Annotated in this window: 112 protein-coding genes, 6 tRNA genes and 1 pseudogene (2 of these 119 only partly in view); 34 read left to right on the top strand and 85 right to left on the bottom strand. The window is 28.6% G+C overall.

The window, feature by feature from the left end:
* From rpsL to CINS_RS02085, 16 genes are all read right to left on the bottom strand, one after another.
* On the bottom strand, nucleotides 1-338 hold the 5' portion of the coding sequence (gene rpsL, locus CINS_RS02160) for a 30S ribosomal protein S12 (protein WP_012661187.1). 46 nt of this gene lie to the left of the window's left edge; only the first 338 of its 384 coding nucleotides appear in the window; the start codon lies at nucleotides 336-338; its stop codon lies beyond the left edge, outside the window.
* Nucleotides 339-528: 190 nt separating this feature from the next.
* The gene (gene rpoC, locus CINS_RS02155) at nucleotides 529-5,082 is read right to left on the bottom strand and encodes a DNA-directed RNA polymerase subunit beta' (RefSeq protein WP_039649458.1); all 4,554 of its coding nucleotides are present in this window, start codon (nucleotides 5,080-5,082) and stop codon (nucleotides 529-531) included.
* Nucleotides 5,075-9,208 (bottom strand): DNA-directed RNA polymerase subunit beta, encoded by a 4,134-nt coding sequence (gene rpoB, locus CINS_RS02150; RefSeq protein WP_039651312.1) that lies wholly within the window; start codon nucleotides 9,206-9,208, stop codon nucleotides 5,075-5,077. The genes rpoC and rpoB overlap by 8 nt, the downstream gene beginning before the upstream one ends.
* A 106-nt stretch (nucleotides 9,209-9,314) precedes the next feature.
* Complete coding sequence (gene rplL, locus CINS_RS02145) at nucleotides 9,315-9,695, bottom strand: 50S ribosomal protein L7/L12 (RefSeq protein ID WP_039649456.1); 381 nt, start codon at nucleotides 9,693-9,695, stop codon at nucleotides 9,315-9,317.
* Between the two features lie 17 nt (nucleotides 9,696-9,712).
* Nucleotides 9,713-10,192 (bottom strand): 50S ribosomal protein L10, encoded by a 480-nt coding sequence (rplJ, locus tag CINS_RS02140; RefSeq protein WP_039649454.1) that lies wholly within the window; start codon nucleotides 10,190-10,192, stop codon nucleotides 9,713-9,715.
* Between the two features lie 163 nt (nucleotides 10,193-10,355).
* On the bottom strand, nucleotides 10,356-11,057 hold the full coding sequence (rplA, locus tag CINS_RS02135) for a 50S ribosomal protein L1 (protein ID WP_039649452.1): 702 nt from the start codon (nucleotides 11,055-11,057) through the stop codon (nucleotides 10,356-10,358).
* Nucleotides 11,058-11,120: 63 nt separating this feature from the next.
* Nucleotides 11,121-11,546: a 50S ribosomal protein L11 gene (gene rplK, locus CINS_RS02130; protein WP_039649450.1), complete on the bottom strand. Its 426-nt coding sequence runs from the start codon at nucleotides 11,544-11,546 to the stop codon at nucleotides 11,121-11,123.
* Nucleotides 11,547-11,568: 22 nt separating this feature from the next.
* Nucleotides 11,569-12,099 (bottom strand): transcription termination/antitermination protein NusG, encoded by a 531-nt coding sequence (gene nusG, locus CINS_RS02125; RefSeq protein ID WP_039649448.1) that lies wholly within the window; start codon nucleotides 12,097-12,099, stop codon nucleotides 11,569-11,571.
* 3 nt (nucleotides 12,100-12,102) lie between these two features.
* Complete coding sequence (gene secE / locus CINS_RS02120) at nucleotides 12,103-12,285, bottom strand: preprotein translocase subunit SecE (RefSeq protein WP_039649446.1); 183 nt, start codon at nucleotides 12,283-12,285, stop codon at nucleotides 12,103-12,105.
* Nucleotides 12,286-12,301: 16 nt separating this feature from the next.
* Nucleotides 12,302-12,377, bottom strand: a tRNA-Trp gene (locus CINS_RS02115).
* 16 nt (nucleotides 12,378-12,393) lie between these two features.
* The gene (gene rpmG, locus CINS_RS02110; RefSeq protein WP_012661178.1) at nucleotides 12,394-12,552 is read right to left on the bottom strand and encodes a 50S ribosomal protein L33; all 159 of its coding nucleotides are present in this window, start codon (nucleotides 12,550-12,552) and stop codon (nucleotides 12,394-12,396) included.
* A gap of 39 nt (nucleotides 12,553-12,591) precedes the next feature.
* Entirely contained in the window at nucleotides 12,592-13,791 is a 1,200-nt protein-coding gene (gene tuf, locus CINS_RS02105; RefSeq protein WP_039649445.1) for an elongation factor Tu, read from the bottom strand.
* A 64-nt stretch (nucleotides 13,792-13,855) separates the two neighbouring features.
* A tRNA-Thr gene (locus CINS_RS02100) sits at nucleotides 13,856-13,930 on the bottom strand.
* Between the two features lie 104 nt (nucleotides 13,931-14,034).
* Nucleotides 14,035-14,111: transfer RNA gene (locus CINS_RS02095), tRNA-Gly, on the bottom strand.
* A 7-nt stretch (nucleotides 14,112-14,118) separates the two neighbouring features.
* Nucleotides 14,119-14,204 (bottom strand) — tRNA-Tyr (locus CINS_RS02090).
* Nucleotides 14,205-14,251: 47 nt separating this feature from the next.
* A tRNA-Thr gene (locus CINS_RS02085) sits at nucleotides 14,252-14,327 on the bottom strand.
* Between the two features lie 98 nt (nucleotides 14,328-14,425).
* Between CINS_RS02085 and CINS_RS02080 the strand changes: the two genes are divergently transcribed.
* Nucleotides 14,426-15,166 (top strand): YaaA family protein, encoded by a 741-nt coding sequence (locus CINS_RS02080; protein ID WP_039649442.1) that lies wholly within the window; start codon nucleotides 14,426-14,428, stop codon nucleotides 15,164-15,166.
* Between the two features lie 24 nt (nucleotides 15,167-15,190).
* Here CINS_RS02080 and CINS_RS02075 read toward each other — a convergent pair whose 3' ends face one another.
* From CINS_RS02075 to mqnE, 8 genes are all read right to left on the bottom strand, one after another.
* Complete coding sequence (locus CINS_RS02075; protein WP_039649440.1) at nucleotides 15,191-16,450, bottom strand: major outer membrane protein; 1,260 nt, start codon at nucleotides 16,448-16,450, stop codon at nucleotides 15,191-15,193.
* A 365-nt stretch (nucleotides 16,451-16,815) separates the two neighbouring features.
* Nucleotides 16,816-17,556, bottom strand: coding sequence for a pilus assembly FimT family protein (locus CINS_RS02070; protein WP_039649438.1), 741 nt, complete (start codon nucleotides 17,554-17,556; stop codon nucleotides 16,816-16,818).
* A complete protein-coding gene (locus CINS_RS02065) occupies nucleotides 17,553-18,707 on the bottom strand; it encodes a membrane protein (protein WP_039649436.1) in 1,155 nt (384 codons plus the stop codon). Before CINS_RS02065 ends, CINS_RS02070 begins: the two co-directional genes overlap by 4 nt.
* A 4-nt stretch (nucleotides 18,708-18,711) precedes the next feature.
* Nucleotides 18,712-19,245: a monoheme c-type cytochrome gene (locus tag CINS_RS02060; RefSeq protein ID WP_039649434.1), complete on the bottom strand. Its 534-nt coding sequence runs from the start codon at nucleotides 19,243-19,245 to the stop codon at nucleotides 18,712-18,714.
* A gap of 1 nt (nucleotide 19,246) precedes the next feature.
* Nucleotides 19,247-21,646: a molybdopterin guanine dinucleotide-containing S/N-oxide reductase gene (locus CINS_RS02055; RefSeq protein ID WP_039649432.1), complete on the bottom strand. Its 2,400-nt coding sequence runs from the start codon at nucleotides 21,644-21,646 to the stop codon at nucleotides 19,247-19,249.
* Between the two features lie 61 nt (nucleotides 21,647-21,707).
* Complete coding sequence (locus CINS_RS02050; protein ID WP_039649431.1) at nucleotides 21,708-22,148, bottom strand: phosphoribosyltransferase; 441 nt, start codon at nucleotides 22,146-22,148, stop codon at nucleotides 21,708-21,710.
* Between the two features lies 1 nt (nucleotide 22,149).
* Nucleotides 22,150-23,472, bottom strand: a complete 1,323-nt coding sequence (locus CINS_RS02045) for an NCS2 family permease (protein ID WP_039649430.1) — start codon at nucleotides 23,470-23,472, stop codon at nucleotides 22,150-22,152.
* 8 nt (nucleotides 23,473-23,480) lie between these two features.
* Nucleotides 23,481-24,545 carry an aminofutalosine synthase MqnE gene (gene mqnE, locus CINS_RS02040; protein WP_039649429.1) on the bottom strand — a complete coding sequence of 355 codons (1,065 nt, stop codon included), beginning with the start codon at nucleotides 24,543-24,545 and terminating at the stop codon, nucleotides 23,481-23,483.
* Nucleotides 24,546-24,887: 342 nt separating this feature from the next.
* Here mqnE and CINS_RS02035 point away from each other — a divergent pair, with 342 nt between their 5' ends.
* The 4 genes from CINS_RS02035 (at nucleotide 24,888) to CINS_RS02020 (ending at nucleotide 30,738) form a co-directional block, all read left to right on the top strand.
* Nucleotides 24,888-27,014, top strand: a complete 2,127-nt coding sequence (locus CINS_RS02035; protein WP_232012965.1) for an ACT domain-containing protein — start codon at nucleotides 24,888-24,890, stop codon at nucleotides 27,012-27,014.
* A gap of 3 nt (nucleotides 27,015-27,017) precedes the next feature.
* A complete protein-coding gene (glmS, locus tag CINS_RS02030) occupies nucleotides 27,018-28,817 on the top strand; it encodes a glutamine--fructose-6-phosphate transaminase (isomerizing) (RefSeq protein ID WP_039649428.1) in 1,800 nt (599 codons plus the stop codon).
* 118 nt (nucleotides 28,818-28,935) lie between these two features.
* Nucleotides 28,936-30,327, top strand: coding sequence for a class II fumarate hydratase (fumC, locus tag CINS_RS02025; RefSeq protein WP_039649427.1), 1,392 nt, complete (start codon nucleotides 28,936-28,938; stop codon nucleotides 30,325-30,327).
* A 42-nt stretch (nucleotides 30,328-30,369) separates the two neighbouring features.
* Nucleotides 30,370-30,738, top strand: coding sequence for an HIT family protein (locus CINS_RS02020; RefSeq protein ID WP_039649426.1), 369 nt, complete (start codon nucleotides 30,370-30,372; stop codon nucleotides 30,736-30,738).
* A gap of 9 nt (nucleotides 30,739-30,747) precedes the next feature.
* Here the strand turns inward: CINS_RS02020 and rsfS are convergent, their stop codons facing one another.
* The gene (gene rsfS, locus CINS_RS02015) at nucleotides 30,748-31,077 is read right to left on the bottom strand and encodes a ribosome silencing factor (protein ID WP_039649424.1); all 330 of its coding nucleotides are present in this window, start codon (nucleotides 31,075-31,077) and stop codon (nucleotides 30,748-30,750) included.
* 8 nt (nucleotides 31,078-31,085) lie between these two features.
* Nucleotides 31,086-31,637, bottom strand: coding sequence for a nicotinate (nicotinamide) nucleotide adenylyltransferase (gene nadD, locus CINS_RS02010; protein WP_039649422.1), 552 nt, complete (start codon nucleotides 31,635-31,637; stop codon nucleotides 31,086-31,088).
* Nucleotides 31,638-31,697: 60 nt separating this feature from the next.
* Here nadD and gap point away from each other — a divergent pair, with 60 nt between their 5' ends.
* From gap to CINS_RS01975, 7 genes are all read left to right on the top strand, one after another.
* Nucleotides 31,698-32,693: a type I glyceraldehyde-3-phosphate dehydrogenase gene (gene gap, locus CINS_RS02005; RefSeq protein ID WP_039649420.1), complete on the top strand. Its 996-nt coding sequence runs from the start codon at nucleotides 31,698-31,700 to the stop codon at nucleotides 32,691-32,693.
* Nucleotide 32,694: 1 nt separating this feature from the next.
* Nucleotides 32,695-33,900 carry a phosphoglycerate kinase gene (locus tag CINS_RS02000; RefSeq protein WP_039649417.1) on the top strand — a complete coding sequence of 402 codons (1,206 nt, stop codon included), beginning with the start codon at nucleotides 32,695-32,697 and terminating at the stop codon, nucleotides 33,898-33,900.
* Entirely contained in the window at nucleotides 33,897-34,577 is a 681-nt protein-coding gene (locus tag CINS_RS01995) for a triose-phosphate isomerase (RefSeq protein ID WP_039649415.1), read from the top strand. The genes CINS_RS02000 and CINS_RS01995 overlap by 4 nt, the downstream gene beginning before the upstream one ends.
* Nucleotides 34,578-34,692: 115 nt before the next feature.
* Nucleotides 34,693-35,235: an invasion antigen I gene (locus CINS_RS01990; protein ID WP_039649413.1), complete on the top strand. Its 543-nt coding sequence runs from the start codon at nucleotides 34,693-34,695 to the stop codon at nucleotides 35,233-35,235.
* Between the two features lie 10 nt (nucleotides 35,236-35,245).
* Nucleotides 35,246-35,938, top strand: a complete 693-nt coding sequence (gene dut, locus CINS_RS01985) for a dUTPase (RefSeq protein WP_039649411.1) — start codon at nucleotides 35,246-35,248, stop codon at nucleotides 35,936-35,938.
* Nucleotides 35,935-36,645 carry an EI24 domain-containing protein gene (locus CINS_RS01980; RefSeq protein WP_039649409.1) on the top strand — a complete coding sequence of 237 codons (711 nt, stop codon included), beginning with the start codon at nucleotides 35,935-35,937 and terminating at the stop codon, nucleotides 36,643-36,645. The genes dut and CINS_RS01980 overlap by 4 nt, the downstream gene beginning before the upstream one ends.
* Nucleotides 36,638-37,051, top strand: a complete 414-nt coding sequence (locus CINS_RS01975; protein ID WP_039649407.1) for a pyridoxine 5'-phosphate oxidase family protein — start codon at nucleotides 36,638-36,640, stop codon at nucleotides 37,049-37,051. The genes CINS_RS01980 and CINS_RS01975 overlap by 8 nt, the downstream gene beginning before the upstream one ends.
* 15 nt (nucleotides 37,052-37,066) lie before the next feature.
* Here the strand turns inward: CINS_RS01975 and fldA are convergent, their stop codons facing one another.
* The 5 genes from fldA to CINS_RS01950 all read right to left on the bottom strand — a co-directional run bounded on the left by fldA (nucleotide 37,067) and on the right by CINS_RS01950 (nucleotide 40,570).
* A complete protein-coding gene (fldA, locus tag CINS_RS01970) occupies nucleotides 37,067-37,558 on the bottom strand; it encodes a flavodoxin FldA (protein WP_039649405.1) in 492 nt (163 codons plus the stop codon).
* 3 nt (nucleotides 37,559-37,561) lie between these two features.
* Entirely contained in the window at nucleotides 37,562-38,233 is a 672-nt protein-coding gene (locus tag CINS_RS07585; protein ID WP_052251944.1) for a hypothetical protein, read from the bottom strand.
* A gap of 2 nt (nucleotides 38,234-38,235) precedes the next feature.
* The gene (locus tag CINS_RS01960; protein ID WP_039649403.1) at nucleotides 38,236-38,553 is read right to left on the bottom strand and encodes a DUF2325 domain-containing protein; all 318 of its coding nucleotides are present in this window, start codon (nucleotides 38,551-38,553) and stop codon (nucleotides 38,236-38,238) included.
* Nucleotides 38,554-38,640: 87 nt separating this feature from the next.
* Nucleotides 38,641-39,774: a tRNA pseudouridine(13) synthase TruD gene (gene truD / locus CINS_RS01955; protein ID WP_039649401.1), complete on the bottom strand. Its 1,134-nt coding sequence runs from the start codon at nucleotides 39,772-39,774 to the stop codon at nucleotides 38,641-38,643.
* Nucleotides 39,743-40,570 (bottom strand): thiamine-phosphate kinase, encoded by an 828-nt coding sequence (locus CINS_RS01950; protein ID WP_039649398.1) that lies wholly within the window; start codon nucleotides 40,568-40,570, stop codon nucleotides 39,743-39,745. The genes truD and CINS_RS01950 overlap by 32 nt, the downstream gene beginning before the upstream one ends.
* A 97-nt stretch (nucleotides 40,571-40,667) precedes the next feature.
* On the opposite strand from CINS_RS01950, the gene CINS_RS01945 reads away from it, so the two are divergent.
* The 11 genes from CINS_RS01945 to CINS_RS01895 all read left to right on the top strand — a co-directional run bounded on the left by CINS_RS01945 (nucleotide 40,668) and on the right by CINS_RS01895 (nucleotide 48,602).
* A complete protein-coding gene (locus CINS_RS01945; RefSeq protein ID WP_052251943.1) occupies nucleotides 40,668-41,306 on the top strand; it encodes a DUF5644 domain-containing protein in 639 nt (212 codons plus the stop codon).
* A gap of 11 nt (nucleotides 41,307-41,317) precedes the next feature.
* Nucleotides 41,318-42,010: a hypothetical protein gene (locus CINS_RS07580; protein WP_052251942.1), complete on the top strand. Its 693-nt coding sequence runs from the start codon at nucleotides 41,318-41,320 to the stop codon at nucleotides 42,008-42,010.
* Nucleotides 42,007-42,402, top strand: a complete 396-nt coding sequence (locus CINS_RS01935; RefSeq protein ID WP_039649397.1) for a hypothetical protein — start codon at nucleotides 42,007-42,009, stop codon at nucleotides 42,400-42,402. Before CINS_RS07580 ends, CINS_RS01935 begins: the two co-directional genes overlap by 4 nt.
* Nucleotides 42,395-43,051: an RsmD family RNA methyltransferase gene (locus CINS_RS01930; protein WP_039649395.1), complete on the top strand. Its 657-nt coding sequence runs from the start codon at nucleotides 42,395-42,397 to the stop codon at nucleotides 43,049-43,051. The genes CINS_RS01935 and CINS_RS01930 overlap by 8 nt, the downstream gene beginning before the upstream one ends.
* Nucleotides 43,052-43,118: 67 nt before the next feature.
* Nucleotides 43,119-44,165, top strand: coding sequence for a flagellar basal body P-ring protein FlgI (locus tag CINS_RS01925; RefSeq protein ID WP_039649393.1), 1,047 nt, complete (start codon nucleotides 43,119-43,121; stop codon nucleotides 44,163-44,165).
* Entirely contained in the window at nucleotides 44,165-44,530 is a 366-nt protein-coding gene (locus CINS_RS01920; protein ID WP_039649391.1) for a rod-binding protein, read from the top strand. The genes CINS_RS01925 and CINS_RS01920 overlap by 1 nt, the downstream gene beginning before the upstream one ends.
* Nucleotides 44,531-44,590: 60 nt before the next feature.
* Complete coding sequence (locus CINS_RS01915; protein ID WP_039649389.1) at nucleotides 44,591-44,797, top strand: flagellar biosynthesis anti-sigma factor FlgM; 207 nt, start codon at nucleotides 44,591-44,593, stop codon at nucleotides 44,795-44,797.
* Nucleotides 44,798-44,840: 43 nt separating this feature from the next.
* Nucleotides 44,841-45,275, top strand: a complete 435-nt coding sequence (locus CINS_RS01910) for a flagellar protein FlgN (protein WP_039649387.1) — start codon at nucleotides 44,841-44,843, stop codon at nucleotides 45,273-45,275.
* An 11-nt stretch (nucleotides 45,276-45,286) separates the two neighbouring features.
* Nucleotides 45,287-47,116, top strand: a complete 1,830-nt coding sequence (flgK, locus tag CINS_RS01905) for a flagellar hook-associated protein FlgK (protein ID WP_039649384.1) — start codon at nucleotides 45,287-45,289, stop codon at nucleotides 47,114-47,116.
* Nucleotides 47,116-47,865, top strand: coding sequence for a TIGR02757 family protein (locus CINS_RS01900; RefSeq protein WP_039649382.1), 750 nt, complete (start codon nucleotides 47,116-47,118; stop codon nucleotides 47,863-47,865). Before flgK ends, CINS_RS01900 begins: the two co-directional genes overlap by 1 nt.
* The gene (locus CINS_RS01895) at nucleotides 47,850-48,602 is read left to right on the top strand and encodes a TSUP family transporter (RefSeq protein ID WP_039649380.1); all 753 of its coding nucleotides are present in this window, start codon (nucleotides 47,850-47,852) and stop codon (nucleotides 48,600-48,602) included. Before CINS_RS01900 ends, CINS_RS01895 begins: the two co-directional genes overlap by 16 nt.
* On the opposite strand, the gene CINS_RS01890 is transcribed toward CINS_RS01895, so the two are convergent.
* From CINS_RS01890 to nspC, 38 genes and pseudogenes are all read right to left on the bottom strand, one after another.
* A complete protein-coding gene (locus CINS_RS01890; RefSeq protein ID WP_158336215.1) occupies nucleotides 48,599-49,762 on the bottom strand; it encodes a type II secretion system F family protein in 1,164 nt (387 codons plus the stop codon). The genes CINS_RS01895 and CINS_RS01890 overlap by 4 nt on opposite strands.
* Nucleotides 49,759-51,309, bottom strand: a complete 1,551-nt coding sequence (locus CINS_RS01885) for a transformation system, type II secretion system ATPase CtsE (RefSeq protein ID WP_039649375.1) — start codon at nucleotides 51,307-51,309, stop codon at nucleotides 49,759-49,761. Before CINS_RS01885 ends, CINS_RS01890 begins: the two co-directional genes overlap by 4 nt.
* Entirely contained in the window at nucleotides 51,296-51,631 is a 336-nt protein-coding gene (locus CINS_RS01880; RefSeq protein ID WP_039649373.1) for a transformation system, membrane protein CtsX, read from the bottom strand. The genes CINS_RS01885 and CINS_RS01880 overlap by 14 nt, the downstream gene beginning before the upstream one ends.
* Nucleotides 51,612-53,008 (bottom strand): annotated as a pseudogene (gene mshL, locus CINS_RS01875) (pilus (MSHA type) biogenesis protein MshL). Before mshL ends, CINS_RS01880 begins: the two are co-directional and overlap by 20 nt.
* Nucleotides 52,977-53,303 carry a hypothetical protein gene (locus CINS_RS01870; RefSeq protein ID WP_039649371.1) on the bottom strand — a complete coding sequence of 109 codons (327 nt, stop codon included), beginning with the start codon at nucleotides 53,301-53,303 and terminating at the stop codon, nucleotides 52,977-52,979. The pseudogene mshL and the gene CINS_RS01870 overlap by 32 nt, the downstream one beginning before the upstream one ends.
* 2 nt (nucleotides 53,304-53,305) lie before the next feature.
* Complete coding sequence (gene nifJ / locus CINS_RS01865; protein ID WP_039649369.1) at nucleotides 53,306-56,860, bottom strand: pyruvate:ferredoxin (flavodoxin) oxidoreductase; 3,555 nt, start codon at nucleotides 56,858-56,860, stop codon at nucleotides 53,306-53,308.
* A gap of 119 nt (nucleotides 56,861-56,979) precedes the next feature.
* On the bottom strand, nucleotides 56,980-57,624 hold the full coding sequence (locus CINS_RS01860) for an HAD family hydrolase (RefSeq protein WP_039649367.1): 645 nt from the start codon (nucleotides 57,622-57,624) through the stop codon (nucleotides 56,980-56,982).
* A 3-nt stretch (nucleotides 57,625-57,627) separates the two neighbouring features.
* The gene (locus CINS_RS01855; RefSeq protein ID WP_039649365.1) at nucleotides 57,628-58,605 is read right to left on the bottom strand and encodes an outer membrane fibronectin-binding protein; all 978 of its coding nucleotides are present in this window, start codon (nucleotides 58,603-58,605) and stop codon (nucleotides 57,628-57,630) included.
* Nucleotides 58,606-58,843: 238 nt separating this feature from the next.
* The gene (gene rpsI / locus CINS_RS01850) at nucleotides 58,844-59,233 is read right to left on the bottom strand and encodes a 30S ribosomal protein S9 (protein WP_039649363.1); all 390 of its coding nucleotides are present in this window, start codon (nucleotides 59,231-59,233) and stop codon (nucleotides 58,844-58,846) included.
* A gap of 2 nt (nucleotides 59,234-59,235) precedes the next feature.
* Nucleotides 59,236-59,661 carry a 50S ribosomal protein L13 gene (rplM, locus tag CINS_RS01845; protein WP_052251941.1) on the bottom strand — a complete coding sequence of 142 codons (426 nt, stop codon included), beginning with the start codon at nucleotides 59,659-59,661 and terminating at the stop codon, nucleotides 59,236-59,238.
* Between the two features lie 399 nt (nucleotides 59,662-60,060).
* The gene (locus tag CINS_RS01840) at nucleotides 60,061-62,811 is read right to left on the bottom strand and encodes an AddAB recombination complex, helicase AddA (RefSeq protein WP_039649360.1); all 2,751 of its coding nucleotides are present in this window, start codon (nucleotides 62,809-62,811) and stop codon (nucleotides 60,061-60,063) included.
* Nucleotides 62,808-65,198: an AddAB recombination complex, helicase AddB gene (locus CINS_RS01835; protein WP_039649358.1), complete on the bottom strand. Its 2,391-nt coding sequence runs from the start codon at nucleotides 65,196-65,198 to the stop codon at nucleotides 62,808-62,810. The genes CINS_RS01840 and CINS_RS01835 overlap by 4 nt, the downstream gene beginning before the upstream one ends.
* On the bottom strand, nucleotides 65,195-65,704 hold the full coding sequence (locus CINS_RS01830; protein WP_039651301.1) for a FixH family protein: 510 nt from the start codon (nucleotides 65,702-65,704) through the stop codon (nucleotides 65,195-65,197). Before CINS_RS01830 ends, CINS_RS01835 begins: the two co-directional genes overlap by 4 nt.
* A 2-nt stretch (nucleotides 65,705-65,706) precedes the next feature.
* Complete coding sequence (locus CINS_RS01825; protein WP_039649356.1) at nucleotides 65,707-66,282, bottom strand: hypothetical protein; 576 nt, start codon at nucleotides 66,280-66,282, stop codon at nucleotides 65,707-65,709.
* A complete protein-coding gene (locus CINS_RS07795; protein WP_126418705.1) occupies nucleotides 66,279-66,380 on the bottom strand; it encodes a hypothetical protein in 102 nt (33 codons plus the stop codon). Before CINS_RS07795 ends, CINS_RS01825 begins: the two co-directional genes overlap by 4 nt.
* A 2-nt stretch (nucleotides 66,381-66,382) precedes the next feature.
* Entirely contained in the window at nucleotides 66,383-66,595 is a 213-nt protein-coding gene (locus CINS_RS01820; protein WP_039649354.1) for a DUF4006 family protein, read from the bottom strand.
* On the bottom strand, nucleotides 66,595-67,473 hold the full coding sequence (locus CINS_RS01815; RefSeq protein ID WP_039649353.1) for a cytochrome c oxidase, cbb3-type, subunit III: 879 nt from the start codon (nucleotides 67,471-67,473) through the stop codon (nucleotides 66,595-66,597). Before CINS_RS01815 ends, CINS_RS01820 begins: the two co-directional genes overlap by 1 nt.
* A complete protein-coding gene (locus CINS_RS01810; protein ID WP_039649352.1) occupies nucleotides 67,473-67,676 on the bottom strand; it encodes a cytochrome c oxidase, cbb3-type, CcoQ subunit in 204 nt (67 codons plus the stop codon). Before CINS_RS01810 ends, CINS_RS01815 begins: the two co-directional genes overlap by 1 nt.
* Nucleotides 67,677-67,684: 8 nt before the next feature.
* A complete protein-coding gene (gene ccoO / locus CINS_RS01805; RefSeq protein ID WP_039649351.1) occupies nucleotides 67,685-68,350 on the bottom strand; it encodes a cytochrome-c oxidase, cbb3-type subunit II in 666 nt (221 codons plus the stop codon).
* A gap of 11 nt (nucleotides 68,351-68,361) precedes the next feature.
* A complete protein-coding gene (gene ccoN, locus CINS_RS01800) occupies nucleotides 68,362-69,828 on the bottom strand; it encodes a cytochrome-c oxidase, cbb3-type subunit I (RefSeq protein ID WP_039649350.1) in 1,467 nt (488 codons plus the stop codon).
* Between the two features lie 121 nt (nucleotides 69,829-69,949).
* Entirely contained in the window at nucleotides 69,950-70,612 is a 663-nt protein-coding gene (locus CINS_RS01795; protein ID WP_039649348.1) for a sulfite exporter TauE/SafE family protein, read from the bottom strand.
* Nucleotides 70,609-71,727 carry a glutamine-hydrolyzing carbamoyl-phosphate synthase small subunit gene (gene carA, locus CINS_RS01790; protein ID WP_039649346.1) on the bottom strand — a complete coding sequence of 373 codons (1,119 nt, stop codon included), beginning with the start codon at nucleotides 71,725-71,727 and terminating at the stop codon, nucleotides 70,609-70,611. The genes CINS_RS01795 and carA overlap by 4 nt, the downstream gene beginning before the upstream one ends.
* The gene (locus tag CINS_RS01785; protein ID WP_039649344.1) at nucleotides 71,724-72,275 is read right to left on the bottom strand and encodes a DUF507 family protein; all 552 of its coding nucleotides are present in this window, start codon (nucleotides 72,273-72,275) and stop codon (nucleotides 71,724-71,726) included. Before CINS_RS01785 ends, carA begins: the two co-directional genes overlap by 4 nt.
* 61 nt (nucleotides 72,276-72,336) lie before the next feature.
* On the bottom strand, nucleotides 72,337-72,855 hold the full coding sequence (locus CINS_RS01780) for a MotE family protein (protein ID WP_039649342.1): 519 nt from the start codon (nucleotides 72,853-72,855) through the stop codon (nucleotides 72,337-72,339).
* Entirely contained in the window at nucleotides 72,852-73,274 is a 423-nt protein-coding gene (locus CINS_RS01775; RefSeq protein ID WP_039649340.1) for a flagellar FliJ family protein, read from the bottom strand. The genes CINS_RS01780 and CINS_RS01775 overlap by 4 nt, the downstream gene beginning before the upstream one ends.
* On the bottom strand, nucleotides 73,271-74,521 hold the full coding sequence (locus tag CINS_RS01770) for an adenylosuccinate synthase (RefSeq protein ID WP_039649339.1): 1,251 nt from the start codon (nucleotides 74,519-74,521) through the stop codon (nucleotides 73,271-73,273). Before CINS_RS01770 ends, CINS_RS01775 begins: the two co-directional genes overlap by 4 nt.
* A 24-nt stretch (nucleotides 74,522-74,545) precedes the next feature.
* A tRNA-Sec gene (locus CINS_RS01765) sits at nucleotides 74,546-74,643 on the bottom strand.
* A 144-nt stretch (nucleotides 74,644-74,787) separates the two neighbouring features.
* Nucleotides 74,788-76,269, bottom strand: a complete 1,482-nt coding sequence (gene putP, locus CINS_RS01760; protein WP_039649337.1) for a sodium/proline symporter PutP — start codon at nucleotides 76,267-76,269, stop codon at nucleotides 74,788-74,790.
* Between the two features lie 15 nt (nucleotides 76,270-76,284).
* Nucleotides 76,285-79,782 (bottom strand): bifunctional proline dehydrogenase/L-glutamate gamma-semialdehyde dehydrogenase, encoded by a 3,498-nt coding sequence (locus tag CINS_RS01755; protein ID WP_039649335.1) that lies wholly within the window; start codon nucleotides 79,780-79,782, stop codon nucleotides 76,285-76,287.
* Nucleotides 79,783-79,910: 128 nt separating this feature from the next.
* Nucleotides 79,911-80,942: a selenide, water dikinase SelD gene (selD, locus tag CINS_RS01750; RefSeq protein WP_084593977.1), complete on the bottom strand. Its 1,032-nt coding sequence runs from the start codon at nucleotides 80,940-80,942 to the stop codon at nucleotides 79,911-79,913.
* Nucleotides 80,939-81,511, bottom strand: coding sequence for a sulfurtransferase-like selenium metabolism protein YedF (yedF, locus tag CINS_RS01745; protein WP_039649333.1), 573 nt, complete (start codon nucleotides 81,509-81,511; stop codon nucleotides 80,939-80,941). Before yedF ends, selD begins: the two co-directional genes overlap by 4 nt.
* Before the next feature lie 66 nt (nucleotides 81,512-81,577).
* A complete protein-coding gene (locus CINS_RS01740) occupies nucleotides 81,578-82,285 on the bottom strand; it encodes a ModE repressor domain protein (RefSeq protein WP_039649331.1) in 708 nt (235 codons plus the stop codon).
* Nucleotides 82,286-82,336: 51 nt separating this feature from the next.
* Nucleotides 82,337-82,906 carry a formate dehydrogenase FDH3 subunit beta gene (gene fdh3B, locus CINS_RS01735; RefSeq protein ID WP_039649330.1) on the bottom strand — a complete coding sequence of 190 codons (570 nt, stop codon included), beginning with the start codon at nucleotides 82,904-82,906 and terminating at the stop codon, nucleotides 82,337-82,339.
* Between the two features lie 11 nt (nucleotides 82,907-82,917).
* The gene (locus CINS_RS01730) at nucleotides 82,918-85,740 is read right to left on the bottom strand and encodes a formate dehydrogenase subunit alpha (RefSeq protein WP_232012949.1); all 2,823 of its coding nucleotides are present in this window, start codon (nucleotides 85,738-85,740) and stop codon (nucleotides 82,918-82,920) included.
* A gap of 22 nt (nucleotides 85,741-85,762) precedes the next feature.
* Nucleotides 85,763-85,966, bottom strand: coding sequence for a hypothetical protein (locus CINS_RS01720; protein WP_039649324.1), 204 nt, complete (start codon nucleotides 85,964-85,966; stop codon nucleotides 85,763-85,765).
* Between the two features lie 183 nt (nucleotides 85,967-86,149).
* Complete coding sequence (locus CINS_RS01715) at nucleotides 86,150-86,827, bottom strand: molecular chaperone TorD family protein (protein ID WP_039649322.1); 678 nt, start codon at nucleotides 86,825-86,827, stop codon at nucleotides 86,150-86,152.
* 39 nt (nucleotides 86,828-86,866) lie between these two features.
* A complete protein-coding gene (locus CINS_RS01710) occupies nucleotides 86,867-87,748 on the bottom strand; it encodes a formate dehydrogenase subunit gamma (RefSeq protein WP_373274710.1) in 882 nt (293 codons plus the stop codon).
* 166 nt (nucleotides 87,749-87,914) lie between these two features.
* Nucleotides 87,915-89,078: a carboxynorspermidine decarboxylase gene (gene nspC / locus CINS_RS01705; protein ID WP_039649317.1), complete on the bottom strand. Its 1,164-nt coding sequence runs from the start codon at nucleotides 89,076-89,078 to the stop codon at nucleotides 87,915-87,917.
* Nucleotides 89,079-89,213: 135 nt separating this feature from the next.
* Between nspC and CINS_RS01700 the strand changes: the two genes are divergently transcribed.
* From CINS_RS01700 to CINS_RS01665, 8 genes are all read left to right on the top strand, one after another.
* Nucleotides 89,214-90,785, top strand: a complete 1,572-nt coding sequence (locus CINS_RS01700) for a multicopper oxidase family protein (RefSeq protein WP_039649316.1) — start codon at nucleotides 89,214-89,216, stop codon at nucleotides 90,783-90,785.
* Between the two features lie 2 nt (nucleotides 90,786-90,787).
* The gene (locus tag CINS_RS01695) at nucleotides 90,788-91,009 is read left to right on the top strand and encodes a MoaD/ThiS family protein (protein ID WP_039649314.1); all 222 of its coding nucleotides are present in this window, start codon (nucleotides 90,788-90,790) and stop codon (nucleotides 91,007-91,009) included.
* Nucleotides 91,006-91,467 (top strand): molybdopterin synthase catalytic subunit, encoded by a 462-nt coding sequence (locus tag CINS_RS01690; RefSeq protein WP_039649311.1) that lies wholly within the window; start codon nucleotides 91,006-91,008, stop codon nucleotides 91,465-91,467. Before CINS_RS01695 ends, CINS_RS01690 begins: the two co-directional genes overlap by 4 nt.
* Nucleotides 91,461-92,642, top strand: a complete 1,182-nt coding sequence (locus CINS_RS01685) for a molybdopterin molybdotransferase MoeA (RefSeq protein WP_039649309.1) — start codon at nucleotides 91,461-91,463, stop codon at nucleotides 92,640-92,642. Before CINS_RS01690 ends, CINS_RS01685 begins: the two co-directional genes overlap by 7 nt.
* Before the next feature lie 64 nt (nucleotides 92,643-92,706).
* Entirely contained in the window at nucleotides 92,707-92,964 is a 258-nt protein-coding gene (gene cmeU, locus CINS_RS01680; RefSeq protein ID WP_039649307.1) for a CmeU family protein, read from the top strand.
* A 253-nt stretch (nucleotides 92,965-93,217) separates the two neighbouring features.
* Nucleotides 93,218-94,297, top strand: a complete 1,080-nt coding sequence (locus CINS_RS01675; RefSeq protein ID WP_039649304.1) for an NAD(P)-dependent alcohol dehydrogenase — start codon at nucleotides 93,218-93,220, stop codon at nucleotides 94,295-94,297.
* Between the two features lie 133 nt (nucleotides 94,298-94,430).
* A complete protein-coding gene (gene pnuC / locus CINS_RS01670; RefSeq protein WP_039649302.1) occupies nucleotides 94,431-95,096 on the top strand; it encodes a nicotinamide riboside transporter PnuC in 666 nt (221 codons plus the stop codon).
* Nucleotides 95,093-95,710 carry a thiamine diphosphokinase gene (locus CINS_RS01665; protein WP_039651295.1) on the top strand — a complete coding sequence of 206 codons (618 nt, stop codon included), beginning with the start codon at nucleotides 95,093-95,095 and terminating at the stop codon, nucleotides 95,708-95,710. The genes pnuC and CINS_RS01665 overlap by 4 nt, the downstream gene beginning before the upstream one ends.
* 217 nt (nucleotides 95,711-95,927) lie before the next feature.
* On the opposite strand, the gene CINS_RS01660 is transcribed toward CINS_RS01665, so the two are convergent.
* The 6 genes from CINS_RS01660 to lgt form a co-directional block, all read right to left on the bottom strand.
* Entirely contained in the window at nucleotides 95,928-97,748 is a 1,821-nt protein-coding gene (locus CINS_RS01660) for a dynamin family protein (protein ID WP_039649301.1), read from the bottom strand.
* Nucleotides 97,738-99,924 carry a dynamin family protein gene (locus tag CINS_RS01655; protein ID WP_126418683.1) on the bottom strand — a complete coding sequence of 729 codons (2,187 nt, stop codon included), beginning with the start codon at nucleotides 99,922-99,924 and terminating at the stop codon, nucleotides 97,738-97,740. Before CINS_RS01655 ends, CINS_RS01660 begins: the two co-directional genes overlap by 11 nt.
* Nucleotides 99,925-99,934: 10 nt before the next feature.
* Nucleotides 99,935-100,660, bottom strand: a complete 726-nt coding sequence (locus CINS_RS01650) for a fumarate reductase iron-sulfur subunit (protein WP_039649298.1) — start codon at nucleotides 100,658-100,660, stop codon at nucleotides 99,935-99,937.
* Complete coding sequence (locus CINS_RS01645; protein WP_039649296.1) at nucleotides 100,653-102,644, bottom strand: fumarate reductase flavoprotein subunit; 1,992 nt, start codon at nucleotides 102,642-102,644, stop codon at nucleotides 100,653-100,655. The genes CINS_RS01650 and CINS_RS01645 overlap by 8 nt, the downstream gene beginning before the upstream one ends.
* On the bottom strand, nucleotides 102,628-103,407 hold the full coding sequence (locus CINS_RS01640) for a fumarate reductase cytochrome b subunit (protein WP_039649294.1): 780 nt from the start codon (nucleotides 103,405-103,407) through the stop codon (nucleotides 102,628-102,630). Before CINS_RS01640 ends, CINS_RS01645 begins: the two co-directional genes overlap by 17 nt.
* Nucleotides 103,408-103,485: 78 nt before the next feature.
* Nucleotides 103,486-104,301, bottom strand: coding sequence for a prolipoprotein diacylglyceryl transferase (lgt, locus tag CINS_RS01635; RefSeq protein WP_039649293.1), 816 nt, complete (start codon nucleotides 104,299-104,301; stop codon nucleotides 103,486-103,488).
* A gap of 74 nt (nucleotides 104,302-104,375) precedes the next feature.
* Between lgt and CINS_RS01630 the strand changes: the two genes are divergently transcribed.
* Nucleotides 104,376-105,158 carry a hypothetical protein gene (locus CINS_RS01630; protein WP_039649291.1) on the top strand — a complete coding sequence of 261 codons (783 nt, stop codon included), beginning with the start codon at nucleotides 104,376-104,378 and terminating at the stop codon, nucleotides 105,156-105,158.
* On the opposite strand, the gene CINS_RS01625 is transcribed toward CINS_RS01630, so the two are convergent.
* From CINS_RS01625 to CINS_RS01600, 6 genes are read right to left on the bottom strand one after another with little or no spacing between them, the layout of a single operon-like run.
* Entirely contained in the window at nucleotides 105,145-105,684 is a 540-nt protein-coding gene (locus CINS_RS01625) for a hypothetical protein (RefSeq protein WP_039649289.1), read from the bottom strand. The genes CINS_RS01630 and CINS_RS01625 overlap by 14 nt on opposite strands.
* Nucleotides 105,677-106,210, bottom strand: a complete 534-nt coding sequence (locus CINS_RS01620) for a hypothetical protein (RefSeq protein WP_039649287.1) — start codon at nucleotides 106,208-106,210, stop codon at nucleotides 105,677-105,679. Before CINS_RS01620 ends, CINS_RS01625 begins: the two co-directional genes overlap by 8 nt.
* A complete protein-coding gene (locus CINS_RS01615) occupies nucleotides 106,207-107,190 on the bottom strand; it encodes a hypothetical protein (RefSeq protein ID WP_039649285.1) in 984 nt (327 codons plus the stop codon). The genes CINS_RS01620 and CINS_RS01615 overlap by 4 nt, the downstream gene beginning before the upstream one ends.
* A gap of 4 nt (nucleotides 107,191-107,194) precedes the next feature.
* The gene (locus tag CINS_RS01610) at nucleotides 107,195-107,818 is read right to left on the bottom strand and encodes a lysophospholipid acyltransferase family protein (protein ID WP_039649284.1); all 624 of its coding nucleotides are present in this window, start codon (nucleotides 107,816-107,818) and stop codon (nucleotides 107,195-107,197) included.
* Nucleotides 107,802-109,100: a tRNA (N6-isopentenyl adenosine(37)-C2)-methylthiotransferase MiaB gene (gene miaB / locus CINS_RS01605; protein ID WP_039649282.1), complete on the bottom strand. Its 1,299-nt coding sequence runs from the start codon at nucleotides 109,098-109,100 to the stop codon at nucleotides 107,802-107,804. Before miaB ends, CINS_RS01610 begins: the two co-directional genes overlap by 17 nt.
* On the bottom strand, nucleotides 109,097-109,339 hold the full coding sequence (locus CINS_RS01600; protein ID WP_039649280.1) for an HP0268 family nuclease: 243 nt from the start codon (nucleotides 109,337-109,339) through the stop codon (nucleotides 109,097-109,099). The genes miaB and CINS_RS01600 overlap by 4 nt, the downstream gene beginning before the upstream one ends.
* Before the next feature lie 122 nt (nucleotides 109,340-109,461).
* On the opposite strand from CINS_RS01600, the gene nusA reads away from it, so the two are divergent.
* Entirely contained in the window at nucleotides 109,462-110,553 is a 1,092-nt protein-coding gene (gene nusA / locus CINS_RS01595; protein ID WP_039649278.1) for a transcription termination factor NusA, read from the top strand.
* Here the strand turns inward: nusA and CINS_RS01590 are convergent.
* Genes CINS_RS01590 through CINS_RS01580 form a run of 3 tightly spaced genes read right to left on the bottom strand, consistent with a single transcriptional unit; the run spans nucleotide 110,550 to nucleotide 113,424 of the window.
* Entirely contained in the window at nucleotides 110,550-110,903 is a 354-nt protein-coding gene (locus tag CINS_RS01590) for a hypothetical protein (RefSeq protein ID WP_039649275.1), read from the bottom strand. The two genes, nusA and CINS_RS01590, sit on opposite strands and share 4 nt — an antisense overlap.
* Nucleotides 110,900-112,273 carry a cytochrome P450 gene (locus tag CINS_RS01585; RefSeq protein WP_039649273.1) on the bottom strand — a complete coding sequence of 458 codons (1,374 nt, stop codon included), beginning with the start codon at nucleotides 112,271-112,273 and terminating at the stop codon, nucleotides 110,900-110,902. The genes CINS_RS01590 and CINS_RS01585 overlap by 4 nt, the downstream gene beginning before the upstream one ends.
* Nucleotides 112,274-112,284: 11 nt before the next feature.
* Nucleotides 112,285-113,424, bottom strand: coding sequence for a hypothetical protein (locus CINS_RS01580; RefSeq protein WP_039649270.1), 1,140 nt, complete (start codon nucleotides 113,422-113,424; stop codon nucleotides 112,285-112,287).
* A 162-nt stretch (nucleotides 113,425-113,586) separates the two neighbouring features.
* On the opposite strand from CINS_RS01580, the gene CINS_RS07885 reads away from it, so the two are divergent.
* Nucleotides 113,587-115,080, top strand: coding sequence for an SGNH/GDSL hydrolase family protein (locus CINS_RS07885; protein ID WP_069107213.1), 1,494 nt, complete (start codon nucleotides 113,587-113,589; stop codon nucleotides 115,078-115,080).
* A 4-nt stretch (nucleotides 115,081-115,084) separates the two neighbouring features.
* On the opposite strand, the gene kpsS is transcribed toward CINS_RS07885, so the two are convergent.
* A protein-coding gene (kpsS, locus tag CINS_RS01570; protein WP_039649268.1) for a capsule polysaccharide modification protein KpsS crosses the window boundary here: on the bottom strand, nucleotides 115,085-115,343 show its end. The gene runs 908 nt beyond the window's last position; the window shows 259 of its 1,167 coding nt (coding positions 909-1,167); its start codon lies off the right edge, out of view — the gene reads right to left on this strand; its stop codon occupies nucleotides 115,085-115,087.

Raw genomic sequence — 115,343 nt, 5'->3', positions numbered from 1 at the left:
GAAACAGTTCTTTTTGCAACACCTGCAGTATCTAAAGCACCACGAACAATATGATACTTAACACCTGGTAAGTCTTTTACCCTTCCACCACGCACTAAAACAATGCTATGCTCTTGCAGGTTATGACCTTCACCACCGATATAACTAATAACCTCAAAGCCACTTGTAAGTCTAACTTTAGCAACTTTTCTTAACGCTGAGTTTGGTTTTTTAGGGGTTGTAGTATAAACCCTAGTACAAACTCCCCTTCTTTGTGGGCAATTTTTAAGCGCTGGAGATTTAGATTTTTCTAAAACTTTTTTGCGCTCTTTTCTAACCAATTGATTTATGGTAGGCACAATAATTCCTTTCTTTAATAAAATAATAAGCCTAGTATTATATCTAAAATTTACTTATAAAATTATAAACTATATAAAATGATATTATCATGTATCGTAATAACTTCCAAAACACTTTACATCGTTTTAGAAGTTATTAAAAATTTAAGATGAAGATCCTAGTAAAATATACTAGGATAAGCAGAGATAATTAATTTTGTTGTTTAAGCTTTAAATTTTGATCTCCATAAAGTCCAGTTCCTACAGGAATCATACGACCTAAAATAACATTTTCTTTCAAATCTTCAAGATAATCAAATTTACCAGCTATACTTGCCTCTGTTAAAACTTTCGTAGTTTCTTGGAATGAAGCAGCAGAAATCACACTATCACTTCCTATAGCTGCTCTTGTAACTCCAAGCAGTACAGGTTCAGCCACAGCAGGTTCTCCACCATATCTTAGAATTCGCTCATTTTCTTCTCTGAATTTTCTTCTTGAAACTAAATCACCTACGATGAAATTAGTATGACCACTATCTACAATTTTTACCTGTCTTAGCATTTGAGAAACTATAATTTCGATATGTTTATCTGAAATTACAACACCTTGACCACGATACACTTGTTGAATTTCTGAAATTAAATAATAATGCAATGCTTTTTCACCTAAAATTCTAAGCACATCATGGCTTGAAACAATACCATCTGTTAGTTTTTCACCAGCATGAATAAATTCACCATCTCTAACTTGAATTCTTTTTGATTTATCAATCAAATATTCAGCACTACTACCATCTTCAGCTTGAATAATAATTCTCTCTTTTGATCTCAATGGTTTGTCAAATCTCACTATTCCATCAATTTCAGCAACAACTGCAGTATTTTTTGGTTTTCGAGCTTCAAATAATTCAGATACTCTTGGAAGACCTCCTGTAATATCCTTTGATTTAGCCGCTGCTTTTGGAGTTTTAGCTAAAATATCTGCCTGTTTTACCTTATCACCATCGTTAACATAAATAACAGTTTTAGGTTCAAGTTGATAACGAACTACTTGATCTTTTTCTCCGATAATTAAAATAGCTGGACGCACACCGCTTGGTAAATATTCATTAATTACAAGAGATCTTTTTCCAGTAGCTTCATCAATTTGCTCATCAGCACTATATCCTGCTTCTATATCTTCAAAACTTATAGTTCCATTAATTTCTGCAATAACAGTATTATTATAAGCATCCCATTCAGCTATAATAGTTTTATCCTCTTTGCTTGATCTTGCAATAATTGTCTTAGCATCATCAATAATCTGACTATCACTAAATTCAATCACAGATTCTCTTGGTATATAATGTCTTTTTGCTTCGCGATCATTTTCATCAGCAATAACCACAAAAACACCTTTTTCCTTAATGACATCACCTTTTTTAAGATTTTTAATTCTATCTAAACCATCACCTTTGAGTATATAAAATTTCAAAGTTCCTTTGGCACCTGCAAAAATATTTTGAGTAATAGGGTCACCATCATTTACAAGCAATTCACTAGCATATGGAATACGATTTGGCACATTCCAACCTTCCTTAATTACTTCAACAATACTTTCATTTTCACCAACTTCATCACCGTTATTATAAGGGATATATAATTTTCCTTCAATATTTCCACTTACACCAGCAAGTTCATTTGCTTTTGCTAAATCATATTTTCTTAAAATAAATTTAGATTCATTACTTTTATTTTTAATACTCACAATAACATCTTCGTAAGCATATTCAACATTAATTACACCTTTAAATGGTGCTTTAATCTTAGGTTCTACAAGTAAAATAGCAGCATTACGATGATTTGCAACGATTGTTTTACCTTTTTTATCCTTATATGTATTCAAATTATAAAATCTTACAAAGCCTTCTTTATGCGCTACAACCTGACGATCTTGCAAGTCAGTACTTGCTGTTCCACCACTATGGAAAGTTCTAAGCGTAAGTTGAGTTCCTGGTTCACCTATTGATTGTGCTGAAATGATACCTACGGCTTCACCAGGTTTTACTAGTTTTCCTTCTCCTAAATTTATTCCATAACATTTTGAACAAACACCTTTTTTAGCTTTACAAGTTATAGGAGTTCGAATACTTACACTTTTAACACCGCTTTCTGTTATTATTCTTGCTTTTTCTTCATCGATCAAAGTTCCCTCAGAAAATAAAATTTCATTCGTAATAGAATCAATAATATTTTCAGCTAATACTCTACCTAAAATTCTTTCTTCTAAAGTTTCTATAACCACACCATCAGCTGTTATTTCATTAATTTCAACACCTTCGTGGGCACCACAATCTTCCATTGTAACTTTTACATTTTGAGCAACATCTATAAGTTTTCTAGTCAAATAACCCGCATTAGCTGTTTTAAGTGCAGTATCTGCAAGACCTTTTCTAGCACCATGAGTTGAAATAAAATATTCAAGAACATTCAAACCCTCACGGAAATTTGAAATAATAGGTGTTTCAATAATCGATCCATCTGGCTTAGCCATAAGTCCTCTCATAGCAGCAAGCTGCGAAATTTGAGCAGCAGAACCTCTAGCACCAGAATCAGCCATCATATAAATAGAATTAAAACCATCTTTATCTTTTTTAATCAATTCCATCATGTCTTTTGAAAGAGTATTATTAGTACTTTTCCAAATATCAATAATTTTATTATATCTTTCACCTGATGTAATAAGACCTAAATTATATGAATTTTGTATATCTCTTACCTGTTTTTTTGCTTCATCTATATTTTTTTGTTTTTGATTTGGAACAATAATATCTGCGATGGAAATAGAAATTCCTGCTTTTGTTGCATATTCAAATCCTAAATCTTTTAGATTATCCAAGAAATTTGCACTAACCTCAAGACCGCCAATTTTATAAACATAATCAACCAAAGCTGCAATATCTTTCTTTTTCATCACTTTATTCCACATATTTTCTGGAACAAAATCAGGTAAAATTGACTTAATAATTAATCTTCCTGCAGTAGTTACTATTTTTCTACCATCAACAACACTTCGAATATTAGCATGAATATCTAAAGAATCTGCTTCTAAAGCTATCATAACTTCTTCAATACCTGTACAAATTTTATGCTCACCTTTGGCACCTTCTTTTTCTAAAGAAAGATAATATATTCCTAAAACCATATCCTGAGATGGAATAGTTACAGAACGGCCACTAGCAGGAAGCAAAATATTCATAGATGAAAGCATTAATACTTTACATTCAGCAATTGCTTCTTGTGACAAAGGAACATGCACAGCCATCTGATCACCATCAAAATCAGCATTAAATGCAGCACAAACTAAAGGATGAAGCTGAATAGCTTTACCTTCAACAAGCACAGGATGAAAAGCTTGTATAGAAAGCTTATGAAGTGTTGGAGCACGGTTAAGCATGACAGGATGACCCTTAACTACTTCTTCTAAACATTCCCAAACTTCATTAGTTTTATTTTCTATCATTTTTTTTGCTTGTTTTACTGTTGTAGCATAACCTTTTTCTTCAAGTTTTGCTAATAAATGCGGTTTAAACAATTCTAAAGCCATTTTTTTAGGTAAACCACACTGATCCATTCTTAATTTCGGTCCCACAACAATAACACTACGACCTGAAAAATCAACCCTTTTTCCTAAAAGATTTTGTCTAAAACGCCCTTGTTTACCTTTAATAATTTCACTAAGTGATTTTAAAGGGCGCTTATTAGCTCCTTTAACAGCATTTGCTCTTCTTCCATTATCAAATAAAGCATCTACTGCCTCTTGAAGCATTCTTTTTTCATTTCTGATAATAATTTCAGGTGCATCAAGTTCCATTAATCTTTTTAAACGTGTATTTCTATTGATAACTCTTCTATACAAATCATTAACATCTGAAACAGCAAATTTTCCACCATCTAAAGCTACTAAAGGTCTTAAATCAGGTGGAAGCACAGGTAAGTTCGTAATCATCATCCACTCAGGTCTATTTGGAACAACTTCATCACTATTAGTATTACTATTTAAATTGCTATTGAGAAAGTTTTCAACAACCTTCAAGCGCTTAATAATAGTCTTCTTTTTAGCCTCTGAATTAGTAGAAGCAATTTCTTCTTTAAGCTGATTTAAAAGCTCAACAAGGTCTAAATTTGCCAATAAATCCCTTACAACTTCTCCGCCCATTCTAGCTTTAAATCCACTACTTTCATAGCGTTGCATTAAATTTAAATATTGTTCTTCATTTAAAACATCGCAAAATTCAACTTTTTTTGAGTTCTCATTATCATAATATGCATCACCTGGATTTTCAACAATATATGCTTCATAATATAATACACGCTCTAAATCTTTCATTTTTATGCCAAGTAAAGTACCAATACGACTAGGCAATGAATTTACGTACCAAATATGAGCAACTGGAGTAACTAACTCTATATGGCCCATTCTAGAACGACGTACTTTTGAACTAGTAACTTCTACGCCACATTTTTCACATTTAATACCTTTAAAACGCATTTTCTTATATTTGCCACATAAACATTCATAATCTCTAATAGGACCAAATATTTTTGCACAAAATAACCCATCTCTTTCTGGTTTTAAAGTTCTATAATTAATAGTCTCGGGTTTTTTAACTTCACCATAAGACCAGAATTTAATTTTTTCAGGACTTGCAAGTCTTAGTTGGAAAGCTTCAAAGTCTCTTGGTCTACCATCTTCTTTTATTTCGATAGGTTTAAATTTACTCATTATCTTCATCCTTATCAAAAATCTCAACATCTAAAGCAAGAGATTTTAATTCATTTGTAAGTACAAAAAATGTTTCTGGAATACCAGTAGCTGGAACATTTTCGCCTTTTGTTAAAGCTTTATAAGCACTAAATCTACCCTCAACATCATCTGATTTTATAGTCAACATTTCTCTTAAAGTATGAGCAGCACCATAAGCTTCCAATGCCCAAACTTCCATTTCACCAAATCTTTGACCACCAAATAAAGCTTTTCCACCCACTGGTTGTTGGGTCACAAGACTATAAGGTCCAGTACTTCGTGCGTGAACTTTCTCATCAACCAAATGGTGTAATTTAAGCATATACATACACCCTACATGAACACGTTCTGCCATTTTTTCGCCGGTTCTTCCATCATAAAGCTCACTTTTACCATCCATTTCCATTTTTGCCATTTCAAAAAGTTTACCAAATTCATCAACTGTAACACCTTCAAAAACTGGTGTTGCAAATTTAACTCCTTTAGTCCAATCTCTAGCATAAGAAAGTAATTGTTCATCATTTAAATTTTCAACAAATTTCTTTTCCAAAGTAAGTCTAGAAACGCTACAAATTTCAAGAATTTTATTACGCAATTGCTTGATAAAATCTTTTTGTTTTTTGTCAAAAATTTCTTGAATTTGGTCGCCTAATTTCATACCCACTACACCTAAATGACTTTCAAGAATCTGACCTATATTCATACGGCTTGGAACTCCTAGTGGATTTAAAGCTATATCAATAGGTCGTCCATCTGGCAAATAAGGCATATCAACTTCTGGAACGATATTTGAAACAATACCTTTATTACCATGTCTTCCAGCCATTTTGTCACCAACTTTAAGCTTTCTCTTGGTAGCAATATATATTTTTACAAGCTTAACTACACCACTAGGTAAAATATCATCTTTCTCTAAAATTTCAAGTTTTTCGTCATGCTCTATCTTTAATTTTTTCTTTTCATTTTGGAAATGATTTTTTAAGTCTTCATATTCTTTTTGAACTTCTTTAGAGTATGCTTTCACTAGAGAATTTAAAGCAAAACGATTAATTTTCTCTAGCTCTTTAATATCTATTTTTGCTGTTTTTTTATATTTTTTTCCATTAACTTCCTCATCAGAATTCAAAGGAGACTTAGAAAGTAAAGAGCAAACCCTCAAAGTTTCTTCTCTATCCATCATTAACAATCTATCGTGGTGTTCTTTTTCTAAGTTTAATTTTTCTTCATCATATGCTTTAACAGCACGAGCATCTTTTTCATAACCTTTCTTAGTAAAAATCTTAACATCAACTACAACACCCTCCATAGAAGCTGTTGCATATAAAGATTTATTTACCACATGTCCTGCTTTTTCTCCAAAAATAGCTCTTAATAATCTCTCTTCTGGAGTTGGCTTAACTTCTCCCTTAGGAGAAACTTTACCCACTAAAATCATACCTGGTTTAATATGAGTACCAATCCTAGCTATGCCACTCTCATCAAGATGAGCTAAATCATCTTCTTTTACATTTGGAATATCTTTTGTAATTTCTTCCACACCATCTTTAAGTTCTCTAGCTTCAACTTCTTTTTCATAAATATGAACACTTGTAAAAGTATCTTCTCTTAAAATTTTCTCACTAATTACAATCGCATCTTCATAATTATAACCATGCCAAGGCATGAAAGCAATCAATGCATTTTTACCTATAGCTAATTCACCTTTATCCATACTTGGCCCATCAGCTATAATTTGTCCTATTTGAACTAAATCACCTTTTTTAACTATAGGATGTTGTGTAAAAGTTGTATTTTGGTTTGTTCTTAAATTCTTTTCCATTTTGTAATGATCTATAAAAGGACCATTTTCATCTTCACCTAAAATAAAGATATTTTTATTATCAACTTTTTCTACTACACCTGCTCTTTTTGCTTTAATAGCTTCCCAAGCATCACGAGCAATAATTTTTTCCATACCTGTACCAACTATCGGTGCCTCAGCTCTTAAAAGTGGAACTGCTTGACGTTGCATATTTGATCCCATCAAAGCTCTATTAGCATCATCATGTTCTAAGAAAGGAATCAAAGAAGCAGCTACTCCTACAATCATACCCGAACATAAATCAATTAATTGAACCTCTTCTCTTCTAGCTAAAATAGTTTCTCCATCTTGCCTAGCTTCAACAAATTCTTCTAAAATATTGCCTTTTTCATCAATTTTTGTAGATGCTGCAGCAATAATAAGCCCCTCTTCTTGTGTTGCAGTTAAATAAACAATTTCATTACTAATTTTACCATTTTCTACTTGTTTATAAGGAGCTTCAACAAAACCTAAATCATTAACCTTTGCGTATGTTGATAAGGTGTTAATCAAACCAATATTTTGGCCTTCAGGAGTTTCAACCGGACAAATTCTTCCATAATGAGTTGCATGAACATCACGCACTTCAAAACCAGCTCTTTCTTTTACTAAACCACCTTCTCCCAATGCTGATAAACGACGCTTATGAGTCACTTCGCTCAAAGGATTGGTTTGATCCATAAACTGAGATAATTGTCCACCAGTAAAAAATTCCATAATCGTAACTGTAATTGTTTTAGGGTTGATCAAGTCATAAGGCATTACTTTATCAATATCTGTATTTAATGCTGTAAATTTATCTCTAATAGTTTTTTGCATTTTAGCAAGGCCTACATGTAGCTCATTTGCCAGTAACTCACCAATTGATCTAATACGACGATTTCCCAAATGATCCCTGTCATCTATATGACCCTTACCATTTTTAACTTTTATAAGATATTTTGCAGTCTTTACTATATCTTCATTTGTCAAAACAGTAACATATTCAGGTGTGTCTAAACCAAGTTTGTGATTCATTTTCATACGACCAACTTTAGTTAAGTCATATCTTTCAGGATTAAAAAATAAATCATTTACAAAGGTCTTAGCAGCATCTTTTACAACAGGTTCGCCAGGTCTCATTACTTTATAAATTCTAATAGCTGCTAAATCATTTTCATCTTCTAAATTTTCAGTTTGTTTCAATAATTTAAGTGTTTCATTATCTTGAATGAATGAATTTATAATGGCAGCATCAACACCATTTGCCAAATCATTTGCTATATCAAATTGTTTTTCTTCTTTAATTTTTGCCAACTTTGCTTCATCAAGTAAAGTTAAAGAATCAAAAAGTACTTCTCCTGTATCTTTATTAATGATAGGATTTGCTAAATATCTATTTGTCAAAATTTCAACTGGATATTCCACCCATTTTAATCCATCTTTAGCAAGTTGCTCAGCCTTCTTCTTTGTCATTCTTTTTCCAGCTTGATGAATGATATTACCTTTTTCATCTTTTAAATCATATTCAACTCTATCGATAAAATCGTTTGGATTAAACTCTGTTAAAAATTTATCTTTTTTAACATGTATAGTTTGTATAGGATAGAATAATTTAATAATATCTTGTTTTTTATATCCTAATGCCCTAAATAAAATTGTAATAGGCACTTTTCTTCTTTTATTAATACGCACATAAAGCACATCTTTTGCATCATATTCAAAATACAACCAAGAACCGCGATCTGGAATAATTTGGGCTGTATAAACAAGTTTATTAGCGACAGTTGAACTTTCTTCTTCTTTGAATATAACACCTGGACTTCTATGAAGTTGATTAACAACAACCCTTTCTACTCCATTGATGATAAAAGAAATTCTATCAGTCATTAAAGGAATTTCTCTAATAAATATTTCTTGTTCTTTAATATCTTTTATACCTATTTTCTCACCTGTTTTTTCATCTCTTTCATGTAAGGTAAGACGTATTTTCATCTTTAAATTTACCGAATAAGTCAAACCTCTTTCCATACATTCTCTAATTGTATATTTTGGCTTACCTACTTCGCTACTAACATATTCTAAACTTAATCTATTTTGTGGATCGTGAATTGGAAAAATTGATTTAAAAACTTTTTCAATACCACTTTCTGAATTTTTCATATCAACATTTAAAAAATAATCAAAACTCTTTTTTTGTAATTGTAATAAATTTGGAATGTCTATTTGTTGTGGAACATTCGAAAAATCAATTCTTAAGCGATTTCCTGATTGTGTATTTAACATTTTAATATACCCCATGGTAAAAGTATTGTAGAAAGGATCCTAATCAAAGGATTACAAGAAAGGTAAAATAAAAAAACCTTTCTTGTTTAAATTTTAAAAACAAAAATTATTTAAGTTCAACCTTAGCACCAGCTTCTTCAAGTTGCTTTTTAGCTTCTTCTGCTTCTGCTTTGCTAACACCTTCTTTAAGAACTGATGGAGTTTGTTCAACAGCATCTTTAGCTTCTTTTAAACCAAGACCAGTTAAAGCACGAACAACTTTAATTACGTTGATTTTTTTATCTCCACCATCTTGTAAAACAATATCAAATTCAGTTTTTTCTTCAGCAGCTCCACCAGCAGCTCCACCAGCAGCAACAGCACCTGCAACCATAACAGGAGCAGCAGAAACACCAAATTTTTCTTCAAATTCTTTAACTAATTCTGATAATTCAAGAACACTTAAATTTGAAATAAATTCTAACACATCTTCTTTAGTAATTGCCATTTTTTATCCTTTTTTATTTATTCTGATTCTTTTTTATTTTTTAATGCATTTAATCCAATAGTAAAATTGGTAATCGGTGCATTCCAAACTTGTAAAAGCATAGCAAGTAATTCATTACGCGAAGGCATTTTAGCCAATGCTTTAACTTTACTAGTTGATGCAACTTCACCATCGATAAACGCAGTTTTAATTTCAAAAGACTGATTTGCTTCGCTAAATTTATCAGCAACTTTTGATACATTTAATTGATCTGCACCCCAAAGATAAATATTAGTATCTTTAAGTTCCATTCCATCTTTGCCGGCATTTTTAAGAGCAATATTTGCTAAAGTATTTTTAATAATTTGCACTTTAACATCCATTTCTCTAGCATTATTTCTTAGTTCTTCAAGTCTTTTAGTATTCAAACCTTTATAGTTACAAACTACGACAGCTTCACTATTTTTAAAACTTTCTTCAAGTTTAGAAACAAGCTCAACTTTTTGGCTTTTAGTCATCTTTACTCCTTTCCGACCGGTGATTTCAAGCAGAGTAGAAAATTTCTAATTAAGTCAAATGACCTCGGCTATCTCCAATCTAAGATAAAAATTAGATAAAATAAAAAAATAATTCGATTATCTTATCTAATTTTTATTAATGAGAGAAAAACTCTCATTAATTTTATTTTGTATCAAGAAGCTCTTGAGTATCCAAAGAAAGAGAAGGACTCATTGTTAAAGAAAGACTTGCATTTTTAATATATCTTCCTTTTGCTGCAGCTGGCTTATGTTTATTAATAGCTTTTACAAAAGCACTCATATTTTCTTTGAGTTGTTCCTTAGAAAAACTAACTTTGCCTAATCCTGCGTGTATATTTCCCTGTTTATCAACACGAAAATTTACTTGACCATTTTTAGCGTTATTAACAGCCTGTGCAACATCCATAGTTACTGTTCCAGTTTTTGGATTTGGCATTAAACCTTTTGGCCCCAAAATACGACCAACCTTACCAACAAGACCCATAAGATTTGGTGTAGCAATTAAAACATCAAAATTCATATTTCCTTTTTGAATTTCTTCAACTAAATCATCACTACCTACTATATCAGCACCGGCATTTTTAGCTTCATCTGCCTTGGCATCTTTAGCAATAACAGCAACACGAACTTTTTTTCCAGTTCCACAAGGTAACACTACACTACCTCTTACCATTTGATCAGCATGTCTTGGATCCACATTTAATTTTAATGCAATCTCAACAGTTTCATCAAATTTTGCAGAAGCAAGAGTTTTAACAGTACTTATCGCTTCATCCATTAAATAATCTTTATTTGAATCTATTTTCTTTAATAATTCAGTAAATCTTTTAGTATTTTTTGACATCAATTTTCTCCGCATTTTATATAAAGTGCTTCCGCCTTTTTATACTCTTGGCGGTAAAGAGTATTAATCTACGATTTCAACACCCATTGAACGAGCTGAACCCATAATAATCTTAGCAGCTTGTTCTCTGTCTTTGGTATTCATATCAGCAATTTTTTTATCAACTATTTCTAAAACTTGAGCTTTAGTTAATTTTCCAACTTTATTTTTAAGTGGATTGTCAGTTCCTTTAGAAATTCCAGCAGCTTTTTTAATTAAATCTGTTGCTGGTGGTTGCTTTGTTATAAATGTAAAACTTTTATCAGCATAAACAGTAATAACAACTGGTATATTAAAACCTGCCATATCCTTAGTTCTTTCGTTAAATGCTTTACAAAATTCCATAATATTAACACCTTGTTGTCCCAATGCAGGACCAACAGGAGGTGATGGATTAGCCTTAGTAGCAGCTATTTGTAATTTTATTTCACCTACGACTTTTTTAGCCATAACCTTCTCCTTTACTTAGTTATCAAACAATTTTTTCAACTTGAGAATATAAAATTTCAACAGGTGTTGATCTTCCAAAAATAGAAACATTCAACTTTAAAACACCTCTTACCATATCATATTCTTCTACAATACCAACAAAATTTGCAAAAGGACCCTCGGTAATTCTTACACTTTCTTCTCTATCAAATGAAATCTTAGGTTTTGGTGCCGCTTTATTTTTAACCTTTTCTAAAATAAGATTAATATCTTTTTCACTTAATGGAGTTGGATTTTTACTCTCACCGATAAAACGACCTACCTTTGGCAATGATTGAATTTTATGCCAAAGCTCTGTTGATAAATCAATATTTGCAAAAACATAACCTGAATATAAACTTCTCTCGCTTATTTTTTCTTTACCATTTTTAAATTCAATTACATCTTCAGTTGGAACTATAACATCAAGTAATCGATCTTCAATACCATTATCTCTTACCAAATTTTCAATGGCTCTTTTAACTGCCATTTCACTCCCAGCATAAGTTTGAATTGCATACCATTTATGATTCATGTATTATCCTATAATCTTAGATAATGAAAATGACATAAGTAAATCTACTAATGCTAAAAACAACGACACAACGGTAACAACTACAAAAACTGTAATATAAGCATTTCTAACTTGTTCTTTTAAAGGCCAAATTACTTTTGCCAATTCAGCTTTTGATAATTTAAAATAAGTTATTAATTTTTCCATATCTAACCTTATTTTGTGGCAGGGCAAGAGGGATTCGAACCCCCAACCATCGGATTTGGAATCCGGCGCTCTACCATTGGAGCTATTGCCCTAAGGGCTTAAAAAGCCTTAACTTTTTAATTTAACTTCTTTATGAATTGTATGTTTTTTTAATCTTGGACAATATTTTTTTAACTCTAATTTTTCAGTTGTATTTTTACTATTTTTAAATGTGCTGTAATTAATATCACCACATTCTTCACATTTTAAACCAACTTTAATTCTCATTTTTATTCCTTAAAAAAGCGAGATAAATCTCGCTTATAATTATTTAATAATTTTAGCAACAACACCTGAGCCAACAGTACGACCACCTTCACGGATAGCAAAACGTGTACCTTCTTCAAGCGCAACTGGAGCAATAAGACTTACTGTAATACTTACGTTTTCACCTGGCATAACCATTTCAACGCCATCAGCAAGTTTAATAGCACCTGTAACATCAGTTGTTCTTACATAAAATTGTGGTCTATAGTTATTAAAGAATGGAGTATGACGACCACCTTCATCTTTATTTAAAATATAAACTTCTGCTTCAAAATCTGTATGTGGAGTAATTGATTTTGGTTTAGCAAGCACCATACCACGTAGAACATCTTCTTTTTTAGTACCACGAAGAAGAACACCTACGTTATCTCCAGCTTCACCTTGCTCCATTTCTTTTCTAAACATTTCAACACCAGTTACAGTTGTTGTTTGAGTATCTCTGATACCAACGATTTCAATAGTATCGCCTACTTTTACAACACCTTTTTCAATTCTACCTGTAACAACAGTTCCACGACCTGAAATTGAAAAAACATCTTCAATTGGCATTAAGAAATCTTTATCTGTATCACGAGTTGGAGTTGGAATATAATCATCAACAGCAGCCATAAGATCTAAAATTTTCTTTGACCATTCTCCATCTTGACCAGCTTTTGCTTCTTCAAGCGCTTGTAATGCAGAACCTGAAATAATAGGAGTATCATCTCCTGGAAAATCATAAGAACTTAATAACTCTCTAATTTCCATTTCAACTAATTCTAACAATTCAGCATCATCAACCATATCAGCTTTATTCATAAATACAACAATGTAAGGAACACCTACTTGACGAGAAAGTAGAATATGCTCTCTAGTTTGTGGCATCGGACCATCTGCAGCTGAAACAACAAGAATAGCACCATCCATTTGTGCAGCACCAGTAATCATATTTTTAACATAGTCGGCGTGACCTGGACAATCTACGTGTGCATAGTGACGATTTTCAGTTTCATATTCAATGTGTGAAGTTGCGATAGTAATACCACGCTCTTTTTCTTCAGGAGCATTATCGATATTATCATAATCTTTAAGCTCAGCCAATCCTCTTCTTGAAAGAACAGCAGAAATCGCAGCTGTTAAAGTAGTTTTACCATGATCAACGTGACCAATAGTACCAATATTTACGTGAGGCTTATTACGTGAAAATTTTTCTTTAGCCATTTTTTTCCTCCATATAAAATTTTCAGACAAATCCTAATTTATGTTTTACAATCTTTTGATTTTATGGAGCTCATAGCGGGACTTGAACCCGCGACCTCTCCCTTACCAAGGGAGTGCTCTACCTCTGAGCCATACGAGCGCTCAGAAAAATTAAAAACACAAATACAAAAAATTTTGGAAATTGAAACTGCTAGATAATCTGAATAAAAACAGCTCCCAGTTTCACTCTACCAAAATTCAGGTTGGAGCGGGAAACGGGACTCGAACCCGCGACCCTCAGCTTGGAAGGCTGATGCTCTAGCCAACTGAGCTACTCCCGCAAAGCAATGGTGGTGAGTCGTGGATTCGAACCACGGAAGGCGAAAGCCAGCAGATTTACAGTCTGCCCTCGTTGGCCACTTGAGTAACTCACCATAATAAAAAATGCTTTTTATTTCTGGTCAAACACTGCTATTAACAATGGAGCTGGTTAAGGGACTTGAACCCCCGACCTGCTGCTTACAAGGCAGCTGCTCTACCAACTGAGCTAAACCAGCAAAAAATAAAGTTGAATTATATTCTAATTTTAGAATATTGTCAAGATATTTTATATAATTTTATATAATTTAAAAAAGCGACAGAAAAGGAAATCATTATGAAAATATTATTCTCACCTAGTGAAGGAAAAACAAAAAAATGTAATAATGAAGTGATAAATAAAAAATCATTTATTTTTGAAGAAAAATACGAAAAAAGAATAGAAGTCATTTCAAAATATCAAAATTATATCAATACCTTAAATGATGAAGAATTAAGAAATTTTTTTGATATAAAAGATGACAATGAAATTTTTGAACTTAAAAATGATATATTTCAAAGAAAAGGTCTTAAAGCTATAGAAAGATATAATGGTGTTGCGTATGATTTTTTAAACTACAAAAAACTTAATTTACAAGAAAAAAAATATATAGATGAAAATGTAATTATATTTTCAAATTTATTTGGTCCTGTAAGAGCGGGTGATAATTTACCTTATTATAAATTTAAACAAGGTAAGAAAATTAAAAATTTTAATATAGAAAAATTTTATAAAGATAATTTTTCAAAAGAATTAGACAATTTTTTAAAAGATGAAGTGGTAATTGATTTAAGAGCTAAATTTTATGAAAAATTTTATGTTTTAAATCAACCTTATATAAGTTTTACATTTTTAAAAAATTCTAAAGTGCTAAGTCATTATGCCAAAGCTTATAGAGGAATGATTTTAAATTTTTTAGCGATAAATAATATTACAAATAAAAAAGAAGTACTTGAAAAATTACCACAAAACCTAAAAATAAAAGAAATTAAAATACAAGGATTGAAAAAAGAAATAATTTTAGAAATAATGAGCTAGGTAAAAACCTAACTCATTTTAAGATTAGAATTTATATAAAGCTTCAAGTCTAATATATTGATCTTTATTATCACTTACACCTTTTTCATTATAATCTTCAGTTAAATAAGAATAGAATCCACTAAATGTAAGTTTTGGACTATAAGCATAAGATACACTTCCAACAAATTCATTTTTATCTATATCATCTGCTTTATCAAATTTAGTAGTACCACCAATATAGTCAAAACCTACTCTTAAAGTTTCAGCAAAAGTATAACCTATGCCTGCGAAATAGAATAAGTTTTTACCAAAATCTCCATTTAAAGAACTACCATCTGAATAGAATATTTGTTCTCCAGCAGTAATAACTTTACCTGTATCTTCTAAAGTCACAAGACTATATTCATTTTTATCACCATAACCAACTATACCTGCTTGGAAATCAAAAGCTGAAATATCACCTGAAAATCTAGCCGCATAGAAGTTACCATTTGAAAATCCGTGATCATCATGATAGCTTTCTAAAACATTTCCTAAATATTGACCTTCGATTTTAAAGTTAGCATCGTTAAATGCGAATTTATAGCTTGCATCTACTGCATATAAATATGCCCAACCTGCTGAGTAAGCAGCCCATAATTGGAATGCGAATGGATCAAAATCACCTAATACAGCTGCACCATATAAAGATGAATTTCTTATACCAAGCTCAGAAAAATCTCCATCATCTTGGTCATTAAAACTATCAAACCAGTAACCTGCAAAAGTTAAACCTTCGATAGAATTATTTAAAACTTTAGCACCTGTTCCTACGCCATCATCAGTCCAAATAGAATCTATTTCCATTTTACCAAAGATTACATTAGTAGCATAAGCTTCATTCATATACTCTAAGTAAGCTTGTTTAACAGCGAATGTACTATGAGTGTTTGTTCCAACTTTTTTTGTACCATCATCTCCGAATCCGTATTCACCTGTGTTGTATTCAAATTGAACAAATGCTTTAAAATTATCATCTAAAGCTGCTTTGAAATTTAATTGAGATTTAAATTTATGAGTATTATTTTTAGAACCGTTATATCCTCTATCTTGAACACCTGGATGATTACCGGTAGGATTACTGGTTTGTGAATAAGCATTATGTGGTTTAGAACCCATATCTAATCTATCAGATTCAAATCTGTATCTTAACATACCTGATACATCAACGTCTTTTATAGCTTCTTCAAGTGAAACAGCGTTTGCTGCTGAAAAAGCACCTGCAGCTAAAGCTGCTACTAAACTAAGTTTAACTAGTTTCATGAGAATTCTCCTTATTAAAAATAAAAATGTGAAAGAAATTATACCATAGTTTTATATGAAAAATCTTAAAGCATATAAAAAAAGTTAATAAGTGGTAAAAAACGAAAATATAAAATCTTAAAAAAATGTAATATATATGGAAAAATAAGCATTTTAGATACAATAGTCAAAATAGCAATCTTGACACTTGATATCTCAAAATGGTATTAAAAAGATAAAAAATTTAAATGAAAACTTAAAAAAATATTTTTAAAGACCTAGTAAAAACACTAGGTCTTTAAAAACTAAGGAGTTATCTATGAATGTTTGCTTTTACAATCGTAATTATGCTCTTTGAAAGTTAATGTATAGAAACAACAAGAAATTTATAATTTATCGCAAGTAATATATCTACCATTTAATGAGAAATATTGCTTATCATCACTTTCAAACTTAGGTATATAAGCATATGAAGTTTTTGAGTTTATCAAAATACAAATATGTTTTTCTTCTTTATTTGATAATCTTATAATGCAATCATTTTTAAAGTTGAGTAATTTATCATAAATTCTTGAAGAATTTTTTAAAGGAGAATACAAGCGACCAAAACTATCAAAAACCAAACGAGTGCTACCTTTACAAGAACCTTCAAATAATACTTTTGAAATACCATAGCTTTTTTCTATATTATATTTTGAATTTGCTTTAGTATTAGCTTGCGTGATGACTCCACTTTGGCCTGAATTCATTAAAAGATTAGGGTTTAATAAATCTATAGCTATTTCTCTATCTTTATTTATTATATTTTTGCCAAGATTGGCATTTCCATCTCCATTTTTATCTAAAAATATAGTATAGGTTTGTTCGTTATTAGTAGCTAGTTGTGATTTAATAAAATACAATTGCCATTTAGCTTTAAACCATTCTCTTTTGGCGATACTAAAATCTTTAGTTCTAAAATCGTTTTGCATTAAAGCTAAATGTTTGGTGTATTTAATATCGTTTAAAATTTGCTCTACGCCAAGATGTAGATAATTAGGTTTTACATAAAAATAAGCTATAGAAAAAACTAAAGAAAGTATCATACAAACTAAAATTAATTCTATAAGAGTAAATGCCTTATTCATTTTAATTTAAAATATAAAGAATGTCTAGGTAGAGAAATTACAATATTGCTTGGTTTATCAGAATATAGAAGATGTTTTTCTCCTTCTTGAATACCATAAAATTTAAGTCTTAAAGCTAAATCTTTTTTAGCTTGAACTTCTAAAATATTATTTTCTTTCAAAACTTTTGCTAATTCTTTGGCTATGTGATAATTGTAGGCAAAATGTTTTTGTGGAGATTTTAAAATATAATAAAAAGAATGATTAAAAATGAGACCTAAATAAAAAAGTACCAAAAAAATTAAAGAACATTCGATAAAGATATTGTGCTTAATGCGTAATTGCGGAAGTCTTGAACGATATGAAGACATCAAATAACGCAGTAAAAGAGGAGTGCAAACTACACAAAATGGTAAAAAATCTTCTAAAAATAGTCTTTGTCTCAAAGAAAATAATAAGCAAAAAATAAATGTTGTCGCTATCACAAACCACAATAAAGGCTTTTCTTTTTGCAAAAGAATTTTATATATCACATAAAAGAAATATAAAAATATTAATGGCGAAAAACATGCAGCAAATATACCTATAGTATCTAAAAAATAACCTTGTGGTTTGCCACTTGCATCAAATCCATAAATACTCATAGCAATGGCAAATAATACTAACGCACTAAAAATTAAAATTTTATCTCTTTTGTGAATACCATAAAAAAAGAATGCTAAATACAAAATAGCAAATTTTCCATCTATAACTAAAGAAAAAACTAAAAATACATAAAATAATATATTTTTTTTATATTCAAATAAAACTAAAATCAAAAGAGTAAGAAATATAACTATGGAAGATTCATTAATCAAAAGTGCACTAGCGACACTACCTGGTAATAAGATAAAAAGAACCACTGACATTAATGCGTCAAAAGAAGTTTTGGTGCATTTTAAAGCTAGAAGATAGAGTAAAATACAACTAAAAGAATGAAGCAAAACAAAAGGAATTCTCAAACCATAATCATTTTGTCCAAAAATAGTTGTACCTAGTCGAGAGATCATAGCAATCAAGCTATGATCATAAAAGAAAATTTTAGCTTCATTATAGCTAATAGATAAAGTGCTTATACCATACAATAAAGCACAAAAATCAAGTAATAAAAATGCGAGTAAATACCTTTTCATTCATTTAATCAAGATTTACAGGTCCATTACTAGCATGAGATTGCAAAAATCTTAAAATTCTGTTTTTTTCTGCATCGTTAATTTTTGCAAAACCTTGCATAGCTGATAAATAAGCATCCCACTCTTCCATTAAATGTTCTTTTGGTTTATGCGCCGCATGACAACTTGTACAAGTATCATAATACGTAAGTTCTATTTCATCCCACGCATCTATTTCTTTATCGGTTAAGTCTTTACTTTTTACTAAGAATTCCATTTCACTACTAGCATTTTTGGAATCTAAAGTTAGCAAAAGATAAATACCATCTTTAGTGTATGCTAATGATTTTGGATTTGTATCAACTACTTCACCTTTTACTTTAATCAAAGAATATTCACCTTCTTCTTTAATAAGTTCAACCTTAGAACCTTCATAAATTTGTCCTACAACTTTTTTACTAGCACTATCTAAAAGATCTACTTTTTCGCTATAAATAAACATATCTTTAGCAAGTATTGAACTTGCTAATAAAGTAAGTGTTAATATAATTTTTTTCATCTTAAGCTCCTATAATCTGTGGCGGTGTGGTTGATTTATAAGGTTTAATCACTTCATTTAATTTCTTAATATTTACAAGGCAAGTATTAACACTTGTTGCTTGAGCCATAGTAGAAGTTGGTCTTGAACTTGTCAAGACATTGACATGACCTGCATTACATCTTGGCATAGAATCATCTACATCTTCAGGATCATACCAAGCTCCTTCTTGAATACTTATTACACCCTCCATAATATTATCTGTTACAAAAGCACCTGCTAGTAAAGATCCTCTGTCATTATAAACTTCTACAACATCACCATGGTTAATGCCAAGTTTTTTTGCATCTTGAGTATTAATCACTACAGGCTCTCTACCTTGAATTTTATATAAATCTCTTACCCAAGTGTTATCAAGCTGGGAATGCACTCTATATCTTGGATGTGGACTTAATAAATGGAAAGGATATTTTTTAGTTAATTTTTCATTACCAAGCCATTCTGCTGGTTCAAACCATGTCGGGCAAGCTTTAAAATCTTCAAGATTATACTTTTCAAATTTAGGAGAATAAATTTGAATTTTTCCACTTTCTGTTGCAAGTTTATTAGCTACTGGATCTGCTCTAAATTCAGAATGTCTTACATATTTATACGCTTCCTTTGGTGTTTCAAAATGCACGTAACCTTGCTTCCAAAAATCTACAAATTCCATATAATAAGGACAATCGCTTCTTCCATAAAAACCTTCAAGCCATTGCTCTTTTGTTTTACCACCTGTAAATTTTTTATGCTCTCTTTCACCTATTTTTCTTGCCAATTCTTCAAAAATATCATAATCATTTCTACTTTCAAAATAAGGCTGTATAACTTGTTTCATAGCATATACATAATCTTGAGAATAAGACCCTCCAAAACTAATATCATCTCTCTCTAAAGTTGTTGTAGATGGCAATACAATATCTGCCATTTTTGCCATAGGAGTCCACCAAGGTTCATGCACTATTAAAGTATCAAGAGTTCTTAAAGCTTTAATAAGTTCATTAGTATTTGGATGATGACCTAAAACTGAAGCACCAACCACATACATTAGTTTTATTTTAGGAAAAGTTATTTCCTTACCTTTAAATTTAATAGTTTTTCCTGGATTTAAAATAGCTTCTGAAATTCTACTTGCTGGAATATTACTATCGAGATTATTTTTACCTTGCGGTAATCCAACTGGAAGTCTTACTCCTGAAAAAGCCTGTCCTCCACCTGAATAATGCATAGAAAAACCAAAACCTCCGCCTGGTAAGCCTATTTGACCTATCATAGAAGCTAATGTTATCAAGGTCCAATCAGCTTGCTCACCGTGATGAGCTCTTTGCATAGCCCAATTTCCAGCTAAGAAAGTTCTATTTTTTACAAAAGTATCAGCCAAAGCTGTAATAATTTTTTCATCAACTCCTGTAATATTTGCAGCCCAAGATGGAGTTTTTTCAATACCATCACTTTGACCAAGTAGATATGGTAAAAATTTATCAAAACCATCGGTATATTTTTCTATAAATTTTTTATCATATTTGCCACTTTTATAAAGATAATTCATCATACCAAGCATTAAAGCTACATCTGTATTTGGACGAATTTTAATCCACTGAGCATTTAAAATTTCCGCAGTTTGAGTGTATTGAGGATCAATGGAAATGAATTTAATATTTGATTTACTATATTTTTTATAGTATTCGTCATTACCACGATTTGCCACTTTAAAATCAATTTGATTACATTTATATAAATCAGCACCCCATAACACATAAACTTGAGTATTTTCTAAAATTACTTCATGGGCGGTTTGCAAAGAATAAACTTCTAAATCTCCCATTATAGTTGCATTTACTCTACCAGCAGCACCATTGCTATATTCACCATCAGTACCTATGTGACCACCTAAAGCAGTATTAAAAAATCTACCTGCAACTGAATTACAATTATGAAGCAAACCAACATGACCCCAAGCACCATAACTTGCATTGAATAAATTTTCTATAGGAGTTTCTTTTAATTTTTCTAAAACTAATTCTAAAGCTTTTTCCCAACTTACTCTTACAAAAGGCTCCTTGCCTCTTAATTTTGGTCTTTTTTTACCTTCTAAAAAACTTTTTCTCACGCATGGATACTTGATTCTAGTATCTGAATAAGTTCTGTCAATAATTGCATCTGTGATAATAGAAGGATGTTTATCAGATTTTTGTGGAGTAATTTTTGTAATTTTACCTTCTGAATTAACATCTGCAAAAAATGCACCAAAGTGCGTCGCATGTGGAATTTTTTTAGTGTCATAGAATTTAGTTCCACTTGTTGCAGCTATCAAAGGATTAGTAGAAGCAATGGCTGAGGTCGCAGCTAAACCTTTTAAAAATTTTCTTCTTGTTAAACTCATATCTTCTCCTTTCTTAACAAAAATGAATATTATAAGGATATCGTAATATTCTTAGTTTGATTTAAATTTCAATACTCCAAAAGAATTTTATCCATTCTGTAGCTTCTTTAATACAAAATTCCGGAATCAATAAAGCTGAAGGTTTATAAAAAACTGTAGCAACTTTAAGTTCTAAATGTGGATATTGTTCTATTAAAATTCTTTTAATTTCTATCATTGTTTCACCACTATCGATAATATCATCTACTAAAAGAATTTTTTTATAGGCACTAAGATCTGGTATGTTAAAAATTTTAATCGTATCTAGCTTTTGCGTATCATTATAATGAATAGAATTTAGAGAAAATAAATTTCGATTATTTAAACCTTCTGCTAAAAAATGCCCTAAAGTCATACCACCTCTTGCGATAGCAAGCAAAACATCTGGGTTAAATTCTTTTTGAATTTTATGAGTAAAAGGGATAATTTCTTTTTGAAATTCTTCATAAGAATAATAATACATTTTAATGTCCTATAAATTGTAATAAAAAAACGGCTAAAGAAATAAAACTTAAAACAACTATACCAAAATTAATTCGCGCAAATTCTCTCTGCACAAGACACATAAATAAATAAACAACAAAACCAAAAGCAAAACCTGTTGTAATAGAATAAGTTAAAGGCATCATGATAATAATAAAAAATGCACTTGCTGCAATACTTATATCTTTAAAATTAATACTCGCAACTTCCATAAACATCAACACACCTACCAAAACTAATACAGGATAGATAGAATTTGCTGGAATAGCTTTAAATACAGGAAGTAAAAATAGAGTTAAAACAAAGCAAATTGCTGTTACTAATGCAGTAAGTCCTGTTCTACCACCTGCTTCCACTCCTGCTGAACTTTCAACAAATGCTGTAACTGTAGAGGTCCCAACAATTGCACCAAGGGCTGAGCTTGTCGCATCAACACCTAAAGTTTTACCTAATTTTTTCTCACCAAATTTAGGATCATCAAAAATTTTTCCTCTTGAGCCAACACCTGTAATAGTACCCACACTATCAAAAAGCTGAGTCACAAAAAAAGTTAATATAATAGGTATCATACTAAGTTCTAAGGCTCCTACGATATCAAGTTTCCCAAATATAGCACTCAAGCCATTTTCACCATTAATAATAGGCAAAGAAAAAATTTTTTCTGGAAAAGTAGCTCCGTTTATACCAAAAATCCAAGCAAAAAATGCACTAACAAAAACTGCCAAAATAAAAGCTGCCTTAATTCGCCAAGCCCAAAATGTAAAAACCAAAAATAAACCAAATATACCAAATAAAACATTAGAACTTGAAAAATCTCCTAAACTCACTAAAGTCGCCTCGCTTTTAACAATCACACCCATTTGCACAAGTCCCATAAAAGCTATAAATGTCCCAATACCAGCCGAAATAGCTTTTCTTAGATCATTAGGAATACTTCTAATAACCCATATTCTAAAATTGGTAAAAGAAAGTAAGGTAAAAATCATTCCAGATAAAAATACCGCACCTAAGGCTGTTTGCCAAGGCACTTGATAAGTATTACAAACACTAAAGGTAAAATATGCATTCAAACCCATACCCACACTCATAGCTACGGGTGTATTAGAAACAAAAGCATTTAAAGCTGTTGCAAAAATAGTTACCAAAGCTGTTGCTACAATTAAAGCTTCCAAAGGCATACCTGAAGCACTCATAATATTTGCATTCACTGGTATAATATAAATCATCGCTAAAAAAGTAGCAATACCTGCATAAATTTCTGTTTTTATATCGCTTTTATGTTCTTTGAGTTTAAAAAAATCCATTTTCTTCCTTAATAAGTTTTTAATTCGTTATATAAACTATCACGCTCTATAGCAACATAGCCTGAACTTTGTATCAACTCTATAAAAGTTTTTAAATTTAAACCATTGGCACTTTTTGCACCACCAGCACTTTGTATACTTTCTTTTTCTATAGTTCCATCTAAATCATTAGCTCCAAAATCTTGCGCAACCATAGCCAAATTTATTCCCATAGTAGCCCAATATGCTTTAATATTTTTAATATTATCAAGTACAATTCTTGCAATGGAAAGTGTCTTTAAAATTTCAACTGAACCTAATGGTTTTTTATTTGTAATAAAACTATTGTCTTGTTGCCACACCAAAGGAATAAAAGCATTAAAACCGCCAGTTTGATCTTGAAGTTCTCTTAATCTTATCATGTGATTTGTTCTATGTTTTCTATCTTCAATATGACCAAATAGCATAGTTGCATTACTTTGCCTACCTTTTTCATGCCAAAGCTTATGAATTTTTAACCAATTTTGACTACTAACTTTACCATGGCAAATTTTTTTACGAATCTCTTCATCAAAAATTTCAGCTCCACCGCCTGGCATAGAATCAACACCATATTCAAGCATCTTTTCTATAATTTGCTCATAACTCATATTAAAAGCTCTACTTAAAAAATCAACTTCTGCAGCAGTTAAAGCCTTAATGTGTAAAAATGGATATTTTTGTTTGATCATTCTAAAAATTTCCAAATACCATTCCCAAGAAGTGTTTTTATTATGTGCTGAAACAATATGAATCTCTTTAGTGTCTCTTTGCACTGTTTCATCAATAATATTCATAATTTGTTCATGAGTCATCGTATAAGGATTTGGATTTTTCCTATGAGCTGAAAAAGCACAAAATTTACAAGTATCAGCACAAATATTAGTAGGATTAATATGGCGATTAATATTAAAATAAACTTTTTTCCCATGAAGTTTAGTACGAATTTTTTGAGCGTATTTTCCTAGAGTAAAAAGATCAAAATCCCAAAGTTTATTAGCTTCATTCTCATTTAATCTTTCTTCATTGTCTAATTTTTGAATAATTGTTTGCATCATTTAACCAAAATTTTGAAATTTAAAATGTAATTATATTTTTAATTTACTTAAAACTTCATACAAATTATTGTGGTATGATTTAAAAAATATATTTAAGGATATTTTTTGAGTCTCAATATAGAAAAAATTCAAAAATTAAAAATTTCTTTAAAAGATTATGAAGCATACTGCTCAAGACTTTTTTTAAAACAAGGTTCTTTTAGTTATCATCATTCCAAGGAAATAGATCATTTTATAAAAGATACATACGATTTAATTTTAAATGATTTTTTTGATAACTTTTTTCCACATGAAGATAAAATTCCTTTATGTATTTTGGCTATAAAACAATATGCTAAGATGAATTTAAGTATAAAAGAAAATGTGGATCTGCTTTTAATATATAAAGATATCAAAGCTTACAATATAAAACCTCTAATGAAAAATTTTTTAGGAATTCTAAATGATATTAATCTTAATATAAACTACCAAATTTATGAGCTTAATGGGCTTCACAATGTAGTAAAAAATGAACTTAAAGAAGATATTTTACAATATAGATTCATTTGCGGTTCTAAGATTTTATTTAAACAAATTAAAGAAAAAATTACACAAATACAGAATGAATTTAAAAATGATTTTAGCTATAAAATTCTAAAAAATTTCAATCCTTTCGAACAGATCTTAATAAAACAAGAATTTGATATTAATACAGAATTTGGGGGACTTAATGAGCAATTAAACATAGAAAATTTAAATATTTTATATAAAAATAGCCCAAAAAACTATATGTTAAATTTTATCAATGAAAAAGAATTGAGTGAATTTAAATTAGCAAGTGATTTTTTATTTTCATTAAAATGTGCAATGAATCTTTTAGAGGGAAAAAATACAAATATATTTTTAATACAAAACACCCAAAATCTCGCAAATTTAATGCATAAAAAAGAAAAGAAAAATTTAAATCTTAACTCTATACTCACTCAAAAAGCGCTTCAATCTATGCATACTTGCGGAATTTATACTCATTTTTTAGCAAGAAATATGCAAAAAAAACAAAATCAAAATTTTGAATTTATAGAAAATGATTATTTTATTTATAATGAAAACGAAAAAAACTTAGAAGAAATTTTATCAGTACTTTTAAAATTAGACGATAAAAATTATCATTTTGATATTAGCCTTATTTTTGCACTCAAGCGTTCAAAAAACAATATAAAAAATTTAGATTTTTTTGAAGCCATCTTAAAGCGTAAATATTCCTATAGTATATTAAAATTATTATTAGATGCTAATATCTTAAAAGACTTTTGCAAACCCTTAATTCAAAGTAAATTTTTACTCGAAGAAGATGGGGTGTATAGCGCTTTAGATAGAGCTTTACTTTGTTTATATCACTTTGAAAATAAAAACGAAAATAAAGATTTAGATGCGGATATTTTATTGGTGCTAAAATTAACCATACTTTTAAGCGCAATAAATGAAAACAATGAAATATCTTTAGCAAATATTTATCGAGCTTATGTTGGTAAATTTAACATCAATAATGACAGTTTAGAGCTTGGAATAAGATTACTCAAAAATTTTAATGCTTTTAAAGATATTATAGAAAAAGAAGATATTTACAATCAAACTATAATATTGAATTTTATATCTAAACTTACCGATTCATATACTTTAAAAATGCTTTATATTTTATCTTTTTGCAACGCCAAAGCTTTGGGTATAGAAAATAATTTTTATTATAAAAGTTTAGAAAATTTATATCAAAATGCTTTAGAAGGTTTTGAAGATGAGAATCTAATAGATGAAAGTCAAAAAAGAGTTAAAAAAGAACAAATTTTAAAAAGAAGTAAAGCTTTTGCAAATCTTGATGAGCAAACTCAAAATAATATTATTCATATTAAATCTAATTTATTTTTTATCCAGAATAATTTTGAAAAAATTATCAAGATTACTCAAATAGCACAAAAAGAAAATTTTACATTTTGGCTTGACAACAGTGAAAATTTAGTTTTAGAAGTTATTGTGAGTAAAAATAATAATTTAGAGAATATATTAAATTCTTTAAGCTCTTTAAATTTGATTTTTATGGGATTTTTTGAATTATTTGAAGATAAAATATATCTTAAATTTGAATATTCTGATATTATAAGCGATGAACAAAAAGAAAGTCTTCAGAATTTATTAAATTCAAAATTACATACAAAGATACAAAAAAAAGTAAAAAAACCAAACATTAAAAAAGATGAATTAAAATTAGATATGGATTATTCTAAAAATTATGCTAAGATAAACTTAAATACAAAGGATCAAAAAGGTTTAATGGCTTATGTAATGGAAGTATTAACAAACTACGATGTAATTTTAAGTGCGGCTAAAATTCAAACTATAAGGGAAAGAACTAGAAATGTTTTAATCTTGCATAAAAACGAAAGTTTGCAAAATTATAAGGAAAAAATTTTAAAATCATTAATAAGTGAGTAGGAAATGTGTGGGATTGTAGGATATATAGGAAATAAAGAAAAGAAAAAAATCATCCTTGATGGATTAAAAGAATTAGAATATAGAGGTTATGACAGTGCTGGTATAGCTGTGATGAAAGAAGGAGAGCTTGATTTTTTTAAAGCAGTTGGAAAATTAGATAACTTAGCTAATAAAACAAGTCAATTCAGTAGTGATGGTTTTGGCTTAGCTATAGGACATACACGCTGGGCAACACATGGCAAACCAACAGAGATTAATGCTCATCCGCATTTAGGACAATACTCGTGTGTGATACATAATGGAATCATAGAAAATTATCAAGAACTAAAAGAAAAACTTACTAAAGAAGGAATTTCATTTTTAAGTCAAACAGATACTGAAGTTATTGTGCATTTGTTTGAATATTATGCAGCCACTTTATCATCTTTTGATGCATTCAAAAAAACTATTGAAGAACTAAAAGGAGCTTATGCTATATTATTAATTAGCAAAAAAGATCCAAGTACTATTTATTTTGCCAAAAATGCCGTACCTTTGATTATAGGTAAAAACGATGATGAAGATGAGTATTATTTTGCTTCAAGTGATGCTCCTTTGGTATCTTTAGTAAATAAAGTAGCTTATCTTGAAGATGGGGATTATGGCTTTGTAAATTTAAAAGAATGTAAGTTATACCATGAACAAACACATATTCAACCTAATTTTGTTATTTTAAATCAAGATAAAAGTTTTGCACAAAAAGATGGATATAGATTTTTCATGGAAAAAGAAATTTATGAACAAAGTAGAGTCTTAACTGAAGTATTAATGGGACGCTTGCAAGGTGATGAAGTTGTTTTTGAAGATATTAATGATAAAATATTAGAAAACATAGAAGAAATTACACTTTGTGCTTGCGGCACTAGCTATCATGCTGCTTTAAGTGGAGCTTACTTATTTGAAAGATTAGCAAAAATTAAAACTAAAGTGGAGGTTGCTAGTGAATTTAGATACAGAGAAGCTATTATAGGAAAAAATACACTTTTTATAGTTATATCTCAAAGCGGAGAAACTGCCGATACACTCGAAGCTTTAAAAATAGCAAAAGCTCAAGGAGTTAAAACCTTAGCAGTATGCAATGTAGATAATTCCAATATCGTACGATTAGCTGATATTTCCTTACTTACTAGAGCTGGAATCGAAAAAGGTGTAGCATCAACTAAAGCTTTTGCTACTCAAGTTGCTACTTTATGGATGTTAGCTATTTATCTCGCACAAAAAGCTAAACTTGATATGAATCATGAAATTAAGGCTTTAAGAAGCTTACCAAATATAGTAAAAGTAAATCAAAATTTACATGAAAAAGTTCATAGAATTTCAAAAAGATATTTACATGGTCACGGATTTTTCTTTATAGGAAGAGATGTATTTTATCCATTAGCCCTAGAAGGAGCTTTAAAGTTAAAAGAAATTTCTTATTTACACGCAGAAGGATATCCTGCTGGAGAGATGAAACATGGACCTATAGCTTTAGCAGATAGCGAACTTTTTACAGTGGCATTAATGCCGAAAAATTGTCTTTATGAAAAAACAAAATCAAACGTGGAAGAACTTGCAGCTAGAGATTCTACTTTGCTTGCTATTTCACCTATTGATTTTGACTTAAGTGATGATTTTATAAAAACTTCAAGTCAAGAACATTATATGTGCGAATTTTTCGAAATGATGGTTATTTTACAACTTTTAGCTCTTGAGGTGTCTATAAGATTGGGTAATGATGTAGATATGCCAAGAAATTTAGCTAAAAGTGTTACTGTTGAGTGATAATACGCTATTGTTGCGCATTTAAATGAAATTTATATAACATTTTTAAAAATTGTAAGCTAATTTTAGGTTTTTTTGCGTTTAAATATGGTTTTAAATTCAATTTTAAGGAATAATCATGGAATATAGAATTGAACATGATACTATGGGAGAGATTAAAGTTCCTAATGATAAATATTGGGGTGCTCAAACTGAAAGAAGTTTTGAAAATTTTAAAATTGGTACTGAAAAAATGCCAAAAGTTTTAATTTATGCCTTTGCAAATCTTAAAAAATCTTTAGCATTGGTAAATAATAAACTTGGAAAATTAGATGATGCAAAAAAGAATGCTATTGTTCAAGCTTGCGATGAAATCGTAGCAGGAAAATTTGACGATAATTTCCCACTAGCAATATGGCAAACAGGTTCAGGCACACAAAGTAATATGAATATGAATGAAGTCATAGCAAATCGTGCTACAGAAATTATGGGTGGAGATTTTAGAAAAGAAAAGCTTGTTCATCCAAATGATCATGTAAATATGAGCCAAAGCTCAAATGACACCTTCCCAACTGCTATGAGTATAGTTTCGGTTGAACAAGTAGAGAAAAAACTTATCCCTGCTTTAGATGAACTTATTGCGACTTTTGAAAAGAAAGTAAAAGAATTTGAAGGAATTATCAAAATAGGAAGAACTCATCTTCAAGACGCTACTCCATTAACTTTAGCACAAGAATTTAGCGGATACTTATCCATGCTGCTTCATTCAAAAGAACAATTGATTGCTTCTTTGCCGACTCTAAGAGAGCTTGCAATAGGCGGAACTGCTGTTGGCACAGGATTAAATGCTCATCCAGAACTTAGTGAAAAAGTAAGTGAAGAATTAAGCAAACTCCTAGGTACTAAATTTATTTCAAGTCCAAACAAATTTCACGCTTTAACTAGTCATGATGCGATTAATTTTACCCATGGAGCTATGAAAGGCTTAGCGGCAAATTTAATGAAAATAGCTAATGATATTAGATGGCTTGCTTCAGGTCCTAGATGCGGTCTTGGAGAATTAATCATTCCAGAAAATGAGCCTGGAAGCTCTATTATGCCTGGTAAAGTTAATCCAACACAGTGCGAAGCCTTAACAATGGTTGCAGTCCAAGTTATGGGAAATGATGCTGCTATAGGTTTTGCGGCAAGTCAAGGAAATTTTGAACTTAATGTTTTTAAACCTGTAATTATTTATAATTTTTTACAAAGTCTTGACCTATTAGCTGATGCTATGCATTCGTTTAATATTCATTGTGCAGTAGGTATAGAACCAAACAAAGAAAAAATTGACTATAATCTTCATAATTCTTTAATGCTAGTTACTGCTTTAAATCCTCATATAGGTTATGAAAATGCTGCAAAAGTAGCAAAAAATGCTCATAAAAAAGGCATTTCATTGAAAGAAAGCGCCATGGAATTAAATTTAGTTAGTGAAGAAGATTTTGCTAAATTTGTAGATCCTACCAAAATGATAGGTCCTAAAAAATAAAATTCTATAGACTAGGATATCCTAGTCTATGAGGAATAAATTATGATATATGAAAATGATATTTTATACATAGAAAAAGAAGATTCACAAATCCCTTGGATAAAAATTTTTACCAAAGAAAATTATAAAGAATTAAGCGATTGTCCTGACTTTGTACAAAATATGCTTTTTAAATTTATTGTAGCTAGCGAGCTTAGTTTAAAAGAATATTATCAACCTGAAAAAATCAATATTGCTTCATTTGCAAATTATGTCCCTAGAGTCCATTTCCACGTTATGGCAAGGTTTAAAGAAGATGCATTTTTTCCAGAAAGTATGTGGGGTAAACAACAAAGAAAAATAAAAAATTTGAACCTTCCAAATTTTGAAGGATTTATCCAAACACTAAATAAAAAACTTACAGAAATATAAATTTATAAATTAAAATTTATTGTCTTTATTTAATGTTTTTAAAAAATCTTCTATATTATATTTTTGTCTATAATTTTCACTCATCAAATGGATCAAAATATCTCCTAGATCAATAGCTGTCCATTCTTCACTACTTTCTATATTTAAAAATTCTTCCCCTTTATTTTTGAGATTAGTTTTTAAATCATCTAACAAAGAAAGTGCGTGCCTTTCCCCCATAGTAGTGGCAATTACTACAAATTTAACAAAATAATCTTTATTTTGCATATCAAAAGTTTCTATAAAGTCAGCTTTTTTATCATCTAAAATTTTAACTATGTTATCAATTCTCTCTTGCATATACTTCCTTAATTTTGTTTATCTTGAAATTTAGAATAATAAAGCTTAACTTCCTCTTTGATTTGCTCACAAACTTGTGTAGTTTGTAATGTTTTTCTAATAAAAGAAGAAGAAATATCAACTTTAGTATCTAAAGTTATGAATTCTTGAGGTATAGATATATCATCTCTTTTTGCAATCACAAATTCAACCATTTTTTTTAAACGATCATATTCATGCCACTTATGTAAATTTTGCAAATGATCAGCACCTAAAATAAGATAAAATTTTTCTATTTGATAATTTTTATATAAAAAATCAACACTTTCTATACTAGGAACTGGTCTTTGCTTTTTAATTTCAAAATCACATATTTCAACTTTAATCAAATTTTTCCAAAGTGTTTTTACCCATTTCAAACGCTTTACTTCATCAGCAGCAAAACTACTTTTAAATGGATTTATAAAAGTTGGCATTATAATTAATTTGTCTATATCTAAATTATCTAAAGCATTAAGCACAACTGCATTATGTCCTAAATGAGGTGGATCAAAACTACCACCAAAAAGTGCAATTTTCATTAAATTTTTAACCTTTTTTTAGTAAAATCTTAGCGACTTAATCATAAAAAGGAAATGAAAATGGCTGTAAAAGTTGCAATAAATGGCTTTGGACGTATTGGAAGATGTGTCGCAAGAATTATTATGAAACGCGATGATATAGAACTTGTAGCAATCAATGATACCACTGATATAGAACTTACCAAATACCTTTTTAAATACGATACCATTCATGGAGTATATGATGGTAGTGTTGAAAATGAAGGAGATGATTTAATCATCGATAACAAAAAAATAAAAGTTTTAAAAAGTAGAAATGTTGCAGATTTAGATTTTGCAAAATATGGTGCACAGATTATTTTAGAATGTACTGGTGCTCATTTAACTTTAGAAAAATGTCAAGGATTTTTAGAACATGGGGTTCAAAAAGTTATCATGAGTGCTCCTGCTAAAGATAAAACTCCAACTTATGTTTTAGGAGTAAATGCACACGAATATAAAGGTGAAAATATCATTTCAAATGCAAGTTGTACTACTAATTGTCTAGGACCAATTTGTAGAGTTTTACAAGATAATTTTGGTATAGAAAAAGGTCTAATGACTACTATTCACGCTTATACAAATGGACAAAGCATTATTGATGCAAAAGCAAGAGATAAGAGAAGATCTCGTGCTGCTGCTCAAAATATAATCCCAACATCAACAGGGGCTGCTAAGGCAATGAAGCTTGTCATGCCAGAACTTGATGGTAAATTACATGGACAAAGCATGCGTGTGCCTGTAGCTGACGTATCAACTGTGGATTTAACAGCAACTTTGAAACAAAAAGTAAGTAAAGAAGAAATCAATGAAGCCTTCAGAAAAGCTGCAAATAGTAATTTAAAAGGCATTTTACATGTAGACGATGAAGAAAGAGTTTCTAGTGACTTTATCACTTGTTCTTATGGTGCTATTGTAGCAAGCGATTTAACTCAAGTAATTTGCGATGACTTTGTAAAAATCGTTGCTTGGTATGATAATGAATGGGGATATTCCTCCCGCTTAGTAGATATGGCAGTATTTGTAGCAAAGGCTTAAAATGAGTAATAATATTTTATCAATTAAAGATATAGATCTTGCTAATAAAAAAGTCTTTATAAGATGTGATTTTAATGTACCTCAAGATGAATTTTTAAATATTACTGATGATCGCCGCATAAGATCAGCCATTCCAACAATAAGATATTGTTTAGATAATGGTTGTAGTGTAGTTTTAGCCTCACATTTAGGACGACCCAAAGAAATAGCTTCTAAGTATTCTTTAGAGCCTGTTGCCAAAAGACTCGCAAGATTGATGTCTAAAGAAGTTATAATGGCAAAAGATATTATAGGTGAAGATGCTATTAAAAAATCTACCGAACTAAAAAAAGGTGAAATTCTACTTTTAGAAAATTTACGTTTTGAAAAAGGTGAAACAAAAAACGATGAAAATTTAGCTAAAAAACTCGCTTCAATGGCTGATATTTATATCAACGATGCATTCGGAGTATGTCATAGAGCTCATGCGAGTGTGGAAGCTATTACTAACTTTTTTGATAATTCTCACAAAGGCGCTGGATTTTTATTACAAAAAGAAATAGAATTCGCAAGTAATCTCATTAAGCATCCAGCTCGTCCTTTTGTAGCAGTTGTAGGTGGATCAAAAGTAAGTGGTAAATTACAAGCTTTAACTAACTTATTACCAAAAGTTGACAAACTTATCATAGGCGGAGGTATGGCTTTTACCTTCCTAAAAGCACAAGGTTATGACATAGGAAATTCTCTTTTAGAAGAAGAACTAATAGAAGAAGCAAATAAAATCTTGCTTAAAGGTAAGAATTTAGGAGTTAAGATTTATTTACCTGTAGATGTAACAGCTGCGCAAACTTGTTCTCAAGAGGCTGTAATGAAATATGTTCCTATTCAAGAAATACCAGCAGGCTGGATGGGACTTGATATAGGGCCTGCAAGCGTAAGATTATTTAAAGAAGCCATTTCTGATGCACAAACCATATGGTGGAATGGACCTATGGGAGTATTTGAAATAGATAAATTTTCAAAAGGTAGCATAAAAATGAGTCATTATATTAGCGAATCACATGCTACAACAGTAATTGGTGGTGGAGATACAGCTGATGTTGTTGCAAGATCAGGCGATGCTGATGAAATGACTTTCATTTCGACAGGAGGTGGAGCTTCTTTAGAACTCATAGAAGGCAAAGAACTTCCAGGAGTAAAACCTTTAATGATAAAGGACAATGAATGATTTTTGCTGCAAATTTAAAATGTAATCATACAAGAAGCAGTTTTCAATCTTACGCTGAAGAGATCAACTCTTTTAAAAATACTGAAGATGAAATTTTTATATTTCCTTCAAGCACTTCCTTTTTAATGCAAAAATTAAATTTTTATCAAGGTGCTCAAAATTTTTATCCTTGTATAAATGGTGCATATACAGGAGAAATTGGGCAAGAACATTTAGAAGAATTTAATATCAAAAGTGTCTTAATAGGACACTCCGAAAGAAGAGTTTTAGGTGAAAATGAAAAATTCTTAAAAACCAAATTTGATTTTGCTAAAAATTTATCCTATAACATTATCTATTGCATAGGAGAAAGCCTGGAAATAAAACAAGAGAAAAAAAGCTTAGATTTTTTGAAAAAACAAATAGAAAATATTGATTTAGACTATGAAAAACTTATCATTGCATATGAACCAATTTATTCTATAGGCACAGGCGTGAGTGCTAGTATTGAAGACATAAAAGAGAAGTTAAATTTTTTAAGTCAATTTAGTAAATGCAAATTTCTATATGGCGGAAGCGTAAATCAAGATAACATAAAAGATATTTGTAGCCTACAAAACTGCCATGGTGTATTAATAGGAACAGCGGCATTGCAAGCTGATAAATTTTTAAAATTGATACAAATTGCCAAGGGATAAAGATTAAAAATTCTTTAATATTTGATTTTTGTAAGGTAAAAAAATCTTACAAAAATTATTGAATATTTTATTATTTTGTCGATTTAACTTTAATTCGTTATAAAGGATCTAAACTATGCAAATTTCAAGCTTAAATTCTCAAAGTTTTTCAATGGACATTAAAACAAAAAGCGGCAATCAACTTTCATTTTCGATGTATGATGAAAAAGAAGCAAAATTCAAACAAGAAGGAAATTTAACTTCTTTAAGTTTAAAAAGCCAATTTGGATTTTCATTTTCTTACAGCGGAACTAAATTATCAGAAGATGATATTAAAGAAATTAAAGACGCTGTTGCAAAAGTCCAACCTCAAATCGATGAATTTATGAAAAATTCAAGAGTTGGTAGCTTAAAACCTAAAGAATTAATCGCTACAGCAATGAATATTACTAACGTATTACCTCAGCCTAAAAGTGAAGAACATAAAAAAGCTACTTTACATGAGTTACTTAATACTATGGATAAAAATTTAAAACAAGAAATGAACAAAACTGATCTTAAAGATGTTAAAGCACAAATTTTCCAAGATAGTGCAAAATTATTAGAGGAAATTTGGAAAGATTATAATAAACAACAAGAGAACAAAGAAAATAATAAAGAATTTGGATTTTATGCATAAGGATAATAATATGAATACAAAAGATATTCTAAAAAATATGCTCGAACTTCAACAAAAATTAAATGATGAAACAAATGGTATAGGCTGGGAAAATGGCTACACAAAAGAAGGAAAGCTTATTAGTTTTAGAAGGTGTATTTATATGGAATGTGCCGAGCTTATCGATTCTTTTGCTTGGAAACATTGGAAAAGCATTAATAATCCTACTAATTGGGATAATGTTCGTATTGAAATTGTAGATATTTGGCATTTTATTATGAGTTTGATTTTAGAAGAATATAAAGAAAAAAACATTACTGATAAAAATTTTATAGCAGAGGAAGTTTCATCAGTGAGTTTTTTTGATGATTTTTGCAAAGAAAATCCTATCCCAAAAGATGCTGATACTTATGGAATTTTAAACGACATTGAACTTATTATACATAAATGTAGTGGGTTTGATTATGATTTAGGCGAATTATTAAGTGTATATTTTGTTTTAGCTAAAAAATGTGGATTAAATTTTTTTGATCTATATAAAATCTATATAGGTAAAAATATTTTAAATCAATTCAGACAAGAAAATGGTTACAAAGATGGAATATACAAAAAAAATTGGAATGGTATAGAAGACAATGAAGTGCTAAATCAAATTTTAAAAGACACATTAAAATATGAGGAAATTTATGCAAGATTACAAAAAGCTTATAAACAAGCACAATGAATATCTTATATCTTAGTTTACAAGATTTTTTCAATAAATCATTTTTGAAATTTGCTTTTTTACCCTTGCTATTTAGCGTGGTTTTGCTTAGCCTATGTGTTTATTATACTTATAATACTTTCTTTTATTATTTAGATAATTTTACTAGTAATTCTTGGTTTGCATGGTTTTTTAGCTTTAGCATAGTTCAGTTTTCCTTGACTTTTTTAAGTGTCATAGGTGGATTTTTTATTGTAATATTTGCTTCTGTTTTTTTATCTATGCTTATTGTATCTTTTTTAACTCCCTATGTTGTTAAAAAAATTAATTCCAAATACTATCACCACATTATGAACGATGAGATAAATTTTTTAGAAATTTTGTTAAAAATTTTAAAAATTTTGTTTATTGGAATTATTTTGTTTATCTTAGCTACTTTTCTACTTATCATTCCTTTTGTGAGTATTGTTGTATATTATGGTGTTTTTTACTATTTTTTTCATAAATTTTTAATTCTTGATGTGGGTAGTTGTGTTTTAGATAAAACAAATTTTAGAATATTTTTTAAAAATTCATCACCTTTATTATTTAAATTAATAACTTTTATATTTTTTTTACTTTCTAGTGTTCCTTTATTAGGATTATTTTTACAAGTCTTTTATGTCATTTTTTTAACTCATTTGTTTTATCAAAAAGTTTTATTGCTGCAAGCTAATCAAAATGCATAAGCAAATTCAAGATTTTATTTTATCTCAAAAAGTTTTACATTTAGGGATAATTGATGATGATTGTGGAGTATATTGTGCAAGTTGTTATTATGCTTTTGATGCATTAAATATTACCCTAATCTTTGCAAGCCATAACAATACAAAACACATACAACTTGCATCTAAACACCCTAATGTCTCAGTAAGCATTGCTTGTGATAATAAATCAATTTGTTTTATTAAAGGAATTCAAGCCAAAGCGTATTTTACAAAAGCAAATAAAAAACAAGAAAAAATATATTTTGATAGATTTCCTTTTGCAAAATTTACGGAAGCTAATCTTTATTCTTTAGAAATTTACTGGGCTAAATACACAGATAACAAAAAATTATTTTGTAAAAAATTAGAATTTCAAAGATGTCTTTAAAGACATCTTTAATTTTTATGAAAAAGAAGGTCTAATTTGCTCAACCCAAGCATCAATTCTACTTTCAGTCAAGTCTTCGTGATTATCATTATCTAAAGCAAGTCCTACGAATTTATCACCTTCAACTGCATCACTTGATTCAAAAGTGTATCCACCTGTAGAAACAGCACCTACAAGATTTGCTCCTGCTGATTTTAGTTCTTGAGCTAATTTCCCCATAGCACCACAATATGTATCTGAATAACTTTCGCTATCTCCCATACCAAAAACTGCTACTGTTTTACCATTAAGACTTAATTTTGAAAAATCAAAACTATCCCAATCATCTTGCAAATCGCCACTACCCCAAGTAGAAGTTCCACAAATTAACTTATCATAAGAGTTAATCTTATCTGCATCAATATCTGCTATATTTAATACATCAGAAATTCCTAATTTTTGTGCAATCATACCAGCTGCACCTTCAGTATTTCCCATAGAACTTCCAAAAATTACTGCTGTTGCCATTTATTATCTCCTTAAAATTTGATTATTAATAGTATAGGGAACTAATTTTAACAAAGTATTATTATTTTCACATAAAAAATGTCTTATTTGTTTATATTGAGTAAATTTCTTGCTTCTAGGATACACAATATAAAATTTATCAAAAGAATTCTGGCTAATAATTCTCAAAGCATAGTCTATATCATTTTTTTCATCTTGAAAAAATTTTGCGCTAATAGCCATTTTATTGCCAATTATGCATAAATTATTCTTGATATTTATTTTTAATTTTGGGTTAGTTTTAGCAATTTTATCAAAAACAAAATTTTCAAATACAACTTGTGGATCAATTAAAAATTCTTCCTGAAAAAATATATTTAGTATTAATTTTGCAGGAATCAAATCAGGAATTTGATGTTTTAAACTATTACAAAACCCGTTTTTTTTATAAATCTCAATTATTTCTTTAGAATATACACATTGCTCAAAATCATCGCCACTTTCAAGTAAATCTTGAATGTATAATTTAAATATATCTTTCAAATTTTTAGCTACTTTTGCATATTTATAAGGGATTTTCATATCACTTTCATTTAATGCATTGTAAAAATTTAAAAATATATAATTTATTTCATATTGAGAATAATCTTTAAAAACGTTAGGAATGATTTGTCGATTTTTAATAAATCCAAACATTCTTATCCTTTATTAATGCAATCATATTTTTGATCTAACCCAAAAACTTTGCAATATTCACAATACACACAACTCACACTACGCTTAGCACATACTAAAGGTATATTTCTTTTTTTAGCTTCAGTTTTAATTTTTTTCATAGTGTTATGATTTAAAAAACTAGTAAGCATTACAATACACTGTGTATTTTGAGGAATAGGTTTTCTATTTACCCTATTTTCATTTCTAGCATCCCAATGTTGGATATCTTTTGCACCTAAATTTGTTAAAACTGCTTTAATAGGGGTGATCTCATCCGCACCAATAACCAAAACTGACATTTATTTTCCTTTTATAGTGTTAAAAAATGATAATGGTTATTATAATTTAAAAAAATAAATTTAAACTGATATTTAATATCAGTTTTATTAAATTATATTTTGTTCTTGTATGTTAGTATGTAAAATTTCTTCTAAAACAATTGTTGCGTATGAGCCCTTCTGTAAAAAAAACTCTAAAATACAATGTGCTTTTTCTTCATCATAATAGTACTTACAATCTTGCATATAAGACCATAAAAATCTTCTTGATCCTTGCATTTTAATCTTATAATCATAAAAATCTGAAAAGATTTCATCTTCTATTTTTTGAGCCAAACTCCCTAATTGACATTCATAAGCTTTTACTCCTATTAAAAGCCCCATAGCACTAATATCTCTTTGAACAAATCTTTCTAATTCATCTTGTAATTTGTCACAAATAAAACACTTTCCAAAAGGATAATGACCTAAAACTTCTCCTGACAAAAGTTTAAAAAACTGTTTTTGATCTTTTAAATTTTTGTATTCTTTTTTATCGAGTGCATAAATTTTCCTTACTTCTTTTTCATTAAATTCTTCAATAAAACGGGAAATTTCTATCCTTTTGCTCAAATATTTATTAAAAAGTTCACTTTGAAAAGCAGAAATTAAAAAATCTTGCATCTTTTTATTTTTTATTTTTTTTCCTTTTAAAATTTCTAAACCTTGATAAAAATTATCTTGAAATTTTCCAAAACGTTGATATCCAAAATAATTAGCAAAACCTTGATTTTGCAATACATTAAAAGCTTGTTTGATTTTAAGTGCATCTATATTTGAAACTTTTTTAAGTCTTATAAAAAAAGAATTTCCTTTTAAGTGTCCTATTTTAAGCTTATTATCATGAATAAATTTTTCTAAAATTTTCATCTTTTCATGTTGAAAATTTTTTAAATTATCTTCAAATTTCTTAGGCATTGAAATATATTGAGTGGTCAAACCTTGTTTATCCTTAAGACCACAATACCCAAAATCTCTCATTCTTACACCAGTTTGTTCGCTTAAAATTCTTAAAGCTTCACTTGTACTTAAATCTTTTTTTTGAATATGCAATATAAGATGCTCTCCTTTACCACTGAAATCATATAAAGGCTTTTCTCTTACCACAAAATCATTGCTATTTTTAGAAAAATGAACATTTATAGGACTATGATTTAAAGCATAAATAGGTTTAAAAATGATGTTCTTTTCCATGATATATATACCTTCCTATTTTAGTTTTTGCAAAAATATTTATTTTTATTCTATGTTTTTTAGCCATATTTTCTATATAGGCTTTATGTTTTTTATTAAATGCAAATAAAATTTCATATTCTTCTGCACTATTTAATTCAAAAAAGCTAAGTTTTTTAAGAAATTTAATATTTAAACGATTAACAGTAAGTAGTCTTGATAAATCTTTTTTTAAACCATCAGATATATCCATGCTTGCATTTATTTTTTTAGCTATATCGTAAAAAAAATCTTGTCTTAATTTTGGTCTTATAAAACGATGCGTAGAATGAAGCTTAGAGCCTCTTTGTAAAATTTTTAGACCCTTTAAACTGTCTCCCAATTTTCCACTAAAAGCTAGCAAATCATCTTTTTTTAATCCTTTACGATATATCGCCTTTTGATTTTGATTGATTATAGAGATAATAGTAATGCTAATGTTGATTTTATCATCTGCTATTGTATCACCACCAATAATTTGCACCTTAAAATTATTAGCTTCTTGCATCAGACCTTGTTGTATTTTTTTTATATCTTGTAAAGATAAATTTTTTGGCAAAGAAAGTCCTAATAAAGCATATTTTGGAATTGAATTCATAACTATTGCATCAGAAATATTAACAAGCATAGCTTTTGCACCAATTTGCTCTAAACTCATCCAATTTCTTTTAAAATGAACATTCTCACAAAATAAATCTTTGGAATAACAGTGATTATTTATAACAGCACCATCATCTCCATTAATAGAATTAGCAAAAGTACTAATAATAAATTTTTCTTTATCCATGTGAATATTTTATACAAAATGAATTTAATTTTTTATAATAATCAAATCTTTATAAGTTTAAAATGTATATAATGGAAAATAACACAAGGATATAATCATGAAAATAATTTTAAGAATTTTTCGTTTTGATAAGAATAGTGATTATTTAGCTTATTATAAACCATATATTTATGAAAGTAATGATTTTCAAAGTATTTATGATTTACTTTTGCAAATTAAAAAAGATGATATATATTTTGATTTTGAAAATAATTCTGAAAGTTGTATAAAAGTTAACCAAATTGCTATCAGACAAAGACGAAATTTAAAAAATATTATTGATGAATTTGGAACAGAGTTGATTATAGAACCATTAGATACCAAAAGAGCTATTAAAGACCTTATCATCGATAAAAGTGATTTTTATGAAAAATTTAAACTTTTTGAAGGTTTAGTTGATACTCACGATATAGAACTCTATAAACAATACGATTTTTTATATTACACTAGTGAAACAAGGGAATTTTTACCTCAGTATTTAGGCGGAAGTTTTTTTATATTTGCATATAAAATGCTTTTAAAATATCCTGAAAAAACTCCACATTTTTTAAAACTTGTTGCAGATGAAGAAAAAGGAATCTATTATCATACAAGTTTTAAAAATTTTATTTCATCTAATGAATCTGACTATGAAGCTTATATTAAAGAATTAAAAATACTACTTGTCAAAGCTGGCTATACAAGAAGTATATTTTAAAAGGGAAAAATATGTATAAAATTTATACCAACAATAATAACGATTTATTTTGTTATTTTGACATCATTAGCAATGCTTTGGAATTTATAGGAATAAAAAATCAAATTTGCAACAAACCTTTAGGAAAAAATTATTTTATTGTTGATTACAATCCTAAGGAAATATTAAAAGAATACGAAAGAATGATGGACGATGATAATATCTTAGCCTGTGAATTCAGCTCATATGATATTATGAGCCAAATAGAAAAAATTCGATACGCTCCTGATGTTTTTATTCAGAATTTAAAACAAGAACACATTAAACATTATTTTGATGGATTTAATATTGCTGTGTATCAAAGCCTATCTAAAGCAGAATCTTCGACACAGCTAGCTAAAACTCTTCGTGCTAATGTTATAGATTTTGAAAGAAAATACAATTCATGTGGATATAGCTTCTTAGCCCTAAATCCTCAATTAGCATACAAGGCTGCATCAACTGTTATACTAGATGCTTATGATAGCGGAAGTGACTTTTTAGTTGTAGAAAATTTTTACGCTTTTTATATGTTTGATAAATGTTATAAAGAATTACAAGCTGTATCTGGTAGAAATTTCGAAGATTTTTATATTCTAACCTTTTCAGAACTTGCAAATTTATCCTTAGGTATAATACCACATACTTTAAAAAAACATTCCTTAAAAGTGAGTCTAATAGAATGAAAATTTCTCTTGAATGCAAAGATTTAATTTTAGAAAAAACATTAGAGCTTGTTTTAAAAGAGCATTTAGTTTTAAAAAAAGATTGTGATTTTATAGTTTGTGATGAAAAAATTTATTCTCAAAAACCGCAATTTATTATCAACAAACATTCTGTCTTTTTAACCATACCTTTTAGCACCGAAGAACTAATAAATGCTTTAGAAGAATTTGATGCAAGCTTACAAAATATAGCTTATAAAATTGCTTATCGTGAAAAGAAAATCATGAATCAAAAATGTGAAACATTACTCGAACAACTCCGCGTACAAACACATAAAACAATAGATGAAATTTTTGATATCTATAAGAAAAATCTAAAAAGTCTCTTACAAGAAGAACATACTAATGTCTAAAAAACAAGAATTTAAAAATGTAAAAGAATTTTTAAATTCTTACACAAAAGACAAAACAAACTCAAATACAGAAAAGTCTAAAAAAATATACTCTTGTATAGAAAGTGGTACATTTAAAGGTAAAAAAATACTCTTACCCGATCTAAAAACCACAAGAAGTACAAAAAGTATTGTAAAGTCTTGTGTTTTTAATGTCTTACGTTTTCAACTGCAAAATAAAATTTTTATAGAAGCCTTTGGAGGAAGTGCCTCAATGGCACTTGAAGCAAGAAGCAATGGTTGTTTGAAAAGTTATGCCATAGAATTAGATAAAAAAGCTTATACTATAGCATCGCAAAATGCTAAAAATATTGATGCAAATACTATATGTTTTAATGATGATACTTTTAAAAAAACTCCTCAAATTATACAAAGCGTAAAAGAAGAAATAATTTTATATATAGATCCTCCTTTTGATATTCGCGATGGATTTTTTGATATCTACACAAAAATACTTACGATGATAGAAACAATACAAAATCAAAATATCAAAATTATTATATTAGAACACCATAGCACTTTTAAAACTCCTCAAAAAATTGGATTTTTTCATAAAATAAAAGAAAAAAAATTTGGCAATACCACTTTGAGTTTTTATATTTCTAAATAAAAATCTATTTTGGAACTTTTTTTGCTTTATTTTAGCTATAAAAAGCAGTAGATTAAAGGAAGAATCAATGAAAATAGTATTATTTTTCATAGCTTTTAGCGTTAGTTTATACGCAGCTACAATTAAAGAACTCGCAAATGTTGTGGGTGTTAGAGACAATCAACTTATAGGATATGGTTTAGTAGTCGGATTAAACGGAAGTGGCGATGGTACAAGTAGTGAATTTACTCTACAATCTATATCTAATATGCTTCAAGGTATGAACGTAAAAATTAGCCCAGGTGATATCAAATCAAAAAATACCGCTGCTGTCATGGTAACAGCAAAACTTCCAGCATTTGCAAGAAGTGGTGATAAAATAAATGTTAGTGTAGCATCTTTAGGAGATGCAAAATCTCTTCAAGGTGGTACCTTATTAATGACTGCTTTAAAAGGTGTTGATGGAGAAATTTACGCAGTGGCGCAAGGTTCTTTAGCTATAGGGGGTCTTAGTCCAAGACCTGGAGCTGCTGGAACTCATTCAACCTCAGCAAATATTATGAATGGTGCAGTTGTTGAAAGAGAAATTCAGCAAAATTTTAATCAAAATGATGATCTAATTTTAAGTTTAAAAGATGCTGACTTTAAAACAGCAAACAATATAGAAAGAGTTTTAAATAATATTTTTGATGCAGATATCGCAAAAGCATTGGATTCTAGAACAATAAAACTTACAAAACCTGAAGAATTTTCTCATGTTGAGTTTATGGCTAGAGTTTTAGAACAAGATGTTGCTTACACACCTGAAATTAAAGTTATTATAGATGAGAGAACTGGTACTGTTGTAGCCGGTGTTAATATCGAAGTTGAACCTATATTAATAACTCACAAAGATATTACTATAAAAATAGATCCAAATAATAATGCTACTTTAGCTCAAAATGAAATCGATATGAAAGATGGTGGTATACTTGATCCAGTTTCTAACACTCTTAAAATAACAAACAACAAAACAACAGTAGCTAATATAGCAAGAATGCTAAATAAATTAGGTGCTACACCAAATGATATTATAGCCATTATGCAAAATTTAAAAAGAGCAGGTGCAATTAATGCTGAATTGGAGATAATATAATGAAAGTAGATAATTATTTAGCAAGCAAAAATTATAGTAGCGAACTTTATGAAAGCATTACTAAAAAGAATAATAGCTATCAAGCTGCTAAAAACTATGCAAACAGCGCTTTTAAAAACGATGTCGCTCATATACAAGCTCTAAGCAATGAAGATGAAGCTTTGAAAGAACAAACAGATGCATTTGAAGCTTTTTTAATCAAGAGTGTTTTAGATATTTCTCTAAAACAAGAAAATTCTTTATTTGGAAAAGATGCTAGTGATGAAATTTATTCATCTATGTACAATGATACTATGAGTAAAGCTTTAAGTGGTGGTTTAGGATTTTCAAAATTATTATTTGATTATTTAAAAGAAAGGGGTTAAGTTATTTTTTAAAGTGCCGATATAGCTTCTAGAGTTTTTCAATAGAACTGGAGGCTTAAGATGATAAACCCTGTACATCAAAATTATGTAGCTCAAATTGCTACTAATGATTTGAATAAAACAGAAAATAAAGAAAGTAACAAGGCAAAAGAAACTCAAAAGGCAGAAGAAAGTAAAGTTTCTCAAATTGCTGCTAAAATTAAAAGTGGTGAGTATAAAATAGATTTACAAGCTACATCGAGCGCAATAGCAGATTCTTTATTATAGAATTTATCCTTTTTTGGGTTTGTAGCCTAAGAAAGGATAAAAAATGGTAAAAAGATATTTAGACGAAACAAATCTTATATTAGAAAAACTTATTAATCTTACTATCGAAGATATCACACATATTCAAGCTGCAAATCATGAACATGTTAATGAAAGTGTAGAAAACAAAACAAAACTTATTGGTGATTTTCAAACTGCTAAAAAAAATCTCGATCAAGCTTTAATAGATTTAAGTAATAGCGGAAACAACAAAGGCTTAGATGAGCTTTTAGATGATGAAGACAAGGAAAAATTAGCACTTTTAAAAGAAAATTTAAATACCTTACATCAAAAAAACAAAGAATATGCAAAATTAGTCCTTGTAATAAAAGATTTTTATGACAATCTTTTAAACACAATGTTTGAACAAAATGGAACAAATAATGCTTATGGAGATTCTAAAACAATTCCAGATTCGTTGTTCAAGATCAATGTTTAAAGGATTAACATATGGGAATTTTTGATAGTTTATATACAGGAGTTAGTGGGTTAAAAGCAGCAGAGCTTCAAATTAATACCACAGGTAATAATATCTCCAATGCAGATGCAGTTTTTTATACAAGACAAAGAGCATTTCAAGGCACTGGCATGTCTATCAAAAGAGGTGGCTTACATTTAGGCACAGGCACCCAAGTTGAAACAATCAAAAGATTACACGATGAACATGCTTATTATAAATTAAAAAATGCCACAACTCAGCAACAATATACTGATTATCTAGGGAAAATTTTACAAGAAGCAAGTCAAAGATTTCCAGATACTCAAGGGACTGGTATTTTACAAGATTACAAAAATTACAATGATGCTTGGAATAATTTTGCTTCAAATCCAAGCGATAGTGCAAGTAAAGTTGATTTAATTGAAAGTGCTAACACATTAACTCAAAATATACAAAAAACTTTGCAAGCCCTTGATAAAATGCAACAAACAGTCAATGAAGAAATTAAACAATCAGTTGATGAAATCAATAATATTGGTCAAGAAATTGCAAATATCAATAAACAATTAGAGCAAAAAGAAATATTGCCAACAGACAACGCAAACCAATTAAGAGACAGAAGAGATGAGCTAGAACTTAGACTATCAAAATTAGTTGATGCTGTAGCTTGGAAAGGACATTCTTCTCAAGATAATACCTTAGATCAAACTATTACTGATTCTGGAAAATATTATGATCTTAGCATTAAGGGTTTTAGTATAGTAAATGGCTCAAGCTTTCATCCTCTAAAACTTGATAATAAAAATCCTCAAGGATTTTATAATATTTCTTATGAAGTAAATGATGAAAATAGATACGATTTAACTGGCAAAATCACTGGAGGGCAACTTGGAGCTCAACTTGATTTAAGAGGTAGAAATTATGATGGCAATACCAATTCTTTTAGCGATGGAACTTTGCAAGATTATAAAGATATGTTAAATACTTTTACCAAAACTCTTATTACACAAACTAATAATGTGTATGCTCAAGCTGCAACAGAAAAAGTAGTTTCAGATGATTTAAAAGGCTTAAAATCAAACACCTCTTTGATGAGTTATGATAAAAATATTCAAGCAGGAAGTTTTGATCTTGTCGTTTATGATAGTAAAGGTAATCCTGTAGCAAAAAGAACAATTAAAATTGATGTTAATACCACAATAGAAGATGTTATAAAACAAATCAACGCAAATATTGATGACACTAATGACAAGAATGACAAGAATGACTTAGATGATTATTTTAAAGCTTCTTATCAATATGATGGTAAAAGTGATAGTGGAAATTTCCAAATGAATAGTTTAAAACCGGGATATAAAATATCTTTCAAAGATAATGGAACAAATTTTCCAGGCGCTTTAAATGTATCATCTTTTTTCAATGGACAAGATGCAAACAATATCAATGTAAATTCAAGTATTCGCAATGATCCAAATACTCTTAAAGCTAGCTCTTCAGGGATTGATGGAAAAAATGATGTAGCTAATGAAATGTTACAACTTCAAACAAAGCAAGTAAATTTTTATAACAAAAATGGCACAGTAGATACTATGACCTTAGATGGATATTATAGAAAATTTACTGGTCAAATAGCTTCTAATGCTGAGAGTAATAATTTTGCACATTCAACTAATAAAACAGTTTATAACACTGTTTATGGAGAATATCAATCAAAAAGTGGAGTTAATACTAATGAAGAATTAGCCGCACTAATAAAATACCAAGCAAGTTATGGAGCAGCCGCTAAAATAGTTACAACAGTAGATAAAATGCTAGATACCTTACTTGGCTTAAAATCTTAATGAATTTAAAAGCTCTTCTAAATGATTTTGCATCTCACAAAAATACACAAAAAGAGCTTTTCTCATACCCAGATCCTTTACAAATTGCAAGTGTATATAAAGATGAAACAATAGCTTTGATTTGTGCTTTATTTGCTTATGGTAATGCAAAAAATATAGTAAATTTTTTAAATAAACTTGATTTTGATTTATTACAAGAAAGCGAACAAAATATTATAAAAAAATGCCAAAATTTAAAGTATCGCTTTCAAAATTCTTTAGATATAGCTCAAATTTTTATCACATTAAAAAGATTACAAAATGAAGATAGTATAGAAAATATTTTCACAAAAGCTTACAAAAAAAATCAAAATATAATAGATGCAATATCTTATTTTATAAATACCATTTATAAAATAAATTCTTACAGAAGTTATGGTTATGAATTTTTCTTTTCTAAAAAATTTAAAAAACCAACTTCTACCTTAAAGCGATATAATATGTATTTAAGATGGATGGTTAGAAAAGATGAGCTTGATTTAGGAATTTTCAAGTCTATACAAAAAAAAGATTTACTTATACCACTAGATACCCACACTCATAAGATTTCGCTCAAACTAAAATTATTAAAGCGTCAAACTTATGATTTCAAAAGTGTGCTAGAATTAACTCATAATTTAAAAAAAATAGACCCTAACGATCCTATAAAATATGACTTTGCATTATATAGAATCGGGCAAAATAAGGAAGCGACATGGAGCTTGAATTAAGTTATTATATTATTTTATTTTTTATAGCTGCTTTTGCAGGTTGCGTTGATGCTATAGTAGGCGGTGGAGGATTGATTACCATACCTGCTTTATTTGCTTGCGGAATTCCAGCACACTTAGCTTTAGCCACTAATAAACTTCAAAGTACTTTTGGATCATTTGCCGCTGTTTTAGCATATAGAAAATCTATGCAGATACGAAGAGTCATTTTAGGTATTTTATTTACTGCTACAGGAGCCATTATAGGAACTTATAGCGTATTGCTTATAGATCAAGAATTGGTAAAAATAATTGTTTTGATTTGTTTAATTTTGATTTTTATTTACACTATTTTCAAGCCAGATCTTGGACATATTCATAATAAAGCTAAAATGAATATTACAAGTTTTCAAATTATTTTTGGATTATTACTAGGATTTTATGATGGTTTTTTAGGACCTGGCACAGGCTCATTTTGGATATTTGCATGTGTAATATTTTTAGGTTTTAATATGAAAAATGCAAGTATTAATACAAAAATTTTAAATTTCACGAGCAATGTAGTGGCTTTAGTAGTATTTTTATATTCTTATGAAATTCTTTGGAAAGTAGGTATATTAATGGGCATAGGACAAGTAATAGGAGCATTTATTGGGTCAAGATTAGTTTTAAAAACTCAAGGAACTTTTATAAAAAAACTCTTTTTAATTATGGTAGCGCTTACCATTGCTAAAGTTGCTTATGATTATTTAGCTTAAATTCCTTGACTAATTTGCCACATAGGTAAAAATATACCCAAAGCAAGGATTAAAATCATACTTGCCATGAATATAATTAACAAAGGTTCTAATATTGAAAAAATTTTTTGCACATATTCTTCTTTTTTATATTCAAAAAATATAGCTAAATCATAAGAACTATCATCAATTTTAGAACTTTTCAAAGATAAACTTAGCATTCTAATGACAAAAGATTCAAAAATTTTTATTTTAGAAAAAGCTTGAGCTAAATCGACTCCTGATTCAAACAAAACAATAGCATGGGTGATTTTGATTTTTAAAAAATTATTTTTAACACCTTCACTGGATAACTTTAATGCTTTTTTTATATCAACCCCTGAATTTAATAAATAAGAAAGTATAATAAAAAAGCAAAATTTATCTTGATACATAATAATCTTTCCAAGAATAGGCATAAAGATCAAAATTTTATCAAACACGAAAGTTTTATTAAGCAAAATATATATCCATAAAAAACAAACTGCAATAAAAATTACAACGAATAATAAATAATCAGTCAAAAAATCTCCCACAAAAAATAAAATTTTTGTTATAGTAGGCAGCTCTAAATTGAGCTGAATAAACAAATTTCTAAATTCAGGTAGCACAAAAAACATCAAAACAAAAAAGGCAAATATTATACTTGCAAAAACTAATATAGGGTAAGAAATGGCTTTTTTAAATTGCCTAATATTTTTTAAGTTTTTTTCTTTTAAAGAAATAATTATTTCAAACGCTTTACTTAAATCTTGTTTTCCTTCACAAATTTTTAAAATTGCTAATTCTCTAGAATTTAAAATATCTTTAAAAGATTCTTCATAAGATAATCCATTTTTGAGTTTTTGAAAAATGTTATAGAAAATATTTGTAATTTTTCTATCATAAGAATTTTGACAAAATTCTAAAATTGCTTCTTGTAAACTAAATCCCGCATTTAAAATTATTTTCAAATCTTTAAGCAAAAAAATTAATTCTTCTTCTTTGATTTTAAGCTGTTTTTCATTGCAATATTCTTTAATATCGACTAAAAATTCATATTGTTCTAAAGCTTTAATCCTAGCTTCATAAAGATTTTTTGCTTTGATAACGATTTGTTTTTCTTGTTTATTTAACAAATAAGTAATTACATAACACTTCAAAGCACAATTTTCCAAATTTCATCTACACTAGTAAGGCCTATTTTAGCTTTATTTAAAGCATCTTCACTTAAAGTGATAAAATTATGCATTAAAGCATATTTTTGTATATCTTCAAAAGAATAATTATTTTCTATCATATTTTTTATATTCTTATCGACAAACAAAAATTCAGCTACCATAATTCTACCTTTATATCCGCTCATCATACATTTTGAGCAACCTCTTGCTTTGTAAAATTTACCCTTAATCGTTTGATTTTTATAAATAAAACTCTCTTCTTGTTCTTCTTTACATTCACAAAGTCTACGAACTAAACGTTGAGAAATGACTAAATTTAAAGATCTTGCAATAAGATAAGATTTTGCTCCCATATGCATCATTCTAAAGACTGCTTCTAAAGCGCTATTTGTATGTAAAGTACTCAAAACCAAATGTCCGCTTAAGGAGGCTTTTAAAACTATATCTAAACTTTCTTCATCTCTGATTTCTCCCACCATAATTACATCAGGATCTTGTCTTAAAACACCTCTTAAAGCTTTATGAAAATCAAAATTTGCTTTAGTATTTAAAAGAATTTGTTGAGCATTTTTTAATTTATATTCTATGGGATCTTCTAAAGTAATAATTTTTTTACTTTCATCAAGTTCACTTAACATAGCATGCATAAAAGTACTTTTTCCACTTCCTGTAGGGCCACAAAATAAAATCAAACCACTCAAAGCCTGAGCACTAAGCTGCACTTTATGAAGCATTTCTCTTTCTAAAAATAAATTCGCAAGTTCTAGAGCATTTTCTTGCTTTAAAATCCTTATTACCACACTTTGTCCAAATAAAAGCGGCATGATTGAAACTCTAAAATCAAATTTTTCATCTTCAATTTCCATTGTAAAACTCCCATCTTGGGAATTTTTTTGTTCAGCTACATTAAGCAAAGAAATCATTTTAATATAGGTCAATAAAGATTGATAAATGTCACTTTTAAAAATAATGATATTTTGTAAAATTCCATCTATTCTAAATCTTAATTTCACTCCTTCTTCTAAAGGTTCAAAGTGTATATCACTTGCTTTTAAGAAATTTGCATAAGATAAAATCAATAGCAAAATTTGTTTTAAATAATCACCATCTTGAGTATCTTGCGAAATTAAAATTTTTTCTAATTCTTGAGAATAATTTTTAAATTTTATTAAAAATATCATTCTACGAAAAAAATATTCAAATTTTGAAAATTCAGCTATAGATAAACATATATTTTTAGTTCTAAAAATATTTTGTATTTTGATCAATCCATCACTTTTTAATGGTTTGTAAGAAGCTATATATAAATTTTCCTCATCCTCTTTATAACAAAACAACTCATATTTTTCCATAAGCACAAGCGGCAAAACATACAAATACTGCTCAAAATTATTTTCTTTATCTAAATCCACAAAATCAATGTGAAACCTAAATGCTAATTCCTTAAAAAAATTTTCACCTAAATACAAAAGCTTAGAATAAGTTAATGTATCGATATCTTCAATTTTAAGATCTTCAATATTTTCCATTTAATATCTTTTCATATTCTTCTTTTGCTTTTGCAGCTTCTTTTATTTGCCCTTGTTGTATTTTAGAATTTATAAAAATCAACCATGCATCTTTTTCTAAATATTCTATATTATTTGCTTCAATTGCCCAAAATACAGCATTTTTATAATCTTTATTAGTGTAAAAATATTGTGCCAAATTTAAAGCATTAACATAACTTGGCTCTTTAGTAAATTTCTTATACAAAATGAAAGAATCTATATATTTATTCTTTATATAAACTTTGGCATATAAATTTGAAAACAAAAACAAGCTTATAAAACTAAAACATATAATTTTCATTCTCAAAGCCTAATTCTTTTAAATTTAATATTTTTTTATTTTCATGAATAATAGTTGGTTTAATAATAAAAACAATTTCACTTGTATCTTCAATATTTTGCTTACCTTGAAATAAAAGTCCAAAAATTGGAATTTTTGAAAGAATATTAATTTCATTTTGATTGTTTAAACTATTTTTGCTAATTAACCCACCTAAAATTAAAGTTTGAGAATCTTCTACTTCAACAACAGTAGAAAGCTTTTTTTGTATAGTATCAGGAGCTATATTTCTGGGTTTATTTTGATGATGGTTATCTACACTATATTTAAGATCACTCAAACTTGGATTTATTCTCAACATAATTTTATGATCATCTGAAATTTCTGGCAAAATATTTAATAAAATTCCTACAAAAATAGAATAATTATTATATGTTTCACTGATTGTAGTTCCATTTTCAGTTCCTTTAGAACTTTCTTTAACTTGATAATTAATAGTATCGCCTATAGAAATAATTGCTTGCTGATTATTCAAAGCAGTAAGTTTAGGATTGGAAAGAACTATCGTTTTACCATTTTCTTGTAACAAATTTAAAATTGCCTTAGTATCTACATTTGCTTTCAAGTTAATATTTTTAATACCACCTTTATTAATAACAAAATTATTATCATCACCATTTAATCTAAAAGCAAATTCTTGCCAATTAATTCCATTAGAATGACTCTTATTTAAATGTACTGCAACTATACTCACTTCAATCAAAACTTGCTTTTTTAATCTTTTATTTAAATCATCAAGATAATTTTGAATTCTAGTTATTTCATAAGGTGTAGCCTTAAGAGTAATAATTCCTGCATTGGTATTTACTATTGGTTTTGCTGTATTTTCATCAAGCAATGCTTGAATTTCTTCTGTAATATTTGCCCAAAAATCAAATTTATCTGTACTTATAACTAAATTATCTGCTTCTTTATTAGAATGATCATACTCTCCTTGTCTTGGTCTTGAATCTACTGAAGCCTTAGTAATGCTTTGTCCTTCTCTAATGGAGCTTATATAATGAACTTTAAATGTTTTTATAATTGTCCCATAAATTTTTAAAATATTTTTTTCATACTCGTATGCAAGATTATTTTCTTTGAGTAATAAATCAAAAATTTCTCTCAAAGACATTTTTCTTATATGAAGATAATTTTGATCAATATTTAGTTTATTTCTAGCTAATTCATCTTTAATAACAACACTAAAACCACACTCTTTTCCCAATTCATTTAAAATTTCTAATAAAGTTCCTTTTTAGAATCAATACTTATATCAAAAACCCGCTTATAGCATGAATTTGCAAAAATATTGACAGAACATAAACTAATAAATAATAATATTATTACTTTTTTCATATAAATTTAAAACCATCTCTTCTTGATTTTTTATTAGAATAACTTGAAATTTATTTATCGCAACAATCTTATAACCTTCAACCTCATCATTTAGTACATACCATGCATTATTAATTTTGACTTTATTAGAAACTATCGCCTGCAAGGAAAGATTAGTTTTTATTTCTTGCATCTTTCTAAAAAAAGGATCTTGAAGTAAAATTAGTTCATTTGTTGTGCAATTTTTAAAAATAGAGTGATTAACACAATAAGCATCAATCACTACTATTATCAATATAATAAAGCTTTTAAGCAAAATTAATTTTCATTACTAAAATCAGCACTTGCTAAACGTTTTAATTGTCTATAACGACGCTGAGCTTCAGTTTTATTCTTTTCAAATAATTCTTTTGCTTGCTCAGGATTTGATTTTTTTAAAGAGCTATAACGCACTTCATTCATTAAAAAACTCTCATATAAATTCCAATCAGGTTCTTTAGATGAGATTGTTAAAGGATTTTTTCCTTCTGCTTCCAAACGCGGATCGAAAATATATGTCGGCCAATACCCACATTTAGTAGCTAAATCTGCTTGATCTCCAGAATTCCCAAGACCTCCTTTAATACCATGAGCAATACAAGGAGAATAAGCTATGATTAATGATGGCCCATCATAAGCTTCAGCCGCTATAACTGCTTTTAATAGATGAGAATAGTTATAATTTGAATTAACTTGAGCTACAAAAATGTAACCATAAGTCATAGCAATTTGTCCTAAGTCTTTCTTCTGCACAGGCTTACCAGCTGCGGCAAATTGAGCTACAGCTCCAGTTCTAGAAGACTTTGAACTTTGTCCTCCTGTATTAGAATACACTTCAGTATCAAGAACTAAAATATTCACATTTTCTCCACTTGCTAAAACATGATCAAGTCCACCATAACCTATATCATAAGCCCAACCATCACCACCAAAAATCCAATGCGACTTTTTACTAAGATAGTTTTTAAGCTCTAAAATATTATTTACAGCTTTATTCTCTTTATTTTCCTCTAATAGTGGAACTAATTTATCTCTTAGTTCTAAAGATAATTTCACATCATCTTTATTTACTATCCATTCTTTATATAAAGCAGAAAGTGCATTAGGAACATCTTGCATACTTTCATTCATAATAGATTCTATCTTATATCTAGTAGTTTCAGTTGCAATTTTCATACCTAGTCCAAATTCGGCATTATCTTCGAACAAGGAATTTCCCCAAGCAGGACCATGGCCATTTTTATTACTTTTTCTATAAGGCGTTGAAGGTGCTGATCCACCATAAATAGAACTACATCCTGTTGCATTGGCAACAATCATTCTTTCACCAAATAATCTAGTAAGTAAAGTGATATATGGAGTTTCACCACAACCAGGACAAGCACCATGAAATTCAAATAAAGGTTGAGCAAACTGAATACCTTTAGTATTTTCTCTATTTAAAACATCATCTTTATATGTCACTTTTTTAAATAAATAATCAGCATTTTCTTGTTCACCATATTCAAGTTCTTCACCAAGTGGTACCATAACTAAAGATTTTTCTTTAGTAGGACATTCATGAACACAAAGCTCACAGCCTGTACAATCAAGTGGAGAAACTTGAATTTTAAAACTAAGTTTTTGTTCTTTAACTCCCTTTGCATTTAAATTATGCTCTTTTACACCAGATGGTGCATTACTTAATTCTTCTTCGTTAATTAAAAAAGGTCTAATAACTGCATGAGGACACACAGACGCACATTGATTACATTGGATGCAATTTGCTTCAATCCATCTTGGCACCATAACACCAACACCTCTTTTTTCATATTCGGTGGTACCATGTTCAAAACTTCCATCCTCATATCCTAAAAATGCTGAAACAGGTAAATCGTCACCTTTAGCAGCATTCATAGGTTTTGCAATTTTTTCAACAAATTCAGTCCCTTTATAAGATATAATTTCCTCTTTCACTTCATCAACTAAATTCATCCAAGAAGGATCTATATCAATCTTTACAAGTCCATCTCCACCTATGTCAATAGCCTTATAATTCATCTCGACAATCGCATCACCTTTTTTACTATATGATTTATAAGCTAATTCTTTCATATATTTTTGCGCATCTTCAAAAGGAATAATATTAGCAAGCTTAAAAAATGCAGCTTGCATAATGGTATTTGTTCTACTGCCAAGCCCTATTTCTCTTGCTAACTTTGTTGCATTAATAATATAAAAATTAATTTCTTTTTGAGCTAATATTCTTTTGACTGCATTTGGAATTCTTGCAATAGTTTCTTCTGCATTCCAAATACTATTTAAAAGAAATGTTCCACCCTTTCTAATGCCCGATAAAACATCATAAATTTCTAAATAAGCGGCAACAGAACAAGCGACAAAATGCGGAGTAGAAACTAAGTATGTTGAAGTAATAGGTTTTTTAGAAAATCTCAAGTGACTTCTTGTATAACCCCCTGATTTTTTTGAATCATATGCAAAATAAGCTTGCGCATAAAAATCTGTTTTATCTCCAATAATTTTAATTGAATTTTTATTTGCCCCAACTGTTCCATCAGCACCAAGTCCATAAAATAAACATTCTATAGTACTACTATCACTTAATGAAATTTTTTCTCCTACTTCCAACGATGTATAAGTTACATCATCAATGATACCTATAGTAAATCCATCTTTTGGATTTACTTGATTTAAATTCTCAAACACAGCTAAAAGTTGAGCTGGATCTACATCTTTAGACGATAAACCATATCTTCCACCAACTATTAAAGGAGCATTATCTTTTCCATAATATGCACTCTTTAGATCCAAATATAAAGGCTCTCCTAAACTTCCTGGCTCTTTGGTTCTATCTAAAACAGCTATTTTTTCAACACTTTGAGGCATTACTTCAAAGAAATATTTTAAACTAAAAGGTCTATATAAATGGACTTTTAAAATTCCAACTTTTTCACCTTTACTATTTAAGTGATCAACAACTTCTTTTAATGCTTCAGTCACTGAACCCATAGCTACCACTACACGAGTAGCATTCTTATCTCCATAATACACAAATGGCTTATATTCTCTTCCTGTAATCTTAGATATTTCTTGCATATAATCATTGACAATATCAGGAATAGCATCGTAAAATTTATTAGCTAATTCTCTAGTTTGAAAATAAATATCATCATTTTGTGCAGTACCCCGTGTTTTAGGATTTTCAGAGTTAAGACAGGCATCTCTAAATTCATTCAAAGCTTTGCGATCTAGCAAACGATCAAAATGCTCATAATCCATCACTTCAATTTTTTGAATTTCATGACTTGTTCTAAAACCATCAAAAAAATGCATAAAAGGTACTCTTCCTTTTATAGCTGCTAAATGCGCAACACCTGCTAAATCCATACATTCTTGTACAGAATGAGAACACAGCATAGCAAATCCAGTTTGCCTAGCAGCATAAATATCTTGATGATCACCAAATATAGAAAGTGCTTGTGAAGCTAAAGCTCTAGCAGCTACATGAATCACTCCAGGTAAAAGTTGACCTGCGATCTTATACATATTTGGTATTTTTAGTAAAAGTCCTTGTGAGGCTGTATAGGTTGTAGTTAAAGCACCAGCTTGTAAAGATCCATGAACTGTTCCTGCTGCACCTGCTTCACTTTGCATTTCAACAACTTTAACAGGCATACCAAACAAATTTTTTTTACCTTGAGATGCCCAAATATCCGTGTAATCTGCCATAGGCGAACTTGGAGTAATAGGATAAATTCCTGCAACCTCTGTAAATGCATAAGCTGCATAAGCTGCTGCTTCATTTCCATCCATTGTTTTCATTATTTTACTCATTGTATAATCTACCCTTATTTAATCATTTATTTTAAATCAGTAGCTACTTTATCTTTTATTATCTTAAACATTAATAAAAAAAAAATATTCTACTATATAGTGTAATTTAAAGTGTGAATTTATCGGATATTTTTTAAATACTGAACAGCTTCAAAAGTATTATCAAATACGGGAATATTAAATTGATTTAAACTCTCCTTTGCTTCATAGCCACTACTAACTGCGATAGGAGAAATATTAGCATTTTGTGCAGCTAAAATATCCAAATGAGTATCACCTATCATAAAAGAATCATTTTGTGTTTTCCCAAGTCTTTTTAATGCCAATAAAATAGGTTCAGCATTCGGTTTAGGATGAACCACATCATCTCTACCTATAATAATTTTGAAATATTCTCCAATCTCCAAATGCTCAAGTAAAGGTTTAGAGAATTTCGAACTTTTAGTAGTAACAACAGCCAAATCAGCAAATAAATTTGCCTCGCAAACACTTTCTTTTGCTTGGGGTAACAAAAATGTCTGTTCTATATAAATTTTTTGATAAACTTCCCTATAAGCTGTTATGTAATCTTGAATTTGATCTTTTTCTACACCAAGTTTTTCAAAAGCTATATCTAATGGAAACCCTATTAAAGATTTAACAAGAGCATGATCCTTAGGGATTTGATTAAAAGCTTTAAATGCAGCATCAAATCCCTCTAAAATAGCACTTGTTGAATCAATCAAAGTTCCATCTAAATCAAATAAAATTGTTTTTTTAAACAAAAATTATTCTTTTATAAAAAATTTAGCTTCAACACGTCTATTTTTAGCACGACCTTCTTTGGTATCGTTACCAGCAACTGGCTTATCATACCCATAACCCTTTACTTCAATTTTATTTTTTGAAACACCGGCTTTTTCAAGTTGTTTTGCAACCGCATTAGCACGATCTAAAGATAATTTATCATTATAAGCTTTAGTTCCTGTACTATCAGTATGTCCTTCTAAAATTGTATAATATTGTGGATTTTCTTCTAAAACTTTACCTACCTCTTGAATTTTTTGTTCAAATTCTGGATTTATAGTAATTTGATCAAAGCCAAAATGCCCCTCTAAAGCAATAGTCTTTTCACAGCCTATATGATCTAATAAAGCACCTTTTCGTGGCTCTTTACAATTTTTATCCATTTTATGAGTTGAAGTCATCTGTACATTTTTTGTTTCCGGCATTTTTTGCTCTTTGTTTCCAAAATAAAAACTCAACCCAACCGTAGAAATTAAATTATGGTCAGCATTATTAAATTTAATTTGATCTCTAGCTTCAAATCTCAAAGCCAAATTTTCACTTAGAGCAAATTTTAAGCCACCACCATATTGTGCAAACGCACCACTTTTATTTTCATATAGTCCATGATTTAAATACTCATAACCAGCTCCTAATAAACCATATAAATACACATTATCCATCAAATCCATTCCTTTGATAGCATTTGTATAAAATCTTGACACATTGGTTCTTAACTGTTGTTTATCTTGTGGATGATTGTATTTTGCGTTATTGTAGTATTCTATACCTAATTCTGTTTGATCTAACCAAAAATCATCATGATGGTAGCCAAATCTTATACCAACACCGCCATAGTTCTTAAGATCCAAATTTCCTTCTGGAACTGTATAGTTAAAAGTAGGAGTAATTTCTATTTTATTTGCATCAAAAGCAAATAAAGCTGTTGCTACACTTAACAACCCAATGATCTTTTTCATACGCTTTTCCTTAAAAAATAAAAATTCCATATGATTGTATAAAAAAGAATATTAAAATAAGATAAGCCTCTTGGGAGAGAGGCTTAATTTACTACAAAAAGGAGGTTTCCCTGATCGGACAAATAAAATTATAGATATTTATTATAAATAAAAAATCTTGTGTTTTTAAACGAAATAAAAATATTTTGGAATAGTTGAAATATACGAGAAAAGGATCCTGAGAAAGGATCCAATAAAATTAACGTTTAGAAAATTGAGGACTTCTTCTTGCTTTTCTACGACCGTATTTTTTACGCTCAACAGTTCTACTATCTCTAGTAAGAAGTCCTTTTGGTTTTAATAATGTCCTAAAATCTGCATCCATAGCCGCTAAAGCTCTTGAAATTCCATGTCTTAAAGCTTCTGCTTGAGCACTATAACCACCGCCTAAAGTAGTCGCTTTAATATCCATAGAAGTTTCTTGTTTTGTTACTAATAAAGGTTGAACTACTTTTAATTTTATAGCTTCATGTCCGCCAAGCCAAGTGTTTAAATCTACACCATTAACAATGATTTTACCACTGCCAGGTTTTACCCAAACTTTAGCTATAGCAGTTTTTCTTTTACCTGTTGCATATGTTGTTGCCATGATTATTTTCCTTTATTAGCAATTTGAGCAGTATGAGGGTGTTCGCTACCTGCATAAATTTTTAATTTTTTAAGCATAGCTCTACCTAAATTCGTTTTAGGTAACATACCACGAACTGCTAATTTATATAATTTAACTGGATTTTTTTCTAATAAATCACCAAATTTTTCGCTTTTTACGCTTCCAAAATACCCTGAATGTCTGTGATATAATTTATCTTCTGCCTTATTTGCACCTGTGAAAACTGCTTTAGAAGCATTAATAATGATTACATAATCTCCACAATCAACATTTGGAGTATAGCAAGGTTTATTTTTACCTCTTAAAATAGTCGCCACCTCTGTTAAAAGACGACCAAAACGCTTTCCTTCAGCGTCTAAAACGATCCATTCGCGTTTTGCTTCGTTTGGCTTTGTTATCTTTGTCATCATCTTACCTTTGCCAAAAATTTTTTTTAAAAATGAGATTATAATTATTTTAGCTTAACTAATACTTAATTTAAGAATTTTTAAAGTTTAAATATTTTCTTTTTCTTGCAACTTATTCTTAAATACTTTAATATCAAAAATTGCGATATAAAATATTTTATAAAGCAAAAATACGCTTATTATAATATAAAAAGAAATAAAACTCATACAATTACCCGAACAAACAAATAGCAAATATAAAAATTTTGGGAGAAAATATAGCAAAAAATAAGGCAAGATAAGCAAAACTTGTCTTAGTGTATTTGCTTCTTATAATTTTATAAATGAAAGTTTGGTAATAAAATGACGAATATGACTTTATAGATAAAAGTGGAAAATTTACATAGAGTCTATATATTATTAAACAACCTCTATTATATCCACTTTATCTTTTAAAACATATACCAAAAAAGCCTTAGTAGAAGTCTTAGTTAAGATTTTTTCTATGGCTTCTTTATAAAGTAAGATTTGCTTTTTATGTTCGTTTAAATTAATACCTGTTTTATAGTCTATAATGATAGCTTCATTATCATCAAATGCAAGCATATCAAGCTGCTTTTGCTCACCATTATAAGTGATGATTTGCTCTTTTAGTAACTTTTTACCAGCTAAAAGTACATTAAAATTTTTATTTTCTAAAAGCATCATAAGCCTTTTAAAAAGATCTGTAAAACTCTCATCATCTAAGTAAAAACGATATTTTTTACATATCATTTGCTTACAAAATTCAAAATTATTTTTATTATTAAAGTCAAAATATTGCAAAAACTCATGCAAAGCTAAACCAAAATGTATCTGTACACTTGAAAGATGACTTTTTACCTTAACTTCTTGTAAATTTACTTTTTGGAAATCTTCAAATTCTTCTATTTGTCCTAAATTTTCTAAAGGTTTCTTTTTTTCTTTTACATAGTGTTCTTCTAAAATACCTATTTGTTTTTCTTCATAGTCTTGAAAATAACTCTTAAAAGTCTTAAAACTCTCATCATTTTTTATGATAAAAAGAGAATTTTTAGCTCTAGTAAGTGCTACATATAAACAATTTATTTCATCTTCTGCTTGGAGTTTTTCTCTTTTGGCTAAAAAGGTATTGTAGTTTTCATCTTCAAGATATTTTCTAGCACTATGTTTGTATTTTACTTCCCAACCTTGCTCCAAATCATAATCAAACATCAAAGTTTCATTATCTGAAGCTTTTTTGCTAAGTCTATCAAGTACGATTAAATTTTCAAATTCAAGTCCTTTAGATTTATGTACAGTCATTATATTTATTCCATCGTTTTGCTCTTGTAAAGAATTTAATTCGCAAGGGCTAAATAAAAAATCTATAAAATTATCAAAAGCATTGGCATATTCAAAATAAGAAATCAAATTTAAATCACTTAAATCAAGTTTTAAAATATCTGCTAAATATTTTAAAATTTCAACTACACTATAATTTAAATCAAGCTCAAGATAATTTAAATTCTTTTCTAAAATACTATTTACAAAATATAAACTAAACTCATCTTTAAAAACACAAGCCTTTGCATACTCAAAAAGTACCCTCACGCTAATACAATCTAACAAAGGCACATTGCTTTGTGTGTAAGCTTTAATACCATTTTCTTCAAGAAATTCTTGAATCAAAGTTGCATCTTTATTTACCCATACTAAAATACAAATTTCATCAAGTTTTATCCCTTTTTCTGTAAGCTTATTTATAATATTTAAAATTTCCTTATTACTTGCATCAATAGCAGAACCCTTAACTGGAATTTTATTTTGTAAAATTTGTACATACCCGCCTTCTTTAACACTCTTTTGCAATGTAAAATTAGGCTTCAATTTAGCATCAAAGAATTTATCTTTAAAAATTTCATTTACATATTCAACTATATTTTTTTTACTACGATAATTTGTATCTAAGTGCTCTAATTTTATTTGTGGAAAATCTTTTAAAAGTTTATCAAAAAGCTCTTTTTTTCCTCCTCTAAAACTATATATACTCTGTTTTTTATCCCCCACATAAAAAAAACTTCTGTTTTTTTTCGCACCTTCACCAGAAACAAGTTCAGCTATGATAAGCTTTAAAATTTGATATTGCAAAACATTAGTATCTTGAAATTCATCAATCAATAAATGCGAGATGTAACCATCAAGTCTAAAATAAATCAAATCTTTATTAGCTTCATCACTAATTAACTCATACGTTTTTAAAGCTATATCTGAAAAAGTCAATACATTTTGTTTAGCATTATTTTCATTTCTTGCTTCTTTAAAATGTGCCAAAAGCTTTGCAAGCATACTAATGCGGTAATTTTCCATTTGATTAAAATATTCTTTTGCATTTTGTATAAGCTCTGCTCTTTTTTGTAAAAATTCATTATCAATAATTTTTACAAAATAATTTTTATCTAAATTACTGATAATAGGCTTAGCAAAAAAATCTTCCATTCTTTCAAAATTAAAATTTGAAAGATAATTTTTATTTGCACTTAAATTTTTTGCATAAGCTATAAACTCATCGATATTTTTTTCTAAAGCAGCTTTACTTGGAAAGTGAGCTTTTGGATTTGGTTTAACATCGCAATGTTTTACATATAAATTTTCAAGATTTTGCAAAAAGTCACTTTTGCTTTTTGTTTGGATGATATAATAAGCTAAAGTTTGTAATTCTTCATCATCTAATCTTTTAACAAAATTCTTATAGTTATCTTGAGGTTGTGCAATCTTAAAATCACTCATAAAACCCAAATTTAAAGCAAAAGCTCTTATGATTTGTGAAAAAAAGCTATCAAAAGTATAGATATTAAGTTTGGATCTTAAAAAATCATCTTTATATTTTTCCCTTAAGGTGACGAGCTCATGTTTGCTTTTATCCAACATTTTCATAAGCTCAAGACATTCAGCCTTACTTTCACCATTTTCAAGCTCATCAAATTCTAAAAATGTCTTAAATATTCTTTCTTTCATTTCATTTGCAGCTTTATTGGTAAAGGTTAACGCTAAAATTTCATTAATTTTTGCACCCATTAAAATCAAAGCCACAAAACGCACACTCAAAGCAAAAGTTTTTCCACTTCCTGCACTAGCTTCCAAAGCTAAAAAAGGTTTAAATTTGTAACTCAAAGTTTAAACTCCTTTTTATACAACATGGTATAAAAACTATAGGTATTATCATTTTTATGATTAAAAAATTCTTTTTCTAAAGGTTCTTTAGAAAGCTCATTTAACAAATCTTTGAGTTCTTGTACGCTTTTGCTTTCAGCATTTTCATAAATAATCTTTATATTTTTTAAATCATAAAAACAAGCTTTTAAATTTACTAATGAATTTTGATTTTCTAATAAAAACTTATAAAAAGCAAGCTGATAAGATTTTTCATTTATCTTTCCACTTTTATAATCTATAATCATTCTTTCTGTATTGTTATTATCAAGTCTATCTATACAACCAACACTATAAATTTTAACTCCATTGTCTGCAATAAATTCTTTTTTCGATGGTATAAATTCACATTTTTCCACAACATAGCCCTGTTTAAAATGCTCATTATCCATTTTTTCAAATTCTTTGAAAATTTCTTGAATTAAAGCTAAATTTAAAGAATCTAAAGAATAATCCTTTAAATTTTTTACCACATCCATAAAAATTTTATAATCAAAATTATTTTTAGATTTTTGTGTATAGTAAATTTCTAAAGCCTTATGAATGCAATTTCCAAATTCATTGGTTTTCATCGTATTATCTAGTTTTTTTGGTTCTTTTAAATGCAAAACATATTTATAATAATAGTCCAATCCATAATTAATCAAAAGATTTAATCTAGAAAAAGATAAATCATTTTTAAAATAATCATGCTTAGCTTTTATATGAGTGATAGGCTCAAGATTAAAACTAGAATTTTCTTTTTGAGATTGAAAATATTTTGCATAGGCTACATTGCTATAAATATTATCCTCTATAAAAACAAAATCAAGTTCTTTTAAAAATCTTGATTTAATCTTTTCTTCATTTTCTACATAGGAAATACCTATAAATTTGGCTTTTACTAAAAGCATATAGTAATAATGTCTTTGTAAATTTTCTCTTTGAATGTGAGTAATTAATCCTGCTTTTTTACGAATTTCATTATTTAAAAACAACTCACTAGCAACTCGTTTGGGGATAAATTCATCATTAAAATCAACAACAATAACTCCATCAAAATTAAGACCCCTACTTTCTAAGAGTCCCATTACTGTTACCTCTCCTCCCCCAACACTACTTAATTTTATATCATCAATTTGCATAAAAAATAATTCTAAAATTTGACATAGACTCAATTTATAGTGTTTTATAAGCTCGCTAATAAAAACAAGTTCTTCTTGTATTTTATATATAAGCTCATCATCACTTTCGATAAGCAAATCTTGTATTATCTTTTCAAAAAAATCAAAATCAACTTTTTCATCAAAATATTTTTTAAAGATATCAAATTGCTCTTTAGTATTAAAAATATGCAAATTACAATCATGTAAATTTAATACTTCATCGTTTGCTAAATCTAGTTTTTTATAATTATATTCTTCATCTTTGGCTGCAAGATAAAGTGTTTTTAATTTGTGATAAAAATGCGTATTTTTAATATTTTTTCCGACTGCAAAATTTAATACATTATTTTTATCATAAAGTCTTAAAAGTTCACTAAAATCTTCATCAGGAGTAATTACAACAATATCTTTTGCTCTAATACCATTTTTTAAAAAACTATTAATTTTTTCAAACACAAAAGCAACTTGCAAAGATCTGAGATTAAATTTTTTATAAGAAACTTGAGTATTTTTATAAAAACTCTCTTCTTTTAAAATTTTATTATGATTGCAATCATAGAGATAATTATAATTTTCCTTAAATTCTATATTTTGAATTAACTTAAAATTTATCAAAAAATCTTTATTAAATTTTGTACAAGAAAATTTAATTTTCAATGGAATATATTTTTTAATTTTTTCTAAGATTTCTTCTTCAAAATCACTAATAAATCCTTGAAAATCAAAAATTATTTCATCATAATTTTTTATAAAACTCGTGTTAATTTCATATTCGTAGCTCAATGAAATATCATCATATAAGTTTTGTTCTTTAAGTAAAATAAGATAATTATCAAAAAGCTCTTCTAAAATTTTTAAATGTTCATCATATTGAGCATAGACATCATTATAATATAAATCTTTTATGCTTTTTTTACTCACACTCAATTCTTTAAAAAAACTAAACAGATAAGCGTTATTTTTTAAAAATACAAAAAAATTACTAGAAATTTTTAGCTCTTTTTCTAAATTTTTAGTCCGTTCACAAGCTTTTTTCATCAAAAGTAAACGTTCATATGAGCTTGCTTTAAAGTATGAAGAAAAGATTATTTTTTGCATAAAATCAGCCATATTTATAGCTTGATCAACTAATAAATTTTCTCTTAATTTATCCTCATAATATTTTCTAGTGGCCCTTGAAGAGCTAAATACTAAAAGCTTCATTTAGTTTTTAAATAGAATTTAAAAAATCCTATACTATCATCATTTTGAGTAATTTTCACAAGAAGTTGCCACACCCCTTTTTCTTTAATATTTAAGTTAAAAACTAAAGAAGAATCAAGCAATTTAGCTTCAATTTTTTGATCCATTTTATTAGTATGTGGACGAGTAAGCAAAGCTTCAACTTTAAGATTTTTTAAGTCATAATCTTTAAAATTTTCTATATCAATTTTTATAATATCATTTCCATCATTTATAAGATATACTGTGTTATTTTTAGATTTAAAATTATCATTATTTAAAATTAATTTAAAATTATTATCGAATTCTTTTTGTCTATTTTGTATTTCATTATAATTTAATTCTACATTTTGATAGGTATCAAAATAAAAATTATCTTCATAAACTGGAGCCTTACTTGCTATTAAAATTGTTACAATACAAGCAAACACAATAAGCACTAGTGAAATTAAAATTCCATAAGGCCAAAATGTTTTTTTACCTTCCATTTTCATCTTTTCCTTTTAAATCTTTTTTGAACTAACATCAAAGCAGCAACACAAATGAAACCATAAATTAAAATTCTCATAATATTCAAAGTATCTCGATTTGAATTTCCATAAAATGGCTTAATATTAAAATAATTTGCGACTTGATCAGCAATATCTGCATAGCCATTTAAAATCGCTGCATTATAAATATCTTTTTGTTTAGGATTTGCAAGTATAGGTAAAATAGTACCTTTTTCGGGATAGGGACTTAGAACTCTTTCTTTATCAAAAAAAGATTTAGCATCATCACTAGCAAAAATATCTACCCTGTGAGAAATCTTAGAAAATACTAGTAAAATATAAGGTTTTGTTAAATTTTGCTCATATTTTTGAAGGTATTCAAAACTTTTTGTATCACTTAAAGCTAAAGCTATATCAACACCGGTTATTTCTTTAATTTGTTTAGAAGTAGTGCTTATATTTTGCTCAATAGAAACATTTAAAATATTATCATTTAACAAAATTTCAGCATGTGACAAACTAACAAAGCATAAAAAAATGGCGGTTATAAAACCGCCTTTTAAAATATTTTTCATCCTATATGCAAGTGATTTACAGTCAAAACTGACCAAGCTGTAATACCAGCTGCTACAATTAATCCAATTACAATTAGATATTCTATAATTTTTGCCACAATCACTCCTTTACAATAATATGTTCTTCTTTTTTAGAATTAAACATTTTAATTTGCTCTGCATTTTCTAATTTGTAAGGTTTTTGCATTACTTCTTGTTGGGTTTTAAGACCCCAAAGCGTTAAACCTACTAAAATAGCTAATAACAAAATAGTCGCAACCAACATTCCACTAACCCCTGAAAGCGAAAACACACATCTATTTTGATTTTCCATTATTCACCCCTTGAAAGAGAAATTACGTATTCGCCTACTGCTTCTTTTTGAAGCTCATTTAATATACCATTATCAAAATGTGGCATTTCACCTATATGTCCTGACTTACCACGATTTAAAACATCTACAACAAAATTAGCACTACCGTAATTTGTAAGATTTGGTGCAACTGGTTGTCCATCAAGCATACCTGTACCATCTTCACCATGACATGCTGCACAAGTTGCAAAAAGCTCTTTGCCTTTTTCAACAAGTTGTGGATTATTTGTCTTTTTAATAGCCGAAATTTCAGAAGCAACATAAGCGGCAATAGCAGGAATATCAGCCTCATCTATACCATTATCATTTGCACCCAACATTTCACCCATAGGATAATTTAATCCTTTAGAACCTTTAGTAATAACCTCTATAAGACCTTCTTCTGAGCCCCAAATATTAAGATTTTGTGCCTTACCATTAATACCATCACCAGTAATACCATGACATGATGAACATTGAACTAAGAAAATATTTTTACCCATTTCTTTTTTATCTTCAACGCTTAAATTTGCAAATTTTTGTGCAAATTTTTCATTATGTGCTTGAACTTCTTTATTATATTCACCAATTTGAGAATAACTATTAAGTGGATATCCCCAGATAAAATACCATATACACCAAATGATTGCTAAGAAAAACACTACAGCCCAACCAAATGGAACAGGGTTTTTAAATTCTCCTATACCATCCCAATTGTGCTCGCTCAACTCACCTTCACTCTTATCGTTTTTCATGCTTTTAAATAATTTTCCAACCACAACAAATGTAATCAAAAGAATTAAAATAGCACCTATAAAAGATAATAAATTTACATTATCTTCCAAATTTAACCATTGCATTAAGCACTCCTTTTATTTTGCTCTAAAACACGATCACTGATTTCATCATATAAAGCTAAATCAGCATATTGTTCATAATTTCTTCTACCTATTTTTTCAGATCGATACAAATGAAACCAATAAGAATATAAAACTACTACCAAAAATACCACAAGAGCAAAAAAACCGTAACCTTGTAATTCTCTTATTAGTTCTAAATCCATAATCTACCCTACTTTAAACTATTAAGATATGCAATTAATGCAACAATTTCTTTGATTTCACCTTTTGCAAATGCATCTTTTACATCTTGATTTTTCATCTGATTAATTATTGCTTGTGCTTCATTCATTACCTCAGCTTGTGCTTCATCCCAAGTACCAAGCTTTGTTCCATTGTCCATATCATATGGCACATTAAAAACTTTTTTAACTGTCAATGCTTCTGCATAAGCTGTTTCAATATCAGCATTTTTGTTAAACATATGTTTATATGCTGGCATAATTGAACCTGGAACAACTGAAATAGGATCCCACATATGATTTTCATGCCAATCAGTTGTTCTAAAATTACCTACACGTAACAAATCAGGTCCTGTTCTTTTTGATCCCCATAAAAATGGTCTATCATAAGCATATTCTCCACCAACAGAGTACATACCATAACGATCTGTTTCAGATTTAAACGGACGAATTAATTGTGAATGACAAGCATTACAGCTTTCTTTAATATAAATATGACGTCCCGCTAATTGCAACACTGTGTAAGGTTTTTTACCTTCAATAGGTCTTGCATTTTGAGCAAAATCAGGTAAAACTTCTACAACACCCGCATAAGCAATAACCACAAATACCGCTACAGCAAAAAAGAATGGATTTTTTTCTAACCAACTAAACATAATTTTCCTCCTTATGCTGCCATAGGGGAAGCACTTTTTGGCTCTTTATCAAGCACTCTACCCACTGCGATTGATTTATAAATATTATAAACAAACATAAAAAATCCTGTCAAATATAATAATCCACCTATTGCTCTAATCCAATAGTAAGGGACAATAGCTTCTACTGTATCAATAAAGGTATATAGTAAATTTCCATATTCATCAGTAGCTCTCCACATCATTCCTTGAGTAATACCTGCTATCCACATTGAACTAAAATACAAGACTATACCTGTAGTTTGTATCCAAAATTGAGATTCCATTAATGATTTGCTATAAAGCTCCCTTTTAAACATTCTTGGAACCATATGATATAGTGCTGCCATAGTCATAAAACCAACCCAACCAAGTGTTCCATCATGCACGTGTCCTGGAATCCAATCTGTAAAATGAGCTAACGCATTTACTGATTTGATAGAGAGAATTGGGCCTTCTAAAGTCGAAAACATATAAAAAGTTGAAGCTAAAATCATAAACTTAATCAATGGGCTTTCTCTTAATTGACTCCACTCACCTTTCATTGTAAGCAAGATATTAATTGCTGAACCCCAAGAAGGCAAAATAAGTACAATAGAAAAGACAGAACCCATAGTTTGCATCCAATCAGGAACAGTAGAATAAATCAAATGATGTCCACCTGCCCATAAATAAACAAACATTAATCCCCAAAATGCAAATAATGACAATTTATAAGAAAAAATTGGCTGACCACTTTCTTTCGGTAAGAAATAATAAATTTGAGCAATAATTCCAACAGTAAATACAAAAGCAACAGCATTATGCCCATACCACCATTGAACTAATGCATCATTTGTACCTGCATACATTGATACACTGTGCCACCAATCACCCATTCCACTTACAAAATAAGTAGGTATTTCCATATTATTAAATAAATAAAGCATAGCAATACCTAAAAATGTAGCAATATAATACCACAATGAAACATATAAAGTCTTCTCACGACGAATACCAATAAGTCCAAAAATACTCACACCCCATAAAACCCAAACTAAAACCACTAATATATCCAATGGCCATTCAAGTTCAGCATATTCTTTTGAAGTACTCATACCAGCAAATAAGCTTATAACAGCAAAAATCATAGTAAACAAATAAAGCCAAAAATGTAATTTACCGATAAACATTAAAAAATTTGACTCTGCCATACTGACTTTTAATACACGCTGACCAATATAATACCAAGTTGCCCAAATTCCTGATAGCATAAAACCAAAAATTACACCTGAAGTATGTAATGGTCTAAGTCTTGAAAAAGTGCCATACTCGCCAGCTAAATAGTTCAAATCCGGATATGCCATTTGAAAAGCTATAAGCGTCCCAATTGCCATACCAATAATACCAAACAATAAGGTAGCAAACATAAAATATTTAGCAACCGTATAGTCATAGTTTAATGCATTTCCTGGGTGCATTTCCTCTCCTTAATTTTTTTATGCAATAAAGCAATTGTCCTAATTATATGATAGAAAATATCTTTTTTAGCTTAAAAAATTAATCTTATTAATGGTTGGTTAATATTATAAATTTTTAAAATTATGCCGTAAGCATAAAACCTGTGTAAGTAAAATATATTCCATAAAGCAATATAAGCATATAAGAAATTAAAGTACTAATTTTTTGAAATTTTTCACTCAATATTTTACTAAAATATGCTAAAAAAATCATGCTAGGCAAAGTAGACAATCCAAAAAGTAACATAATAAAAGTGGCATCTAGCATATTTTGTGAGGTAATACCAAAAGCTATATAAAAATAAACCAAACCACAAGGCACAAAACCATTTAAAAAGCCTAGTAATATAGTTCCTTTAAGTGATTTATAATGAAGAATTTTTTTAATACTTTTTTTTATAAAATAATCAAAAATAAAAGAATGCTCCAAAAAAGATAAAAGTTTTCCTCTAAAAATCAATGCGAAAGCTAAAAATATTGTAAAAATTCCTATGCAAAAAAACATTATCCCTTTTGCAAATTCACTAAAAGAGAATAAACTACCAAAATATCCAAAAAACATTCCTAAAAACATATAAGCAGTTATTCTTGAAATATGATATGAAAAAATTAATACAAAATATGGAAGTTTTATTTGATTTGTAAGTTGATTATAAGCTAGAATAAATCCTCCGCACATTCCATAACAATGCCCAAAACTTGAAAGAAAAGCTATGCTAATCAATCCTACAAAATCTAAACTCACAAAAGCTCTAAAAATTCTTTAAAAATATACTTACTTTCATGTGGTCCTGACGAGCTTTCAGGATGATGCTGTACAGAAATAATAGGGTAATCTTTGTATTTTACCCCTTCAACATTATCTCCAAATAAATTCCTATGCGTTATAGTAGCTACTTCTGAAATTTCCTCAGGAACATTATAATTATGATTTTGCGCTGTTATTTCAACAAAATTATTTACAAGATTAATAACAGGATGATTGGCTCCATGCTGTCCAAATTTCATTTTATAAGTTTCATAACCAAAAGCATTGCTTAATAATTGATGACCCAAACAAATTCCCAACATCGGAATTTTTGCTTGAATTAAATATTTAATTTGAGATATTTCTTCCTTTAATATCTTTGGTTCTCCTGGTCCATTAGACAAAAAAACCCCATGAATTAAGCCTTTATTAAAAAGCTTAATAAGTTCTTTTGCTTTAACATTATGCGGAAATACTTCTACTTCTAAACCAACACTTACAAGCTCATTTAATATATTTTCCTTTACACCATAATCAATCACAGCAACTTTTTTATTACTCTTTTTAATACTTTGATATGATTTAATCTCATGATTCCAAACGCCTTTTTGATGGAGATATGAATTTTTAGTACTTACCTGAGCAACATAATTTATTTCATCAATCTTTGCGCTATTAACAAGCATTTGTTTTAATTCTTCTTTATCTTTAATTTCTGTTGAAATCACGGCTCTTAAATTTCCACAATCTCTTATCATTTTTACCAAAAACCTAGTATCAACTTCATAAAGTCCTATTTTTTGATGCTTCTTTAAGTAAGAACTCAAATTTTCTTTAGCTCTAAAATTAGAGAAACATTCACTTAATTCTCTAATAATTATTCCACTAGCATGCATTTGCTGGCATTCATTATCATCATCATTGACCCCAACAACACCTATCTCTGGCATAGAAAACACTATAAATTGTCCAGCATAGGAAGGATCTGAAATAATTTCTTGATATCCGGTTAAGGAAGTGTTAAAAACTAATTCTCCAAAAAAGGTGCCATTTGCACCACAAGCTCTAGCACTCAAAAAAATATCATTTTCTATGTAAATATAAGCCTTCATAAAAGCCCTTTTTTGCGTAACTCTTCTTGATATAATTTTTCAAACACCAATTCGTATTCTTCTGAACCAGGAATCAATTTTCTTTTATAGTTTGAAATTTTTTCATAAACTAAATCTTCTAAATTTTCATATTCTCTTAAATAAGTCATAATACTCGAAAAAATCAAATTTTTGACACGATTTTCAGATACATTATAATTAATCAAATCTTCATTCACTAAATTTTCTAAAATTTTATGTGCTAAATTATTATATCTGTCTTCTTTATCTAATATAAATTTAAACTCATCTGCAAGCTTTTTTTTAATCATCCAAAACATATTTTTTCTATCAATTTGCATAAATTCAATTTCATCTTCTTGACTTTCCAAAAGCTCCTTTGCTTTTTCATCGAGTTTACGCTCATTTAATACATCTATTTCTAAGATTTCCTTAGCAGTTTTAATCAATTTTTGACTATCATCTTTTATTTTTACAAAAGAAGAATTTACTAAATCTAATATTATTTTATTTGCAATATAAGGTATGTGAGCTGGCTTAATACGCATTTATTCACCTTTTTATTTTTAAATGAAATAATACTAAAAAAAGATAAAAACTGCTTAAAAATTACTTTAAAGTTATATTTTGATCTAAATTTTTTAGTAATAATGTTAAATCTGATGCTTTTTTGGGTTGCATTTTTGCCATAATTGAAGAAATTTTTCTTGGTTCTAATGAAAGCAAGATTTTAGACGCTTCATCATCATCCATTTCACTAAGTATTCCAGCTACGGCAGCATCTTTCATTTTTGCATAAATTTCAGCAATTCGCCCCATAGTTTTATCATTAATTGTTTGAATATTTTGTTTTGTGGCTTCTAAAATTCGCTCATTTTGTTCTTTAGTTATTTTAATTTCTTGCAAACTTGCATTAATATCCATTTCTTTTTGAATCAAAGCTTGCATTTTTTCTTTTTGTAAAGCTTCAAAAGAAGCTTTAAATGCTTCTAAGCTTTGTCTAGCCTCATCATATTCTCTGATTTGATCTTGCATTTGCGATTTTATTGCTTCAAAATATTGTTCACAGTTTTCTTCAGCATAAATATAAAACACACACAAGCTTAATATTGAAATAATTTTTTTCACTGATTATCCTTATTAAAATGTCTTGTTATAGCAAGTTCATCTATAAATTTTTCTTCTTCTTTTTGTAATATTTTTTTTATTTTTTTTAATTCTTCATTTTCTAAAGCTTTCATTTTTTCAAATTCTAAATATGCTCTTTTATAAAGATGATGGTTATGTGCTAATTCTTTTTTAAATAAATCTAATTTTTGTTTGATAGATTTTTTTACATCTCTTGCAATTTCTTGCATTTTCAATGAAGATCTCAAAAGTATTATAGAACCTTTATCCACCAAATTCAAACTCTCACAAGTTTTTATAGCTTCTTTTAATTCTTCTTCACACTGAGAAATCTTTTGTCTTGTTTTTGTTAAATTTGCCTCTGCTTTATCAAGCTCTTGTTTTCTAAGCTTTATAACTGAAGAATATTTGCTTTTCATAAAATAATAGTATCATCTCTTTCAGGACTTGTTGAAATATATCCAACTTTAACTCCACTAAGTTCTTCTAAGCGTTTAATATACTTTTTAGCATTTTCTGGTAATAAATCATAATCTCTAATACCAGCAACTTTATCCCAACCTTCCATCGTTTCATAAATTGGCTTTACATTTTCTAAATCACAAGGGACATAATCAATTTCTTTACCTTTATATTCATAAGCTCTACAAATCTTAACATCTTTAAAACCATCTAAAACATCTAATTTCATTAAAGATAGAGAATCAAGGCCATTTAATCTTGCAGTATATCTAACAGCTACAGCATCAAACCAACCACATCTTCTTTTCCTACCAGTACTTACACCAATCTCTTTCCCTATTAGTCCTATTTTTTCACCATTTTCACCTAGATCCTCACTAGGAAAAGCACCATTTCCAACTCTAGTAGTATAAGCTTTAACTATACCAATAATTTTTCCTATTTCTTTTGGGTTTAATCCTAATCCACTCAATGCTCCAGCTGAGATAGTGGTAGAACTAGTCACATAAGGATAAGTTCCATGGTCAATATCAAGCATCGATCCTTGTGCACCTTCTAAAAGTACTTTTTTATCTTCATCTAATGCTTTCCAGAGCATTCTTGTTGTATCTGTAATAAATGGTGATAAAATATCTTTAAAACGTTTTAAATCTTGAAAAATTTCATCATAACTAGGCATTGTGATATTTAACATATCAAAATAAGTTTTTTTTAATTCAAAATCTTTCATTAAATTCTCACAAAGTTTTTCAGGCTCCAAAAGTTCTCCCACTCTATGACCATTACGACTTATTTTATCTTCATAACTTGGTCCTATGCCCTTACCTGTTGTTCCTATAGCTTTATCGCCCTTAAGTCTTTCTCTGGCTTGATCAATCAAAGCATGATGATTTAAATTTAAATGAGCTCTATCACTTATAAATAATCTTCCCTCTAAATTTTCAAATTGAGCCATTTCAGTAATCAATACATCAGGATTTACAACAACTCCATTTCCAATAACATTAATACATTGTTTATTTAAAACACCAGAAGGCATTAAATGTAAAGCATATCTTATGCCATCAACCCATATAGTGTGACCTGCATTATGACCTCCTGCACTTCTGCAAACATAGTCATAATTTTCACATAGTTTATCAACTATTTTTCCCTTACCTTCATCACCCCATTGAATTCCAACGACAATATCTGCTTTGCTCATAAAAAACTCCATTTTGACTTATTTTGGCGAGAAGGTGAGAGAATCGAACTCCCCAAAAAGTAGTCAACTACCCTTTCATCTGATTTGAAGTCAGTGGCCATCACCAGATAAGCTAACCTTCCAACAAATATTATATCTTATATTTTTTAATTAAAACAAAAATTAAATAAACAAGGGATTTAATAAAATATTATAGTTAAATTTTTAAGTTACAATTTAGCTATAGATAACAAACTAATCTTTTTAGATTAGTTTGTTTTATTGAATTAAAGATGTTTTAACATAGTTTCGTAAGCTGCTTTAGTTCCTTGGCGTACTTTTGTAACTAAACTAACTAAGATAATTACAATAGAAGCTGCTAGAAATCCTGGGATAATCTCATAAATTGGGAAATTAAACCATTCAGCCAAGAAATTTTTATAAGCTACAACAACTACTGCACCTGTAATCATACCAGCAATTGCTGCATATCTTGTCATTTTAGACCAAAATAACGAAAAAAGCATTACAGAACCAAAACTTGCACCAAATCCAGCCCAAGCATAAGCAACTATGCTCAATACACTCGAATTTTTATCTGTAGAAATTACAAAAGCTATTACCGCAACAGCCAAAACTCCAAATCTTCCTAAAGTCATTACAGTTTTATTTGATGCTTCTTTATTAAAAATTCTTTTATAAAAATCTTCTGCTATAGTTGAACTTGAAACAAGTAATTGTGAGCTCGCTGTACTCATAATTGCAGCCAAAATAGCACTCAATAAAATTCCTGCTATCCATGGATTAAAAAGTAATTGTGACATTACTATAAAAATTTTCTCAGGATCTTGCAAACTTAATTCAAATTTACTCACATAAGCTATACCTAAAATACCTATCAAACAAGCACCTATTAAAGAAATAACCATCCATGAAATTCCAACAAAAGTTGCAGTTGGTATATCTTTAGTTGAACGTATAGACATAAAACGAACCAAAATATGAGGTTGACCAAAATATCCAAGTCCCCAAGATAATGCTGAAACTATACCAACAAAGCTTAAACCTTCTCCCATAGATAAAGTACTTGGCTTAATATCTTCAATTATTCTCATAGCCTCATCAAAACCACCCAAATGATAAATCATAACGATAGGAACAATAATCAAAGCACTCATCATTAAAAGTCCTTGAATTAAATCTGTCCAGCAAACTGCTTTATATCCACCTAAAAATGTGTATGCAACTATAATTATAGTTCCAGTGGTCAAAGCATAATCATATTGAATTCCAAAAGTAGCTTCAAAAAGTTTTGCTCCACCTACTAAACCTGAAGAAACATAAAAAGTAAAGAATATCAAAATAACAAAAGCACAAACCACTCTTAATATATGTTTATCATCATCAAATCTTGTTTCAAAATAATCAGGAATAGTAATAGAATTTGCAATCACACTAGTATAAATTCTAAGTCTTTTCGCAACAAAAGCCCAATTTAAAAATGCTCCAACACTAAGACCAATTGCTATATAACTCTCAGCTAAACCACTAACATATAAAGCACCAGGCAATCCCATCAAAAGCCAACCACTCATATCAGAAGCCCCGGCACTAAGTGCTGAGACAACCGGTCCCATAGAACGACCGCCTAAAAAGTAATCTTCTGAATTTTTATTTTGTTTAAAAAAATAAAATCCTATAAAAAGCATTAATGCTGAATATGCAATAAACATTATTGCAATTTGCGTATTGATTTGAACTACTTCCATTTTTACCCCTTTTTTTTATTTTAATGCACGAATACCTAAATTTCCATAACGATGGAATGATATACTTAATGCTTTTTCATTATGATAGAAAAGCAACTCGAAACGACCATTTATTAGTGGTTTAGAATTAGCAATAATTTTTGCACAAGATGCAGCTTTTTTGAAAATTTCATCATTTACATCTAAAGGTGCAAAATAACGAATTCTATCAAAGTCGGCAATTTTCTTTATGAAATTTTCTTTACTCTCTTTAAGAAATAAAGTTTTGGTACTGATATTTTTATTAATTTCCCTCACTAAATCCATCTTTTCATGTTCATCATAACTTAAAGTAAGATCAATATTTAAAATACTTGCTGCCAAAATAACACCTAAAATATCCCTTAAGCTATCTTTTGCATATACTCTATAAGCAATATTTTTTACCTTAGTATAAGAAAAGAGATTATCCTCGCCTCTAATATTTACATAATCTTTTGCGCTAGAAAATTCATTTTTTGCATGATAAGCATAACTTCTAGCCATATTTTTAACAACTTCAAGCTCAAGTTTGTCTTCATCAGTTAAATTTAGATTTAAATTTTCAAGTTTTTTTACCAAATCACTTTCTAAAAGATTATTATCTACTTCTACTTGTTCTAAGTCCATAAATTGCGTAATATAATTATAAATTCCAACTTTTCTACCAAAGCCAATAGCAGACTTTTTAACTCCACCAAATGGTTGACGAAGAACTATAGCTCCAGTTGTAGGCTTGTTAATGTAAATATTTCCAGCCTCTATATTTGTATGAAAATATTCCCATTCTCTTTCATCTAAACTCTCAAATCCAGCTGTAAGCCCATAACCTGTAGAATTAACAATATCAATAGCATCTTTTAAACTATTTGCTTTCATTACAGTTAAAATAGGTGCAAAAAGCTCATTCATATGAGTAAAATCTCCCTTTTTGGTCCCGTATTTAATACCAGGTGTTAAAAGGTGAGGATTGCCATCAATAAATTCTGGTTTTAAAGCCCAACTCTCGTAAGATTTTAGTTCTTCTATTGCTTTTTTAAGTTTTTCATCTGGTTTATCAGCCAAACATCCTAATTTATTTTTAAATACAAAAGGATTACCTACTGCCATAGAACTTGCAGCATCAACTAAAGTCTTTTTAAATTCTTCATCTTCATAAATTTCTTCTTCAAGCACCAGCAATGAAGTAGCTGAGCATTTTTGACCCGAATTAGAAAAAGCTGAATGAATAATATTTTTAATTGCACTATCACGATCTGCAAATTTAGACACTATTGTTGCATTTTTTCCACCTGTTTCAGCACTTAAAAGCAAAGTTGGATTTGCTTTTAACATAGCATAAGCAGTATCCTCTCCTCCAGTTAACACTGAAAATTTAACACTCTCATCCACCAAAAGATATTTTGAAATATCACTCCCCTTAGCCGGTAAAAATATCAACGCATCTTTTGGAATTCCTGCATCCCAAAAACATTTACATAACATATAGCCTGTCAACATTGAAAGAGAAGATGGTTTATAAATCACTCTATTGCCTGCAGCAAGTGGAGCTGCTATAGTCCCCACTGAAATACCTACTGGAAAATTCCAAGGTGCTATAACAACACCTACACCTTTTGCTTTAAAAGTAGTGTTTGGGTTTTGTATTTTTAATTTTTCCAATGAATGAGGATAAAATTCTAAAAAGTCTATAGCTTCGCTAACTTCTGGATCTATTTCTAAAAATGTTTTTCCTACTTCTAAAGCTGCAATACCTATTAAATCACCTCTTCGTTCTCTTGTTAATTGAGCAGTTTTTTCTAAAATTTTGTAAATTTCATCATGACTCAACTCGCTAAAATTTGATTTTTTAGCAGCATCTAGAGCATATTTTATCTCTTCTTCTCCTGCTAAATGTGCTTTTCCTATCACACGATTATGAATCTTATCTTTTACTTCAATAACAGCTAATCCATCTTTTTTTAATTCTTCTTTTACTACAGGATAAACATCATAATTTTCTAAATTCTCATATTTAGATCTAATTTGTTTAGCCCATTCTCTATTTGCTTTTAAGATAAAATCAGTATCTGGTTCGTTTTTAAATTCTTTGCTTTCATAAGAACTAATAGCTTTTGTCTCATTATTTCTATCTTGAGTCCTATGAGTAGAATTATCAAGTGTTTTAATGCCTTCTAAAGATTTAATAAATAGTTCTTTTTGAGCTTGCCAATTTGCATCATTAACTTTAAGATTGAAAAAATACCTCATAAAATTATCTTCACTGGTATTTTCATCAAGTCTTCTAACCAAATATGCAATTGCATTATTAAAATGTGCCTCATCGCAAACTGGAGCATAAAGTATAAGATCGTGCATTTTAGATAATTCATAAGAGCATTGCAAACTCATACCTTCTAACATTTCAAAAGTAAAAGAAGATAAGGCATTAGCTTGGCTAATCTTTGTATAAGCATAAGCTATTTCAAATATATTATGGCTTGCTATTCCCACATTAATATATTTATAATTATCCCCTTCTAAAACAAAATCTAGCATTTTATTATAATTACTATCTGTATCTATTTTTTTATAAAAAGTTGGTAAAGTCCATCCTCTTTGAGAAGCTATAGTCTCTTCACTTTCCATATTCGCTCCTTTTACAAAGCGAATTTTAATTGGCTTCATACCTTTTAAAACTCTCTCTTTTGAAAAAGCAAAAAGCTTTTTAAGGTATTCGTATGAGTCTGGAAGATAAGCCTGTAAAACAATGCCTGCCTTAATATCAAATTTAGCAACACTTTCCATAAAAGCTTCTACTGTTAGTTCTAAATCTCTAAATTCTTCCATATCAAGATTGATAAATTTAGAAACCCCTTGTTTCTTTTCTTCTTCTAAAGCAAGTGCATATAATTTATCTAATCTTTTTACAACCTCATCTTTTGAGTATTCAAAATCGATAATATTAATTTGAGAAAAAATAGTTGTAATTTTTATAGAAATATAAGTAATATAGCTAGTTTTCAAAGCTTCTTCATATTTTTTCATCCTATATGAACTTTCAGCTTCTCCTAAAACCTCTTCTCCAATTAAATTTACATTTAGAGTGATTTTATCTTCATTTTTTCTTTTTCTCATATGAGGCTCTAAGACACTAGGATTTGCATCTAATACCATAGATTTTGTATCTTCTCTTAAATGTTTAACAAAAAATGGAACACTTAATTTTGGTGCAAATTTACCAAAATTTAAAAATGAAAAAAGTAAAAATTTTTCAAAAGCACTAAAAAAATCAGCTATACCATACTTGTTTAGAGTATGCTCTATAAGTTCAAAACTTGCACTTTTGTCCTTACATCTAAAAGAACGATCTAAAAGTTCAATTAACATTACTTTATTTTTTGGATTATTGAGAAGCTTTTGCATCTTTGCGTGAAATTCTCTTTCATTTTGAGAAATATTACTTTCGATTTTTTTTTGCAGTTCTTCTGCTAAAAGCAAAGCTTTTTGTATCATTGTTTCCTCCAACTAATTTATAATATGTGTTTATGATACAAAAAAAGGGGATAAAATCAACAAGTATTTATTTAAAATTTAATTAAATGTATAAAAAAGTAACAAATAGCAAACAACATTGATATTAATCATTTTAATAATAAACAACTATGTGCATTTTTGATACATTTTGCAATAATTTTCGCATGAATATTATGATCTCTTAAGATATTTAATGCTTCCTTAGCTTCCTTTTCTTCCATAGCGGCTAAAAGTCCTCCAGAAGTTTGTGGATCAAAAAATACAATATCGCTATCATCTTCTTTATCCATTACTATATAATTTTGTAATGCATGTTTATTTTTATAAGCTCCTTCGGGAATTAATCCCATATTTGTCATTTCTAAAACTCCACACATTAAAGGAATTTCATTTTTATAAATTTCAATACTAATATTTTGATTTAACATTTCTTTTAAATGTCCTAAAAGACCAAACCCAGTAACATCACTTAATGCGCTTAAACTTTTAAATTTTTTTAAGATCCTTAAAGCATAAATATTCAAAAAACTCATCTGCTCACACATTGAAGCAATCTTGTCTTTTTCTAACAAATTTGCTTTTAAAGCTGTACTTAAAATTCCACTACCTATAGGTTTAGTAAGCAAAATAACATCATTATTTCTAGCTGTATTATTTGAAAAAAAATTTTTAGGATGAATTTTTCCAGTAACACTTAATCCAAAGATAAATTCGCTAGTTTCTATAGTATGACCGCCAACTATAACCCCACCAGCTTCCTCAACTTTAATCCTGGCACCTTCTAACACTTCATATAAAACATCATTACTAAAATGACATTTGTCAAATCCTACAATATTAAGTGCATTGATAACTTCTGCTCCCATAGCGAAAATATCACTTAAAGCATTAGCAGCAGAAATCATACCAAAGTGATACGCACTATCAACTATAGGGGTAATAAAATCTAAAGTTTGCACTAAAGCTAATTCTTCATTTAGTTTATAAACACTTGCGTCTTCATTATTAGATATACCCGTAAGAATATTTGCATGAGGTTTTAATATGCTAATTACTTTGTCAAGACCCAACTGGTCCAATTTAGCAGCTCAACCTGCAGCTTTTACATACTGAGTAAGTTTTTGATTTTTATAGATCATAAAGAAATAATCTTTGCCTTTCCAAAAAGTTCATTTAAAATTTCATATGCATTACCTATTTTACCTATTTTTAATTCTGAACTTTTTCCAAAATATTCTAAACATGCTCCACAACTATAAATTTCAATTTCCATTTGCTCAAGTTCTTTCATAACACTAAAAGCAATATGCGAAGAATCTGTATTCATTAACACGCTATCATTAACACATAAAATTTTTTGAGGAGGATTTTGTAAATCTTTTAAAGTTTGTAAAAATCCCACCATAAGCTTTTCGCCAAGTTCCCCATCACCTACTTTATTACTTTTAAGAAATAAAATCGTCATTTCATCAGTATAACAATTTTCTGTCAAAACCACATTATTTTTAATAGTTATGATACTTTCATCTTCTATATCTTCGACATTAAATTCTATATTGGAAGATTTTAAAAAGCGTATAATATTTTCTCTAGATGCCACTGAATTTAAAAGAATTTGTAAATTTTCATTTTCTTTAAGTTCTTCTAAAGCCTTCTTAGTTTCTATTACAGGACGAGGACAAGCTAAGTCCCTACAATCAATCTTCATATATTTTCCTTTATTTAAACTAAGAGTAATGATATAGTCTTATAACTTGCAATGAAATTAATTTTTTTATTTTTTGAAAAATAATTCTTTAAAACGCTTATTCGTAAATTCTTCTACTTCTTGTTGTAAAATTTTATAATTTTTTATAAGTTCATGAGCTCTAGGAGTTAATTTACTGCCTGATTCACTGCCTCTTCCTTTTTTAGCAATAATTAATTCTTCTTTCATATTTGTTTCTAAATCTTGTATATAAAACCAAGCTTTTTTATAATTAATATTTAAAATTTTAGCAGCCTTAGCTATACTTCCATATTCGCCAATCAATTCTAAAATATCTGTTTTTCCTTTTCCAAAAAGTAATTTTCCCTCTGGATTTTCAATCCAAATTTTACTTTTAATATTAAATTTTTTTCCTTTTTTTTCTTTAAAACATCCAAGTTCACAATGCTTTATGTTAATTTGATAGTCTTTTAAAGTCGATCTTACTTCACTCATGTCAAAATCTTGAGTACTTTCCAAAGCTTGCTTGCATTCTAGACAATTTTTGTGATCTAAAAATGGTTCTAAAACTTCAAAAATTTCATGTTTTGAGAAACCTTTTCTAAGTGTTCCAAATTGACCTAATTCACAATCTGAAATTTTTATACCAAGTTTTAAAATAGCTTGTTGAAAATCTTCTTTTGTATACTCTTTAATAATTTGCAATGCTTCTTTGCAAGGAAGTTTCTGATCTTTGTCAAGCTTTTTTTTGATTTTTTCTATTAATTTTTCCATAAAATTAAACCCTAAAAATTAAAGAGTATCTTAAATGATACTCTTTAAAAATTATTTTGCGTCAATACCTAAATTTTGCCCTCTAAGCATGACTCTTTTTCTATACATTGCACTAACTTCAGCTGCATCACCTACTAAAAGTGCATTCGTAGAACAAACTGCAGCACACATTGGAACCTTACCTTCAGCTATACGATTTTGACCATAAAGTTCTCTTTCTTCGTGAGAATTTGTAAGTTCTGGACCACCTGCACACATAGTACATTTATCCATTTCACCTTTTATACCAAAGGCACCATCTCTTGGAAATTGAGGTGCTCCAAATGGACATGCATAAAGACAATATCCACAACCTATACAGGTTTTTTTATCGTGTAAAACAATACCATCTGCTCTTATATAAAAACATTTTACTGGACACACTTGCTCACATGGTGCATCAGTACAATGTTGACAAGCAAGAGTTGTTGAAAATTCTTTACCTTCTATGCCTTCATTTAAAGTAATTACTTTTCGTCTATTAATTCCTACTGGTACCTCATGCGCACTTGAACAAGCCACTTGACAAGCAAAGCAAGAAATACAACGATTATTATCTACATAAAATTTCATTCTAGCCATAACTTACCCTTTTATGCTTTCTCAAGCCTACAAAGTCCTGCATTAAATTCAGAAATTTGCGTATTAATATCAAAACCATAATTTGTCACAGTATTTGAACTTTCGCCTATAGTATAAGGTTTAGTACCTTCTGGATAATTATAGCTTAAATCCACTCCTTGCATAATACCTGCAAAATTATAAGGTAAACAAATTCTATCCGGAGTAACAGATTGATTATGTATACATTTTACCTTAATTTTTGTCCCTTGTGGAGAATGTATCCACATCATGTCACCATCATTAATACCATATTGCAAAGCAAGCTCTGGATGAACGTTTGCAAACATTTCAGGTGTAATAGCTGCAAGGTATTTACTAGTTCTCTCAAGCATACCAGCGCCACTTAAATTCACTAAACGCATACTTGAAATAATAGTTGGAAAATCTTTACTCCAATCAGTTTTTTGTTGTTCACTGATAAATTTACTTTCAACTCTAAAGTTTTTCTCTTGATCATCCCAAGTTGGATATTTTTTTACTAAATCCCAGCGAGGAGAGTGTAGTGGTTCTCGATGTAAAGGAATAGGATCAGCAAATTCCCATACTTTCATTCTAGCTCTAGCATTACCTAGACAACAAGCACTTTTTTCTCTACACTTTTCTAAAATAATACCTGAAATATCGGTGCTCCAACTAGATCCCATTAATGCTTTTTCATTATCACTAAGTGTGATATTAAATACTTTTTCTATATTCTCTTTTGTAATTTGTGGATATCCACCTTTAACTTTACAACCTTTTGGAGTAAAGGCTTCATCTGCTAATTGTGAATGACCATCATGTTCTAAACCAAAACGATTTCTAAATCCCATACCGCCTTCTTCATAGGTAATATCACTATTCCACATAATAGAAGTTCCAGGATGTTGTTTGTCCCAACAAGGCCAAGGCAATCCGTAATATTCTCCTTTAACATCTCCACCTAAACCTCTTTGAGTATCAGGATCAAAGTGCTCCCAATTTTGTTGATGTTTTCGCAAGCGATCGGCTGAAATTCCTCTTAATCCTATACTTAAAAGTCCATTACTCATTTCTCTTGTCGCATCATCAGGCCATATAAAATTATCATCATTATCATCTTGAACTTGAACAAGTTTATGGTCTTGTAGCTCCATTTTCATACCACGAGTATATTCTTTATAAAAGCCAAATTTTTTCGCAAAAGCGAACATAATTTCTTGGTCTTCTTTACTTTCATAAATTGGTTTAACAACTTGAGAACGCCACTGCATAGCACGATTTGTAGCCGTAACATAACCTTCTGTTTCAAATTGAGTACAAGCTGGAATAATATAAATTCCATCAGGACGATCTGCTAAAACTGCCACTTCATTAACAAAAGGTTCTGCAATTACTATCATATCAAGTTTTTTAAGCGCTTCTTGAATTTTAACAGTATGAGCCATAGAAGTAATACCTGTTCCTTGAACCCAAAGCACTCGAATCGGTGAATTAGAATAAGTTTTTTCTTCATGCAAAACTCCTTGCCACCATTTAGCTAGAGAAAAACCTTTTTCATGCATCCACTCTTTAGAAAAAAATCTCGAGTTTAAATATTCTCTATCTACATTCCAAAAATTTGAAAAATGATTCCATGCATTATCATCAAGTCCATAATATGCTGGCAAAGTATCCGCTAGACACCCCATATCTGTGGCACCTTGCACATTATCATGACCTCTAATGATATTTGTTCCAGCACCTGGTTTTCCTATATTTCCTAATACAAGTTGCAAAATTGCTAAAATTCTTGTATTTGAACTACCTACTGAATGCTGAGTGATACCTAAAGCCCAAAATAATGTTGCTGGTTTAATTGTAGCTAACATTCTTGTGATTTTTTCAAGTTGAGCAGCTGGCACACCTGTAACATCTTCTACGATATCAGGACTCCACTTAGCAGCTTCAGCCTTAACATCTTCAACTCCATAAGTCCTAGTTTTAATTAATTCTTTATCTTCCCATCCATTTTTAAAGATTAAATGAAGCATGCCATAAACTAAGGCAATATCAGTACCTGGACGAATTCTTACATATTCATCTGCATGAACAGCAGTTTTAGTAAATACTGGATCTACAACAACTAATTTAGCATTATTGCGATCTTTTGCTTGTAATAAATGTTTAAATCCTATAGGATTAGCTACAGCAGTATTTGCTCCAAAAATAATCATCATTTTTGAATTTTTAGTTACATCGCCAAAATGATTTGTCATAGCGCCATAACCCCATGTATTCGCCACACCGGCGACTGTTGCACTATGTCAAATTCTAGCAACGTGATCTATGTTATTTGTTCCCCAAAATGCTGCAAATTTTCTAAAATAATATGCTTGCTGATTGTTAAATTTGGCCGATCCTAAAAACATTACACTATCTGGTCCATTTTCTTTGCGGATCTCAAGCATCTTATCGCCTATTTCGTTAATAGCTTGTTCCCAACTTAAGCGGATCCATTTGCCATTTTCCTTTTTCATCGGATATTTAATACGCTGTTTAGATTTAGTAAGATCAATTTGATCTATCCCTTTACAGCAGTGAGATCCTTGAGAAATAGGATGTTCTATAGCGTTTTCTTGACGCACCCAAACCCCATCTTGCACTTCTGCCTTAATTCCACAACCTGCACTACAGATGCTACATATTGTTCGAACAATTTTAGAATCTGGATAAGGATTTGCTATCTCTTCTTGACTAGCATTTCTAATAGCTTTGTTTTCACCACCAAAAGCCGCACTTCCAAGACTAGCAATACCAGCAAGTTTAAGAAAATTTCTTCTTGCCAATGCCATTATTTTTCCTTTCTTTAAAAATTTAATACGCTATTTTGTAGTATTTTTCCCAATTCATAGTTTTTTCATAAAGCACTTCCTTTTTAGTACTTTTTCCCAAAACTACGGAATTTTCTTCTTGATAATCATCTTTAGCTAAAGCATTAACACTTGCGCTAGCAACTACACCTAAAGCACCGATTTTTAAAGATTTTTTAAGAAAATCTCTTCTTTGGTTTGTTTTCATATTCCCTCCTTGATCAAAGTAAGAATAATTGCTAAAACTTTATTTTATAAAGTTTTCACATACTAAACACAAAAATTTTGCATATTTTTACTTAATATTTTATTTAATTTTTATTTTTATTAATGGAGATAATTATTAATAATATATTTTTGTTACTAAAATACATTTGATTATATTAAACTATTAAAGCTTACTTAATTCCTCTATATGAGTTTTGCTAAATTTTGTCGGCAGTCTTGGTTCATATGGTAATCTTTGCAATGCTTCATCTGCTATACTTTTACCTTCTTTTTTAATAGGTGCTTGAATTTCCAAATACGCCCTTTCATTAATAAAAAATACTTTCATTATATTTGCTATACAAACATATATCTTAGAGTTTTTATGAATTTGAAGCTTTTGTATAAATTCATCTATTACAGGATTGATAACAAAACGAAATAATTGTTCAGCAATTTTTAAATCATATTCTATAACGCTAGCCATAAATGCAAATAAAAAGCCAAACTCATCTTCACTTTGTCTACATTTTTCATTTTTTCGAAATTGACTTTTTCTCATAATCTCACAAGCTTGTAGTTTCATCTTGCCATCATCACGTCCTTCATCATAAAAAGAAGCACTCATGGGAACATTTACATAAGAAAAATCAAAAAATACAGCATTTTGTTCGGATTTAAAATTTTCAAAATCGCACTCACAAAGATTCTTAAAATCTCTCATTAAACTGTCTTCTAAAGGTTTTTGAGCCAAAACTAAAATTTGCTCATGCCAAATTTTAAATTCATATTCATCGATAAAATTAAATGCCTTAGAAAAAAACTCATAAAAATATTTACGAGAAATATCGATATCTTGCATCATTGTTTCCTTATTGTATAATCTATACAAACAAAAAAATTAAAATTTCGTTTTAGAATCATAGCTATATGAAGGATTAATTTGCTTTTTATCGCTTAACTCTTTATACCAATAAGAATGCAGGATATAAACTTCTTCTTCTTCTTTATAACCACTAATCATCGAATGTATGCTTCCTTTTATAGCAAACACAGCCATATAAATATGTATAGCAAAAAATACAGCACATAAAATCCCCAATATATTGTGGACAATAGCAGATATTCTTAAAATATCTATATGAGAAATACCAAAAATTGCTTGCAAGGAAGTGGAATTAAAATCAAGAAAAAACATAAAAGCACCTGTTATGATCATAACAAATCCACCAAATACAGCTATGTAATACCAAGATTTTTGTCCAAAATTAAATTTTCCCGCAGGAACTGGTTTTTTTTCTTTGCTTAAGTACCCACCGACTATCATCATCCATCTTAAATCATATTTAGCTGGAAGCATTCTTTTAATCCAACACAAAAGCATAGGAATAATAGAAATGATAAATAAAATTGTAGCTATACCATGCAAATTTTTACACATTCTTACAAAAAATCCTCCGCCAAAATATGAACCAAAAATCATAACTAAGCCCGTTGGCACAAGTATAATCCAAGAGATAGCTGCCACAAAATGAAATAATCTTTCAAAAAGAGAAAAAGCATAAATTTTTTTTCCATCGTGAGAAAATTTCTTTGGACCTATTACCATATAATGCAAAGCAAAAGCACTAATAACTAAAATAAGTATTATAAATACTGCACTTGCAATATATTCTCCTTGTAATTTTGTCCATAAAGTACCAAAATTTTCATAAGAATTAATATTCAAAACTCTTTGTTCGTTCCAAATTTGCGTGCCCTTTGGCATAGAATCTGCAGCCATTGACAAATTCAAACAGGCTAAAAATACTAATAAAATCCTATACATAAGCGCTCTCCTTGAATCATGTAAAGTTTTAATTATGATTTTATTTATTTTTAGTTTTTATTTTAAATAAAATTTTATTTAAAAAAATAAATTTTTAAAATACTTTTATAAAAAATTATTCTTAGTTTCGTTTTGAATAATTTTCATAACCAAACTCTCTAACTATGGATAATTTTTTATTTTTATCTAACATCATTAAATTTGGAAGTCTAACTCCATTAAAAGTTGTATTTTTAACTATAGAATAATGAATTTGATCTAAAAAAACTATTTTTTGCCCGACAAAAAGCTCTTTATCAAAAGCATATTCACCCATAATATCACCTGCTAAACACGTATTACCTCCTAGTAAATAAGAAACTTCTCCTTTTTTTAACTCACCATATCGCATCCCATCGCGACTAGCTAAAATTCTAGCATTTAAAATTTCACTAGTATAAGGCATAATGATAGTATCTGGCATATGTGCTTCACTAGATACATCTAAAATGGCAATTTTTTTTTCATTTTCTACAATATCTATCACACTAGCAACTAAACTTCCACATTCCCATCCAATAGCTTCACCTGGCTCAAGATACACTTGTACATTATATTTATCAGAAAATTTTTTACAAATATCTATAAGTTTTTGTACATCATAACCTTGCCTTGTGATATGATGACCGCCACCAAAATTTATCCATTTCATTTTTTTAATATAGGGCTGAAATTTATCCTCAAAAGCATTTAATACAAGTTCTAAAGAATGTGCACTTTCTTCACATAAAGCGTGAAAATGAAGACCACTAACTTCACCTATATCTTCGTTTTCAAAATCACAACTTCTAATGCCAAGTCTTGAATATTTTCCACAAGGATTATAAATTTCTTTTGGTGCTACTGAAATTTCAGGATTACAACGCAAACCTATACTTTTTTGTTTTGCTTTTTCTTTATATTTTTTAAATTGATTAAAAGAATTAAATACAATATGATGAGAAAGTTTTACAATTTCATCAATTTCATCCTCTTTAAATGCAGGTGAAAAAGTATGAATTTCTTTATTCATAAATTCTTTAGCATATTTGGCTTCCCAAAGCCCACTACAAGTACATCCTGATAAATATTCTCCTACAATATCCATAGCACCAGAAAAGGCGAATCCTTTTAGTGCAAGTAAAATCTTTGCTCCACTTTGCTCGCTAACTTTAGCCAAAAGTTCACAATTTTTTCGAAGTTTTTCTTCTTCTAAAATATATGCGGGAGTTTGAAAATTTTTATCAAGATAATGTTGAATTTGCATCGTATTCCTTTAATTTATAATTTGTAACATGAATATAATAAAAATATATAAAATTATAACTTGTTTCAAAACATTTACCAAAATATATTTACAATGATTACTTTTAAAAATTTATTTTATTTAAGGATATAAATTATGGATAGAAGGTTTTTTTTGAAATTTAATGCTTTAAATTTAATCAGTATCAGTGGAATGTATGCTATGGATAAACACGATCATCACAATATGCATGAAATGCATAATATGCATAATATGGAGCATATGCATACTGCTGCTAATTCCGTTGACACTTCTTTTATTAGTTTGGAAGATCCAAATATCAAACTACTCGATGTTAAAGATTTTCCGAGTGAACAAGCATTAACAAATTTAAAACTTCTTAAAAACACTAGTAAAAAAAAGAATTTTTTTAGATCAAGCATAGAGATTAAAGAAAGTCAAATAGAATTAGTTAAAGGTAAAAAGACTAAATGTTTTACTTATAATGGCTCTATACCAGGACCTAAAATAGAAGTTTATGAAGGGGATATGGTAGAAATTTTAGTTAAAAATAATCTCAAAGAACCAACAACTATACATTGGCATGGACTTGATATTCCACCTGAGCAAGATGGTAACCCACACGATCCTATTATGCCTGGTAGAGAAAAAATTTATCGCTTTAAAATACCAGAAAATTCAGCTGGAACATACTGGTATCATCCACACCCACACTATACTACAGCAAAGCAAGTTTATAAAGGTTTAGCTGGTGTATTTGTGGTAAAAGCAAAAAAAGATGCTTTGTCTCATTTAAAAGAACAAGATTGGGTAATTAGTGATTTACGTTTAGATGAAAACGCACAAATTCCTGATAATAATTTATTCGATTGGTTAAATGGTAGAGAAGGAAATTTAGTTCTTATCAATGGACAATTAAAACCAAAAATAACACTTGGTGAAACTCAAAGAATCCGTATTTATAATTTTTGTGCGGCAAGATATTTAAAATTACGCATAAAAGGAGCTAAATTTATCTTAGTAGGAACAGATGGAGGACTTTTAGAACAAAGCATTGAATTAGATGAATTATTTTTAAGTCCTGCTTCAAGAGTTGAAGTGCTAATCAAAGCAAATAAGGGTGAATTTAAACTTGAAAGCGTTTATTATGATCGTGATAAAATGCTTGTCAAAGAAAAACCTTACACTCTTATGTTAGCTGATCTTAAAATAGAAAAAACTATAGAAAACATACCTGAAAAATTACGCGAATTTCCTCCTTTAAAAGAAGCTACAAGCTTCAAAGAAGTTGTAATGAGCGAAGATCATATGCAAATGCATGGCATTGATAAAAAGAACGATGAAGAAATCAAAAAAAGTCTTGCTTCAATGTTTTTAATTAATGGCAAAACTTTTAATATGAATAGAATCGATCTAATTTCTAAAGTTGGAGAAGTAGAAGAATGGACTATAAAAAATAATTCTCATATGGACCATCCTTTTCATATACATGGCACACAATTTGAGTTGATTTCTTCTAAATTTAAAGATAAAGTTACAAAAGCTAAATTTAGAGCATTACAAGATACTATCAATATAAGACCTGGTGAAGAATTAAAGCTAAGAATGAATCAAAATTTTAGTGGTATAAGAATGTTTCATTGTCACATTTTAGAGCATGAAGATCTTGGAATGATGGGAATTTTAAAAATTGAGGATAAAAACTAAATATGATTAAAGTTGAATTTTTAGGACCTATAAATAAAGAAAGTGTAGAATTTGAAGTAAAAAATTTAAAAGAATTAAAATCTTTACTTCAAAAAGATGAAAGTTTGAAAGAGTGGTTAGAACTTTGTGCCATAGCTTTAAATGATGAGATCATTACAAATGAAAATGTAGAATTTAAACATGGTGACAAAATTTGTTTGCTTCCACCAGTTTGCGGGGGATGATTGTGTTTGAGCTTTATCAAAATTCTTTAGATGTTACGAAGATTTATACAAAATGGTATGAATTTTCAAAAGACAAAAATTGTGGTGCTTTGATAACATTTTGCGGTATAGTGCGAGATGAAGCTAATATTGAAGCTTTGAGTTTTGATATTTACGAACCAATTTTAAAAAAATGGTTTCAAAATTGGCAAGAAAAAGTAAGCAAGGATAATGTTGTTTTAATGTTTGCTCATTCTATCAATGAGGTAAAAATTCATGAGAGTTCTTATCTTGCAGGAGTTCTAAGCAAACAAAGAAAATTAGGTTTAGAATTAATTAATGATTTTGTGGAAGATTTTAAAGCCAATGCACCTATTTGGAAGTATGATATTATCAATAATCAAAAAATTTATGCGAAAGAACGCTCCTTAAAACTTAAAGGAGCAGGAATTTTAGGAAATCAGGAGAATAAATGTTAATTTCCTACGATGAAAGTTTAAAAATACTCCACAAACACATTCAAACTTATGAAAGAGTAGAGAAAATATCACTTACAGAATGTTTAAATAGAATTTTAGCAGTTGATATAATAGCTTTGCATAATTACCCTAAATTTCCTACTTCAGCCATGGATGGTTACGCTATAAAATTTGATAATCAAGATGAAAATTTAAAAATCATAGGAGAAGTTCCTGCAGGAATTTTTCCTACCTTTAATGTTAAAAATAAAGAATGCGTCAAAACTTTTACAGGCTCACTAATGAGCGATGGAAGCGATACTTTAGTACCCATTGAAAAAGTAGAAATAAAAGATAATATTTTAATCATAAAGGAAAAAGTAAATAAAGGATTTGCTGTAAGAAAAGAGGGTGAAAGCTATAAAGAGGGTGAAATTTTACTCAAAAAAGGCACAAAAATAAGTTATAGCGAAATAGCACTTTTAGCTGAACTTGGGTATTTTCACATTAGTGTTTTTATAAAACCTATTGTGGGGATTTTAAGTAGCGGAAATGAAATAAAAGATCTAGGAGAAAGCTTAGATCACCCTGCACAAATTCGCTCATCAAATCATGTAGCTATAGCAAATATGGCAAAGAAACTACATTGTCAAACTAGAATTTTCCCACTCTTAAAAGATGATAAAGAAAACACACAAAGCACTTTAAGGCAAGCTTTAAATTCATGCGATATTTTAATCACTACAGGCGGGGTTTCTATGGGTGATTTTGATTTTTTAAAACAAGCTATAAAAGATTATGAAATTATTATAGATAAAGTCGATGTAAAACCTGGCAAACACATCAAAATAGCCAAATTTGAAAATAAATTCATCTTTGCCTTACCTGGTTTTCCATATTCAGCCATGGTAATGTTCAATCTCTATGTAAGAGAATTACTAAATGTTTGGCTTTTACAAGAAACAGACTATAAATTTCAAGCTTTTTTAAGTGAAGATTATAAGAAAAAAAGTTCTCATTTGGAATTTATAGCTTGTAATATTGAATTTAAAAATGGAAAGATATTTGCAAATTTAAAAGGTAAAAAAGAAGGTTCAAGTGCTATCATCAACAATCTAAATCACAAAGCTGCACTTTTGATAGCAAAAGATGATTTAAAAGAAGGTAATTTAGTAGATATTATTTTAATGCCTTAGTTGTAAGCATTATTTTATTTTTTAAATTAAAATAAATTTATTATCTAAAAAGCAAAGGAATACAATGGATAAAAAAGAAACTATGATAAACAATCTCAACGACTTTTTTAAATTAAGAAAAGAATTTTATGCTTTTTTTGATGAGCATATTCCAAAAATAGAAAATGCTGAAATTTTTGATTTTACAAAAGCAAAAGATATGAATGTCAAAGAAGTTTATAATCATTTTTACAAGTTTGATTATGCTATAAGAAAATGTTTACCCGATATCTATAGAGCTTTTGATATCAGCTATGATAAAGACATAAAAAAAGATTTTTAATGCCTATTTTAAAGACATTAAGCTTATTTTATCTTGCTTTGAATTTTTTCTAAATTTACTACTGCTAGTAAAATAATAATTTCTCATATTTTATTCTTTATAAGAAATATCATAAAAATTTTATATGTCTACGAATTTTATTCTAGTATCATCTTCTAAAGATAATTTATTTTTCATAAATTTCTCTGAAAAATATTTTTTGAAATTTAAAGATTGCTAATATAATAATTAATACAAAAATACTGGAGGAAAAATGGACTCAAAAATCTTTTTAGAAAACGGGCGTATCAAAAGTAAAGGTTATGCTATGCTTAGCAAGGATTCTAAATTTACACCTTTTGAATTTACACGCCATAAAATCGGGAAAAATGATATCTTAATCGCTATCAAATACGCAGGGATTTGCCATAGTGATATACACACGGCAAGAAGCGAATGGAGCAAAACAACTTATCCTTGCGTACCTGGGCATGAAATATCTGGAGAAGTCATTGCAATAGGCGAAAATGTAAGTAAATTTAAAATAGGTGATTATGTAGGAGTTGGATGTATGGTAAATTCATGCGGAGAATGCGAAGCTTGTAAAAAGTCTCAAGAACAATTTTGTGAAAATGGAAAAACCATCTACACTTATAATTGCAAAGATGTATTTCATGATAATGAAAACACCTATGGAGGTTACTCAAACAACATCGTAGTAAGTGAAAAATTTGCTATCAATGTACCAAAAAATGCTCCACTTGACAAAGTAGCACCTTTACTTTGTGCGGGTATTACTACCTATTCACCACTTAAATTTTCAAATATCAAAGAAGACTCAAGCGTAGCCGTAGCAGGTTTTGGTGGACTTGGTATGATGGCTGTAAAATATGCTATTAAAATGGGTGCAAAAGTAAGTGTTTTTGCAAGAAATGAAAACAAAAAAGCAGAAGCTTTAGCTATGAGTGTGAGTAATTTTTATACTAGCACAGACAAAAGCGTGGTAAAAGAAAGATTTGACCTCATCATCTCTACCATACCAACTCCTTATGATCCATTAGCTTATATGGATTTACTAAAATATGGAGGAGAAATGGCTATAGTAGGCTTACCACCACACGATGTAAGTCCTAATATAAACATAATAAATTTCGTATATAAAGCTGGAAAAAAAGTATATGGCTCACTTATTGGAGGTATAAAAGAAACTCAAGAAATGTTAGACTTTTCCATAAAACACAATATTTATCCTGAAATAGAAATTATTAAACCAAGCGAGATAGATAAAGCTTACGAAAACCTCACGAGTGGAAAGGCTAAATTCCGCTATGTGATTAATATGAATGATGAGTAATTTTAAAAGCTTTTTTGTGTAATTTTTTCGCAAAAAAGCTCAAAATCATTTTTTAAAACTAATTAAAATTACCAATAAATCTTTATTATTATAAGCTATTATTAAAGCAATGTTCTTACAAAGAAAGGATTTTATGAATTTAAAATTACAATTTAATTTATCTTTTAAATTTTATCTAGCACTTTTTTTAACTTTATCTATCATAGGGATTTCAACCAACATAATGGGAGGATCTTTTTTAAGTCTTTTTAGTGCATTTTGTGCGGTATTGTATGTATTTTTTGCTGGTGCTGGCAAGACAGTTTGTTTTATTTTTGGAATTTTATATTCTATTTCTTATGCATATATAGCTTATGAATTAAAATTGTATGGTGATGTTATGCTAAATCTTTTTTACTTACCTATTAACGCTTATGGAATTTATAATTGGAAAAATAATCAAAATAAAGAAAAAACTAAAATAATCATAACAAAATTAAACAACACACAAAGATTGTTATACGCTTTTATCGTGGCAATATCAACTATAATCTATGCTTATATATTGCAAAATATGGGTTCTAGTTTCATTTATTTAAATTCTTTTGCTGTTATGGGACAATTATTAGCGTTTTATATGCAAGTTAAAAGATATATGGAAAGCTATTTTTTAGTAAGTTTGGCAAATATAAGCTCTTTAATTATTTGGTTTTTAATTTTTGAACAAAGCAAAGAAAGCATAGCTCAACTTTTAAATACTTTAGTGTTTTTTATTATAGGAATTTATTACTTCTTCGTATGGAAAAAACAAGCTCAATGAAAGCTTATATAATAGCAAATGGAGAATTTCCTACAAAAAAAGCAATCATAAACGAGTTAAAAAGTGCAAATTTTATAGCAGTTTGTGATGGAGCCATAAATAATCTTGACACATTGAATATAAAACCAAATATCATAATAGGAGATTTAGATAGCATAAGTGCAAAATTAAAAGAAAAATATAAAGATAGATTAATACACATCAAAGAGCAAATGAGTAATGATTTATCTAAAGCTTTTTATCATTGTTTAAAATTAGGTTTTGATGAATTCGTATTTTTAGGAAGCACAGGAAAAAGAGAGGATCATACTCTAGCTAATATCTCTTTAATGATGCAATATAGTAAAAAATGTAAAAATTTAACAATAAAAAGTGATTATGGGGAATTTAAATTTTATGAAACTCCGTGTAAAATAAAAAGTTATAAAGGAGAACAAATATCCATATTTTGTTTTGAAAAAAATAAAAAATTTACTTCTAAAAATCTAAAATATCCATTAAAAAATATGGCTTTACCATTTTTAGCAAGTGCTACCTTAAATGAATCAAAGTCAGACATTTTCTATTTACATTCAAATACAACAGCAAAAATTCTCATTTATAAATCTTATTAAGGTTATAAATATAAAGAATTTATTAATTATAAATAAATATAATACTTATAAAAATTTATAAAGGATTATAATGGATTTTATTACAAAACTTATCATTGCAGCTATAGTAGGTGGATTATGTGGATTGGCTTTTCACTTTTGGAAAAAAAGTAAAGAAAAAAATAACGATAACAAATAAAAAGTAATATTTTAAGCAAATCTTAAAATATATTTAATCTTAGCGAAGTTTAGATATTTGATTTTTAATGTTTAAAATCATCTCTTTCTTGACTTCGAATTCATTTTTTAAATTCTTTATATATTCTTTTTTATCTTCGATGAGTTTTTTATAAGCTTGCATATAGTAATGATAAATCTTTGAAATCACGGGCTTATTTAATAACAAATCCTCAAATTCATGGACATTTAATTCTATGAGCATTCTTTGATAAATTTCGCTTGCTTTTGGATGATACAAACTAAATTCAGCGCTATCAAGCTCATAAAATTCTTTACTTGCATTTATTTTAGTGCTAAAAAATCCTAATGCAAGTTTAGTGGCACTTTCATAATTGGCCAAAGCTTTTAAATTTAATTTTTCTAAAAATAAATCAAGTTTTAAATTGTTTTCAAATAAAAGTTCTTTAAAATCTTTTATAAAAATTTCCTCACTAGCACTTGCAAAATTTTTAAAAGAAGTAAATTCTTCATCACTTTGCAAAGAATAATCTTTATTTAAATTTGAAAATTCTGACTTAAAAAGTAAAATTTCTTTTTCTAAATTTGTAAAAAAATTAGTAAATAATTGCTTTAGTTCATCAAATTCTAAAGAAATTTCTTTTTTCATTTTTTTAAATTCTTTATTCATAAGATCACAATTATAAAACATAGCCAAAAACGCATCATCACTAGATAAATACGGTAATTTATAATCAATTTTTTCATATAAATTTTTCTTAAACCATCCTTGAGCTTTTTTATAATAACTACTATCTCTTTCTTTAATAAATTTTAAAATTTCTTTTGCAATTTTTTCACTGACTAATTTTAGTTTTTCAAGACAATTATGATTTAAAATATTAATTCTCTCTTCTAAGTGTTTTATATTATTTTCATTGACAGATAAACCTAACTTTGCATCTAAATAATCCAATTTTGTAGAAAAAAAATCATACTGCTCAAGCAAAATTTCACATAAATTATTTAATTTTTCCTGTATAAAATCTTTTTTTATTTTCTCATAATCAAGATCTTGTAAATATTCATAAAATAAATTTAAATTTGACTTTTGCAAATTTTCTTTTGCTTCTTTGCAAGAAATAGCTATAATTTTTTCAAAATACTTACTAAAAACTAAATTAGCATAATTTAAAATATTATTAATTTCTTCTTGAGTAAATTTATCTTTTTGATTTAATACGCAAATTCCACTGCGTCCTAAAAGTGTAGCATTAGTCTTAATAGCTTCTTCTTCGCTTTTTTTACCTGCATTATCAATTAAACTTAACCAAATGGCGCTATGAACAAAAGAAAGTTCTGTGAAAGTAGTAAGAGTATCTGTGTTATTTGCATTTAAACCAGGGGTATCAATCAAAGTAATATTTTTCAAAAGTTCAATTGGTGCAAAAAGATGCAAGCTTTTTGCTTCTTTTAATTCATTTCTTTGATCACTAAATTTACAGAGTTGATCAATATCAACTATCTCATCACTTCCATCTTTATATTCTACTTTTAAAAAATAATCTTTTGCATATCTTAAAAATGTAGGTTTAAATGTCACAGGAATCACACCTGTTGGCAAGCATTCTCTTTGTAAAATCAAATTTAAAAGTGTAGATTTCCCGCTGGAAAATTGACCTACAATCGCAATATTTATAGGCCTTTTATAACTAAAAATAACCTCATCAAGTTTTTTTAAAAATTCATTATTTAAACGTAAACTCGGCTCACAAAAATTAGCTCTAATGGTAAGTAATTTTCCTTCAAAACTTTCATCAAATTTTTTACAATAAGCATTTTCATAAGCTTTAATAAAATTACTAATCAAATCAACTTGCATTAACAAGATCCAGTTTTAATTTTTGTAATTTTTGTAATTTTTGCTCATTTTTTTCTAAAAGTTCTTTAGATTTTTGTTCATTGTTTTCTACATTTAAAATCATCTCTTTTAAATCTTTAAATTTATCTTCTTGCTCTTTTTCATATTGAGCTAATTTCATCTTTAAAAAGATACTAAATTCTTGGTTAGTTTTGATATTTTTTGCAATATTATATACATCTAATCCTTCTAATTTAGCTAAAATTGCCTCTTCAAAATGTAATTTATAAATATCTTTATTTTCATTTATATCTTGAAATAAATTCATTTTTAAATTATCTAAAATATCATTATTAAAGATATTATCAATTTTTTCTTGCACTAAATTTTTAAAATCTATAAAATTTGATTCTAAAATTTCTTCTAAAAAGTTATATTTTAATTTTAAAGCATTTTGAATTTCATTTAATTTTAGCTCGCTTTGATATTTAATCTCTCTTAAAATATCAAAAATTCCATCTTTTAAAGTAGTGTCTATAATAATACTTAAACGCTGAGTATCATTTTTCTTTTTATTAATTTGGTTATATTTTAATTCATCTATCAATTTTTCTTGCAATTTCTTAGCTAACAAATATAAAAGAGTTTTTACCTCATCTTTTTCATCTTCTTTATGATTAAAAATTTGTGCTAATTCTTCCCTGATCTTTTTTAAATTATCTTGCATTTTTTTAAATTTAGCAATATTTTTTTCATTTTCTTCATTTAATTCATAAGTTTTAAAATTTAATATTTTATTATTTGTATTAATTTTTTGTACTAAAGACTCTAAAATCAATAATAATTCTTTTTTATAAGCTCGCATAGCAATCATATTTTTATCATATAAACTTTTATTAATTAAATCTTCCAAAAGCAAAACATTACTTTTTTCCAAATCTCCTCCATTGTTTTGATAAAAATCATTCGCTAATTTTGAAGAAATACAAATACATTCTGCATTTAAAATTAAATTCTCATCTAATTTTTTTACTAGTAAAGCTTCTTTGAGTTTGTTTTTGGTATAAGAAACCACTTCCTTTAAATCAGCCTGACTTAACAAATCAGCTTTTGTTAAAACAATCAAAAGCTTACTAACTCGTGAATTTACTAAACAATCTATTATAAAATCACAATCTTTTTGACTCAAACTTTGTGAAACATTCATAAGATGAATTAAAAAATCAGCTTTAAGAATATAATTTTTTGTTAAAAGCTCTCTTTGGATAATCATATCATCAAGACCTGGAGTATCCACAATATAAACATTATCTTTTAAAAAATCAAGTAAAGTAGAAATTTCAATTTGCTTAATTAAAGCAGAAATTTTATTTTTAGCGCTAGTATAGTTCTTTAAAGAGTCAAAGTCTATTTTTATACTTTTATTTTCTTGGGATATATAATCATCAAGATTAAAATCTTGTTTTAATTCTTTGATTAACTTTAACATATCTTCATTTTTTTTAGAATTATCTAAAATATTTTTCCATTCGCTTTTGTTCCAAAAATATATTGTGGCTTCTTGATTTTTATCATATTTTAAAATAGTTAGATTTGCAGTTTCTGGAATATTAGAAACACCTAAAAAATTATTTTTTAAAAGCGCATTAAGCATACTAGATTTACCAGCATTAACAACACCAGTTACAGCGATATAAAAATCTACTTTATTAAATTTAATTGAAGCTTCGTTTAATGTTTTTACTATATTTTCATCATCACATAATTGTTGTAAATTTTCATTAATCAAATCTAAATTTTTATGAGAATTATAAAGTTCTTGTTTGTAATCTTTTTTAATACTTTTTATATTTGAAACAAATGTATATATCGCAGAATTATCGGTAATTTTCTGTAATAATTCTAAAAATTGTAATATTTCACTTTTGTCAATTAATCCAAGTTTTAAAGCATTAATAAAACAAACTTGAGCATATTGTATGTTATAAATATCTAATCGTAATCTTAGGCTTTTGATTATATTTTTAAATTCATCTAAAGCTCTAAATCTTTCATAATTTTGCAAATTTACACTTAAAATAATTGCAATTTTTTGTGAATCTAATACCTTATCTTCAAAAACACATTCATAATCAAGAAAAACACTGTGATTTTGCCAAATTTGTTTTAGTAATGTTTTAATTGCCCCTTGATCCAAGGGGCTAGTATTATTTATTTCTTTGAGCGACAAGTTGTCTTCTCATATAAGCAATCTTACTCTGTAGTGGTAATTCTTTAGGGCAATTATCTTCACAAGCAAGCAAAGACATACACCCAAATACTCCATCATCATCACCTACTAGCTCATAAAAGTCCTCAATACTTCTATGATCATGTGGATCTTGCAAATATCTAGCTGTTCTTAAAAGACCAGTTGCAGCAATGAAATTTGGTCTCATCAATTTTGTAGCACAAGAAGCTACGCAAATACCACATTCTATACAACGATCAAGTTCAAAAGTTTCATCTGCAACTTCAGGCTCAATACGCTCTTCTAGTTTAGAAATATCAGTCTCTTTTTCATTATGTACCCAACTTTCAACGCGTTTGCACATATCCTCAAACCACTCTCCAGTATTAACACTTAAATCTTTAATATGTCTAAACGCTGGCATAGGCATAAGTTCTATAACTCCATCAGGATAATCTTTAGTTAAAGTTTTACATGCAAGTTTTGGTTTTCCATTAATCATCATAGCACAACTTCCACAAATTCCTGCTCTGCACACAAAATCAAAACTTAAATCTGCATCCATTTTTTCTCTAATTTGAGTTAAACATACAAAAATAGTCATAAATGGAGTTTCTTCAAGCTCATAAGTAACAAAATGAGGTTTAGAAATTTTATTTAGCGGATTATATTTAAATGCTCTTATTGTTAATTTTCTACTCATAATCAACTCCTATTCTTTGATTTGGTGCTTTAAATTTAGCTTGTAGTTCATAAGGCATTAAGGCATGTTGAATTTCATATCTTCCCTTACCTTCTCCCTCCATTTTCTCACGTATTGCATCAACTTCAGCTTGACGCTTTTCACTCAATGGATTCTCAATGATATTTCCTTTTGCACCATAACCTCTAAATGCAGGTGGAATTTCCATTTTCATAATATCAAGATCTTCATACTCGATTCTAGGCATATTTTCACCTTCTACCCAGTAAGTATTTGTTCTTTTCATCCAATTTAAATCATCTCTTTTTGGATAATCTTCTCTATAATGCGCCCCACGGCTTTCTGTTCTTAAAAGTGCTCCATAGGCTACACATAAGGCAATTTTTAACATTCTTGGAACTCTATAAGCTTCTTCTAATTCTGGATTAGCACACTTTAATTCTTTATCATGAACTTTTAAATTGAGTGAATGTTGATATAATTCTTCAAGCTCTTTTACAGCTTCTTCAAGTCCTTTACCTGTTCTAAAGATAGCAACTTTTTCCCACATAATATCTTTCATTTTATTTTTAATTTCAAAAACATTATATTTTCCATCTTTACTTACAAGAGATTTTAAATAATCATATTCTTTAGAAAGAAAAGACTTAACAATATTTGTATCAATATCACTACCATTTTCTTTACAATATTGTGCGAAGTAATCCCCTATAATCATTCCAGCAACAACAGTTTCTGAACACGAATTTCCACCCAAACGATTAAATCCGTGCATATCCCAACAAGCTGCTTCGCCACAAGCAAAAAGACCATTTAACCACTGACTTTCACCAGTTGGCTTAGTTCTAATACCACCCATAGAATAATGTTGCATTGGTAACACAGGTGCCCAACCCTTAGGACCCTCATCAGCAGGATCAATACCATTAAATGTTTTACAAATATCTTGAACATCACGAAGATTTTTTTCAACATGAGCACGACCAAGTATAGAAATATCAAGCCATAAATGATCTCCATAAGGGCTTTTTACCCCTTTTCCTTTTCTAATATGTTCCATCATTCTACGACTTACAACATCCCTACTTGCAAGTTCTTTTTTCTCAGGCTCATAATCAGGCATAAAACGATATCCATCAACATCTCTTAAGATACCACCATCACCTCTACAGCCTTCTGTTAATAAAATCCCACTTGGAACAATTGGAGTTGGATGAAATTGTACCGCTTCCATATTTGAAAGTCTGCAAAGTCCAGTTTCAAGTGCTATAGCAGCTCCTGTACCTTCACAAATAACAGCATTGGTAGTTTGCTTATAAATTCTACCATAGCCACCTGTTGCAATCATAGTACCTCTAGCAACATAAGCAATCAACTCTCCATTAGTTAAATCTCTAGCAATGGCTCCTAAACATTTTTTACCATCATGGATTAATCTTACTGCTTCCATTCTATCGATGATTTTAACTTGATGTTTAATTGCTTCATTTGCCACACCATATAACATACAATGGCCTGTTGCATCGGCAATATAACATGTTCTCCACTTTTTAGTTCCACCAAAATCTCTTGCATTAATTAAACCATGTGCTTGTTCTTTTTCTTCTATGGTAGTTTTTTGAGCATTAATTACAACAGTTCGTGGTCCTTTTGTAATTCTAGTCCAAGGTACACCCCAAGCAGCAAGTTCACGCACAGCTTTAGGAGCAGTTTGAGCAAACATTCTAGCTACTTCTTGATCACAGCCCCAATCAGATCCTTTTACAGTGTCGGCAAAATGCACATCTTCATTATCACCCTCACCTTTAATACTATTTCCCAAACTCGCTTGCATACCACCTTGAACAGCAGCTGAGTGAGATCTTTTAACTGGACAAATACTCAAAAGTGTTACACTTTGACCACTCTTTGCAACCTCAATAGCAGCTCTTAATCCTGCAAGTCCACCACCGATAACCAAAGCATCACTATATTGCATATTCATATTTAGCTCCATCATAAGTTTTTACTATTTGTGCAACAGAATTATTTTCATAATTATTTAAGCCTATCTTTATAAAAGCAGCCAAACTTAATAGCCCTAAAACTAAAAAGAAAATACTAATAAACCACTTTGCTTTTTTAAGTTTTTTACGACTTTCTTTTGCATCTTTTCCTTCAAACCAACCCCACTTTACGCATAATCTATAAAGACCTATGCTACCATGTAATTCAACACAAACTAATAAAGCAAGATAAAACAACCACATAAAGTGATTTACAACTCTATCTCCTGACATGTCAGCACTAATTTTATCTGCATTTGTCACTATAAATATTAAGTGAGCTGAACCTAAAAAAAACATAACAAAACCAGTGAAAGCTTGAACCCACCATAAAGAAGAATCTCCATGATTCATATATTTTAAATGCGTTCTGCAAAGTTGATATTGTCTAAAGTTAATAGGAAATTTTCTCATTGCAAGCGCTGCATGCACGAAGAAAATTATCAGAACACAGGCTGCCAAGAAAGAAGTAATATAGCTCATCATAGGACTATCAATAATAAATTTTAACTCCAAAAAATGAACAACCGAATTAAAAAAATCATCGCTAACCAAAATGGTAGAAACAAAAAACATATGTACCCACATAAACAAGGCTAAAATTAAGCCTGTAGCACTTTGAATAAAATCGAGTTTTGCTGGCATTTTACTTTTCTTGCCATCAATACTCTTGCCCAAAAAGCCTTCAATGAGTTGGCTCATGTTTGCTCCTTTGAAAAGTTGATAAGTTTAACATCGGGGGCAATTATATAACTTTTATTCTTAAAGAAATAAAAAGAATTATAAATTTTTTTTAATATTTTTTAAATAAAAAGATAAAATAAATCCCAATAAAAACATAAAAATACTTAAAATTTGTCCCATGCTAAGTCCTAATATAATATATCCTATATCAAAATCAGGTTCCCTAAAAATTTCACATATAAACCTTGCTGCAGCATAAAGCATAGTGTAATATACTATTAGCTCTCCATCATATTTTTTAACTTTTCTTAAGAAATATAAAATAACAAAAATAATTATACCTTCTAAAAATGCTTCATATAGCTGAGAAGGATGGCGTAATATACCGTCTACATAAATACCCCAAGGAACTTGAGTAACCTTACCAAATAATTCTTGATTTAAAAAATTCCCGATACGACCAAATACATAACCTAATGGCACGCTAATAGCTACTAAATCAAGATATTTCCACATATTTTGTTTATATTTTTTACAAAATACAAAAGTTGCAATCAAAAATCCAACTACAGCACCATGATAACTCATTCCTCTAATGCCAATAAATTCTCCATTATAGAAAGGATTAAATATTTGCCAAGGATTTGTTAAATACCAAAGTGTATTTACATCATAAATTAAAATATAGCCCAATCTTGCACCCAAAATCACACCAATTTCAACCCATATAAAATAGCTATCTAACATAGCATTTGAAATATTTATTTTATCTTTTTTAACGAAGTATTTAGCAATTCCAAGTGAAATTAACAATGCTAAAACATACATAATACCATACCAATGAATTTTAAAACCAAAAAATTCTAATGCTACAACATCAAAATTTGCATAAATATTTTGCCAATATTCCATTATTTAACCTTTACAAAAGCGATAATATATCAAAAAATTGTTATAATCATAAAAACACATAAGGATGATTTATTATGAAAAAAATGCTCATTTGCATAAGTGCTATTTTATTTTTTGCAGCTTGTGCAAGTAATCAAAAAACATATCATATATCAATGCCTAATTTCAAGGCTCAAATTCAATCTTCTGATGCAAATATAAGCACTAATGAAAACGCAAAAGTTAAAATTTCAGAAGTTCAAATCATAAAAAATACTTTTTATAGCTCCTATTTTGAACAATCTACTTTAAATCAAAGAATAAATAAAAGTTTAGAACTCTTAAAAAATCAGCTTATTAAAGATGCAAAAAATATTTTGCAAAATAAAGGCTATAAGATAGTAGAAGCAAATGCTAATTACACTTTTGACATAACAATTAATGCAAATTTATATGAAGATAAAGTAACAAAAAATTCAAGTTTTAGTGGTGATAACATAGAATCTTCTTTTATGTTTGTACTAGAAGCTCAAAATACTCTTGCAGATCTTGATGGAAATACCACTTCACTTACTAGTTCAAGTAAATTAGACGATGCAATAATCATCAACTATCCTATCAAATCACAAGCTAGTTTTGATACTTTTAGACAAGTTTATAGTGCAGTTCCAACACAAATTAATGAAAGTATGTCAAATAGCGTTTTGGAAATTGACAATTTATTTATCAAATTTTATAAAGAATTAATCTTGAGTCTACAAAATTCTTTACCACAAAACGAAAAAACAACACACAAAGAAGAAAATTTAGAAGAAATTCAAAAACCACAAGAAGAATCAAATCCTTATCAAAACAATGAAGTAATTATTTTTCAATAGCCTTAGCAAAAAATACATTAACTTTAAAATTTAAGTTAATGTATTTTTGGTTGGCACTAAAAGATACCGGAGTATTAATTTCCACTAAATTTTGATATTTTTGTAAATCGTTTAAAAAAGAATAAAAAGCCTGTGGAGATTTAATTTTTACTTGCACATCAAATTGGTATTTTAAATATATTTTATCTTGCTTTATGGGAATTGATTTTATTTTAATATCATCAAAATAATTTTGCATAAACTTTACAAAATCATCTTGAGAAAAATCACTATTTATTTGCATCAATCTTATTTTATTTGTCTTTTTAAAATTTTCAATTGTTTCTTCTAAATTTTTTAATTCATTTATAGCTTTTGTATTTTGAATTTCTTGCTTAGCTAGCCTTGAATAATTTATTTTATAATCTTTTAAAAAAGGTATAATCAAAAACAAGATTAAAACTACACAAATAACAACAAAAGTAAAAGAATAAATTAATATTTTTAATATATCTACTTCTTCAAGACTTCTATCTTTTTTATTCATTATTTTCCCCAGCTGATGTATTAACACTTACAAATCTATACCAACCATTTTTTAAAGGATAATAAGTAGTTTTAGAACTATCAAAAACACTTCTTAACGGAGCTTCTAAAAGCAATGAAAACATTTCTTGAGTTGGAGTGATACCTCTTAAAATCAACGAATTCTTTTCCAAAACCACTTCATCTAAAGAAATATCTTTAGGTACTAAACTAAATAAATTTTGGACACTTTTTAAAAGTGCTAAATTTTTTCCATTATTATTCTCATCACCAAATATATTTAAAGCTTGATTATTTTGTTTTTGTAGTTCTTGTAATTTTAATTGATTTTGTTCTATTTGAATTTGAATTTGAGATAATTCTTCTTGTTTATTACTAAGTTGTATATAAGCGTAAGAATTTTTAAAAATAATTATAACAAATGTAATCAAAATCAAAGAAACACTAATTATTGTAAAATAAATCCAAATTCTAGTAAATAAATTAAATATAGGTTTTGGCTTAGGTTCTATTAAACTATATTTCATAATTTTAAATCCTTCACCACAAGTTCATTCATAATATCAAGTGTATCAATCAATTCAATATCTGGTCTAATAAAAAGCTCATTTTCTAGATAATCTAAAGACGTATTATTAAAATCTTCTTCATCAAAAATTACAATTTTTTCTAAAAAACTATTGTTATATAAAGGATTATTATAAAATTCTTTCACTCCATTTATAATAAATTCTATCATTTTCATATCAACACTAAAATTTGCTAAATTCTCTAAAGAATATTCCTCTTGTATATTTTTTAAAGTATCTAACTCTTCAGCATCTTGAGTCATTTCATCTAAACTTTTAAGCTCATATTTTTCTTCATCGTTATCTATTTCATCTTCATTCTTATCTAATTGAAATTCTTGATCGAAATCAAATTCATCATCTTGCTTGTTGATATCTTCAAAAATCTCTTCCTCATTACAACTAGCAATATCAAAATAACTTCCAAAATATATTTCTTTATTTTTACAAATCAACATTGCCACAAAATCATGATATCTATATACATAAAGACTTACTTTATCATCAAAACCTTTTTTTTCTACACAATGGTAAAGTAGAAAAAATGGAGAATACAATAAATCAAGTCCTCCAAATTCTTCATAATTTTTTTGATAAAGTTCTAAATGAATATTTGCAGCATATGTCAAAGCATTATTAAGTGGTAAACATTTAACCGCATTGGAATCCACTCCGTATTTTAAAAGCTCTTTATAACTAGAATTTGGAACAACACCTTGAGCAATAGAAGTAAAGAAAGTAATAATATAATATATTTGAAAATCTTTACTTAAATCTTTTACATATTCTATTGCTCTATCTTTATCTTCAAATGTTTTTTCAAAAGTATCTATAGCTTTAGATTGTTTCCAAGTATGACATCGAATCGTGTATTGCTTTTTATCATAACAAATACACACTAAAAGCTGTAAAATGTATTTTCTGAAAAAAGATAACATAACTTTAGCCCTTATCTATTTGACTTATAATATCAAATTTTTCTTTTATCAATACTTTAGCTTCTTCTAAATTTAAATTTTCGATTTTAATTTCTTCGCTTAATCGATAAGTAATTTTAGAAAATGGCTTAGGCAAAATCATTTTATCCCAACTTTTAAATTCCCAATAGGAGCTAGCTTCATAATTTAATAAAAACAATGAAACACGTTTTTTTAATGCTATCATCACTGAACCATCTGAAATACTATGAAAAGGTCCCCTAGGACCATCTGGAGTAATGATGATATCACCACCTTGATCTAAGATTCTAAAAGATTTTTTAAGTACAGTCAATGCACCCTTACTTGTACTTCCTCTTAAAGTATTTAAACCAAAAAATGAAATATTCCTAGCAATAATTTCACCATCTTTATGATGAGAAATCATAACATAGGCTTTTTTACCCTTAATACCCATTTTTAAATAAGCAAAAGGCATCAAAGCAAGCCTACCATGCCAAAATAATATCACACAAGGATTTTTTGACAAGTTCTTGCCTAAATATACTTTTTTACATGTTAAAAAAATTAACCATTGTAATAAGAAAATTCCAAAGGCAATGCAATTAATCTTAAATGATTTCACCATACAACACCATACGCTTAGGATTGGTGATTTTTACTTTTTGTGTTTGACCTAATAATTCTTCACTTCCTTTAACTTGAATTAAAAAATTATTATCACTTCTTCCTGCTATATTTCCATCACTTCGCAATTCTTCAAATAAAACTTCAAAATTTTTACCTTGTTGTTTAGCAACGATTTCATCTAAAATTTCTGTATGCCTAGACTGTAAAATACTCAAACGTTTTGATGCTACATCGTCAGGAATTTGATTTGGCATAGTCGCAGCTTTGGTTAGTGGTCTTTTAGAATACTTAAAAGAAAATATTTGTTCAAAACACACTTTTTCAAGCACGTCCATCGTAGCTTCAAAATCCTCATCACTCTCACCAGGAAAAGCTACAATGATATCTGTAGAAATGCTTACATTTGTACATAAAGAACGAAGTTTTAAAGCTCTATCTAAGTACCATTCTTTAGTATAACCTCTTTTCATAGCTTTTAAAATTTCGCTCGAACCACTTTGTAATGGCATATGCATTGATTTACATATCTTAGGATTTCTAGAAAAAATTTCTAAAAATTTATCATCCATATGTAAAGGATGTGGACTCGTAAAGCGTATGCGCTCTAAACCATCTATTTCACTCAATTCTTCTAAAAGATCAGAAAAATCGATTTTTTTATGTGCATTGGAAAATCTCTTACCATAATTATTTACATTTTGCCCAAGTAAAAATATTTCTTTAGCACCATTTGACACTGCTTTTAAAGCTTCTTTTTTTATAATCTCAAAAGGTATAGAAATTTCATCACCTCTAGTATGTGGCACTATACAATAAGTACAATGTTTATCACAACCTATGGAAATATTAATATATGTTTTATAAAGACTATTTCTAAAATCTGCAAAAGCATAATTACTCTCATCAAAATCTATATCATTTCCTAAAAATTTTGGTGTATTTACCGCTTGAGTTATTTTAGAAACATTTCTAGCACCTAAAACAAAATCTACATTTGGAGCACGTTTGAAAATTTCATTTCCTAAATGGGAGGCAGTACAGCCACAAACACCTATTTTTGCTCCATTTTTTTTAATCTTTTCAAAACTTCCAACTTCTGAAAAAAGTTTATGTACAGGTTTTTCGCGCACTGAACAAGTATTGATTAAAATTAAATCTGCTTCTTTGGCATCTTGAGTTAGCTCATAATTTTCTTTTTCTTTAAGTTCAGCTATCATATGTTCTGAATCCCTAACATTCATAGCACAACCTAAAGTTTGTATAAATAATTTCTTACTCAAAGAATATGTACCTCATACATATAATCAGCTTCATCTAAACCATATCTAATAGTTCTATGATAAACACATTTTCCTTTTTTTTCAAAATGCTCTACCAAGGCAATAAGTTGCTTGTGCGCGTTATCTTTATCAAAATAAAAAAATTTTTGACCTTCTTTTTCTATAGCCTTTTCAATATTTTCTATGCTTATACTTTTTGGCTTTTCATCAATAGAGGTTCTTGCTATTTTTAAATCCATATCATCATCCTCAAAACGTTTTTAATCTGAAATTATAACAAATTTTACTTTTAATTAAACTTATTAAAGATATAATTTAATTCTCACATATAATAAAATCAAGATAAGGTAGTATTGTTCTCATGGAAAAAATTACAGACATAATAGAATCCATAGCTAATGAAAAAAATTTACAAATTGAAGACGTTCGACAAAGAGTAAAAAAGGCATTAATAAACACTGCTAAAAAAATTTATGGTGATAAATATGAATTTTTCGTAGATTCTGGAAAAAATTTGCAACTTTATCAAAAAATAGTTGTAGTTGCTGATAATGATGAAAGATTAGAAAATGAAAATGAACATTTTATTGCTTTAAGTAAAGCAAAAACTGAAGCAAAAGATGTAGAAGTTGGAGATGAACTCACTTATGAATGCTCATTAGAAAATTTAGGACACACGGCTGTAAATATTTTACATAAAGAATTAGAATACAATATACAAAAACTTTTAGAAGAAAAAATTTACGAAAAATATCAAAAAATGGTAGGACATATGGTTTTTGGTAGTGTTGTAAGAGTGGATAATGAAGATAATACTTACATAGAAATCGAAGAATTTCGTGCTTGTTTGCCTAGAAAAAATCGTATTAAGGGTGAGAAATTTAAAGTCGGTGATGTAGTAAAAGCAGTAATTAGACATGTTTATATCGATAGAAGTGGTATGAGAATGGAGCTTAGTAGAACAAGCCCTAAATTTTTAGAAGCTTTATTAAAAGCAGAAGTTCCAGAAATCAAAGATGGACTTATAAATATTTATGCAAGTGCTAGAATTCCAGGTGAACGTGCTAAAATCATATTACAAGCAAATACTCCTAATGTCGATGCAGTAGGAGCAACAGTAGGTATAAAGGGTGCTAGAATTAATGCTGTAAGCAAAGAATTAAAAAATGAAAACATTGATTGTATAGAATATTCATCTGAAACTGCTATTTTAATTACTAGAAGTTTAGCTCCAGCTATTATAAATTCAGTACAACTTGAAGATAAACAAGCTATTGTAAGCATAAATAGTGAACAAAAAAGTAAAGCTATAGGTAAAAGTGGTATAAATATACGCTTGGCTACAATGCTACTTGGTTATGAAATAAAGCTAAACGAAATCACCACTGAAGATAAAAATATCAATCAAGAAGAAGCATTTAAAAATCTTAAAGCTTTATTTGGAGAAAATTAAAGTTGCTTGCCGACAGTTTGCTCGGTAAGCTTTCGCTCTAAGATTAAATCTACAACAGGTTGCTCTCGTTTGTTGGCTTTTTGACAATGATCCTTATCAAAAAAATCAGTAATTTTAACTACTATTTTGGCCCATTTTTTATCACGCTCTCTCCAAGCATGCGATGATAAAGACTCCCAAGCATAGCCATTAAACAAAGTAGCATTTACAAAATGATCTAATGCTCTCACGCCCTGTCTAACTCTAGCCGTACTACCAAAAGTTCCCACTATAACTATAAAAATATAACTAATTACCGCTAAAGGTACAATAGCACAAAGTAAGATAGTTCCTGCTAATTTCTCTTTCATTTTTTCCTTTTGATAAATTTAATTCTCATACCATTTGCCGACCTTATAGTAAGTCTTCCAACAATATCTGGTATAAAATTTTCTTCTAATTCTAACTTATAAGTCCTTAAAATATTTGCTAAAATTAAAATTGCTTCTTGCATAGCAAAACCTTGCCCAATACAAACACGTTCTCCCATACCAAAAGGCATATAAGTATCTTTTTTAATTTTACCTTTATCTTCATATCTAGTTGGATCAAATTCATGTGGATTTTCCCAAAAATTATCATGTCTATGAATAAGCCACGGGGCCACAACAACACCTGAACCTTCTTGAATTAACTTATCACGCATTTTACTTTCATGTCTTGCTTCTCTGGCAAAAAAACCAACAGGAGGATATAGTCTTAAACTCTCTTTAAAAACATTAGTTAAGTATTTCATTTCTTTTATATGCTCTATTTTAAAATCATTAAAATTTGCTACTTGAATAATCTCTTCATAAGCTTTTTGTTGTTCATTTTGACTAATACTTAGAATATAAAGCGTCCAAGTAAGTGAACTTGCCGTAGTTTCATGTCCTGCTAAAAAAAGCATAGCAACTTGATCTAAAATTTCATTAAAACTAAATCGTTCATTAGTATCTTCATCTACCACCATCAATAAAGAAGATAAAATATCTTTATATTTTCCTTGATCAGCTAAAGCATTGTCATATCTTGGTTTGATAATATCTGATAAAACTTTTCTAATAGTCGATCCAGCCTTTAATCTTTTCTTTTCTCCTAAAAAATTTGAAAGCCAATTTGGAAAACGAAACATTTTTCTCATAGCAGTTTTGATCGTTTCTTCTTGGACAGTCACAAAAGCATCTAATACAATTTTTCCTTTTTGCTCATCTAATTTTGAAGACATAATAGTTCTAAAAATTACGTCTGCAGTAACAAAGGTCATAGCTTCATCAACTTCTATAATTTTTCCATCATCGCATTTTGCAAATCGAATCATCATGTCATTGGCCGCTTGACTCATTAAATCAAAAACTTTAGAAATTCTAGTCATTTCAAAAGAAGGTCTTAAAAGCTCTCTTTGTTTTTCCCACACCCTATCATTAGTTGTAAAAATGCTTACACCCAAAAGTGGTTCAAGTAATTCATGCAAAAGTTGACTTTTTGGATATTCTCTAACTTCATCTACCATAATACGTCTAACTTCTTTTGGATCATTTACAACATAAAGATCAAATCCAGGCATCTTAACTCTACCCATCATCATTTTATAACTTCTCTCATACAATCCATCAAGCCAGGATCTTCTTTTAAATAAAAAAGTAGCTAAAGTAGAAGCTTTATTTTTATAAGGTTTTGGATAAAAAGGACATTGACCCATTATATTCTCCTTTAATTTATTCTTTCTTCAAGCATGTTTTGGCCCACAATAAAATCAAAAAAATTATATTTTTCTTGAATTTGAGTAGCAAATAAATATAAAAAATGTGCCTTATATTTATCTCTTTTGATTTTTGCATAATCTTGTTTTTTATATAAGGTATGAAATTTAGCTGAAAGATATTTTGGTCCAAAATTAGCTTTTACTCCGCTTGTGCGTATAAAATCAACTTGAGAAAAACAGGCTCCATCTATAATAGAGGTAAAATCATACCAAAAAAGTTTTTTTGTTCCTAAATATTCTAAATTTTTTCTAAAATCGTGAGATTTTTTTTGATAACTCACTAAAGGAATGCATTCACCTAGGGTTAAAATTTTTAAATTATCAAAAGCAATATTTTCCTTTTCACATTTTTCAAGTACTTGAGTTAAAACATTGATACAAAGAATTGTTCCTACACTGTGTGCACAAAGAATTAATTCGTAATTTTCATCATCTGCATGTCTTTTTAAACAATCAAAAACACGTTCGCTAAAATACTTTATTCTTTGTTCTAATTCACCTTGTTTGTTTTTTTCCCAATTAGCACAAAAAGAACAAATTCTAGCTATCCAAAAAACTGCAAGTTTTTTTCCTAATTTATAAAAAATTTTTGGAAAAATCAGCAAACATAACACAAAAGCTAAAATTCCAAAAATAAAATGAATTTTTTCTTCAAAATAATACAAACTTCCAAAAGCACAAAATAAAGTAAAAATACCGCTTAATAAAACATAAAAAAAAGGATAATATCCTGTAATAAGTTGATTAAAAGACTCTTTTCCAAATTTTATAAAAAGTCCCGTGATAGTATAAATTTTAAAAAAACTATAAAAATCATACAGAGCATCTTTTATATTTTCTGACCAATTTTTTTTAACAATGTCATTCCAAGCTAAAAAAGTATATTTAATATCTGTAGTTTTTGTCTTTATATGCCAACAAGGATACAACTTTTCTTTTGCTTCACTTTTAGATATTTGCAAATCATAATTTGAAACTTCACTTTGTAAAATTAAGTTTTTTTTAAACATAGTATAATAATGTCTGTATCCTCTAGGATCATAACCGGCTATATAAAAAACTTCTCTTTGTTTGCATTCTTTTTTCATAATCATCCAAAATTAAAATCAACTCAAAAATATAGCTAAAGTTATTATCTTTGTCAAATCATTACATAATAAGCTTTAAACAGAGTTTTTTACTCTTAAAATATTTATTAAAAAACATTTATTAAAATAACAAGTTAATAAATTAATTATAGAAAGACTTTGATGGATGTAGTTTTACTAGGTGGGAGTAATAGTGTTGTCAAAAATGGCCTTAGAGTAGGCCTCGAACAAAAGAACATTACCTTACATAATTTTTCCTTAGGACTTAGTAGCTCTTTACAAAACTTATACGAATTAATCCGTCAAGAAAAAATTATATCTAAAGCAGATTTTATTATTAGCGAATCTAATATTAATGATTATTTAAGTCCTATTGATTTAAATATCATTATTAGAAATATTGATTATTTTTATGAACAATTATATAAAACACAAAAAACCACTATTGTGCTGATACTACCTATACCCGCTCAAAACGATAAATCTAAAATTATTAATGAAACTCATAGAAAAAATTGTGCTTATTATGGATTTAATTTAATTGATGTAGATTCTTATTTTTTAAAAAACAATCTATATGATTTTGATCAAAATTACAAATTCCATCCTATGCCCTTAGCTATGCAAGAACTTGGAAAAAATATTATTGAAAATTTATATTTTTTTAAAAAATCTAGGGAAAAAATACCTTGCTCTAAAAGAAAATTTTTTATATACATTCCATCAGGATTAGCTCAATATGAACATAAAAATTCATTTTTTTGTGAAAAAGTAATAAAACTCACCAAAGATGGATTTATTTTTCCAAAAGATTATATAAAATATCAAATTCTAGGTATACACACTTGGACAAAAAATCACCTCACAACCCAAGCTATCTCTACTATAAGCATAGAAAATGCTCATTTTAAATTAAATAAAAATTTTAATATTTTAAATAGTTTTCAAGATATTCAAGATAATAATGCATTTATCGATCATCAAACTTTATTTTATGTTAATACCACAAATACAAAACATAGTGAAGAAAGTTCTGGAGTCAGTGTTAATTCTAACACGATCAAGCTTGATTATATTGATTTAATAGGAATTTTGCTTGTTAAAGATGATGAATTTAAAAAAATAGAACACACTTCTTTACCCATAAAAACTAACGATTTTCTAATTCCTCCTATTGTTTTTTATAAAAATTTAATTTTAGAATATCAAGAATTAACAAAACTTGATACACAATCATTCTTACAAAAACAAAACCATGATCTTATGTGTTTTTTAGAATATAAAAAATTAAAAAATGAATTTGAAAACTTCACATGCCAACATACTCCACTTTATGGAGCAAATTTAAGAATCAAAGCAAGATTAAGCTATAAATTAGGAGAGGTGATTATTAGAAATAGTAAAAGTTTTATAGGATATTTTAAAATACCTTTTGAACTAGCAAAAACTAAAAAAGCACACGTAGTAGAAGATAAAAATCTTCCTCCTTTAAAAGCTTATGCAGATTACAAACAAGCTCAAATTGCAAAAACTCATCTTCCATATCTTCTAGGAAATGCACTCATGCAAGCTTCCAAAAGTCCTCTTAAAATCGCTTATATAACATTACCTTTTAAACTTAAAAAAATTGCAAAAAACTATAAAAAGCGAATATAATAACTTATGTTTTAAAAAAATTTCCATTAATTTGAGTTTTATAAATAACATAATTTCTAAATTTAGTATGCAATCTAGCATCAGGTTTATAACATCTACATTCTTTCCAAAAAGTATGTAGACTCTTTTGATAAGTCAAACCATCTATGTCATAAAAGGCTTTACCCATAACTTTCAAAGGACATTGATGATAAAGTGCAGAAAGTCCTACAGTACTATTAATCACAATAGTTCCTCTAGCACTACTTAAAAGAGTTGGTAGA

Source organism: Campylobacter insulaenigrae NCTC 12927 (assembly GCF_000816185.1).
Taxonomy (GTDB): domain Bacteria; phylum Campylobacterota; class Campylobacteria; order Campylobacterales; family Campylobacteraceae; genus Campylobacter_D; species Campylobacter_D insulaenigrae.
The sequence above is the reverse complement of the archived record's forward strand: the minus strand, read 5'-3'. Positions and strand labels throughout refer to the sequence as shown.

What these genes read in the sequence shown, in the direction of transcription:
- CINS_RS01880 (WP_039649373.1), bottom strand. Translation starts at nt 51,631, where the DNA reads ATGAAAATTATATGTTTTAGTTTTATAAGCTTGTTTTTGTTTTCAAAT.
- CINS_RS01960 (WP_039649403.1), bottom strand. Translation starts at nt 38,553, where the DNA reads ATGTCAGTTTTGGTTATTGGTGCGGATGAGATCACCCCTATTAAAGCA.
- CINS_RS02065 (WP_039649436.1), bottom strand. Translation starts at nt 18,707, where the DNA reads ATGAAAAGGTATTTACTCGCATTTTTATTACTTGATTTTTGTGCTTTA.
- CINS_RS01810 (WP_039649352.1), bottom strand. Translation starts at nt 67,676, where the DNA reads ATGGATTTAGAACTAATAAGAGAATTACAAGGTTACGGTTTTTTTGCT.
- rpmG (WP_012661178.1), bottom strand. Translation starts at nt 12,552, where the DNA reads ATGAGAATTAAAGTTGGTTTAAAATGTGAAGAATGTGGTGATATTAAT.
- CINS_RS02020 (WP_039649426.1), top strand. Translation starts at nt 30,370, where the DNA reads ATGATATATGAAAATGATATTTTATACATAGAAAAAGAAGATTCACAA.
- CINS_RS02070 (WP_039649438.1), bottom strand. Translation starts at nt 17,556, where the DNA reads ATGAATAAGGCATTTACTCTTATAGAATTAATTTTAGTTTGTATGATA.
- CINS_RS01785 (WP_039649344.1), bottom strand. Translation starts at nt 72,275, where the DNA reads ATGCGTATTAAGCCAGCTCACATACCTTATATTGCAAATAAAATAATA.
- CINS_RS01775 (WP_039649340.1), bottom strand. Translation starts at nt 73,274, where the DNA reads ATGAAAAGCAAATATTCTTCAGTTATAAAGCTTAGAAAACAAGAGCTT.
- CINS_RS01825 (WP_039649356.1), bottom strand. Translation starts at nt 66,282, where the DNA reads ATGAAAAATATTTTAAAAGGCGGTTTTATAACCGCCATTTTTTTATGC.
- CINS_RS01625 (WP_039649289.1), bottom strand. Translation starts at nt 105,684, where the DNA reads ATGAATAAAAAAGATAGAAGTCTTGAAGAAGTAGATATATTAAAAATA.
- CINS_RS02080 (WP_039649442.1), top strand. Translation starts at nt 14,426, where the DNA reads ATGAAAATATTATTCTCACCTAGTGAAGGAAAAACAAAAAAATGTAAT.
- putP (WP_039649337.1), bottom strand. Translation starts at nt 76,269, where the DNA reads ATGGAAGTAGTTCAAATCAATACGCAAATTGCAATAATGTTTATTGCA.
- CINS_RS01675 (WP_039649304.1), top strand. Translation starts at nt 93,218, where the DNA reads ATGGACTCAAAAATCTTTTTAGAAAACGGGCGTATCAAAAGTAAAGGT.
- CINS_RS01660 (WP_039649301.1), bottom strand. Translation starts at nt 97,748, where the DNA reads ATGCAAGTTGATTTGATTAGTAATTTTATTAAAGCTTATGAAAATGCT.
- CINS_RS01700 (WP_039649316.1), top strand. Translation starts at nt 89,214, where the DNA reads ATGGATAGAAGGTTTTTTTTGAAATTTAATGCTTTAAATTTAATCAGT.
- CINS_RS01900 (WP_039649382.1), top strand. Translation starts at nt 47,116, where the DNA reads ATGAATTTAAAAGCTCTTCTAAATGATTTTGCATCTCACAAAAATACA.
- rpoC (WP_039649458.1), bottom strand. Translation starts at nt 5,082, where the DNA reads ATGAGTAAATTTAAACCTATCGAAATAAAAGAAGATGGTAGACCAAGA.
- ccoO (WP_039649351.1), bottom strand. Translation starts at nt 68,350, where the DNA reads ATGTTTAGTTGGTTAGAAAAAAATCCATTCTTTTTTGCTGTAGCGGTA.
- secE (WP_039649446.1), bottom strand. Translation starts at nt 12,285, where the DNA reads ATGGAAAAATTAATAACTTATTTTAAATTATCAAAAGCTGAATTGGCA.
- CINS_RS01920 (WP_039649391.1), top strand. Translation starts at nt 44,165, where the DNA reads ATGAAAGTAGATAATTATTTAGCAAGCAAAAATTATAGTAGCGAACTT.
- gap (WP_039649420.1), top strand. Translation starts at nt 31,698, where the DNA reads ATGGCTGTAAAAGTTGCAATAAATGGCTTTGGACGTATTGGAAGATGT.
- CINS_RS01640 (WP_039649294.1), bottom strand. Translation starts at nt 103,407, where the DNA reads ATGAGCCAACTCATTGAAGGCTTTTTGGGCAAGAGTATTGATGGCAAG.
- fldA (WP_039649405.1), bottom strand. Translation starts at nt 37,558, where the DNA reads ATGGCAACAGCAGTAATTTTTGGAAGTTCTATGGGAAATACTGAAGGT.
- rpsI (WP_039649363.1), bottom strand. Translation starts at nt 59,233, where the DNA reads ATGGCAACAACATATGCAACAGGTAAAAGAAAAACTGCTATAGCTAAA.
- CINS_RS02050 (WP_039649431.1), bottom strand. Translation starts at nt 22,148, where the DNA reads ATGTATTATTATTCTTATGAAGAATTTCAAAAAGAAATTATCCCTTTT.
- CINS_RS02035 (WP_232012965.1), top strand. Translation starts at nt 24,888, where the DNA reads ATGAATTTAAGTATAAAAGAAAATGTGGATCTGCTTTTAATATATAAA.
- ccoN (WP_039649350.1), bottom strand. Translation starts at nt 69,828, where the DNA reads ATGCACCCAGGAAATGCATTAAACTATGACTATACGGTTGCTAAATAT.
- CINS_RS01820 (WP_039649354.1), bottom strand. Translation starts at nt 66,595, where the DNA reads ATGGAAAATCAAAATAGATGTGTGTTTTCGCTTTCAGGGGTTAGTGGA.
- nadD (WP_039649422.1), bottom strand. Translation starts at nt 31,637, where the DNA reads ATGAAAATTGCACTTTTTGGTGGTAGTTTTGATCCACCTCATTTAGGA.
- CINS_RS01910 (WP_039649387.1), top strand. Translation starts at nt 44,841, where the DNA reads ATGGTAAAAAGATATTTAGACGAAACAAATCTTATATTAGAAAAACTT.
- tuf (WP_039649445.1), bottom strand. Translation starts at nt 13,791, where the DNA reads ATGGCTAAAGAAAAATTTTCACGTAATAAGCCTCACGTAAATATTGGT.
- CINS_RS02075 (WP_039649440.1), bottom strand. Translation starts at nt 16,450, where the DNA reads ATGAAACTAGTTAAACTTAGTTTAGTAGCAGCTTTAGCTGCAGGTGCT.
- rpoB (WP_039651312.1), bottom strand. Translation starts at nt 9,208, where the DNA reads ATGTTAAATACACAATCAGGAAATCGCTTAAGAATTGATTTTTCGAAT.
- CINS_RS01945 (WP_052251943.1), top strand. Translation starts at nt 40,668, where the DNA reads ATGAAAATAATTTTAAGAATTTTTCGTTTTGATAAGAATAGTGATTAT.
- rplM (WP_052251941.1), bottom strand. Translation starts at nt 59,661, where the DNA reads ATGACAAAGATAACAAAGCCAAACGAAGCAAAACGCGAATGGATCGTT.
- CINS_RS01885 (WP_039649375.1), bottom strand. Translation starts at nt 51,309, where the DNA reads ATGGAAAATATTGAAGATCTTAAAATTGAAGATATCGATACATTAACT.
- nifJ (WP_039649369.1), bottom strand. Translation starts at nt 56,860, where the DNA reads ATGAGTAAAATAATGAAAACAATGGATGGAAATGAAGCAGCAGCTTAT.
- CINS_RS01950 (WP_039649398.1), bottom strand. Translation starts at nt 40,570, where the DNA reads ATGGATAAAGAAAAATTTATTATTAGTACTTTTGCTAATTCTATTAAT.
- rplL (WP_039649456.1), bottom strand. Translation starts at nt 9,695, where the DNA reads ATGGCAATTACTAAAGAAGATGTGTTAGAATTTATTTCAAATTTAAGT.
- dut (WP_039649411.1), top strand. Translation starts at nt 35,246, where the DNA reads ATGAATACAAAAGATATTCTAAAAAATATGCTCGAACTTCAACAAAAA.
- rplK (WP_039649450.1), bottom strand. Translation starts at nt 11,546, where the DNA reads ATGGCTAAAAAAGTCGTAGGTGAAATAAAATTACAAATAGCTGCTACT.
- CINS_RS01815 (WP_039649353.1), bottom strand. Translation starts at nt 67,473, where the DNA reads ATGCAATGGTTAAATTTGGAAGATAATGTAAATTTATTATCTTTTATA.
- cmeU (WP_039649307.1), top strand. Translation starts at nt 92,707, where the DNA reads ATGGATAAAAAAGAAACTATGATAAACAATCTCAACGACTTTTTTAAA.
- rsfS (WP_039649424.1), bottom strand. Translation starts at nt 31,077, where the DNA reads ATGCAAGAGAGAATTGATAACATAGTTAAAATTTTAGATGATAAAAAA.
- CINS_RS01740 (WP_039649331.1), bottom strand. Translation starts at nt 82,285, where the DNA reads ATGGAAAAATTAATAGAAAAAATCAAAAAAAAGCTTGACAAAGATCAG.
- mqnE (WP_039649429.1), bottom strand. Translation starts at nt 24,545, where the DNA reads ATGCAAACAATTATTCAAAAATTAGACAATGAAGAAAGATTAAATGAG.
- fdh3B (WP_039649330.1), bottom strand. Translation starts at nt 82,906, where the DNA reads ATGGCTAGAATGAAATTTTATGTAGATAATAATCGTTGTATTTCTTGC.
- CINS_RS01855 (WP_039649365.1), bottom strand. Translation starts at nt 58,605, where the DNA reads ATGAAAAAGATCATTGGGTTGTTAAGTGTAGCAACAGCTTTATTTGCT.
- CINS_RS02045 (WP_039649430.1), bottom strand. Translation starts at nt 23,472, where the DNA reads ATGGATTTTTTTAAACTCAAAGAACATAAAAGCGATATAAAAACAGAA.
- glmS (WP_039649428.1), top strand. Translation starts at nt 27,018, where the DNA reads ATGTGTGGGATTGTAGGATATATAGGAAATAAAGAAAAGAAAAAAATC.
- nusA (WP_039649278.1), top strand. Translation starts at nt 109,462, where the DNA reads ATGGAAAAAATTACAGACATAATAGAATCCATAGCTAATGAAAAAAAT.
- CINS_RS01585 (WP_039649273.1), bottom strand. Translation starts at nt 112,273, where the DNA reads ATGGGTCAATGTCCTTTTTATCCAAAACCTTATAAAAATAAAGCTTCT.
- CINS_RS01590 (WP_039649275.1), bottom strand. Translation starts at nt 110,903, where the DNA reads ATGAAAGAGAAATTAGCAGGAACTATCTTACTTTGTGCTATTGTACCT.
- CINS_RS01630 (WP_039649291.1), top strand. Translation starts at nt 104,376, where the DNA reads ATGAAAAAAATGCTCATTTGCATAAGTGCTATTTTATTTTTTGCAGCT.
- CINS_RS01925 (WP_039649393.1), top strand. Translation starts at nt 43,119, where the DNA reads ATGAAAATAGTATTATTTTTCATAGCTTTTAGCGTTAGTTTATACGCA.
- CINS_RS01650 (WP_039649298.1), bottom strand. Translation starts at nt 100,660, where the DNA reads ATGAGTAGAAAATTAACAATAAGAGCATTTAAATATAATCCGCTAAAT.
- CINS_RS01770 (WP_039649339.1), bottom strand. Translation starts at nt 74,521, where the DNA reads ATGAGCAAAGCAGATATTGTCGTTGGAATTCAATGGGGTGATGAAGGT.
- CINS_RS01645 (WP_039649296.1), bottom strand. Translation starts at nt 102,644, where the DNA reads ATGAATATGCAATATAGTGATGCTTTGGTTATCGGTGGTGGACTTGCA.
- CINS_RS01755 (WP_039649335.1), bottom strand. Translation starts at nt 79,782, where the DNA reads ATGATACAAAAAGCTTTGCTTTTAGCAGAAGAACTGCAAAAAAAAATC.
- CINS_RS01995 (WP_039649415.1), top strand. Translation starts at nt 33,897, where the DNA reads ATGATTTTTGCTGCAAATTTAAAATGTAATCATACAAGAAGCAGTTTT.
- CINS_RS01895 (WP_039649380.1), top strand. Translation starts at nt 47,850, where the DNA reads ATGGAGCTTGAATTAAGTTATTATATTATTTTATTTTTTATAGCTGCT.
- CINS_RS01830 (WP_039651301.1), bottom strand. Translation starts at nt 65,704, where the DNA reads ATGGAAGGTAAAAAAACATTTTGGCCTTATGGAATTTTAATTTCACTA.
- CINS_RS01975 (WP_039649407.1), top strand. Translation starts at nt 36,638, where the DNA reads ATGCATAAGCAAATTCAAGATTTTATTTTATCTCAAAAAGTTTTACAT.
- CINS_RS07885 (WP_069107213.1), top strand. Translation starts at nt 113,587, where the DNA reads ATGGATGTAGTTTTACTAGGTGGGAGTAATAGTGTTGTCAAAAATGGC.
- nspC (WP_039649317.1), bottom strand. Translation starts at nt 89,078, where the DNA reads ATGCAAATTCAACATTATCTTGATAAAAATTTTCAAACTCCCGCATAT.
- CINS_RS01695 (WP_039649314.1), top strand. Translation starts at nt 90,788, where the DNA reads ATGATTAAAGTTGAATTTTTAGGACCTATAAATAAAGAAAGTGTAGAA.
- CINS_RS07580 (WP_052251942.1), top strand. Translation starts at nt 41,318, where the DNA reads ATGTATAAAATTTATACCAACAATAATAACGATTTATTTTGTTATTTT.
- CINS_RS01690 (WP_039649311.1), top strand. Translation starts at nt 91,006, where the DNA reads ATGATTGTGTTTGAGCTTTATCAAAATTCTTTAGATGTTACGAAGATT.
- CINS_RS01620 (WP_039649287.1), bottom strand. Translation starts at nt 106,210, where the DNA reads ATGAAATATAGTTTAATAGAACCTAAGCCAAAACCTATATTTAATTTA.
- pnuC (WP_039649302.1), top strand. Translation starts at nt 94,431, where the DNA reads ATGAATTTAAAATTACAATTTAATTTATCTTTTAAATTTTATCTAGCA.
- rplJ (WP_039649454.1), bottom strand. Translation starts at nt 10,192, where the DNA reads ATGACTAAAAGCCAAAAAGTTGAGCTTGTTTCTAAACTTGAAGAAAGT.
- flgK (WP_039649384.1), top strand. Translation starts at nt 45,287, where the DNA reads ATGGGAATTTTTGATAGTTTATATACAGGAGTTAGTGGGTTAAAAGCA.
- CINS_RS02000 (WP_039649417.1), top strand. Translation starts at nt 32,695, where the DNA reads ATGAGTAATAATATTTTATCAATTAAAGATATAGATCTTGCTAATAAA.
- CINS_RS01915 (WP_039649389.1), top strand. Translation starts at nt 44,591, where the DNA reads ATGATAAACCCTGTACATCAAAATTATGTAGCTCAAATTGCTACTAAT.
- CINS_RS01835 (WP_039649358.1), bottom strand. Translation starts at nt 65,198, where the DNA reads ATGAAGCTTTTAGTATTTAGCTCTTCAAGGGCCACTAGAAAATATTAT.
- CINS_RS01610 (WP_039649284.1), bottom strand. Translation starts at nt 107,818, where the DNA reads ATGGTGAAATCATTTAAGATTAATTGCATTGCCTTTGGAATTTTCTTA.
- CINS_RS02060 (WP_039649434.1), bottom strand. Translation starts at nt 19,245, where the DNA reads ATGAAAAAAATTATATTAACACTTACTTTATTAGCAAGTTCAATACTT.
- CINS_RS01930 (WP_039649395.1), top strand. Translation starts at nt 42,395, where the DNA reads ATGTCTAAAAAACAAGAATTTAAAAATGTAAAAGAATTTTTAAATTCT.
- carA (WP_039649346.1), bottom strand. Translation starts at nt 71,727, where the DNA reads ATGAAGGCTTATATTTACATAGAAAATGATATTTTTTTGAGTGCTAGA.
- CINS_RS01980 (WP_039649409.1), top strand. Translation starts at nt 35,935, where the DNA reads ATGAATATCTTATATCTTAGTTTACAAGATTTTTTCAATAAATCATTT.
- CINS_RS01935 (WP_039649397.1), top strand. Translation starts at nt 42,007, where the DNA reads ATGAAAATTTCTCTTGAATGCAAAGATTTAATTTTAGAAAAAACATTA.
- CINS_RS01720 (WP_039649324.1), bottom strand. Translation starts at nt 85,966, where the DNA reads ATGAAAACAAACCAAAGAAGAGATTTTCTTAAAAAATCTTTAAAAATC.
- lgt (WP_039649293.1), bottom strand. Translation starts at nt 104,301, where the DNA reads ATGGAATATTGGCAAAATATTTATGCAAATTTTGATGTTGTAGCATTA.
- CINS_RS01580 (WP_039649270.1), bottom strand. Translation starts at nt 113,424, where the DNA reads ATGAAAAAAGAATGCAAACAAAGAGAAGTTTTTTATATAGCCGGTTAT.
- CINS_RS01685 (WP_039649309.1), top strand. Translation starts at nt 91,461, where the DNA reads ATGTTAATTTCCTACGATGAAAGTTTAAAAATACTCCACAAACACATT.
- CINS_RS07585 (WP_052251944.1), bottom strand. Translation starts at nt 38,233, where the DNA reads ATGTTTGGATTTATTAAAAATCGACAAATCATTCCTAACGTTTTTAAA.
- CINS_RS01990 (WP_039649413.1), top strand. Translation starts at nt 34,693, where the DNA reads ATGCAAATTTCAAGCTTAAATTCTCAAAGTTTTTCAATGGACATTAAA.
- CINS_RS01715 (WP_039649322.1), bottom strand. Translation starts at nt 86,827, where the DNA reads ATGCAAGATATCGATATTTCTCGTAAATATTTTTATGAGTTTTTTTCT.
- CINS_RS01615 (WP_039649285.1), bottom strand. Translation starts at nt 107,190, where the DNA reads ATGTTATCTTTTTTCAGAAAATACATTTTACAGCTTTTAGTGTGTATT.
- rplA (WP_039649452.1), bottom strand. Translation starts at nt 11,057, where the DNA reads ATGTCAAAAAATACTAAAAGATTTACTGAATTATTAAAGAAAATAGAT.
- yedF (WP_039649333.1), bottom strand. Translation starts at nt 81,511, where the DNA reads ATGAAGATTGATTGTAGGGACTTAGCTTGTCCTCGTCCTGTAATAGAA.
- nusG (WP_039649448.1), bottom strand. Translation starts at nt 12,099, where the DNA reads ATGAATCATAAATGGTATGCAATTCAAACTTATGCTGGGAGTGAAATG.
- CINS_RS02055 (WP_039649432.1), bottom strand. Translation starts at nt 21,646, where the DNA reads ATGAGTTTAACAAGAAGAAAATTTTTAAAAGGTTTAGCTGCGACCTCA.
- CINS_RS01710 (WP_373274710.1), bottom strand. Translation starts at nt 87,748, where the DNA reads ATGGCTGCAGATTCTATGCCAAAGGGCACGCAAATTTGGAACGAACAA.
- fumC (WP_039649427.1), top strand. Translation starts at nt 28,936, where the DNA reads ATGGAATATAGAATTGAACATGATACTATGGGAGAGATTAAAGTTCCT.
- CINS_RS01600 (WP_039649280.1), bottom strand. Translation starts at nt 109,339, where the DNA reads ATGGATTTAAAAATAGCAAGAACCTCTATTGATGAAAAGCCAAAAAGT.
- CINS_RS01665 (WP_039651295.1), top strand. Translation starts at nt 95,093, where the DNA reads ATGAAAGCTTATATAATAGCAAATGGAGAATTTCCTACAAAAAAAGCA.